Consider the following 115,083-nt stretch of genomic DNA (forward strand, 5'->3'; position numbering starts at 1 on the left):
AGGCGCTTCGCGACCCGTGCGGACGGCGTGCCGGGGCGCGAGGTCTGCGGAGCGGGAGACGGGGGCCACGGGCGGAGAGGCCGGGGTGCGCCGCGGGCGGGGCGGCGGCGGCCGGCGGGGCGGAAGACGCGGCGCCTGCGCAGGGGCCGGCGTCTGGCGGCGGGGTCAGCCGGAGAGGAGCGCGCGGGCGGCGTCGCGGGCGGCGTCGGTGACCGTCTCGCCGGCGAGCATGCGGGCGATCTCGGCCTCGCGCTCGGCCTCGGGGAGGGCGGCGACGTCGGTGCGGGTGCGCCCGTCGGTCACCGATTTCTCGATGCGGAAGTGGCGGTCGGCGCGCGCGGCGACCTGGGGCGAGTGGGTGACCACCAGCACCTGGGCGCCGGCGGCGGCGAGGGCCGCGAGCCGCGCGCCGACGGCGGCGGCCGTCGCGCCGCCCACGCCGCGGTCGATCTCGTCGAAGATCATCGCCCGGCCCTCCGCCGCGCCCGAGAGGCACACCTTCAGCGCCAGCAGCACCCGCGAGAGCTCGCCGCCCGAGGCCACCCGCGCCAGCGGGCCGGCGGGGGCGCCGGGGTTGGCGGCGAGGCGGAACTCGACCCGGTCCACGCCCTCGGGGCCCGGGGCGCCGGGGGCGACCTCGGTCTCGAAGCGGGCGCGCTCCAGCTTCAGGGGGGCGAGCTCGCCGGTCACCGCGGCGTCGAGGCGCCCGGCGGCCTCGGACCGCGCCTCGGTGAGGCGGGCGGCGGCGGTCTCGTAGGCGGCGCGGGCCGTCTTCGCGGCGTGCTCCAGGTCGGCGATCTGCGCCTCGGCCCCGTCGATGGCGGCGAGGCGGGCGGCGAAATCCTCGGCGAGGGCAGGCAGGTCGTCGGGGGCGACGCCATGCTTGCGCGCGAGGCCGCGGATGGCGAAGAGGCGCTCCTCGACCATCTCCAGCCGGCCCGGGTCGAAGGCGAGCGCGTCGAGCGCGGCCTCGACGCCGACCTGCGCCTCGCCGAGCTCGGCCATGGCGCGGTCGAGGGCGGCGAGCGCGCCCTCCAGCCGCCCCTCGGCCGCGTCGGCGGCGCCGTCGAGCCAGCGGATCGCGTCGAGCAGGCGGCCCTCCGCCCCCTCGTCCGCGCCCAGCGCCTGGTTGGCGCGGGCGACGTCCTCGCGGATCTTCGCTGCGGACTTGATCAGGCGGCGCTCGGCGTCGAGCGCCTCGTCCTCGCCGGCCTCGGGGGAGAGCCTGGTCAGCTCCTCGACCGCGTGGCGCAGGAATTCCGCGTCGCGCGCGGCGGCCTCGGCCTCGGCGCGGGCGGCGTCGAGCGCCTGGTCGGCGCGGCGCGCCGCGTCCCAGGCGGCGCGGGCGGCGTCCACCAGGGGAAGCGCGCCGGCGAAGGCGTCGAGGATGGCGCGGTGGCCGCGAGGGTTCAGCAGGCCCCGGTCGTCGTGCTGGCCGTGGATCTCGACCAGCGTCTCGCCCAACGCCCGCAGCACCTCGGCGGGAGCGCGCTGGCCGTTGACGAAGCCGGTCAGCCGGCCGCCCGAGAGGCGCCGGCGCAGGATCACCTCGTCGTCCTCGGCCGAGAGCCCGGCCTCGGCCAGGATCTCGCGGCCGGGATGATCGGCGGGGAAGTCGAAGACCGCGGCGACCGCGCCTTCCTCGGCGCCCGCGCGCAGCATGTCGGCGCGCCCGGCCCCGCCGAGCGCCAGGCCCAGCGCGTCGAGCAGGATCGACTTGCCCGCCCCCGTCTCGCCGGTCAGGGCGTTGAGGCCCTGCGCCGGCTCGAGGTCGAGGCGCTCGATCAGGACGATGTCGCGGATCTCCAGCGACCGAAGCATGGGCTTGCGATCAGATCGTGTCGCCGGTGGTCACCCGCCGGAACAGCTTGGAGATCCAGCTCTCGCGATCCTCGAAGGGCGCGATGTCGGCGCCCTGCATCAGGTCGTAGGCGCCCTCGTACCACTCGGAGCCGGGGAAGTTGTAGCCCAGGATCGCGGCGGCGGTCTGCGCCTCGGAGTTGATGCCCAGCGACAGGTACGCCTCCACCAGCCGGTACAGCGCCTCGGGCGCGTGCGAGGTGGTCTGGTAGAGCGAGAGCACCGTCTTGAAGCGGTTGATCGAGGCGATGTAGTTGCCCTGGCCCAGGTAGTAGCGGCCGATCGTCATCTCCTTGCCCGCCATCTGGTCGCGGGCGAGGTCGATCTTCAGGCGCGCCTCGCGGGCGTACTGGGAGCCGGGATAGCGGCGCACCACCTCCTCGAACTCCTGGATCGCGCGGAGCGTCGAGCTCTGGTCGCGCTGCACGTCCACGATCTGGTCGTAGTAGGACATGCCGATCAGGTACTGCGCGTAGGCGGCGTCGGCGTCCGAGGGGAAGAAGGCGATGTAGCGCTGCGCGGCGGTGACCGCGTTGTCGTACTCGGCGCCCTGGTAGTAGCTGTAGGCGGCCATGATCATGGCGCGCTTGGACCACTCGGAATAGGGGTGGACGCGCTCCAGCTCCTCGAAGGTGTGGGCGGCGTCGACCGGCTCCCCGTCGTTCAGCTGCGCCTCGCCCTCGGCGAAGATCGAGGCGGCGGTGCGCTGCGAATAAGGATCGTAGAACGGGTCGTCGGACTCGGAGGAACAGCCGGCGAGCGCCAGCAGGGCCATGAGGGCGAGCGCGGGGCGGATCATCGCGGGTCCTTTGGTCCGGCGTCGGGGGTCGTCTGCGCGGCGCCCGAGGGTTCGGACGCGCGGGTACGGGTTTACGGCCTTGGGGAGGGGAGCCGCAAGGGCGCCGAAGGGCCGCGGGGCGGGATCGGGCGCCGGGAAGCGCGGGGCGGGGCGAGACGACGCGGCGGCGCCCGGCCCCGGGCGGCCGGCGGGAGGCGCGCTCAGGCGGCCCCCGCGGCGTCCTGCGCCACGATCCGCTCGGCCACGCGGGCGGCGAGGAGAGGCGCGAAGATCACGCCGGGATGGGCGAAGGCGAGCGTCAGGCCCTGCGCCGCCGTCGACAGGGGCGCGAGCGGCCGGGTCGCGGGCATCGGCCGCGCGGCCTCGACCGCGCGCGCCGGGGCGCCGGGGGCGGGGGCGAAGGCCGGGTGCAGGAGGCGGCGCATCGCCTCGGCCCGCCGCGCGGCGAGGGCGTCGAGCGTGTCGGGCGCCTGCGGCGGATCCTCGGCCATCACGATCTCGGCGCCGCGCCCTCCGGCGCGGGCCTCGAGCTCCGGACCGCAGAGGATTCGCGACAGCGGGCGCGGGGCGGGGACGCGGACCAGCACCGAGGGGGAAAGGGAGAGCGCGGCGGCCGCGTCGGGGTCGAGCGGGCCGAGCAGCGCGGCGGAGGCGGCGCCGGCGGCGAGGACCACGTGGTCGGCCGCGAGACGCTCGGGCGCCGGGCCGCCGACGTCGACGCCCGCGACCCGGTCGCCGTCAAGGGCGAGGCGCAGGACGGGGCGGGAGAAGATCGTCTCCGCCCCCTGCCCCCGCGCGGCGGCGAGGAGGGCGGCGGCGGCCTCGGCCGGCTCGATCGCGCCCTCGTCGGGGGAGAACAGGGCGAGCGGCGGCGGGGCGGCGAGCTCGGGGGCGAGGGCCGCGGCCTCGGGCCCCTCGACCAGGCGCGCGGTGGGGGCGTGGGGGCGCACGAGGGCGAAGAGCGCCTCGGTCTCCCGCGAGCTGTCGGCCCAGGTCAGGGCGCCGCGGCGGTCGGCGAAGCCGGGGGCGCGGCGGGCGAGGGCCAGGGCCTCGGCGCGGAGCGCGAGGTCGTCCTCGGCGGAGGCGACGGAGAGGTTCAGCCAGCCGAAGGAGTGGGCGGAGCAGCCGAGCCCCGGGGCGGCGGCGGCCTCGACCACCGCGACGCGGGCGCCGGCGGCGGCGAGCGCCCAGGCGCAGGCGGCGCCCACGACGCCGGCGCCGACCACGATCACGCGGGGTCCCATCTGCGGCTCCGAAATCACTGGAGGGGAAACGAAAACGGCCGCGCGAGCAATTCGCGCGGCCGGGGAAGGGATCGGGGCGCGCCGGCCCTCAGGCCGCGGCGCGCAGGCCGAGGCCCAGGCCGTGGCGGGTCGGCTCGGGCGCCACCTCGACGCGCCAGGCGTCGGGGTTGCCGAACAGCGCGCGCAGCACGCGGTTGTTCATCTCGTGGCCGGCGCGGCGGCCCACGTAGCGGCCGATGATCGGCGCGCCGGCGAGCGCGAGGTCGCCCACGGCGTCCAGCATCTTGTGGCGCACGAACTCGTCCGGGCGACGCAGGCCGCCGGGGTTCAGCACCTGGGCGCCGTCGACCACGATAGCGTTGTCGAGCGAGCCGCCGAGCGCGAGGCCGGCCTTCTGCATCGCGTCCACCTCGGCCTGGCGGCAGAAGGTGCGGCAGTCGGCCAGATGCTCCATGAAGGCGCCGTTGACCAGCGTCAGCTTCAGCGACTGGGAGCCGATGGCGGCGTCCTCGAATTCGATGCCGAAGTCGATCTCGAAATTGTCGGCCGGCTCGAGCCGCGCGAGGCGCCCGCCGTCCTCGACCTCGATGGGCTTGAGGATGCGGATTGCGCGGGCCTCGCCGCGCAGGCCGACGAGGCCGGCGCCGCGGATGCCCTCGGCGAAGGCGACGGAGGAGCCGTCCATGATCGGAACCTCGGGCCCGTCGATCTCGACCAGCGCGTTGGTCACGCCGCAGCCGGCGAGGGCGGCCATGATATGCTCGATCGTCGAGACCGAGACGCCGTCGCGGTTGCGGATCACGGTGCACAGGCGGGTGTCGGCCACCAGATCCCAGCGGGCGTGGATCATGGCGTCGCGGCCGGAGCCGTCGGCCTCGACGTCCACGCGCTTGAACCAGATGCCGTAGTTGACCGAGGCGGGCAGGATGCGCAGCCGGGCGGGACGGCCCGAATGAAGGCCGCAACCGCGGAACTCGATCGCCGATCTGACGGTGGCCTGCACTGTCTCGCCCTCTCTACTGCCTGTCTGCCCTGCTAGTCCTGCGGACTTCGCCTATTGGTTACTTTTTTGTTGCCCTCGACCTAAGGCCACGGGGGCGTCCACACAAATCAAGCTTTGCAACGGATTGCGACAGGCCCTCACGCAGTGCGGCAAGCCGTTGCCGCAGCTGCGCTTTCGGCCGCAGGCGAGGATCACGCGGGAGAGAGCGTCGCAGGCCCCTGCGCCGGGCGCGGCGACAGCCTAGCCGTTCCCGCCCAGCTCGTCCCAGGCGGCGAGCATGTCGGCCAGCGCCTCGCGGTCGGCGCGGGCGAAGGGGACGTCGCGGCTCTCCTGCAGGCCGGAGAAGCGCAGGATGGCGTCGTCCGCCGCCGCCAGCGCGCGCAGGATCGCGAGCTGGGCGGGGTCGGGACGCTCGTCGCGCCACTCGAAGGTGGCGGCGCCGTCCTCGCGCTCGAACCAGCCGGCGGAGAGGCTCTCGGTCCGCCCGGCGAAGACCGCCTGCACGGTGTCGACGAACAGCCACTCGCGCGCCGCGTAGACCGTGCGCATCCGCAACTGCGGCCGCGCCTGCCCCTCCGGCCCGATGGCGAGCATCACGGTGGAGCGGGAGCCGACGTAGCGTGGCCGGTCGGGATGTTCGAGCCAGACCTCCCCCGTCGCGGGATCCTCCACCCGCTCCAGCCGGTCCGCGACGTCGCCGGCGGGCGCGGCGCGCTCGGCGGCGGCGGCGAAGCTGTCGGCCTTCTCGGCGTAGGAGGGATCGGTGGGATCGAGGGCGGCGAGCAGCAGGTAGCCGTCGCGCGCCGAGGCCGGGTCGGAGGCGGAGACGCCGCGCACCTTGGCGCGGGCCGCGCGCTCGGCCTGGGAGAGGATGGCGGCGAGGTCCCAGCCGCCGGCGCGCAGGCGCGCGAGCCGGTCCTGCGCGTCGTCCCAGTCGGCGGAGGCGATGGCGCTCAGCAGCCCGCCGGCCTCGGCCGAGGGGGGCTCGCGCCCGGCCGCGGCGACGGGAAGCGCGCCCGGGATCGCGCCGGGGGCGGCGTCGGGCTGGGCGGCCTCCTCCTCGGCCCGGGCCTCGGCCAGCGCCGCGGCCTCGGCGGCGATGCGCAGGGCGCGGGCGGATTCGGCGGGGGGCTGGAGGACGGCGGCGGGCGCGTCCGCGGGCGCCTCGGTCGTGTCGGCGCCCTCGTGGCGGGCGGACGCGAGGTGCTGGGCGGGGTCGAACGTGGCGCGGGTGTCGTTGATGATCCCGGCCCCGAACATCGCCGCCACCGCGCACAGGAAGCCCAGGCCCAGCGTCTGCAGCGCGCCGATGCGCGAGCGGAACGGGTGGTAGGGCTTCATCAGCGCCACGAGGGCGGCCAGGCAGCTGATCGCGGAAATCGCGAAGAGGCCGACGAGCAATTCGAACATCGACATCCCCGTCCAATCGCGGGCCCCGCGCGAAGGCTGAGCGGCGCCTCGGGTCAATTCCGTTCTGAACAAATCGTTAATCTAAACCGCAGCCGATGTGAACGGCCGGCCGAAACGAAATCCGCCCGGCCCCGGGTTTTCCGGGGGCCGGGCGGCGATGTCGCAAGGGCGGCCGGAGGGCGCGAGGGCCCCGGCCGCGGGCCTCAGTTGGCCTGGCGGCGCAGGAAGGCCGGGATCTCGCGCTGGCGGTCGGCCTCGGCGTGATCGTCGGCGCGCAGGCTGGGCTCGCCGCGGGCGGCGGGACGCGCGGCCGAGTCGCCCGAGCCGGTCATGCGGTGGATCAGGCTGTTGATCCCGAAGCGCGGCTCCTGGCGGGCGGCGGGGGCCGCCGCGGGGGTCGGCGCGGGACGGGGCGCGGGCGCCTCGGGGCGCCGCGCCGCAGGATCGGCCGGGTGGGACACAGCCGCCTGCAGGCGGGCCAGCGTCTCGGCCGAGGGCTCGCCGGCCACGCGGGGCTGGGCGGCGGCGGCGGCCGCAGCCGAGGCGGGCGTCTCGGCGGCCGGGGCGATGAAGGCGCCGTCCTGCTCGAAGCGGTTGCCGGGCTGCGCCTCGGGCGCAGGGGCGGGCGCCTCGGCCAGCGGACGCTCGTCGAAGTCGTGGACGCGCGCGACGGCGGGCTGCGGCGCGGGCGCCGGCTGCGGCGCCGGGGCGGGCGCGGCCTGGGCGGCGACCGGCTCGGCGACGGGGGTCTGCACGGCGGCCGGCGCCGGGGTCGGCTCGGGCGCGATCTCGAGGGCCTTGGCGTCGGCGGCGCGCACCGGGCGCGGGGTCTCGCGCACGCAGTCCTCGGCCTCGATGCCGGTGGCCACGACCGAGACGCGCATCACGCCGTCGATGTCCGGGTCGAGCGTCGAGCCGACGATGATGTTGGCGTCCGGATCCACTTCCTGGCGGATGCGGTTGGCGGCCTCGTCGAGCTCGAACAGGGTCAGGTCGTAGCCGCCGGTGATGTTGATCAGCACGCCCTTGGCGCCCTTCAGGCTGATCTCGTCCAGCAGCGGGTTGGCGATGGCCTTCTCGGCGGCCTGCACGGCGCGATCCTCGCCCGAGGCCTCGCCGGTGCCCATCATCGCCTTGCCCATCTCGTCCATCACCGAGCGGACGTCGGCGAAGTCGAGGTTGATCAGGCCCGGGCGGACCATCAGGTCGGTGACGCCCTTGACGCCCTGGTAGAGCACGTCGTCGGCCATCATGAAGGCCTCGGCGAAGGTCGTGCGCTCGTTGGCCAGGCGGAACAGGTTCTGGTTGGGGATGATGATCAGCGTGTCGACGACGCGCTGCAGCTCCTCGATGCCGGCCTCGGCGAAGCGCATCCGGCGGCCGCCCTCGAAGTGGAACGGCTTGGTCACCACGCCGACGGTCAGCACGCCCATCTCGCGCGCGGCGCGGGCGATCACGGGGGCCGCGCCGGTGCCGGTGCCGCCGCCCATGCCGGCGGTGATGAAGCACATGTGCGCGCCGTGCAGGCTCTCGACGATCTCCTCGATCGACTCCTCGGCGGCCGAGCAGCCGACCTGCGGCTTGGCGCCGGCGCCCAGGCCCTGGGTCACGGTGGTGCCCAGCTGGATGCGGCGCGTGGCCTTGGACTGCTGAAGGGCCTGCGCGTCGGTGTTGGCGGCGACGAAGTCGACCCCGTCCAGCGCCTGCTCGATCATGTTGTTGACGGCGTTGCCGCCCGCCCCGCCCACGCCGAAGACGGTGATGCGCGGAGACAGCTCGGTCTGCTCCGGAATCATGAGAGTGAGGGACATGTCGCCCGCCTGTATGTTCTGGACCCTTCCCGTCGGCCGCCTGCCTCGGGCTTCGCGCTGCACGAGGGGGAGTCCCCCCGGGGGCACGCGGAAATGGGATGGGTCGGTTGCCGCTCGATCTATGGCGCGCCGGTCTTTTTGTTTCGCCGTCCGCGCCTTCTTGTATTGAGGCGAGATTAACCGATGCAAGCCGCCCGGTCACGCAAAAATGCGTTAATTACATGGGTTTCCGGGCCATGATTGCCCCGGTATGGCCACGATTCGCCAAAATGCAGCATGCTCAGATGGATGGCGTTCGATGTTGACCTCACGGATCAATTGAAACGCCATGGACGCTGCGTCAGATCGCGGGGGCGATCCCCACCCGGCGGGATGCGATTGCACGTTCGGCGAAGGCCCGTTCACCTGACGCCGCGCACCGGCCCACGCCCCCTTCAGGCGGCGCCGGGGCCGGGCGAGGCCCACGCGCGGCCCCGGCGTCTAGGCCTGGGCCGAGACGATCCAGGCGGCGCAGGAGATGCGGATCGGCCCCTCGGCGGCTCGCGCCTCGAACACCGCGCGCAGGCGGCGGGCGGCATCCTCGCGCACCGGCTCGGGCGCGTCGCGCAGGCGCCCGGCGGCGGGGCCGGCCTCCATCGCGCGGGTCACCGCGGCGGCGACGGGATCGGGCTCGTCCCGGGCGACCAGCGGCAGGGAGAGGTCGAAGGGCGAGAAGGCCACCTCCCGCCAGCCCGCCCCCTCGAGCCAGGGGCGCACGATCTGGGGATCGGCCCAGCCGAAGGGCCCCGGCGCGCCGGGCGGCGCGGGCGGGGCGAGGGGCTCGCCGGCCTCGGCGAAGGCCTCGCGCGCGGCGGTCATGGCGAGGGAGGCCCACTCGTTCTCCTCCAGCCCGCGCCAGGCGATGGCGGTCAGCCAGCCGCCGGGGGCGAGAACCTTGCGCAGGCCGCGCCAGGCGGGCTCGGGCTCGTCGAAGAACATGCAGCCGAAGCGGGAGAACAGGCGGTCGTAGGGGCCGGGGGGCGGGTTGCGCCCGGCATCGGCCTCGACCGCGTCGGCCTGCTCGGGCGAGAGGCCGGCAGCGGCGATGCGCTCGCGGGTCATCGCCACGAGGTCGGGGGAGACGTCGAGGCCCGTCACCCGCGCGCCCGCCTGGGCCATCGCCACGGTGGTCGCGCCCGCGCCGCAGCCGAGGTCGAGCACCTGCAGGGCGGCGACGGGCCCCTGGGCGACGAGCGCCGCCTCGCCGAAGGGGGCGAGGAACGCGTCCTGCGCCTGGGCGCCCTTGGCCCAGCGTCTGCCCTGCGCCCCGCGCCATTCGTCCGCCGCGTACATTCCCGCCCCTCCCGTTCGTCGTCGTCCTGCTCCGTCGCCTGTTCAATGTGGGGCGGTCGGGCGCCGCCGCAACCGCGGGGGCGGAACGGGGCCGGGGGCGGAGGCGCGGGCGGCGGGCCGGGCCCGGGCCGCCCGCCGGGCGCCGTCGCTCCGCGGGCGCGCCGCGTCGACCGCCCGTCCGGCATCGCCGCCGCGCCCGCGGCGCGGGGCCGGCCGGGCGCCGGGCCGCGCCGCCGCGGGTGGCGGGCGGCCTGCGCCCGGAGGCCCTGCCGCGCGCCCTCCGCGCCCCGGGCGGCGGTCGCCCCGGGCGCGACCACGGGGACGCGCCGCGGGCGCGGCGCCGGCCCCGGGCGGGCGCGTGGCGCGGCGCCTGCGCGGCCCCGGCCGCGCCCGCCCCTGCGGCGCCCCCGCGGCGGCGCGTCGATGGACGGGGCCCGGGGCGGGTGGTATCGCCGGGACATGAGCCTCGCGACCCTCGCCCCCGACGCCGATCCCGACGCCCTCCGCCGCGCCTTCGCGCGGGTGGAGACCTGGGTGTTCGATCTCGACAACACGCTCTACCCCCCGCACGAGCGCCTTTTCGACCAGATCGAGGACAAGATCACCCGCTTCGTGATCCGCGAGCTGGGCGTCGACGACGCCGAGGCCGCCCGCCTGCGCCGCGCCTACTGGCACGACCACGGCACCACGCTGGCGGGGCTGATGATCCACCACGGCATCGACCCCGATCCGTTCCTGGAATACGTGCACGACATCGACTTCGCGCCGCTGAGCCGCAACCCGCGCCTGCGCGCAGCGATCGCGGCCCTGCCCGGCCGCTCGATCGTCTACACCAACGGCACCGCGAAATACGCCCGCCAGGTGACCGAGGCGCTGGGCATCCAGGACCTGTTCGAGGCCTTCTACGGGGTCGAGAGCGCCTTCTACACGCCCAAGCCCGCCCCCGCCGCCTACCAGCGCATCTTCGGCGCCGACGGGCTGGACCCGAACCGCGCGGCGATGTTCGAGGACGACCCGCGCAACCTGCTCGCGCCCTGCACGCTGGGGCTGGAGACGGTGTGGGTCGACCCGAAGGCCGCCGAGGTCGAGGCGCCGCCCCACGTGCTGCACCAGACCGACGACCTGGCGGGGTTCCTCGAAAAGCTGGTCTGAGCGGGACGGCCACGCTCCCTCGGTCCGCCGGGGCCGCGGCCGCGCCTGCGACGCTCCTGGCCGCCGTGCCGCGTGGCGCGGGGGGCGGACGCGCGCTATCTGGTGGGGCATGGAACGCATCGAGGTCGACATCCTGGTCGTGGGCGGCGGGGCGGCGGGCCTCTCGGCCGCCTGCCTGTTCGCCGCCGAGGGGCTCTCCACGCTGTGCGTGGACGCGGCGCCTCCGCCCGCGGGGCCCGACGCGCCGGGCGCCGACATCCGCACCGCCGCGCTGCTGACCCCCTCGGTCGAGGCGCTGGAGCGCTGCGGGGCCTGGCCGCTGATGGCCGGCCGCGCGGCGCCCCTGAAGGTGATGCGCCTGGTCGACGCCGGCGGGCGCGCCGAGGTCCCGCGCGAGACGGCCGACTTCGTGGCCGCCGAGATGCAGGAGGCGCCCTTCGGCTGGAACCTGCCCAACCTCACGATCCGCGCCGCCCTGACCGAGCGGCTCCGCGCCCTGCCCGGCGCCGCGCTGCGCGCCCCCGCGGCGCTGGCGCGGCTGGTCGCGCGCGACGGCGAGGCGCTGGCCGCGCTGTCGGACGGAACCCAGGTTCGCGCGCGGCTGGTGGTGGCCGCCGACGGGCGCGACAGCCCCACCCGGCGCATGGCCGGGCTCGAGGCGCCGCGCTGGAGCTATTCCCAGAAGGCGCTGGTGCTGGCCGTGACGCATCCCGAGCCGCATCGCGATGTCTCGACCGAGATCCACCGCGCCGGCGGGCCGTTCACCCTGGTGCCCCTGCCCGACGACGCGCAGGGGCGGCCGCGCTCCTCGATCGTGTGGATGGAGGAGGGGCCGCGCGCCGTGGCGCTGCAGCGGATGGCGCGCGAGGACCCGGAGGCCTTCGCCCAGGCGCTGAACGCGCGCTCCTGCGGGGTGCTGGGCTGGCTGCGGGTGGTCTCGGAGGTGGCGCTGTGGCCGATCGTGGCGCAGCTCGCGCCGCGGCTGGACGGGGCGCGGGTGGCGCTGATGGGCGAGGCGGCCCACGTGGTGCCGCCGATCGGGGCGCAGGGCCTGAACATGTCGATCGCCGACGCCGCGGCGCTGGCCCGGCTGGCGGGCGAGGCGGCGCGGGCGGGCGGCGATCCCGGCGCGCAGTCGGTGCTGGCCGCCTATCACCGCAGCCGCTGGCCCGAGATGGCGGCGCGGGTGGCGGGCATCGACGCGCTGAACCGCGCGGCGATGCTGGGCGCGCCCCCGCTGCGCGACCTGCGCCGGCTGGGCCTGAAGGCGATCCACGACGTGGCGCCCCTGCGCCGGGGCGCGATGCGCCTGGGCATGGGCATGCGCCCCGCAGCGCCCGAAGCCTCCGCCGACTGACGCCTCCGCCCGGCCGCGAGGCGGGAGCGCCGCGCCCCGGCCCCGCCCGACGCCGGCCGCCCGCTCGCGGCGCGGTCCCGGCGGGGCGCCGCGGGGCGACGGGAACAGGCGGCGAGGGGCGCGCGGACCGCTCGCCGGGGCGCCGACGGCGACGTGGGATGTCTTCGATCATCGGGAAACGGAGGGGCCGGGCGCCTTCGGCGGGGCTGCGCCGCGGGCGGGACGGCGTCGGCGGACGGGCGGGGGACGCGGCGCCTCCCGCTCCCGTCGGGCGCGCGGGATCAGATCCGGGTGGAGACGGTCTGGCGGGCGGCCTCGGCGCCGGCCTCGTCGCCCTGGCGCTCGAGCCGGCCGACCTCGGAGATCGCGGCGAGCGCGGCCTGCAGGCGGGCCTGGGCGAGGGCGGCGACATGGCGGTCGGCGGGCGAGGGCGGCTGGGCGGCCAGCGCGCTCTCGATCACGATGCGCATCTTGGCGGCGGTGGCCTCGGGGTTGCCCTCGATGGGCGAGACGTCGATGGGCGCGAAGCCGCCGATGGCGTAGCGCCGCCCGTCGGGGCCGGTCTGGTAGAGATACACCGCCGGGCCCGCCCAGGGGCGGCCGGCGGTGACATGGGCCATCTCATGCTCGCGCACCTCGCGGTCGCGCTGCTCGAGCTCGGCGACGACGGCGAGATCCTCCTCGCTGAGGCCCGACCGCAGCGGATCGGCGCGACGCGGCGCGGAGACCTCGGCTGCGGGGGAGGACGCGGGGCGCGGCCCGGCGGAGGGGTCGGACGCGGCGGAGGGGGTCGCCTCCGGCCCCGCCGCGGCGAAGCCCGCGGACGCGCCTGCGGCCCGCTCGACGGCCGCGGGGCCGGCGGAACGGCGCGGCGGGGCGGCGGGCGGGAGGGCGGAGGCCGCCTCGCGGGACGTGGCGGAGCCCTCGGCCTCGCCCTCCTCGACGCGCGCGGCGAAGACGGAGGACGGGGTCGCGCGGCTGCGGGCGAGCGCGGAGAGCGCGCCGGCCACGGCCTCGGGCGCGGCGGTGTCGGGCGCGGCGCGGCGCGGGGGGCCGGCCGCCTCGGGCGCGGCGCCGGGGGCGCGCAGCGCGGCCGCCGGATCGACGCGACGGGCGGCGGGCGCGGCCGCATGTGTCGAAAGGGTCCCCAGCATGATCTTCGGTCCAGCGAACTCCGGGTCGCATCGGGCGGGGCGTCGGATCGCGGGCGGGTGGGCGGAGGGGCGGCGCAAGCCGCCGCGTCCGCCGCGCCGCCGCAGCGGGCGCGCGTCGCCAGGTTTCGGGCGACCCGGACATCCAATCCTGAGTTCGCCGCACGATCGCCGCGGGTCGAACCGCAGCCCTCCGGCACGAGCTTCAGACGTTTGCCGCGCGACCTTCGCCGCGCCCGTCGACCGTTCGTCGACCCCTGGGCGCCGTTCGGCGCCTCCGCCCCGGGGGCCGGCGTTCCCGCCCCCGGCGCCGTCGGCCCTTCGCGGCCGACCCCGGCCCTTCGACCGGAGCGACGGTTTTCGCAAGGAAACGTTGAGAAAGCGTTAAACGCGCCCCCGCAACTTCGCCGGCGCGCCTCCGCGTCAAGTCCCCGGGCCCGTTTCGGCCCGGCAGGCCCCCCGCGACCGTTGCTCGTCGGTTGACGACCGCCCGCGACTTGGCCCGCGGACAGTCGCGACGCCCCGCTAAACCGCGCGGAAACCGCGCCTTCCGGAGCCTGAACAAGAAGAAGGGAGGCGCGGGGCGCGCCTCCCTCAAGTGGGTCGGATCAGGCTTCTCTCGCTCTCTGCTCGTAGGTTTTTTCGCCTGCGGCCTGTTCCGGGCGGGAGCGGCGAGACGCCGCCGCTCCCTCGTCGTTCTCAGCTGCAGCCCGAGGTGCCGCCGCAGGTGTTGCACTTCAGGCAGGTGCCGTTGCGCACCAGCGTGAAGTTCCCGCACTCCCCGCAGGGGTCGCCCTCGTAGCCCTGCATGCGGGCCTTGGCGCGGTCGTCCATCGCGCCGGAGGCGCGTCCGTCGAGCTCGGAGGCCACCGGCTTGACCAGCGTGTCGGCGATGGCCGAGCCGATCGGCTGCGCCTCGACCTCGGCGGTCGCGACGGCGGCGGTGGAGACCGCGGCGACCGAGGTCTCGGAGATGTCCTGGCCGCCGCGCAGCAGCACCAGGTTCTGCGGCATCCGCTGGCGGGTGTAGCCGGGCGAGGTCATCTCGCGCAGCATCGCCACCGCCTGCTCGGCCACGCTCTCGGGCGCCTCGGTGAAGTTGCGCTTCCCCTCCTCGTCGCCGCGGCCCATCTCGTCGAAGCGCACGCCCTCGGGCTGCACGTGGGCGAGATCGGTGCGGTCCAGGTAGGACACCGCCAGCTCCCGGAAGATGTAGTCGAGGATCGAGGTCGCGTTCTTGATCGAGTCGTTGCCCTGCACCAGGCCCGCCGGCTCGAAGCGGGTGAAGGTGAAGGCCTCGACGAACTCCTCCAGCGGCACGCCGTACTGGAGGCCGACCGAGATCGCGATGGCGAAGTTGTTCATCATCGCGCGGAAGGCGGCGCCTTCCTTGTGCATGTCGATGAAGATCTCGCCCAGGCGCCCATCCTGGTACTCGCCGGTGCGCAGGTAGACCTTGTGCCCGCCGACGATGGCCTTCTGGGTGTAGCCCTTGCGACGCTCGGGCAGCTTCTGGCGGTCGGCGGCGGCGCGGCGGATCTCCTTGACGATGATCTTCTCGACGATCTTCTCGGCGACGATCTCGGCGCGGGCGGCCATCGGGGCCTCGATCAGCTCCTCCTCGTCCTCCTCGTCCTCGATCAGCGAGGCCGAGAGGGGCTGCGAGAGCTTGGAGCCGTCGCGGTAGAGGGCGTTGGCCTTCACGCCGAGCGACCAGCTCAGCTCATAGGCCTCCAGGCAGTCCTCGATCGTGGCCTCGTTGGGCATGTTCACGGTCTTGGAGATCGCGCCCGAGATGAAGGACTGGGCGGCGGCCATCATGCGGATGTGGCTCTCGACCGAGAGGAACCGCTTGCCGATCTTGCCGCAGGGGTTGGCGCAGTCGAAGACGGGCAGATGCTCGGGGTCGAGGCCCGGCGCGCCCTCGACCGTCATCGTGCCGCAGACGTGCAGGTTGGCGGCGTCGATGTCGGCCTTCGAGAAGCCCAGGTGCTTGAGGAGCGAGAAGGCGGGGTCGTTGAGCTTCTCCTCCGGGATGCCCAGCGTGTCGCGGCAGAACTCCAGGCCCAGGGTGAACTGGTTGAAGACGAAGGAGATGTCGAAGGCGCTCTCGGTCGCGGCCTCGATCTTCTCCAGCTGCTCGGGGCCGAAGCCCTTGGCCGACAGCGCCGCCAGGTTCACGCCGGGGGCGTTCGACAGCGTGCCGTGGCCGACCGCGTAGCGCACGATCCGGTCGATGGCGACCTCGTCGTAGCCCAGCGTCTCCAGCGCGGCGGGAACCGACTGGTTGATGATCTTGAAGTAGCCGCCGCCGGCCAGCTTCTTGAACTTCACCAGGGCGAAGTCAGGCTCGATGCCCGTCGTGTCGCAGTCCATCACCAGGCCGATGGTGCCGGTCGGAGCGATCACCGAGGCCTGCGCGTTGCGGTAGCCGTGGGCCTCGCCCAGCGCCAGGGCCTCGTCCCAGGCGGCCTGGGCCCGCTCGACCAGCAGCGCGTCGGGGCAGTTCTCGATGTCGAGGGCGACCGGGTTCACGGCCAGGCCCTCGTAGCCCGCGGTCTCGCCATAGGCGGCGCGACGGTGATTGCGGATCACGCGGAGCATGTCCGAGGCGTTGCGCTCGTAGCAGGGGAACGGCCCGACCTCGGCGGCCATCTCGGCCGAGGTGGCGTAGCTGACGCCGGTCATGATCGCGGTCAGGGCGCCGGCGAGGGCGCGGCCCTCCTCGGAGTCGTAGCCCAGGCCCATGTTCATCAGCAGGCCGCCGATGTTGGCGTAGCCGAGCCCCAGCGTGCGGTAGTCGTAGGAGCGCTGCGCGATCTCCTTCGACGGGAACTGCGCCATCAGCACCGAGATCTCGAGCGTCACGGTCCACAGGCGGGTGGCGTGCTCATAGCCCTCGACGTCGAACTCGCCGGCGTTGAGGAACGCGAGCAGGTTCATCGAGGCTAGGTTGCAGGCCGTGTCGTCCAGGAACATGTACTCGGAGCACGGGTTCGAGGCGCGGATCGGGCCGTCCGTCGGGCAGGTGTGCCAGGCGTTGATGGTGTCGTGGAACTGGATGCCCGGGTCGGCGCAGGCCCAGGCGGCGTGGCCGATCTGGTCCCACAGCTCGCGGGCCGAGACGGTCTTGGCGACCTTGCCGTCGGTGCGCCGGATCAGCTCCCAGGGCTTGTCCTCGCGGACCGCGGCCAGGAAGGCGTCGGTGACGCGCACGGAGTTGTTGGAGTTCTGGCCCGAGACGGTCAGGTAGGCCTCGCCGTCCCAGTCGGTGTCGTAGGTCGAGAACTCGATCGAGGAATAGCCCTGGGCCGCGTACTGCAGCACGCGCTTGACGTAGGTCTCGGGGATCATGTCGCGGCGGGCGGCCTTCAGGGCCGCCTTCAGGCCGGGGTTCGCCTTGGGATCGGTCGCGCCCTCCTCCGAGCCGTCGAAGGCGCGGATGGCGGCGAAGATCTCGTTGAGGCGACGCTCATGCGCCTTGGAGCCGGCGACGAGGGAGGCGACCTTCTGCTCCTCGCGGACCTTCCAGTTGATGAAGGCCTCCACGTCGGGGTGATCCATGTCGCAGATCACCATCTTGGCGGCGCGCCGCGTGGTGCCGCCCGACTTGATGGCGCCCGCGGCGCGGTCGCCGATCTTGAGGAAGGACATCAGGCCCGACGAGCGGCCGCCGCCGCCCAGCGGCTCGTTCTCGGCGCGCACGGAGGAGAAGTTGGTGCCGGTGCCCGACCCGTATTTGAACAGCCGCGCCTCGCGGGTCCACAGGTCCATGATCCCGCCCTCGTTCACCAGGTCGTCGGAGACGGACTGGATGAAGCAGGCGTGGGGCTGCGGGTGCTCGTAGGCGGAGGCGGACTTCACCAGCTCGCCGGTCTGGTAGTCGACGTAGAAGTGGCCCTGCGACGGACCGTCGATGCCGTAGGCCCAGTGCAGGCCGGTGTTGAACCACTGCGGGCTGTTCGGCGCGGCCATCTGGGCGCACAGCATGTGGCGCATCTCGTCGTAATAGGCCTGCGCGTCGGCCTCGGACGAGAAGTAGCCGCCCTTCCAGCCCCAGTAGGCCCAGGCGCCTGCCAGCCGGTCGAAGACCTGCTGGGCGCGGGTCTCGCCGCCGTACCGCTTGTCCTTTGACATCTTCTTCAGCGCGGCCTCGTCGGGGACCGAGCGCCACAGGAATTCGGGCACGCCCTCTTCGGCGACCTTCTTCAGGCGCGCGGGCACGCCGGCCTTGCGGAAGTACTTCTGGGCGAGGACGTCGGCGGCGACCTGCGACCAGCCGGCGGGGACGTCGATGTCCCGCAGGCTGAAGACGATCGAGCCGTTGGGATTGCGGATCTCGGACGTGGCCTTGCGGAACTCGAAGGCCTCGTAGGGGGAGGCGCCGGCTTCGGTGAAACGGCGGGCGATCTGCATGGTGGTGTCCCTCTTCGGCCTGTTTTGCCAGGCGCTTAAGACGCGTTGGTCGGAACCGCGCGAACCCCTCCGCGCGGCAGGGGCGCCGGAGGCGCCCAGGATCTTGATGTCCGGTATGGCGGCCGAAGCCCCCGTGGTGGCGGTGACCACCAGATGTAGGCGGCTCTGTCCTGCTGAGCCCTAGATTATGGAATCCGGCCGACTCGACAACCCCGTTTTTCTGCAATCTCGCTAGATTTAGTCGTTGACCTCGGCGGGGCCGCTAGGGGTGGGGCTCGCGCGCATCCGGAACGAACACGGAACATTAATCAACGAGTCGCCCTCCCGCGTCCAGAGGAGGCCTGCGCGACGTCGCGGGCCGCGACGGCGCCGGCCCGGTTCCGCGAAGACGGTCGGCGAGTCGGACGGGGGATCGGGGCCGGCGACGCCCGGCGAGCGCGCGCCTCGCTGGAACGGAGGCCCTCAGGCGCGCACGTCCGTCCCGCGCCGCGGGCCGAACCATGCCCGCAGCGGGACGCCCGATGCGGCGCTCCCGCCCAGGGAGGTCTTCCCTCGTCCGGAGGCAGGAGACGGCGCCCCCAAGCACGAACGCCCGCGGCGCGCCGCGGGCGGTTCGCAAGCAACGGGCGCGACGCCCGACGCGGCGCCTTCAGCCGATGTCGCGCGTCAGCACCCGCTCCACCTCCGTCCGGCGCACGGGCGAGAAGCCCATGCGCTGGTAGAGGGGCAGCGCCGAGGGGTGGTCGAGGGCGCAGGTGTTCACGGTCATCTTCTCGACGCCCGGGCGCGACCAGCCGGCGTGGATCGCCTCGGCCAGCAGCCATTTCGCCAGGCCCTGGCCGCGGGTCGCGCCGGCGAGGCCGAAGTAGGCCAGCTCGCACACCCCCGCCTGGCGCCAGTCCAGCAGGAAGAAGCCGGCGGGCCAGCCCTCCCACATCAGGGTGTTGAGGGCCATGTCCTCGCGCGCGAGCTCGCGCTCCAGCGTCGCGGGATCGTCCGCGAGCCGGTCGGTCCACTCGTAGTCCTCGCCGACCAGCCGGTAGAGGTAGAGGAAATAGGACGCCGGCGGCGCCTTGGCGCGCACCAGCGCCACGGGGGCGTTCATCGGCAGGGGGAAATGCAGGCCCTCGGGGCGGCGGGTCATCTCCAGCCAGGTGATCGCGACCGAGATCCGCTCGCCCGCCTTGCCCGAGAGCCCGCCCGCGTTGGCGCCCCCCGCCGGGGTCATCGCGCGGGGCCCGTCTCGATGGCGAGGTCGGGATAGGCGCCCCACTCGGCCCAAGAGCCGTCGTAGACCGCGTGCTGCTTGTGCCCGATCCGCTCCAGCGCCAGGTCGAGCACGCAGGCGGTGACGCCCGAGCCGCAGGACGAGATCACCGGGCGGGAGAGATCGACCCCCGCCCCCTCGAACACCGCGCGCAAGGCCTCGGCGTCCTTCATGGTGCCGTCGGCGTTCAGCAGCGTGTCGTAGGGCACGTTGCGCGCGCCGGGGATGTGGCCCGCGCGCAGGCCGGGACGCGGCTCGGGCTGCTCGCCCGCGAAGCGGGGGGCGGAGCGGGCGTCGACCACCTGCTCCTTGCCCAGCTTCAGGGCCGCGGCCACCTGGGTCACGTCCTTGACCAGCATCGCGTTGCGCCGGGCGACGAAGTGGCGATCGCGCGGCAGGGGGGGCATGTCCTCGGTCGGGCGGCCCTCGGCCAGCCACTTGGGCAGGCCGCCGTCCAGCACCGCCACGTCATGGTGCCCGAACAGGCGGAACAGCCACCACACCCGCGCGGCCGAGAACAGGCCGGCGGCATCGTAGACCACCACACGGTGCGCGTCGCCGATGCCCATGGCGCGCACGCGGGAGACGAACTTCTCCTGCGGAGGGGCCATGTGGGGCAGCTCGGAGCGGCTGTCGGAAATCTCGTCGATGTCGAAGAACTGCGCGCCGGGGATGTGGGCCTGCGCATACTCGGCCTTCGCGTCGCGCCCGGCGGCGGGAAGCCACCAGGAGGCGTCGAGAACGCGTACGTCGGGCGCATCGAGATGCTCGGCCAGCCACTCCGTGCTCACCAGCAGCCGATCGTCGCTCGCGGCCATGCGTGTCTCCTTCCACCCTTGGTTCCGGTCGGTTCACCCGGCGGCCGGCCTGTCGTGACGACGGCCGGCCCGAAAGGCGTCTCTAGCCGCTCCGCCGCGCAGGGATCAAGACGGATGCGGCGCGAGCGGGCGCTCGCGGGGCGGTTGTTCCGCCGTGCGGAAGGGGGGCGGGGGCCCTCAGCCCCGCGCGCGGGCGCCGCGCAGGAGGAGCGTGAGGGCCAGCAGCAGCTCCGCCGCGAGCGGCACGAGGTAGATCGCCTGGACCTGGGCCTGCACCTCGGGCGCGAGCAGGCGCAGGGTGGAGCCGAGCAGGTAGACCGCCCCCGCCGCCGCCGGCGCCGCCGCCAGCCAGGTCGGGAACAGGGGCGAGCGGCGCAGCAGGACCGCGGTCGCGAGGCAGGAGAGGCCGAAGAAGACCAGGCCCACGTCGTAGCCCAGCGCGTGCAGCTCCAGCAGGGGCAGGACCAGCGCCCCCGCCTCGCCCCCCTGCCCCGCGGCCAAGAGCGCGGCGGGCTGCAGCAGCAGGCTCGCCGCCAGCACCGCCGCCTGCAGCAGCCGGAAGGCCAGCGCCGCCAGCGCCAGCGCCGCGCCCGCGGGCCGGAGCAGGAGATAGAGCAGCACCCCCACGCCCACGTCGCAGCCCACCATCGCCACGTCGAGCATGGCCGCCCAGCGCAGCGCCCCCGGCCAGGCGGCGACGGCCGCGAGCGTGGCGGCCGCGTCGCCGGGAACCACCACCGCGCCGCGGAGCGCGACCTCGGCCGAGATCCCGGCGGCGATGATCGCGAGGTATAGCGCCCCCGCCCAGCGGGCCCGCGCCCCCTCGGACGCGGTCGCCATCGCAGCCGTCGCCGTCGCGCTCTCGCCCATCGCCCGGTCTCCCCTCGCCCGCGCAGCCGCCCTGCCCCGCGGCCAGATGACCCCGCCCGACGGCGGGGCGCAAGGGCGCGGGCGGAGGGGACCGGAAGCGGTCGGGAGGGGGGCGAGGGCCTTGCCGCCAGGAGCCTCGAAAGAGAGGGGGCGTTCCGGCGGCCCCGGCGCCCGGCCGCGTCGCCTGAGCGTCGCGGTCGGGCGCCGGGGCCGGCCGTCGCGGATACGCCCGCACGCCGACGCCACGCCTGGAGCGCAGGGCCCGCGGGACGCCGGTCCGTGCCCGGGACCCGGCGGCGAGGGGACGCTCCAACTCGATCGGGCCGCAACGCGAACGCGCCCGTGTCTGCTACGCGAACCGGCCGACGCCGGTCATGGACCGGGGCGGCTTCGGCGCCCGCGGCGCGGCCCGAGGAAGGCAGGGCGCGCGGCCGCGGGCGGCCTGGGAGATGATCGGGCGAAACCACGCGAACGCGCCCGGAACTTACGCAACTCCGGGGCCGGACGACGCGCCCTCGCCCCGGTACATCCACAGATACGGGGCGGCCGGGCGGAGGGTTTCGCCAAACCCTGAAAAAAGATGAATCTTTCGTTCACGCCCCGATCACGTGAACGGCGAACCCTTCAAGCTACTGATTTTAATAAATTTTAAGTGATGCGCGTCCGCCAACTTTTTTCCTCGGAAGGGACGGATCCAAGGCCCGCAGCCCGGCGCGAGCGCACCTCCCGCCCACATTCCGCAAGACGCTCCGACGCCGGCCGCGCGACGCAGGCCTCTGCGCAGGCGCGGAGCGGGCGGCGAGCGCCAGTCCCCAAGACGATGCAGCCTGGGGCGCCCTGCGGGCGGGCCTGCCCGCGTCACGCCCGGCGCACGGCGCGCTCCGGACATGCCGACGCCGCGGCACGGGGGCCGCGGCGTTGGGTCGTCGCGCGCGTCAGGCCTCGGGTCAGGCGACCTCGCCGCCGCTGCCCGCCGCGGCCCTGGCGGCCGGGCGGCCGGCGTCGCCGCCGCCGCCGGCGGCTGGCTCGGTCGGCGGACGCTCCACCGCGCGGCGCACCTTGTGGCCGGGGCGGTGGGTCGAGATCCGCTCGGGCCGCGCGAAACTGTCGGCGCGGGCGCGCCGCCAGCGCGACATCAGCGCCTCGACCTCGCAGGTGCCGTCGATCAGGCTGCCCTCGGGGATCGGGTTGAAGATCAGGTCGCCCTCGATGGTCTCGCCCATCTTCTGGCGGAAGTTGAAGTGATAGGGGCTGACCTCGCCCGGATGCTCCAGCCCCGCCGCCCCGATCATGTGGGCCACGGCCTTGAGCGTGTTGCGGTGGAAGTTCGCCACGCGCACCGACTTGTCGCCCACGTCCACGGCCCGCTGGCGCAGCTTGTCCTGGGTGGCGACGCCGGCGGGGCACTCGTTGGTGTGGCAGGCCTGGGCCTGGATGCAGCCGACCGCGAACATGAAGCCGCGGGCCGAGTTGCACCAGTCCGCCCCCATCGCCATCGTGCGGCAGATGTCGAAGGCCGAGACCACCTTGCCCGAGGCGCCGATGCGGATCCGGTCGCGGATTCCCGCCCCGATCAGGGTGTTGTGGACGATCGCGAGCCCGTCCTGCAGCGGCATCCCCATGTGGTTGGAGAACTCGAGCGGCGCCGCGCCCGTGCCGCCTTCCGAGCCGTCGACCACGATGAAGTCGGGATAGATCCCCGTCTCCATCATCGCCTTGACGATGCACATGAACTCGCGCCGGTGGCCGATGCAGAGCTTGAAGCCCACCGGCTTGCCGTTCGAGAGCTCGCGCAGCTGGCCGATGAAGTCGACCATCTCGAGCGGCGTCGAAAAGGCGGAGTGGGAGGGCGGCGAGATGCAGTCCTCGTCCATCGGGACGTGGCGCGCCTCGGCGATCTCGGGGGTGATCTTGGCGGCGGGCAGCATGCCGCCGTGGCCGGGCTTCGCGCCCTGGCTGAGCTTGAGCTCGATCATCTTCACCTGGGGGTCCGCCGCCTGCTCCTGGAACAGTTTCGGCGAGAAGTTCCCGTTCTTGTCGCGGCAGCCGAAATACCCGGTGCCCACCTGGAAGATCAGGTCGCCGCCGCCGGCGCGGTGATAGCGCGAGATCCCGCCCTCGCCGGTGTCGTGGGCGAAACCGCCCATCCGCGCGCCGGTGTTCAGCGCGGTGATCGCGTTGCCCGAGAGCGCGCCGAAGGACATGGCGGAGATGTTGTAGATCGAGGCGTCGTAGGGCTGGCGGCAGTCGGGCCCGCCGACCTCGACGCGGAAGTCCCAGTCCTCGACATGCTTGGTGGCGACCGAATGGGTCATCCAGGCGTAGCCGGCGTCGTAGACGTGTTCGTGGGTGCCGAAGGGCTTCTTGTCCTCGACGTTCTTGGCGCGCTGGTAGACCAGCGAGCGCGCCTCGCGCGAGAACGGCTCCTCGTCCTCGTCGCTCTCGATCAGGTACTGGCGGATCTCGGGGCGGATGCCCTCGAACAGCCAGCGCATGTGGCCGATGACGGGGTAGTTGCGCAGGATCGCGTGGCGCGTCTGGATCAGGTCGCGGATGCCGATCACGAACAGCGCCAGCATCCCGACCGAGGCGATCCAGAGGATCACCTGCCAGGCGAGGATCTGGGCGTAGAGGGCCAGGACCGCGAAGACGACGGCGAGGACGGCGGTCAGGGCGAAGACGCTGTAGCGTTCCATTCGGGCCTCCGGGAAGGGGAGAGACCTGCCTGACCTAGCACGACTGCCTGACGATTTCCCAACCTGAAACGCCGCGCCCCACCGGGGCATTCCACGCCCCGGCGCCCGTTCCTTCCGTCGCCCGACCCAGGCGCCCCGGCGCGACGCCCGGGGTCCTCGCAAAGCGCCTGTTCTTCGGAGCCGTCTCTCGCTGATGCCGTGAAGAGCGACTCGGCGGGAGGGGTCAGGGATCGCGAAGCGACCCCGCCCTTGGGCGGGGCTTGTCCTTGACCCCTCCCGACGAGTCGCTCAGGCATCTTCAGCGAGAGACGGATCCGAAGGACAGGCGCGGCCCCCTGTTCTTTGGTGAGTCAGGAGCCCGCCGGAGGCTCCCGCCCTTCGCAAGAGAAAGCGCTTCCGAACCCAGAGGCCCAAGCCCGCCCGCAGGGCGCCCCCGTCCCCGGAGGCGCCCGACCGTTGCGGTCAGCGCGACATCACCGCGTCCGGCGCGCGGTCCTTCACCGCCGCCAGCAGGTCCGGCTTCAGCACCTTGCCCACCGCGTTGCGCGGCAGCGCGTCGAGCACGTGCAGCGCCGAGACGCGCTGGGTCTTGCCGAGGTTGGCGTTGGCCCCGTCGAGGATCGCCTGGGCGTCGGCCGAGGCACCGGGCCGCAGCACCACGCCCGCCACCGGCGTCTCGCCCCAGGCCTCGGAGGGGGCGCCGACGACGCCCACTTCCTGTACGTCGGGATGGGCGTGCAGCGCCTCCTCGAGGTCGGTGGCGTAGATGTTGAAGCCGCCGGAGATGATCATGTCCTTCTTGCGGCCCACGATGTAGAGGAACCCGTCCTCGTCGATGCGCCCCAGGTCGCCCGAGCGGAACACCACCCGCCCGTCCTCGAGCCGCAGCAGCGCCTTCTCGGTCAGGTCGTCGCGCCCGTGGTAGCCCGCCATCATCGCGGGGGATCGGCCCACGACCTCGCCGACCTCGCCCTGCGGCACGGGGCGGTCGTCGTCGTCGAGCAGCACCAGGTCCGAGCCCAGCGCCGGCTGGCCGACCGAGCCCGACTTGTCGGGGAAGGCCTTGAGGTCGAGCATCGCCGAGACCCCGCCCTCGGTCAGGCCGTAGAGCTCGATGAAGCGCCCGGGCCAGCGGGCGATGATCTCGTTCTTGGTGGCGGCCGCCAGCGGGGAGGAGGTGCAGATCGTCAGCTCCAGCGAGGAGATGTCGGTCTTCGCCAGCTCCTCGGCCTTGAACAGGCGCTGGATCAGCACCGGCACCAGCATGCAGCAGGTGATCTTCTGGCTTTCGACCAGGCCCAGCCAGGTGGGGGTGTCCCACTTGGGCAGGAAGGTCACCGTGCCGCCCTCGGCCAGCGTGGCGATCATCGCGACGAGGGTGGTGTTGGAATAGAGCGGCGTGGTCAGCAGCGTGCGGCTGTCGGGCGAGACGCCGTTGGCGGTGAAGCGCGGCATCTGGCGGGAGCGGAACAGGTGCGTGTGCACGATCCCCTTGGGGATGCCGGTCGTGCCCGACGAGTAGATGATGTTGAACAGGTCCTCGGGCTCGATCTCGGGCAGCTCGCCCCCCGAGCCGTCCTCGCCGGGGGCCGGCAGGTCCATGTCCAGCAGCTTCGTCCAGCCCTCGGCCTCGAAGTCGAGGGCGAGCTTGGCCACGTTGGCGAGGCCGGGCTTCGAGGCGAGGATCGCCTCGACCCGATCCTTCTGGGAGGCGGAGGCGACCACGCAGGGGGCGCCCGCGTCGGCGATCATGGTGGCCAGCGTCGCGTCGGCCGCGGTCACCGGCATCGGCGCCACGCAGCCGCCCGCCGCGAGCCCCGCGAGGTAGGCCACGCAGTAGTCGAGCGGCGTGTCGGCGACGATCGAGACGACCGCGCGCCGGGTCAGCCCCTTGCGGATCATCAGGGCGGCGGCGCGCTCGGCCAGGGCGCAGGTCTGGGCCCAGGTCAGCATCCGCTCGCCTTCGCGCAGCGCGGGATGGTCCGGGCGCTCGGCCGCGTGGCGGCGCATCCGGCCCGGCAGGGTGCGGAACTCGTGCTCGGGCAGCGGGAGCGGCTGGATGGTCAGGGGGGCGGTGTCGGGCATGCTGTCGGCGTCTCTTCCCTTCGGGCGACGCGGCCCCGCGCAGGGAGGGGGCGGAGGGCGCGTCCTGTCGTTGCGTCGCGCCTCTCGCCCGCGCGGCCGGGGCCGTCCGGCGGGACCGGAGGCGGGGCGGCGCGGGGGCGGAGACGCGAAGGCATCCTGAGGGTTCCCCGCGCCCCCTGCAAGCCGGTCGGCAGGGAAGCGACGCCGCAGGCGGGCGCGGACGCACGCCCTTGGCGCGCCTGCGACGGCGCGCGACGGGAGCGTCCGACGCAGCCGACAGGCGCGTCCCCGCCGCCCGCGCTCCGCGCGCCCGGCCGACGGCGGCGTCGCAGGAAGCAGCGGGCCGGCGCGCGGCCGGCCCCGCCCCCGGTTCAGGCGGCCTTGTCCTGCGCCTTCAGCAGCCGCTTCACGCCCGAGGCGGCGGCGACGGTTCCGTCCTTGGCGAAAGCCTCGTGGCGGGCCTCGATCCGATCGAGGTCGTAGAGATAGTTCACCATCGCCCCGCAGCCGTTGGCGAGCCCCCCCTCCGAGAGGTCCGCCGGCCAGTGCACGTCGGCCAGCGTCGCGCCGTTGCCCAGGTGGAAGCGGGCCACCGGATCCTCGGGCCGGGCGTCGGCGCGCTTGCTCTCCAGCAGGTACTGGGCGGTGCGGCGCTGGAAGCGGGCGGCCAGCGCCTTGCGCTCGGCCTCGTCCTCGCGCCAGCGGCCGGCGGCCAGGCGCTCGCGCAGCTCGGCGGCGAGCGGGTCCTCCTTGGCGGTGCGCGCGAGCCAGGCGGCGAAGCCGGGCACGGGGGAGAGGGTGACGAAGGTCTTGAGGTTCGGCAGCTCGCGCGAGAGCTCCTGCACCACCTGCTTGATCAGGAACGAGCCGAAGGTGACGCCCCTGAGCCCGCCCTGGCAGTTGGAGATCGAGTAGAACACCGCCGTGTCCGCGTCCCGCGGGTCCACCGCGCCGCCGCCCTCCAGCACCGGGGCGATGGCGCCCGGCACGCCGTCGGTCAGCGCCACCTCGACGAAGACCAGCGGCTCGTCGCCGGTGGCGGGGTGGAAGAAGGCGAAGCAGCGCCGGTCGGGCGGGTCCAGCCGGCGGCGCAGGTCGTCCCAGTCGCGGATCTCGTGCACCGCCTCGTAGGCCACGATCTTCTCCAGGATCGCGGCGGGGGTGTTCCAGTCGATCTCGCGCAGCACCAGGAAGCCGCGGTTGAACCAGGAGGCGAAGAGATGCGCGAAGTCGACGTCGAGCGGCTTCAGCGACGGATCGGCCCTGGCCGCGGCCAGCAGGTCCTCGCGCATGCGCACCAGGGCGATGGTGCCGCCGGGGCACAGGTTCAGCGCGCGCAGCAGGGCCTGGCGGCGGGGCTCGACCGCCTCGAACAGGCGCGCGAAGGCGGCCTCGGCGGTTTCGGCGGCGGGCTCCTGCTCCGGCCGGCGGGCGGCGAGGTCCCAGGCGGCGTAGGCGGCGCGCACCGCCTCGGCGTCGGCGCCGTAGTCGTCGAGCAGGCGGTGGAAGAAGGCCGCGCGCTGCTCGGGGTCGAGGCGCTGGTAGGCCTCCAGCGCCTCCGCCGCCGCGGCGATGCGGGTGGCGTCGCCGCCGGGCTTCATCAGGCGGGCGCAGGCCTCGGCCAGCGCGCGGTCGGGCGCCCCGGCGCCGCCGCTCGACCAGGGGCGGTCGTTGAGGCGCAGGGCCGACAGCAGATCCTGGACGAAATCGATGTTGATGCTGGGCATCGGCGGACCTCCTGCACGATGGATGGCGGCGCCTCAGGCTAGCCGAGTCGCGCCTCGGGGTCGAAGATTGCGTGGCATGACCGTACGGCGGGCCGCGCCCGGGCCGGCGACGCCCGGGGGCGAATCCGGCGAGGATCGGGGCGGGCCATTAAGCGAATCCTAAACCTCCGCGGCGCAGATGGTCGGCATGAAGACGCCGTTCATGGTTGACGCGCCACGACGGCTCAGGCCTCTTCTTTCCCGAGAGGAAACGCCGTGATTTCGAGTCGCACCATGATGCTCCGCAGCACGACCGCAGCCGTCGTGCTGTCCGCCGCCGTCGCCGCGTCCGGCCTCGGCCCCGCGCAGGCGGAGGAGGTTCCGTCGATCTCCACCGGGTGGGAGCCGGCGTGGTCCGGCGGGTGCTGCGACGCGGTCGCCGCGCCGCCCCGCCGCTGGGGCCCGCGCCTGCCCTCGCCGGTGCGCGACCTGCGCCGGCGCGAGCCGGTGTGGCTGTTCCCCGAGCCGACGCCCTACGGCAAGCCGATCTACTTCGCCCCCGCGGCCGAACTTTCGGTGACGGCGCCGGGCGTCTCGGTCTCGGGCGCCTATTTCGGCGACCTGCCCTTCGGCCTGCCCGACCGCCTGCCCAAGGCGCAGCTCACCCTGTCGGGCGATCTGCCGGACTACGACCTGCCGGGCGACCTGTCCTTCGACTCGATCCGCACGAGCCTGCGCGCCCTGGCGCTGCCCGAGGGCGAGGCGCGGCTGGACGTGGCCGGGCACTGGGCGACGGCGAGCTACGACGCCGACGCGAACCTGCTGAGCCTGACCGCGCCGCTCCTCGACCTCGACCGCAGCTGGACGGCCGAGACCGGGCGCGACGCCGAGCGGATCTTCCGCCGCCTGTGGCGCAAGCACCGCTCGACGATCGAGACGGCCTATCTGAAGTGGTCGGCGGCCCACCGCTCGGACGATCCCGTCGCCGGCAACCCGTGGTCGACGATGTACATGATGGCGACGGGGGGCGTGGATTCGTTCTTCTTCACCTCCAGCCTCGCCGACGGCGCCGGCGGGCGGCCGGTGATGATGATGCGCGGCCTGAGCGCGACGGGCGAGACGGGGGGCGAGCTCGCCTATGCCGAGGGCGCGGGCGGCCTGCCCCGCTCGGGCCCCGTGCGCGGCGGCCCCAGCGGCTTCTCGGGGACCACGGCGGGCGCGGTCCCGCTGGGCGCCGACGGGCGCGTGCACCTGGTGTTCTCGGCCCCGATGGCCTGGGCGGCCACCGGCGGCGCGCACCGGCTGAACGGCGCGGCCAACGTGGGCCTGCTGGCCGAGGTGCTGCCCGACTGGACGCTGGGCCTGATGGCCCAGGGCGGCATCGGCGCGCAGACCGCGGCGGGCGCGGCCTGGCTCGCCGGCAGCTCGGTCGCCTCGCGCTACACGCTCGAGGCGTCGGACGGGCTGTCGCTGAGCTTCCTCAACAGCGTGTCGAGCCTGACCACCCTGCCCTTCGAATACGCGGGGCGGACGGTGGACTACGACCTCTCCAACCTGGCGATGCGCAACGCCGTGGCGGCCGAGCGGCCGCTGGCCGCGCCCGACGGCATCCGCGCCGTGGACATGCTGGGGATGGAGCTGTCGCAGACCCGCTTCACCGGCGACGCCCTCTATGTCGAGCAGAGCTGGGAGGCCGCGGTCACCTGGCGGCGCATCGACCCGCAGCTGGGCGAGGTCGCCGCGGCCCGCCTCTCGGCGCTCGCCACCGACGCCGGCGACACCGGCGCCCGCCTGTCGCTCGACCTCGCGTTCTGAGCCGCCGGCGCAGGGCCCCGCCGTTCCGCCCGGAGACGCGACCGCGATGCGGGAACCGACCGTGGATCGTCGGCGGCGGCTTGCAGGACAAGACCGGTAGCCTGGCCCGCGCGCAGGCGTCCGGGCCGGGCCGCAACGCCAAACACGGCGAGGCGACGCCTGAACGCCGCCGTCCGGACGGCGGTCCGGGCATCACGTGGGACGGAAGCTGCACGGCGCTTGACGCTGCCTCGAGCGCCCGCCCCTCTCCCTGACGTCGCCTGAGAATGGCGTCGGCCCTTCGGACGGCGCCAGGCGACAGGAGTTCTGCAACCGGAATGTCTGCGAGCGTCCCTTTCTGAAGCGCCGGCGGTCGAGCGCGCAGCGGCCGACGTCGCCGCGCCCGCCCTGCGGGACAACCGGCGCGAGGCGGCGAGTCTCGCGGAGCGGACTAGCGCCGACGGGTGTCGCGGGCCGGGCGCCCATGGGCGTCCGGACTCGCACCGCGGGCGACATGCGGGCGGCGACGCGACGCGGGCGCGGGGAGGGCGGCCGCTCGGCTTGCTCGCCGCGGCGACGAGGCTCGCGATCCACGGCGCGGGGGCGGCGACCCTCGCGGGCCGATCGCGCGGCGGCAGGTCATGGCGCGCGGCGATGGACGGCCCGGCCGGGCTTCGCCCAACTGGCGCAAATCATCATGCGAATTACTGGCGTCTTCGGACGCCAAGCCATCGAAACCACAGACGCGCCCAAGCGAACGCGCCGCAGCCCCGGGGCCGCGACTTCGGGCGATTAAATATTCCCAACGCCTGATCTCAGGACTATAGACACCAGATCGACCGGCGCCCGGACGCCGGTCGGCGCGTTTCCGCCCGCCGCCCCCCGACCTTTCCGGGGAACGGAGGCCGCCGGGGCCGCGCTCGTCCGACACAGGTTCCCGAACGCACGCCATGGCCGCACCCCCGACCCCGTCCGCCCGGCCCGCAGGCCGCCGTCGCGCGCCCGCGCGCGGTCTCAGCCGGCCGCAGGCCATCGCCGAGACGCTGAAGGACTGGATCGTCGAGCAGGACCTGGCCCCCGGCGACCGGCTGCCCCAGGAGGCGCAGCTGATCGCGCTGCTGGGCGCCTCGAAGGGCACGGTGCGCGAGGCGCTGAGGGTGCTGGAGACGCAGGGCCTGATCCGCACCCGCACCGGCCCCGGCGGCGGCGCCTTCATCACGCCCGTGCGCCCCGACCATGCCGAGCTGCTGCTGGCGAACCTGTTCTTCTTCGAACACCCCTCCCTGCCCGACCTGCTGGAGATGCGCCGCGCCCTGATGCCGGCGCTGGCCGAGAACCTGGCCGGCGCGGCCTCGCCCGAGACGCTGGCCGCGTTGGACAAGGCCGCCGCGCCGGTGGCCGAGGCCGCGGACCCCGCCGCCCGGCAGGCCGCCGGCCTCGCCTTCGACGAGGCGCTGGCCGCCGCGGCCGCCAACCCGGTGCTGCGCTTCACCTGCCGCTTCCTCGCCCGGATGCTCGCCGAACTGGTGGAGCGCCCGAGGGCCGCAGGCCCCGAAGGCCACGCCAACGGGATGGCCGAGGGCGGCTGGGCGGGCGAGTTGATCGCCGCGCTCGAGGCCCGCGACGCCGCCGCGGCGGCCGCGATCATGACTGCGCGGCTGGATCGCGAGGGGCTGGAGCTGACCGCCTCGGGCGCGCAGGTCGCACGGCGCTTCCTGCCGTCGGCGCGTCCCTGACCCGGACGCGCGCCCGTCTCAGGACGGGTCGGCGGCGCGCATCCGCGCGCGGATGTTGCGGGGCGTGATGGCGCGCCCGGTGCGGGCGTCGGTCAGCTGCGGCTCGACCGGCTCGCCGGTGTCGCGGAACTCGTAGACCAGCGGCGGCCCGTCCTCGAGCGGCAGGTGGCGGTCGGCCCAGCCCACCAGGCTCATCAGCACCGGCTGCAGGTCCAGCCCCCGCTCGGTCAGGCGGTATTCGTGACGCGCCGGACGCTCCTGATACAGCTTCCGTTCGAGCACGCCCGCGGTCTCCAGCTTGCGCAGACGGTCGGCGAGGACGTGGCGCGTGACGCCGAGGCTTTCCTGAAACCGCTCGAACCGACGGGTCCCGCGGAAGCAGTCCCGCAGGATCAGAAGCGTCCAGCGGTCCCCGATCACGGACAGGGCCCGGGCCACCGGACAGGACTCGTCGCTCAGCTCGTTCCAGCGCATGGCGGAGATATAGCACGGCTTGACAGGTTCCGAAAGGGAACGCACTCTGAGGGTGCGTTCCAAATAAGAACCCACCTGCCGACGGTCGACTGCGACCGACCCCGAACGGAGAGCCCCCCGATGACCGACCAGACCCCCGCCGCGACCACGCGCACCCGCAGCTACGAGTACGAGGTGGCGAGCTTCGATCCCGCGGCGGCCATGCGCCTGAGCGGGCTGGACTATATGCGCGCCCTGACCGCGGGAGAGATCGGCTCCCGCCCCTCGATCGGCGCGACCATCGGCATGGGGATCCCCTACGATGTCGAGCCCGGCTCGGTCCGCTTCGACGCCGAGCCCTCGGACTTCCTGCTCAACCCGCTGGGCACGGTGCATGGCGGCTTCGCGGCGACGGTGCTCGATTCGGCGCTGGGCGTGGCGGCGCACACGGTGATTCCGGCGGCCCACGGCTATTCCACCGCCGAGCTGAAGGTGAACTACACCCGCGCCATCCTGCCGACGACCGGCACGCTGACCTGCACGGGCACGGTGGTGCACGCGGGTCGGCGGATGGTCACCACCGAGGCGCGGCTGGTCGGCAAGGCCGACGGCAAGCTCTACGCCCACGGCTCGGCCACGCTGTTCGTCTTCCCCCTCAAGGACGCCTGAGATGGCCGCGCTCGAGCCCCCCGTCGCTGCGCCCCCCGTGGTCGCGCCCAGCCGGGCGGATGCGCGCGCCGCGCTGCGCGCGGCCCGCACGCGGCGCCTGCTGACCGGGCCCATCGGCCCGACGCTGGCGCGGATGGCGGCGCCCAACGTGCTGGCGATGGCGGTGACCGCCGCCGTCTCGATCGCCGAGGCGGGCTTCGCGGGGCGGCTGGGGGTCTCGGCGCTGGCGGGCCTGGCGATGGTGTTCCCCTTCGTGATGCTGACGCAGATGCTGTCGGGGGGCGCCTTCGGGGGCGCGATCTCGGCCGCGGTGGCGCGCGCGCTGGGGGCGGGAGACCTGCGCCGAGCCGAGCGGCTGGCCCTGCACGCCTGCGTCATCGCGGTGACGGCGGCGGCGATCTCGGCGCTGCTGATGGCGGCCTTCGGGCGGCCGCTGTTCACGCTGCTGGCGGGCGTTCGGGGCGCGGCCGAGGGCGGCGCGGTCGAGGCGGCGCTGGCCTACGCGGCGGTCTTCTTCCCCGGCTGCTTCGCGCACTGGCTGTGCAACGCGATGCTCTCGGCGGTGCGGGGGACGGGCGACATGGCCACGCCCTCTATGATCCTGCTGCTCTCGGCGCTGGGGTCGATCCCCGCGGCGGGGGCGCTGTCGCTGGGCTGGGGGCCGTTCCCCGAGCTGGGGATGGCGGGCCTCGCGGCCGGACAGGTGGTGGCCTATTCCATCGGCACGCTGGCGGGGCTGGCGGTGTGGATCTCGGGCCGCTCGGGGCTCAGCCTGCGGGGCGCGATCGCGCCGCTGCAGGGGGCGCTGTTCATGGACATCCTGCGCGTGGGGCTGGTGGCCTCGCTGTCCGCGATCCAGACGGTGACGACGATCGTCGCGATGGTCGGCCTTGTCGGCCGCTTCGGAGAGCCGGCGCTGGCGGGCTACGGGCTGGGCACGCGGCTGGAGTTCCTGATGGTGCCGGTGGTGTTCGGCATCGGGGCGGCGATGACCGCGATGGTCGGCGCCTGCGTGGGCGCGGGCGATCTCGCGCGCGCCCTGCGGGTGGCCTGGACCGGCGCCGTCGCCGCGGCGGTGATCGTGGGCGGCGTGGGCCTGCTGTGCGCCGCGGCGCCGGAGCTGTGGCTGGGCCTGTTCCTGCCGCCCGAGGCCGAGGCCGCGCGCGCCGCGGGCCGCGCCTATTTCGCGCTGGTCGGCCCGTTCTACGGCTTCTTCGCGCTGGGCCTCGCGCTCTATTTCGCCAGCCAGGGCGCGGGGCGGGTGCTGTGGCCGGTGCTGGGCGGCTTCGCGCGGCTGTTCGTGGCCATCGGCGGCGGCTTCCTCGCGGTCGAGACGCTGGACCTCGGGCTCGACGGCGTGTTCGGCGCGGTGGCGCTGGGGATGCTGATCTACGGGCTGATGACCGCGGCCGCGATCCGGATGGGGGCCTGGGGCCGACCCTGACGGCCCCCCTGCCCCCGCCTCTGGGCGTCGCCTCCGGGCGGCGCCCTTTTTCGTTGCAGCGGCGCCGCGGTCAATCGGCGACGGCCGCGCGGCCGGCCTCGCGCAGGCGCGCGGCGTCCTCGGCCGACATCGCGCCCCCGCCCGCCGCGGCGGCCCGGCGGGAGGCGGAGCGCAGGCGAGCGGCCTCGGCCGGGGCGATCACCGGCTCGCCCAGCGTCTCGGCCCGGGCGGCGGCGACGGCGGCCTCGAGCTGCAGCGACTGCGCGATCTCGGCGCCGTTCGCGGGATCCGGCGCGCCCGGCCCGACCTCGCCCGGGGGCGGCATGTCGGGCACGTCGGCGAGCCGCGGCCAGGGCTGGTCGGCGAGGTCCGGCGTCTCCGGAAGGTCCAGCACGGCGAAGGCCCCGCGCGGGCCGGTCAGCGGATCGTCGAGACCGCAGCCGGCCAGGCCCATCCCGCAGAGCAACATTATTGCTGCGCTGCACAATGACGCAGAGGGTCTCACGGGTTTGTTCGCCTGCTCGATTGGGTGCATGATGGGCCGGACCATAACGATCGCCGCCTGGCCACGCCAGAGCGACGCGAAGCTCCGGCCGCCTGAAAGAGCCGGGGCTCGACCCGGAGGACGACCAGATGGAAGAACGCGACCTCGCATCCCAGGCCGCGGACGTCGCCGCGGACTACACCGCCTTCGCCACGAACATGGCCAAGGTGATGGAGACCTCCCAGGGCATCTGGATGCGCCTGATGCAGGCCCAGGCCAAGGACGACCGGCCGATCCATGCCGATCCGCTGAACGCCCTGCCCGCGCTGGCGGAGATGCAGCAGGCCTTCATGAACCACCCCCAGCAGGTGGCCGAGCGCAGCCTGCAGCTGTGGATGGCCCAGGCCGAGCTGATGCGCCGCGCCACCGCCCAGTGGCTGGGGACCGAGCCGGCCGCGCCGGTGAAGACGCCCGCGCGGGGCGACAAGCGGTTCAAGCACGACCGTTGGACCGACGACCGGATCTTCGACTACATCAAGCAGTCCTACCTGCTGACCGCGGAATACCTCGAGCATGTCGCCGACGACGTGGGCGAGGAGATGGACCTGCGCGACCGCAAGAAGATCGCCTTCCTGACCAAGCAGTTCGTCGACGCGATGTCGCCCACGAACTTCGCCGCCATGAACCCCGAGGTGCTGGAGGCGACCTTCGAGCAGAAGGGCGAGAACCTGGTGCGCGGCCTGAAGATGATGGCCGAGGACCTGGAACGGGGCAAAGGCAGCCTCATCATCCGCCAGACCGACATGGACGCCTTCCAGGTCGGCCGCGACATGGCGGTGACCGAGGGCCAGGTGGTCTTCCAGAACGAGGTGATGCAGCTCATCCAGTACGCGCCGACGACCGAGCAGGTCCACGCGACGCCGCTGCTGTTCATCCCGCCCTGGATCAACAAGTACTACATCCTCGACCTCAACACCCAGAAGTCGCTGGTCAAGTGGATGACCGAGCAGGGGTTCACCGTCTTCCTGATCTCCTGGGTGAACCCCGACGAGCGGCAGAAGGACGAGACCTGGGACAGCTACCTCGAGAAGGGCGCGCTGACCGCGATCGACAAGGTGCTGGAGGAGACGGGCCAGAAGACGCTGAACGTCACCGCCTACTGCATCGGCGGCACGCTGACCGCGACGATGCTGGCCTACATGAAGAAGACCGGCGACAAGCGGGTGAAGTCCTGCACCTTCTTCACCGCCCTGACCGACTTCGAGGACGCGGGCGACCTGCAGGTGTTCGTGGACGAGAACACGCTGCGCGTGGTCGACGACCAGATGACCAAGGGCTACCTGCCGGCCGAGGCGATGGCCAACACGTTCAACATGCTGCGCGCCTCGGACCTGATCTGGAACTACGTCGTCTCGAACTACTATCTCGGGAAGGACCCGTTCCCGTTCGACCTGCTCTACTGGAACGCGGATTCCACCGCGATGCCGGCGAAGGTCCACCACTACTACCTCGAGAAGTTCTACCACGGGAACGCGCTGTCGAAGGGCGACCTGCGGGTGCTGAACATGCCGGTGGCGCTGTCGGACATCACCGTGCCCGTCTACCACGTCGCCTCGAAGGAGGATCACATCGCCCCCGCCGCGGCGGTCTACCGCGGCGCGCGGCTGATGACGGGGGTGAAGGAGATGCGCTTCGTGGTGGCGGGATCGGGCCACATCGCCGGCGTGGTGAACCCGCCGGAGATGAAGAAGTACCAGCACTGGGTGGACGGCGACATGAACGCCGAGCAGGTCGAGGACTACCTCGCCACCGCCGAGGAGCGCCCCGGCTCCTGGTGGCCGGACTGGGCGGCGTGGCTCGCCAAGCGCTCCGGCCGCATGGTCGAGGCGCGCCAGCCCGGCGCGGTGCTGGGCACGATAGAGCCGGCCCCGGGGAGTTACGTGAAGCGGCGCTTCGACGAGGAGTGAGGCGTCGAACCGGCGCCGGCAATAATGCGAGGCTCGCTGCAGTTGCAGCGAGCCTCGTCTCTTGATCAAGGATGGGATCGGAAATCACTTGGCTGCGGGTTGCGAGGCCGAACCGCGTCAGGCGCGACGCGCCCCCCTGAAACACGCGCCGCAAGCGAACAGGGCGCTGCCGAGAAGCATAACGGCCGGTGGCAGAGGCACCGACGAAACATAGTCATCCGATACTCTGACGGTCGAAATGTAGCCGCTATCCGCGCCCCAGTAGTCGTTGTCGTTAGCCAAAGGCCCGGGCCCATCACGGATGATGCTAACCCAACTGAGAGGCGACGCTCCCGTTGTGTAAAGCAAGCTGCCGTCCGCAAACCCGACGGACACCCCCCAGCGGGTGGTCAGATTGTTAGAAAAAGTGATGACATTGTTGAATCTTCCGCTCGCATAGAATTGGTAGTCATCATTTATAGGGTCCGTGTCCTCTCTCGGATGCATGCTCCAGCCACCGAAGACGTCGGCCGTCAATGAGGTTGTGCCGTCCCCAACATCCAGAAGAACTCGCTCCACGAACTCACCATCGTTTATCATCAAAAAGCTCGCCCAGACGTCGCTGGGCGATGTCAAGATCGACACATGCATCGTCTCAAGATCGCTGTTGTATTTGGTGCCCCCACTCAACGGTCCTTCGGGAAACGCCCAGAAGATCTCGACATAGGGCCGCGACTCAGCTGGTTCGCCGATGTTGTTAGTGACAGGCCCCGTCATGGTCACGGTCGTCAGGAATGCGAGCGCCTTGGCCTCCGGCGCAGCCATTGGCGACAGAGCTAGGAATGACGCGGCAGCGCAAGCGATCACTCTGAAAGTCATCCGGTTCTCCTCTGGTCTTGCGCTCCTCCGAGTCTCACAGCTTCGGACACCTAACAGACGGGAGGAGGCACTCCGGTCGACATCGATGAAGCTGTAGAGAGCGATTGATTCGCATACCTCACATTCGGTACGCTCAAGATGATTTTCTGATGCGCATTGCTGGAGGCTTCGATCTATGGTGCCGCCAAGTCCCGAAGAACTTGCGCTGCTTGCCTTGGGCGTTGCGCTTGGAGATCACTCGCCGGAGGAATTTCTGGTCAAGTTGACTTGCTCTCCAGAGATATCCAAGGCCAGCTCCTTTGCGGTCGGGATCGATGGAGAAACGCCAACCGATCAGCTCCAAACCGGGATCCCCGAGGAAGCATGGAAGGCCTATACTGAAGAATTCTACCAGCTTGATCCGTGGACCGGCCCAGTCCTCCGCGCGGCGCAGCGGCGGTCGTTCAACGTAGCCAGTCGGCTTGTCGACCCGGAGCAGACAGAGAGATCGGCCTTCAGGAATAGGTTTCTGAAACCTTTTGACCTTTATGGCGACGCAGCCTCGGTCGTCTTGCATCGCCTGGACGGTCGGCCCGTCGCGCTGGCGATGTACTCGTCTCTCAGCCAAGGCTCCTTCGACGCCGGGTTCGAGCGCAGCGTCGCGCCTCTGTTGCCGGCGATCCAGAGTTTCATGCGGCTGCGGGATCTCGCGGTAGCACAGACTCTCGACGGCGCGCTGCGGAGCGAGCCCGGCGTCTCCACTGCGGTTCTCGCGTCGGACTTGAGCCTCCTTGCGACGAGCGACGATTTCGCCAACCGGAGTTCGGCGCAGGCGAGCATGGATCGGCGCGGACGGCTCACCCTGAAGAACCGGGAGGCGCAACGAACGCTCGCGGCGCTTGCTGCATCTACGCGCGACGGCGCTGTCGCAAGCGCCGAGCCCGTCCGTCTCGCGGATTCGGAAGCTGGACGTATGACCGCCCGGATCGCCGTCTTCGAGGACACGCGCTGGTTCTTCCGTCGCATGTCCGTCGTCCTGACGATCGAGCCGCCCCTACAAGAGCGACGAAGCCTGCTGAGGCGGCGCTTGGGCGAACTAGGACTGACGCCCAGCGAGATAGACGTGGCGCTGATGGCCACGGACGGCCATTCGCCGGCCAATGTCGCAGAGCGGCGAGGGCGATCCATTCTTACGGTTCGCACCCAGCTTCGGAATGTGATGGCGAAGCTGGACTGCAGGTCGATCGCTCAACTGGCGGCGAAGATCGCCTCGATCTGATCAAGGCAGAGAGCCGTCCGTCGCCCCTCACTCCGCCGCCACCGCCTCCGCCTCCTGCGCCGCGATGAAGCGCTCGGCCTCCAGGGCCGCCATGCAGCCCATGCCCGCCGAGGTGACGGCCTGGCGGTAGACGTGGTCCGTCACGTCGCCGGCGGCGAAGACGCCGGGGATGGAGGTGGCGGTCGTGCCGGGCTCGACCTTCACGTAGCCGCCGTGGTGCAGCTCGAGCTGGCCCGCGACCAGCTCGGAGGAGGGCGAGTGGCCGATGGCGATGAAGACGCCGGCGCACTCCAGCGTCCGCTCGGCCCCGGTCGCGACGTGGCGCAGGCGCACGCCGGTCACGCCCAGGGGGTCGCGCTCGCCGATCACCTCGTCGAGGAGGTGGTCCCAGATGATCTCGACCTTGGGGTTCTTGAACAGGCGGTCCTGCAGGATCTTCTCGGAGCGCAGCGAGTCCCGGCGGTGGACCAGCGTCACCTTGGAAGCGAAGTTGGTCAGGAACAGCGCCTCCTCGACCGCGGTGTTGCCGCCGCCGATCACCACGACCTCCTTGCCGCGGTAGAAGAAGCCGTCGCAGGTGGCGCAGGCCGAGACGCCGAAGCCCTTGAACGTCTCCTCGGACTCGAGGCCCAGCCAGCGGGCCTGGGCGCCGGTGGCGAGGATCACGGCGTCGGCCAGGATCGTCTCGCCGCCGTCGAGCTCGGCGCGGAACGGGCGCTGGGAGAGGTCCAGCCGGCCCACCAGGTCCGATATGATCTCGGTCCCCATGGCGCGGGCGTGGGCCTCCATCCGCTCCATCAGCGCGGGGCCCATGACCTCGGTGTCGCCGGGCCAGTTCTCGACCTCGGTGGTGATGGTCAGCTGGCCGCCGGGCTGGATGCCCTGGACGAGCACCGGCTCGAGCATCGCGCGCGAGGCGTAGACCGCCGCGGTGTAGCCCGCGGGGCCGGAGCCGATGATCAGAACCTTCACGCGCCGAACGTCGCCCATGGCCGCCTCCGCCGTTCCCGTCGTTGAGAGAGGGTCCCCATATAGACAAGGCGGCGGGCCGCCGAAACCCCCGCCCCCCGTCGCGTTCCCGAGAGGCGGCCGCGAGGCCCCCGCCCCGCCTCCCGCGCCCCGCTCAGCCCAGCCGTTCGGCCAGGACGGCGGCGGCGGCCTCGGCCTGGGCGAGGGGGCGGACGGGCCAGGTCAGAAGGCGGCCGTCCCACTCGCGCGAGGCGCCGGCGAGGGCGAGCTGCTCGTGGAATCGGGCGAGCTTGGCGGAGACGTCGGCGAGGCCCAGCACGTGCACCGGCACCCCGGCGGAGGCGGCCTCGGAGGCCATGTTGACCGAATCCGCCGTCACCAGCGCCGCCGAGGCCAGCCCCAGGATGCCGGGATAGGGATTGGCGCCCGCCCCGTCCCAGATGAAGGCCCGCGGCGCCGCGCGGCGCAGGGCGAGGTTCAGCCCCTCGGGCGAGCGGCGCGAGAGCGTGGCCATGATCCCCCAGCCCGCGGCCGTCGCCTGCTCCAGCGCCTCGACCAGGTGCAGGGTCATCGTGGGCGACCAGCGGGCCGAGCGGCTGGGACCGCCCACAAGCACCGCCAGACGCGGCTGGGGAAGGCGGGCGAGGGCGGCGGACCACAGGCTCGCCTCCGCCGCCGCGAGCGCGGGCGTCACGCGGGAGAGGGAGCCCAGCGTCTCGACCACGTTGGGGGCCTTCAGGCGGTCGTGGCTGGGGACGACCACGGCGTCGAAGTCCGAGAGCCGCATGCCGGGGTTGAGGATCTGCACCGCCCGCGTGGCCCCGCCCGAGAGCCGGCGCATCGCGGCGGCCACGGGGGCGGAGCGGCGCCCGGCGGAGATCACCAGCTCGGGCCAGGGGCGGGAAAGGGCGGCGCCCGCGTCCTCGAGCGCGGAGAACGGCCAGCCGCCCACGCGCGGCGGGATCGCGGCCCAGGCCATCGCCGGCAGGCGCGCGGGGCCGCGGCGGGGCGTGGCGCGGCGGATCTCCGCCGGCGCCCAGCCGTGGGCCTCCATCGCGCGGGCGAGCGCCAGCGCCGGCCCCTCGTTGCCGGGCCGCCCGTCCGTCACCACCCACACGTCGCGGAGGTTGCTGCCCCGCGTCACCCCGTCCGATCCTGCATGAACCGTGACCGCTCCTTTCCGAATCTTGCGCTTTTGCGCAACATCATTGCATTGTCCCGGCCAGCCGGAGCAATCCGACCCCTCCGCCGGTTCGCCGGCTCTCGAATTCCGCGTCCGGCCGCGTCCTGCGCCGGGCGCCCCGTCGCCCAGGAAGCTGAATGCCCCCCGCCAAGCTGGACCCCATCGACCGCAAGATCCTCGCCGAGCTGCAGTCCGACGGCCGCATGACCAACGTCGAGCTGTCGCGCCGGGTCGGGATCTCGGCTCCGCCCTGCCTGCGCCGGGTGCGGGCGCTGGAGGAGACGGGATTCATAGAGGGGTATCATGCGCGGGTCGATTCCAGGGCTCTGGGGTTCGAGGTCGCGGTCTTCGCGATGATATCCCTGCGCAACCAAGCGGAACGGGACCTGAACGAATTCGAGGAAAGGGTTCGTTCATGGCCGCTTGTGCGCGAATGTCACATGCTGAACGGCGAAATCGACTTCATCCTGAAATGCGTGGCGCCGGACCTGTCGACCTTCCAGCGGTTCCTGACCGGGGACCTGGTGTCGGCGCCCAACGTCGCCTCGGTGAAGACCTCGCTGGTGATCCGCGAGACCAAATGGCAGCCGGGCGTGCCCTTCGACGTGATGGAGGCGCGGGCCGAGGACTGAGCCTCGCCCCGGCGCCGGCGCGCCCCGGGCCGCCGCGGCGGCCTTTCCCGACCGACCCTTGTTTCCGCCGCGCCCGCGCGGCCTGCCCCGGTGTTCGTGGATGACCGATTTCAACCTCGACCGTTTCGCCGTGATCGCGGACGTGCATGGAAACGCCGACGCGCTGGCCGCGGTGCTGGCGGACGTGGACGGGCTGGGGATCGGCTCGATCTTCAACCTGGGCGACCATGTCAGCGGCCCGCTGGCCCCGGCCGAGGCGCTGGCCCTGACCATGGGGCGGGCGGGCATGATCTCGGTGCGCGGCAACCATGACCGCTGGGTCGTGGCGGGGGGCGCGAACATGTATCCCTCCGACCGCATCGCGCGGGAGGACCTGTCGCAGGCGCAGCTGGAGTGGCTGGCGGCCCTCCCGGCGACGCGGCGGGTGGGGGACGTGTTCCTGTGCCACGGCACGCCCCGCGACGACCTGGAATACTGGCTCGAGACGGTGACGCCCGAGGGGCACGTGGTGTTCCGCGGCCTGCCCGAGATCGCCCGCGCCGCCGTGGGCGTGGACGCGGGCCTGGCGCTGTGCGCCCACACCCACCTGCCACGCCGGGTGGACCTGCCCGACGGGCGGGTGATCCTGAACCCCGGCAGCGTCGGCTGCCCGGCCTACGAGGATGTCGAGCCCTATCCCCACGTGGTGCAGACCGGCACGCCGCTGGCGACCTACGCGGTGGTCGAGCGGCGCGGGACGGCCTGGGCCACGAGCGTCCGGCAGGTTCCCTACGATCCCGCCCGCATGGCCGAAGCCGCCCGCGCCGCGGGGCGAGAGGGCTGGGCGCGCGCCGTCTCGACCGGCTGGCTGCGCGGCGCGCCGGGGGCGCCGGCGGCGCGCTGAGGCGGCCGCGCCCAGTCTCCCAGCAGCCAGTCTTCCCGCGCTCAGTCCTCCAGCACGATCACCGAGGCGAGGCGGCCGTAGTCGCCTTCCTTGCGATGCACCGCGCGGCGGTTGGAGTAGAAGCGCGCCTCGTCGCGATAGGTGCAGTGGCCGGTCCAGGCGGCCTCGGCCACGCCCGCCTCGCGCAGGCGGCGCAGGGCGTAGCCCGGCAGGTCGAACATCGGCCGCCCGTTGGGGCCGCCCGCGAAGAAGCGCTGCGCCTCGGGGTCGTCCATGGTGAAGTCGTCGAAGAACTCGGGGCCCACCTCGTAGGCGGCCTGGGAGATGCAGGGGCCGATCGCGGCGCGGATGCGGCCGCGCTCCGCGCCCAGCCGCTCCATCGCCTCGAGCGTCGCCTCGAGCGCGCCGCCCAGCGCCCCCCGCCAGCCGGCATGGGCCGCGCCGATCACGCGGGCGTCAGGGTCGTGGAAGAGGACCGGGGCGCAGTCGGCCGAGAGGACCGCGAGGGCGAGGCCCGGCTCGGCCGTGACCATCGCGTCGGCGCGGCGGTCGGCGTCCTCGGCCCAGGGGCCTGTCACGTGCAGGGCGCGGTCGGAATGAACCTGGTGGAGGAACAGCAGCCGATCCGGCGCGACGCCCATGGCGGCGGCGATGCGGGCCTTGTTCTCGGCCACCGCCGCCGCGTCGTCCTTCGAGCCTGCGCCCGCGTTCAGCCCCCCCGTCTGCGATCCGTAGATCCCGCCCGAGGCGCCGCCCTTGCGGGTGAAGAAGCCGTGGCGCACGGGGCCGAGGTCGGGGGAGGTCAGCGTCTCGAGGCCGGGGGCGGTGGGGGTCATGCGTCTCTTCCTTGCGCGTCCTGGCGCCTACGCGCCGCGATTCCGGGCCGCGGGTCAACCGCGCCCGGCGTCAGACCCCTGCGGGGCGCGGCTGGTTCGGGCCGGTGAGGGCGAGAACCTTGAACAGGGTGCCCATTTCTTCGGGATGGGTGAGGCGACGATGCGCCGAGACGATGGCCTCGACGGGGTCTTCCGCCGCCGCGCGCCCCGGCCCGGGGTCGGCGAGGGCGGGCGGGTGGGGAGCCGGCCCCGGGTCGGGGCGCGCGGCGGCGGCGCGGGCGAGCGCCTGGGCACGCTGGGTGATCCCCAGGCGCTCGAGGAAGGCGCCCTGCCCTGCCGTCGGCCAGGCGGTCGCGCCCGCCTCGCCCGCCCGGCGCGCCAGCGTGGCGAAGTCGACATGGGCCGTCAGGTCCGCCCGGCCGGGCGCCGCCAGCGGATCGGCGTAGGCATGCGTGCGCATCGCCTGGAAGGTGTCGGCGCCGCCGGGCGTGCGGGCGGCGTAGCCGTAGTCGACGATCAGCGCCGCCCCGCCCCGCGCCGCCAGCCGGGCGCCGATCCAGGCGGCGACGGCCTCGCCCGCGGGGCAGAGCTCGACGACCGCGCCGTCGGGCTCGTCCGCCCCCCACGGGACCACGGCGCCCAGACCGAAGCGCAGGCGCCCGGCCTCGTCCATGCTCACCGCCCGCTCCCGCCAGCGACCGCCGGCACGGATCAGCTGGCGGATCGGCAGCGCGTCGAAGAACTCGTTGGCGAGCAGCAGGAGAGGGGCGTCGGGCAGATCCTCGACCCGCTCCACCCAAGCCGCGCCGCGCCCCTCCAGCGCCGTCGCCTGGCGGGCGCGCAGGGTGGGGGAGATCTCGACCAGCCAGGGCGAGACGGCTTCGGCGAAGCCCGGCGCGCGGGAGGCGGCGCGCAGGGCGTCGGCCATCAGCGTGCCGCGTCCGGGGCCGAGCTCGGCCAGAACCACGCCCTTCGGCGCGCCCATGTCGAGCCAGGCCTGGGCGATCCACAGGCCCAGCAGCTCCCCGAACATCTGGGAGATCTCGGGGGCGGTGGTGAAGTCGCCGGCCGCGCCCAGCGGCTCGCGCGTGGTGTAGTAACCATGCTCGGGATGGGCGAGGCAGAGCGCCATGTATTCCGAGAGCGGGATCGCCCCCGACGACGCGATGCGCCGGCGCAGGAGGGGGAGGAGGGGCGTCTCCTCCCGCGCGTCGCCCTGCCCGCTCACGCGGCCTCCCGCGCCCAGCGTCCGCGGCGCGCGGCGAGCAGCACCGCGAGGCCGATCAGGATCATCGGGATCGAGAGGATCTGGCCCATGGTCAGGCCGCTCGTGGTCCCCCACTGCCAGGCGAGGCCCAGCGGGTTCGCCTCGGTCTGCAGGAAGGCGTCGGGCTGGCGCACCAGCTCGACGGCGGACCGCGCGAGACCGTAGCCGATCAGGAACACGCCGATCATCGTACCCGGCGTCTTCAGCCAGCCGCGGCGGGTGGCGAGGATCCACATCACGACGAAGAGCAGCGCCCCCTCCAGCGCCGCCTCGTAGAGCTGGGAGGGGTGGCGCGGCTCCGGCCCGCCGTTGGGAAAGACCACCGCCCAGGGCACGTCGGCGACGCGGCCCCAGAGCTCGGAGTTGATGAAGTTCGCGACCCGGCCCAGCAGCAGGCCGATGGGGGCGGCGCAGGCCACCGCGTCGCCGACCTCCATCACCGGGCGGCCGCGCACGCGGCTCCAGGCGACGATGCCGGCGATGACGCCCGCGAAGCCGCCGTGGAAGGACATGCCGCCGTTCCAGATCGCGGGGATCTGGGCGGGGTTCGCGAGGTAGTAGCCCGGCTGGTAGAGCAGCACGAAGCCCAGCCGTCCGCCCAGGATCACGCCCACCACCATCCAGGTCAGCAGTTCCTCGGCCTCGGCCGGGGACATGGGGGGATCGTTCCGCCACAGGGCGGGGCGCTTCATCATCCAGGCGACGTAGCGCCAGCCCAGCACCAGGCCCACGATGTAGGCCAGCGCGTACCAGCGCAGCGAGAAGGTGAAGTCGCCCAGCGACAGCGAGAAGATCGCCGGGTCGATGTTCGGGAAGGGGATCGCGAGCATGGGGCCTCCGGCGGGCCGGGGCGCCCGCGGGGCCTTTCTGGCAAAGGGGGCGGCCGAGCGCCAGTGCGCCGGGGCCGCGGCTCGCGCGGGCGCGAGGTCGGGCCCGCCAGAAGACGGGCAGGCCGCCCCCCGGCCAAGGCTCCCGCCCGCCCGCCCCGCCTCGCCCGGGGGGCGGGGCGCGGGCCGGCGACGGTCGATCCCGGGAACAGGTCGCGCCGGAGCGCGGCCGGACCCCGGGCGCGCCGGGGTGGGCGGGCGGGAGGCGCGCCCGGGGTCCGGACGCGCGGTCCGCGCCGCGTCGCCCGTGGCGGCGCAGGCTAGCCCACCAGCTCCTCGGCCCGCTCCAGGTCCACCGAGACCAGCTGGCTCACCCCCTGCTCGGCCATGGTCACGCCGAACAGGCGGTCCATGCGGGCCATGGTGACCGCGTGGTGGGTGATGCACAGGAAGCGCGTGGCGGTTCGCTGGCGCATCTCGTCGAGCAGGTCGCAGAAGCGGGTCACGTTGGCGTCGTCGAGCGGCGCGTCCACCTCGTCGAGCACGCAGATCGGCGAGGGGTTGGCCAGGAACACCGCGAAGATCAGCGACAGCGCCGTCAGCGTCTGCTCCCCGCCCGAGAGCAGCGAGAGCGTGGAGAGCTTCTTGCCCGGCGGCATGCACATGATCTCGAGGCCCGCGTCGAGCGGATCGTCGCTCTCCACCAGCACCAGGTTCGCGGTGCCGCCGCCGAAGAGGCGGGTGAACAGCTGGGTGAAGTTGGCGTTCACCTCCTCGAAGGCCGCCAGCAGGCGCTTGCGCCCCTCGGAGTTCAGGCTGGCGACGCCCTGGCGCAGCTTGGCGATCGCCTCTTCGAGGTCGACCTTCTCGGCGTCGAGCGCGTCCTTCTCGCCCGAGAGCTCCTTGGCGTCCTCCTCGGCGCGCAGGTTGACCGCGCCCAGCGCGTCGCGCTTGCGGCGCAGGTTGACGATGTCGATCTCGACGTCGCCCGCCGGCGGCACGGAGTCCGCGTCGATCTCCAGCTTCGCGGCGAGCGCGTCGGGGGCGCCGTCGGTCTCCTCCTCGATGCGCTCGGCGGCCTCGGCGACGCGGGTCTCGGCGGCTTCGGCCAGCGCCTCGACGCGGGCGCGGCCCTCGCGCGCCTCCGAGGCGGCGCGCTCGGCCTCGCGCTGGGCGGCGTCGGCGGCGCGCAGGGCGGCCTCGGCGGCGGCGAGCGCGTCGCCCGCGGCCTTGCAGCGGATCTCGCCCTTGGCGATGGATTCCATCAGCTCGAAGCGGCGGCGCTCGAGTTCCCCGGGGATCTCGCGGGCGCGGCCGAGCTCCTCGACCGTGTCCTCGATGCGGATCTCCAGCTCCTGGATGCGCTGGCCGGCGGTCTCCTTGCGGCGCTGCCAGCCGGCGCGCTCCTTGCCGATGTCGGCGAGGCGCTTCTCGCGGGCCTCGCCCTCCCGCCTGCGCTCCTGCTCGGCGGTGCGGGCGGCGAGCATGGCGGCGCGGGCGTCGGCGACGACGGTCTTGGCGGCCTCGGCGGCGGCGCGGGCCTCGTCGAGGTCCTCCAGCTCCGCCTGCATCTCCTCCGCCTCGACCAGCGCCTCCTGGGCGGCCTCGGCCTCGGCGCGGCGGTTCTCGAGACTGTCGGCCAGCGCGGCGTGGCGGGAGCGGCGCAGGTCCAGCTCGCCCTCGGCGCGGGTCAGGGTCTTCTCGGCCTCGGCCAGCGCGGCGTCGGCTTGGCGGCGGGCGGCGCGGGCGGCGCCGTCGGCCTGGGTGGCGGCGGCGAGACGGGCGCGGGCCTCCTCATGCGCCTCGCGGGCGGCGGCGGCGGTTTCCTCGGCGACCTCGAGCTGTTCGCGAAGGGCGGCGAGGCGGTTGCGCTGCTGGAGGCGCAGGGCGGCGGCCGAGGGCGCGTCGGCGGCCGAGGCGCGGTAGCCGTCCCAGCGCCACAGGTCGCCCGCGGGGGAGACGAGGCGCTGGCCGGGGCGAAGCTCGGCCTGCAGGCGGTGGCCGTCGGCTGCGTCGGCCACCAGGCCGATGCGCGCGATGCGGCGGGCGAGCGCGGCGGGGGCCGTCACATGGGCCGCGATGGGCGCGGCGCCGGCGGGCAGCGCGTCGGGGGCGTCGGCGTAGTCCGGCAGCGGGCGCCAGCCGGCGCCGGTCTCGTCCACCTCGGGCGCGCGCAGGTCGTCGCCCAGCGCCGCGCCCAGCGCGGCCTCGTAGCCCGGCGCGACCTCGATGCGGTCGAGCATCTGGCCCTCGGCGCCCTTGTCGCGGGCGAGCAGCCGGTCGAGCGCGTCGGCCTCGGCCTTCACCGCGCCCGCCTCGGCCTGGGCGGAGGAGGCGGCGGCGCGGGTCTCGGATTCGGTCTGCTGGGCCTCGGCGCGCTCGGTCTCGGCGGCGGCGAGCGCCTCCTCGGCGGCCTCTGCGGCCTCGCGCGCGGCCTCGGCGCCGGTTTCGGCGGCCTCCAGCGCCTCCTCGGCGCGGGCGGCGGCCTCGGCCTCGGCGGCGAGGCCCTGCTCGGCGCGCATCAGCTCGGCCTCGGCCTTGGCGCGCTGGCCGCGGGCCTCCTCCATGCGGCGGGCGGCGGACTGGTGGCGGGCCGCGAGGCGGGCGGCGTCGCCGGTCAGGCGGTCGAGCTCGGCCTCCTCGGTCTCCACCGCCACGGTGGCGGCGCGGGAGGTCTCGGCGGCCTCGGCCAGCCGGTCGGCCTGGCCGTCCTGCTGCTCCTTGAGCTGGGCCTCCTCCCAGTCGAGCTTCTCGACGCTCTCGTCCGCGTCCCGGCCCAGCGAGCTCTCGCGCTCCAGGTCGCGGTTGAGCTGGAGGGCGCGGGCCTCCAGCCGGGCGATGTCGGAGGCGGCCTGGCGGATGCGCTCGTCGACCTGGTCGCGCTCGACCAGCGCGCGCTGGAGGATGGCGGCGGCGACCGCGTCCTCCTCGCGCAGCGGCGGCAGGGCCTCGTCGGCGGCGATGCGGGCGGAGGCGCGGGCGGCGGCTTCGGTCTGGGCGCGGGCGGCGAGGCCGGTCGCCTCGGCCAGGCGCCGGCGCGCCTCCTCCGCCTCGGCGCCCGCCTCGCGCCAGCGCAGCCACAGGAGCATCCCCTCCGCCCGGCGCAGCTCGGCCGCGATCTCGCGGTAGCGCGCGGCCTGGCGCGCCTGGCGCTGGAGCTGGCCGAGCTGCTCGCCCAGCTTCTCCAGCACGTCGGAGACGCGGGTGAGGTTGTCCTCGGCCGCGCGCAGCTTCAGCTCGGCCTCGTGGCGGCGCTGGTAGAGGCCGCCGATGCCGGCGGCTTCTTCGAGGATCGCGCGGCGGGCCTTGGGCTTGGCGTTGATCAGCTCCGAGATCCGGCCCTGCCGCACCAGCGCGGGCGAATGCGCGCCGGTGGAGGCGTCCGCGAACAGCATTTTGACGTCACGCGCCCGCAGCTCTTTTCCATTGAGCCGATAGGCGGAGCCGGCGTCACGGGTGATGCGGCGGGAGATCTCGAGGTCGTCGGAGTGGTTGAACTCCGCCGGCGCGGTGCGCTCGGCGTTGTCGATGCGGATCGCGACCTCGGCGTAGCTGCGCGCCGGGCGGGTGGAGGCGCCGGCGAAGATCACGTCCTCCATGTCGCCGCCGCGCATGGCCTTGGCCGAGGTCTCGCCCATCACCCAGCGCAGGGCTTCCAGCAGGTTGGACTTGCCGCAGCCGTTGGGCCCCACCACGCCGGTCAGGCCGGGGGCGATGACCAGCTCGGTCGGGTCCACGAAGCTCTTGAAGCCCTGAAGGCGCAGCCGGGTGAAGTGCATGGGGCCGCTTCCCTGCCCGAGGTTCCAAGGGGGCCGAGTCGCGTCCGGCCGATCCTTGGAAGCGTGCGGCGCTGCGCCCTCAAGGTCAAGGGGAAGACTACCGCATATGGGAATGTGGCGAGGTCGGGGCGCTACATATGGGGGACGATCGCGGCCGGAACCCGGGCCTTGAACGCGAACGGCGGACGCCCGGGGAGGGCGTCCGCCGTGGGACCCTGTCGCGCGGAGGCGATCAGAGGGCGGCGTCGATGGCCGCCTTCATGTTCTCGTACGAGGGGTTCTCGACCTTCTTGTCGTCCACGATCAGCGTGGGCGTGCCGGTGAAGCGCGGATCCTCGCGGTAGTCGCGATACATCTCGACCAGCGCCCGCTCGGCCGTGGAGTCGGCGAGGCAGGCGTTCACCTGCTCCTCGGTCAGGCCGCCCTGGCGGCCCATCTTGGCGAGCTCGGCGGGGATGTCGTCGGCGCGCGCCCAGCGGGACTGGCGGGTCAGGAACAGGTCGACGAAGCCGAAGTAGCGGTCGGGGCCACCGCAGCGCGCCACGATCGCGGCCATCAGGCCGAAGCGGTCGAAATAGGCCTCGCGCAGCTCGTAGGAGATCTTGCCCGTGTCGATGTAGTCCTTCTTGAGCTGCGGGAACACGTCGGACTGCCAGGCCGCGCAATGCGGGCAAGTCAGTGAGGCGTATTCGATCACGTGCACGGGCGCGTTCGGATCCCCTTCGACCTGCACCCCCAGCAGCACGCCGCTCTCGGTCATCTCGACCTCGTCGGCCGCCTGGGCGGGCGCGAGGGAACTGACGGCGAGCGCCGCCGTGGCGGCGATGGCGAGTAGAATGCGTTTCATCGGCGGCCTTTCCTGTCGACCTGCAAACCGCCCCCGCCCCGTGGCAGGCGCGGGGGGACTGCGCTGGTCTTAGCGCGACGGGGGCGCGGGCTCAAATCCCCGCGGGGCGGCGGGGGGTCACGTTCTCGCAAGCGGGCTCGCAAGCGGGGAGCGAGGGCGGAGGCGCTCAGCCCTCCTCCTGCGCGGCGCGGACCCGGCGGCCGAGCCGGGCGAGGGCTGCGCGCAGCCCCTCGTCCTCGACCTCGGCGACGTCGGCCGGGGCGGGGGCGTCGTCGGCCGCCGCGCGGCGCTCGAATCCCGAGGGGCCTTCCGCGAAGCCGGGCGCCGCGTCGCGTGCGGCGGCCGAGAGGCGGCCCGCCTGCACGATGCGCACGCGGGAGATGGCGCGGTAGCCGTAGTGGGCGTTCACCCGCTCGATGATGCGGGGGCCCTGCATCTCGACCTCGGCGGCGCGGGCGCCCTCGACCTCCAGCACCAGGGTCGCGCCGAAGGCGGCGGAGGAATAGCCGATCTTCAGCGGGCGGCAGTGGGCCGAGAGCGTCTCGCCCGCGATGGCCACCCAGTCGAACAGGATCCGCGTCTCGGCGAATCCGCGGCGGGCCGAGGCCTCGCGCACCGGCGCCGCGGTCAGCGAGCCGACCTGCAGGAAGCCCACGCCGCGGCGCTTGGCCTCGGCCTGGCCCCTGGGGGATTTCGCGGAGGCGGGTTTGCCGGCGGGTTTCGAGGCCGCCGCGGAGGTCGCCCGAGGCTTGCCGGCGCCGGCTTTCGCGGGGGCGGACGCGGGGGCATCGGGGCTTGCCGCGGCCTCGCGCGGGGCCGCGGGGCGCACGCCGCCCATGGGGCCCGAACGCGCGCCGGGACGCCGCACGCGCTGGCCGCGGGCGCCTGTCCGCTTGCCTCCGCCGCCGTCCTTGCCGAAGGTCTCGCCCATGTCCGCGCTCCGTGCCCGATCCGCTCCAGCCTGCCCGTTTCGCCGCGCCCTGGCTAGGGCGCCCCGCGCCCTGCCGCAGGGGGCGCGGCGATGACCCGCGCCCGTCGGCCCGCCGCCCCGGCGCGTCCCGCCGGGCCGAAGCGGCCCGCCCGCCCCGGCCGTCGCGAGGCCGCGGCCGAGGCGCCCGCGCAGGACGCCCGCGCGACCGAGGCCGCGCCTTCCAAGGCCGCGGTCGGGAGTTCGACCGCGCCCGTCCCAGAAGCGCCCCCCGAGAAACCCCGGCGCGGACGGCCGAAGAAGGCCGCCGCGACGCCCGAGGTCGGGCCGCAGACGCCGCAGGACGCGGCGATATCGGCCGAGCTGCTCGCCTGGTACGACCGGCACGCCCGCGCCCTGCCCTGGCGCGTCTCGCCCGCCGACCGCGCGGCGGGCGTGGCGCCCGATCCCTACCGGGTGTGGCTGTCGGAGATCATGCTCCAGCAGACCACCGTCCCCCACGCCGCCCCCTACTTCCTGCGCTTCACCGAAGTCTGGCCGACGGTCGGGGACCTGGCCGCGGCGCCGGACGAGGAGGTGATGGCCGCCTGGGCGGGCCTGGGCTACTACGCCCGCGCCCGCAACCTGCTGCGCTGCGCCCGCGCGGTGGCGACCGACCACGGCGGCCGCTTCCCCGACACGGAGGCCGCGCTCCTCGACCTGCCGGGACTGGGCCCCTACACCGCCGCCGCGCTGGCCGCCATCGCCTTCGACCGGCCGGCGGCGGTGATGGACGGGAACGTGGAGCGGGTGGTCTCGCGTCTCTTCGCCGTCGAGACGCCGCTGCCCGCCTCGAAGCCCGAGTTGCGGGCGCTGACGGCGCGGCTGACGCCCTCGGCGCGGCCCGGCGACCATGCCCAGGCGATGATGGACCTCGGCGCCACGATCTGCACGCCCCGCTCCCCCGCCTGCGGCATCTGCCCGCTGCGCGAGCCCTGCGCCGCCCGCGCCGCCGGCATCGCCGAGACCCTGCCCCGCAAGGCGCCCAAGGCCGCGAAGCCCACGCGGCGCGGGGCGGTCTTCGTGGCGGTGACCCCCTCGGGCCGGCTGCTGCTGGAGACGCGGCCCGAGAAGGGCCTGCTGGGGGGGATGCCCGGCCTGCCCGGCACCGACTGGGACCAACGCGGCGCGGGGGAGGAGGCGCCCACGGCCGAGGCGCTGGCGCAGGCCGCGCCGCTGGCCGCGGAGTGGCGGCGGATCGGGGCGCAGGCGCGCCACGTCTTCACCCATTTCCAACTGGTGCTCGACATCATGGTCGCCACGGCGGCGGAGGAGTCGCGGCCTGCGCGCGGGTCCTTCGTCCCTCGGGCCCGCGCGCATGCCGATCGCCTGCCGACGGTGATGAAGAAGGCGCTGCTGCTGGGCCTGTCTGCGCTGGAGGCGGACGAGGGCTAGAGCCCTCGGCCTCCGGAACGAAGCGCGAACTTCGAACTTGCGCGACTCGGCGCGGGGGCGGAGGCTTACGCCGCATCCCCGTGCTGCCAGGAGCCTTCCCATGTCCGCCCATTCCGGCCGCTGCACCTGCGGCCAGGTCCGCTTCCGCCTGACTGCGGCGCCGATGATCGTCCATTGCTGCCATTGCAGCTGGTGCCGGCGGGAGACCGGCTCGGCCTTCGTGCTGAACGCGGTGCTGGAGGCCTCGGCGGTGGAGGTGCTGGCGGGCGAGGTGGAGACGGTCGTCACCCCCTCGGCCAGCGGCAAGGGACAGCGGATCGACCGCTGCCCCGTCTGCCGCGTGGCGGTGTGGAGCGTCTATTCCGGGGCCGGCCCGAAGATCCGCTTCGTGCGGGTCGGGACGCTGGACGCGCCCGAGCGGCTGCCGCCGGACGTGCACATCTTCACCTCGACCGCCCTGCCCTGGCTGACGCCGCCGCCGGACGCGACGACGTTCGCCGAATACTACGACCCGGCCGAGGTCTGGAGCGCGGAGGCCCGCGCCCGCTGGCGCGCGGCGCGGGACGGCTGAGGCGCGCTCAGGTCCGCTGCAACCCGTGGACGGAGGAGCCGTAGCGGTTCGACCGCGTCGAGGTGGGGCGCAGCATCAGCCACAGCAGGTAGAGGTTGCCGAGCACGGGCACGAAGCCCGTCAGCAGCCACCAGGCGCTCTTGCCCACGTCGTGCAGGCGGCGGCCGGCGACGGCCAGGGTCGGCGGCGTCAGCAGCAGGCCCGAGATCAGGGTCAGCGGGTGCCCGGATTCGAGCGAGAACATCGGGAAACCGAGCAGCGTGGCGCTGACGGTGTTGTCGACGACGAAGGCGCCTGCGGCGACGAGCAGGAGGAAGAGGCACCACCACCAGAATTCCTGCAGGCCGGCGCGGCCCCGGAACTCGGCGAAATTGAGAAACACGTTGGAGACGGCATCGGAGAACTTCATGTCGCACCACCGATCTGGGGGGACGCAGGATGGCCGGCCCAGACGCTGGAACAGGGCCGGCTTTCGAGCTCGACAAGATCCTGCCACATTTCGTTGCGGCGCGGCAATGGAAACTTAACATCTTGATTTAAAATGAAGGATGCAAGGCGAGGACCATCGCAAGCCTCGCCGCCAGGTTGTCGCCGCAGCCGCGACGGCGGCGCGCCGCGGCGTTGAGACGAGGCGCCCGCCGGGCTTCGGAAATCGTTTCTATGCATGGGTTTTTCACCGATGCGGCGCCGGGGCCCGGCGTGCGGCGGCAGGTCGCGCCGCAACCCGGCGGCGGAACGGCGAACGGGCCGCCCAGGGGCGGCCCGTCCGATGGAAAAGGCGCGATGCGGTCCGCCCGGGCGGGCGGCGAAGGGGGCCTCAGGCCTCGGCTTCGGCCAGGATCTGCTGGCGCAGCAGGTCGATCGGCACCAGCACGCCGTCCTTCTCGAAGTGCCAGAAGGTCCAGCCGTTGCAGCTGGGCGCGCCCTGCACCGCGGCGCCGACCTGGTGGATCGAGCCGGTGGTCCCGTCCGCCGACAGCGTGGCGTCCGCGCGCAGCTTGGCCTTGCGGCGCCCGTCGGCGGAGCTGAGGATCTGGCCCGGCTTCAGCATCCCCCGCTCGACCACCTGGCCGAAGGGGATCCGCGGCGCCGCGCGGCGGGAGCGCGCGACCTGCAGCGCCTCCATGTCGTAGGGCTTCACCTCGGCGATGCGCTGCTGGGCGGCCTTGCGATAGGCCTCCTCCCGCTCGATCCCGATCCAGGCGCGGCCGAGGCGGCGCGCGGCGGCGCCGGTGGTGCCCGAGCCGAAGAACGGATCCAGGATCACGTCGCCGGGCTGGGTGGCGCCCAGGATGATGCGGTGGAGCAGCGCCTCGGGCTTCTGGGTCGGGTGGACCTTGCGGCCGGCGTCGTCCTTCAGCCGCTCGCCGCCCGAGCAGATCGGCAGCACCCAGTCCGAGCGCATCTGCACGCCGTCGTTCAGGCTCTTCAGCGCGTCGTAGTTGAAGGTGTACTTGCCGCCCTCGTCGCGGGCGCACCAGATCAGCGTCTCATGCGCATTGGTGAAGCGGCGACCGCGGAAGTTCGGCATCGGGTTCGACTTGCGCCAGATGATGTCGTTCAGCACCCAGAAGCCTTCGTCCTGGAGCGCAGCGCCGACCCGGAAGATGTTGTGATAGCTGCCGATCACCCACATCGTCCCGCCCGGCTTCAGCACCCGGCGCGCGGCCTTCAGCCAGGCGCGGGAGAAGCGGTCGTAGGCCGCGAAGCCGTCGAACCGGTCCCAGGCGTCGTCCACCGCGTCGACCTTCGAGTTGTCGGGCCGGTGCAGGTCGCCGCGCAGCTGCAGGTTGTAGGGCGGATCGGCGAAGATCATGTCCACCGAGGCCTCGGGCATGGCGTTCATGCGCTCGACGCAGTCGCCCGAGAGGATCTGGTTCAGGGGCAGCGCCTGAGCTCCCACGACGCGGGCGCGAGGCGCCTTGCGGGGCCGCGCGGCGGCGGCCGGACGGGCGGTCTTGACGCTGCGCGCTGCGACGGTCTGGCTGGTTTCGGCCGGCATGTCGCGACCCCCTCTGTTCGTACCCTTGGTGCGAATCACATATGAGGGAAACGCGAATCGGGGTCAATATCCTTTTGAATCAGGGCGTTGCGCGCGACTCTTCAAGCAAGATGTTGTGTATGGGTTTGAAGGAACGCCGATGATGTGGGGTGACCCCCAAGCGTTTGAGGGCGCCGAGGTGCTCGGCCGTCCCATATCCGCGGTTCCGCTCCCACCCGTATCCGGGGTGATCGCGCGCCAGCCGGTCCATCTCCGCGTCCCGCGCGACCTTGGCCAGGATCGAGGCGGCGGCGACGCTGAGGCTGCGCGCGTCGCCCTTCACCAGCCATTCGCCGGGCTGGGCGAGGCCCCGCGGCAGGCGGCGGCCGTCGACGATCACCCAGTCGGGCGCCACGCCCAGCGCCGCGATGGCGCGGACCATGGCGAGGTCCGCCGCCGGTCCCAGCCCGAGGCCGTCGATCTCCGCGACCGAGGCGATCCCGACGCCGCAGCGGGCGGAGGCCAGCAGCGCCTCGTAGAGCGCCTCGCGACGCTTCGCCGTCAGCGCCTTGGAATCCGCCAGCCCCGCCGGGATCGCCGCGGGGTCGAGGATCGCGGCGCCGGCGTAGACCGGCCCCGCCCAGGGCCCGCGCCCGGCCTCGTCCACGCCGCAGACGAGGGCCGAGGGGCCCAGCCGCTCCCGCGCGGCGGACTCGAAGGCGTCGTCGGCGACGATCTTGGGGGAGGGGATCTTGGACATGGGCTCTCCGCGCGCTCAGGGGCGCGGAGAATGCCCCGGCGCGCGCTCCGGGTCACCCCCAGGCCCGGCGAAGCCGGGCCGCCGCGCGCCCCGCTGCGAGGTCGGCGAGGGCGGGCGGGTGGGGAGCCGGGCTCGGAGCGGGGCGCGCGGCGGCCCCTCGCGCGATCAGAGGTCGAGCGCCAGCTGGTCGCCCTTGCGCTGGGGCTTGCGGAACAGGTCGGTGCGCAACGGCGGCAGCCGGCGGTCGAGGCCGTGGCGGCGCGCGGCGCCCTGGAAGCGGCGGCGCAGCAGGTCGGCCCAGACCCCCTGCCCCGACAGCCGCCGCCCGAAGGCCGCGTCGTAGTCGCGCCCGCCGTGGATCTCGCGCACCCGGCCCATCACCCGCTCGGCCGCGTCGGGGCGATGCTCCTGCAGCCATTCGACGAACAGGTCCCGCACCTCCCGCGGCAGGCGCAGCACGATGTAGCCGGCCGAGACGGCGCCGGCGCGGGCGCAGGCCTCAAGGATCCGCTCCAGCTCGTGGTCGGTCAGGGCGGGGATCACGGGGGCCACCATCACCCCCGTCGGCACGCCCGCCCGCGCCAGCGCCGCGATGGCGCGCAGGCGGGCCTGGGGGCTCGCCGCCCGCGGCTCCAGCGCCCGGCCGAGGCGATGGTCGAGCGTGGTCACCGACAGGTAAACCCGCGCCAGCCCCTGCCGCCCCATCTCGCCCAGGATGTCGAGGTCCCGCGTCACCCCCGCCCCCTTGGTCACGATCGAGACCGGGTGACGGTGCGCGCGCAGCACCTCGAGGATCCGCCGGGTCACGCGCTTGTCGCGCTCCAGCGGCTGGTAGGGGTCGGTGTTGGTGCCCATGGCGATGGGCCGGCACTCGTAGCCCGGCGCCCGCAGCTCCTGCGCCAGGCGCTCGGCTGCGTCGGGCTTCACCAGGATCCGGGTCTCGAAGTCGAGGCCGGGGGACAGGCCGAGATAGGCGTGGGTGGGCCGCGCGAAGCAGTAGGTGCAGCCATGCTCGCAGCCCCGGTAGGGGTTCACCGAGCGGTCGAAGGGCAGGTCGGGCGAGGTGTTGCGCGCGATCACGCTGCGGGAGTGGTCGATCAGGACCTCGGTGCGCAGGGGCGCCTCGTCCTCCTCCTCCCGCGCCCAGCCGTCGTCGGCGGCGACGCGGGTCTCGCGCTCGTAGCGGCCGGAGCGGTTGGAACCGACGCCGCGGCCGCGACGGCGGGCGGCGTCCACGGCGGCGCGCTCGGCGAAGCCGTAGGCGCCGGGGTCGGACGTCTCGAACGTGTCGAAAAGATCGGGCATGGGACTCGCGCCTCCTGCGGGACAGAATGGCGCGAGAACCGGAACATTACAAGAACATTAACGCGGCCGCAGGCGGCCCCGCGACGTCAGGCCTTCGACGCGCAGGCGGTGCAGAGGGGCGCGTGGGGCACCAGCTCCAGCCGTTTCTCGTCGATCTCCTCGCCGCATTCGATGCACTCGCCGTAGGTGCCGAGGTCGACGCGGTCGAGGGCCGCGCGGATCAGGCGGATCTCGGCGAGGCCGTTGGCGCCCAGCCCCTCGAGCACCTCGTCGTTGCCGCGCTCAGTCGCGCGGTCCTCGAAGTCGGCGTTGGGGGTCGCGTCGAGATCGGTCTCGATCTTGTGGAGCCGCGCCTCCAGCTCCGCGAGGCGCGTCTCGAGCACGCTCTTGAAATGCGGGACATGGATCATCGCGGGTCTCCCTTCCAGACGGGGCCTGGCCCCTCCTTCAGATGGGGGCCGCCTCGCGATCCTTGTAGGGCGCGGCGGGTCGCGAAACCTTGATCGGGATCAACCGTCAACCGTTTCCAGGGCCGGCTCGGGCGGGTGGCCCGGGGCGCGCAGCCAGCCGTCGAGGAAGGTCACCTCCTCGCAGCCGCAGAAGCGCGCGACGCGGGCGAGTTCGGCCTCCAGCCGCGCGAGCCGGCCCTTGCCGAAGGCGACGCCGGCCTCGGGCCACAGCGCCGAGACCTCGAGCCGGCCGTCGCGCCGCTTCATGTCGATGCGCCCGACCAGGCGGTCCCCCTCCAGCAGCGGAAAGACGTAGTAGCCCCAGCGGCGGCGGGGGGCGGGGACGTAGATCTCGATGCGGTAGAAGAAGCCGAACAGCCGCTCCGCCCGGTTGCGGTCGCGCAGCGCGGGATCGAAGGGCGACAGGACCCGCAGGCGGCCGGGTGCGGGGGGCGCGGCGGCGGCGGCCTCGTCCAGGCCCGGCCAGGCGTAGGCGCGGCGCTGGGCGCCGGACGCGGTCTCGATCTCCACCTCCTCGATCGCGCCTTCGGCGAGGCGGGCGGCGCACCAGTCGCGGGCCTCGGCCTTGGTCACCGTCTCCCAGAAGGCCGCGATCTCGCCCGAGGTGGCGAAGCCCAGCCGGTCGAGCGCGCCGCGGCAGGCCCAGTCGATGGTCTCCTCGCGCGAGGGGTGGCGGTCGAAATGCTCGGGCGGGATCACCCGCTCGGCCAGGTCGAAGCGCTTCTGGAAGCCGGAGCGCGAGCACACCGCCAGCTCCCCCGAGCGCCACAGGAACTCCACCGCGGTCTTGGAGGGGGTCCAGGACCACATCTCGCCGGTGCGGCTCTCGTCGTCGCCGGCCATCTCGCGGGCCTGGGCGGCGCCGTTGGCGCGGATGTGCTCCAGCACGTCGTCGAAGCGGTGGGCGAAGTCGCCCTGCCAGTTGCGGTAGGCGCGCGCCAGCCGCTCCCGGTCGCGGGCGAAGCGGGGGCGCCAGTGGGGGAAGAACTCGGTCGGGATCAGGCTCGCGTCGTGGGTCCAGTGCTCGAACAGCGTGCGGTCGCGCTCCAGCAGGGGGGCGAGGTGCTTCGGGCGGTAGGAGCGGCGGCGCGCCGACAGGATCATGTGGTGCGCCCGCTCGACGGTGGCGATCGAGTCCACCTGCACGAAGCCCAGCCGGCGGATCAGCTCCACAAGCCCGGCCTTGCCCGGCGTCTCGGGACCGGGGTCGGAGAGGGCGTGGCGGTGGAGGAACAGCCGGCGGGCGTCGGCGTTGGACAGGCGGAGTCGGGCGGGCTCGGACATGGCCGCATCCAGCCGCCCGAACCCGCCCCGGTCAACCCGGAACCTGCGCCGCCCTCACAGGATGAAGTCGCCCTTCGACAGGTCGGAGATCTCCAGCCCCTCGAGCAGCAGCGTGCCGCCGCGATGATCCTCGAGGTCGATCCGCACGCCCTGGTCGGTGTCCGCCATCAGCTGCTTCTTCAGGGGCTTCCAGTTCAGGTCGAAGGCCGAGAGGTCGACGTGGTCCTCGCCGTGGGTCATGTCGCGGATCACGTCGTCGCCGTTGCGCAGGGCCACCACGAACACGTCCTCGCCCGCGTCGCCCTTCAGGTCGTCGTCGCCGCGGCGGCCGTGGATCTCGTCCGCGCCGTCGCCGCCGAAGATCAGGTCGTCGGCGGCGCCGCCCTTGAGCTCGTCGTCGCCGCCCTCGCCCTGGATCCGGCCGTCGACCTCGCTGCGCCGGCCGCCGTTGTAGACGTCGGCGCCATCGCCCAACCGCACGTCGCCGTCGATGTCGCCGCGGTTGCGCAGCAGGTCGTCCTGGTCCGAGAGCTGGACGGCCGCCTCGTCCCCCACGATCAGGCCGCGGTTGACCAGCACCGAGCCGGCGTCGGGGGAGCTGACGAGAACGCCGTAGCCGCCGTCGCCGCCGATGATCTCGCCGGAGTTGAACAGCCGCTCGAAGGAGGCGTTGATGCCCTGCAGGGCGTTCACGTCCGCCGCGATCAGGCCGGTGTTGATGACGTTCACCCCCAGCGCGGTGGTGATGTAGAGCGCCTCCTGCTGGATGCCCTGCAGGAGGCCGGTGTTGAGCACCGTGCCGTCGTCCCATTCCTGCAGGAAGGCGCCCCAGGTGCCGGTCACCTCGCCCGCGTTCTGGAAGGCCGAGTCCGTGCCGATCATGTAGACCGCGGAGTTCCCGGGAACGTTGAGCGAGCGCAGCACGCCCGTCTCGCCCACTACCAGGCGGTTCTGGCCGATGCCCGAGGCGTCGTCGCCCAGGATGATCGCGTTGCCGGCGCCCGAGACGATGGCGCCGTCCACCATCACCTCGTGCCCGTTGGCGTCGATCGCGGCGCCGACGACGGCGGCCTGGGTCCCGACGGCGACGGTGACGTCGCGGGGGACATAGAGCCGGTCGTTGTCGGCGAGTTCGATCTGCGTGGTCGTGTCGGTCGCCAGAATGAAGGCCATGGTTCGTCTCCGCCCCGTCGTCCGCGCGCGGACGACTTGGTCCGCGGCCGAGACGACGTCGGCGCGGGCCTTTCCCCGATATCCACGTCTCGGCGCGCGGCGGGGCGCCCTTCGGGGCGTTCCGGTTGTCGTGCGCATCGTCGCGCCGGCGCGGGCGTTTCCTCAGAAACCGATGCTCGCGCCGAGGGTACGCGGCGTCAAGCGAACCGGACGCGGCGGTCAGGCGGGGTTCATGGCGGGGGCGACGCCCCCTGCGCTCAACCCCTGGCGCGGCGCAGCAGCAGGCCCGCGACGGCGAGCCCCCCGCCCAGCAGCGGCAGCGCCGCGGGGACCGGGACGGCCGAGGTCGAGGACTGCTGGAACGTGTAGGAGGATGCCACGGTCTGGTCGCCCGCGAACTGGCTCAGCACCTCCCCGGTCGAGAAGGTGACCTCCATGAAGGAGCTGTCGGCCTCGCCGTTGTTCCAGAAGATCGAGTTGAAGTTCACCGTCAGGTTCCCGCTGTCGGGATCGACGTCGGTCTGCATCCGGAAGGTCTCGGTCGGGTCGAAGCCCACGTAGCCCAGTTCGAACTCGTCGGTGCGGACGCCGCTGTTGTTGATGTCGCCCGTGATGATCGAGGCGCTGAAGCCGCCGGGCGGCGTGTAGCTGAAGTTGGCGACGTAGTCGAAGTTGTAGGAGACGTCGCCGATCGTGAAGCGAAACCGGGTGATCTGGGCCGCGTCCGAGTCGTTGGTCAGCTGGAAGTCCGGCACGTTGGTGTTGCCGCTGATGACCAGCGTGTAGCCGACGTCCAGCGCCAGCGCGGGCTGAGCGACGACCGCGACGGACGCGGCGAGCGCGAGCGATGCGAGCTTCATTTCAAGGGTCCCCAATACACCACGCCGACGCGGCTCCCCTCCGCGGCGGCCCATGACGCGCCCGGCGCGCCGGGCGGTTTCAATACACGGAACCGAGATTAACAGATTCGAACTTCCGTAGCGACAATCGACTGCAAGCCGGCCGGACCATCCCACCTGACGGACAAATGAAAGGGCCGGCGGAAGGATCCGCCGGCCCCTGTCGTCGCCCGTGCGGCGAGGATCAGCTGTCGAGGAAGCTGCGCAGACGGCGCGAGCGGCTCGGGTGCTTGAGCTTGCGCAGCGCCTTCGCCTCGATCTGGCGAATGCGCTCGCGGGTGACCGAGAACTGCTGGCCGACCTCTTCCAGCGTGTGGTCGGTGTTCATGCCGATGCCGAAGCGCATGCGCAGCACGCGCTCCTCGCGCGGGGTCAGGCTCGCCAGGACCCGGGTGGTGGTGTCCTTGAGGTTCGCCTGGATCGCCGAGTCCAGCGGCAGGACCGCGTTCTTGTCCTCGATGAAATCGCCCAGCTGGCTGTCCTCCTCGTCGCCGATCGGCGTTTCGAGGGAGATCGGCTCCTTGGCGATCTTCATCACCTTGCGCACCTTCTCCAGCGGCATCTGGAGCTTGGCGGCCAGTTCCTCCGGGGTCGGCTCGCGGCCGATCTCGTGCAGCATCTGGCGCCCGGTGCGGACCAGCTTGTTGATCGTCTCGATCATGTGGACCGGGATGCGGATGGTCCGCGCCTGGTCGGCGATCGAGCGGGTGATCGCCTGCCGGATCCACCACGTCGCGTAGGTCGAGAACTTGTAGCCGCGCCGGTACTCGAACTTGTCCACGGCCTTCATCAGGCCGATGTTGCCCTCCTGGATCAGGTCCAGGAACTGCAGGCCGCGGTTCGTGTACTTCTTGGCGATGGAGATCACGAGGCGCAGGTTGGCCTCGACCATCTCCTTCTTGGCCTGCCGCGCTTCCTTCTCGCCCTTCTGGACGGTCTGGACGATGCGGCGGAACTCGGGGATGTCGACGCCGACATGGTGGCCGATCTGGCCGATCTCGGCGCGGACCTCCTCGACGCGGGCGCCGTATTTCTCGGCGAAGATCGCCCAGCCCTTGCCCTTCAGCTTCGCCACCCGCTCGAGCCACATCGGGTCGAGCTCCGAGTCGCGGTATTCCTCGATGAACTCGCGCCGGTCGACGCGGGCCTGGTCGGCCATCTTCACCAGCTGGCCTTCCAGCGTCATCAGGCGGCGGTTGATGCCGTAGAGCTGGTCGACCAGCGCCTCGATGCGGTTGTTGTGGAAGTGCAGCTCGTTGACGAGGATCACGATTTCGGCGCGCAGGCGCTGGTAGTCCAGCTCCTCGTGCGCGGAGAAGGACTTGGTCTCGGACAGCGCGGCGCCGATGCGCGAGGTCTGCATCTCGCGCAGGCGCACGTAGTCCTCGGCGATGCGGTCGAGCTTGGCCAGAACATCGGGCTTGAGCGCGGCCTCCATCGCGGCGAGCGACAGGTTGGCCTGCTCCTCCTCCTCGTCGGCGTCGTCGGCCTCGGCGCGGCGCGGCTCCTCGCCCTCGGCGGTCTCGTCGTCCTCGGACTTGCCGGGCTCGGTCGCGGCGCGGGCGGCGGCGGCCTCGGGGCCGACGTGGACCTCGGCGGCGGCCTCCTCGCCCTCGGCCTCGGCGACGACTTCCTCGGCCTCCTCGTCCATCGAGGCGCCGAAGGTCGTCTCCAGGTCGATGACGTCGCGGAGCATGATGCGCTCCTCGACCAGCTCATCGCGCCAGATGGTGATGGCCTGGAAGGTCAGCGGGCTTTCGCACAGACCCGAGATCATCGTGCCGCGGCCGGCCTCGATGCGCTTGGCGATGGCGATCTCGCCCTCGCGCGAAAGCAGCTCGACCGAGCCCATCTCTCGCAGGTACATGCGCACCGGGTCGTCGGTGCGGTCGAGGCTCTCGGACTGGGTCTGGGCGGGGACGACCTCCTTGGATTCCTCCTTGGCCTCCTCGGCCTCGGTCTCCTCCTCCTCGACGACGTTGACGCCCATCTCCGACAGGAGGGACATCACGTCCTCGATCTGCTCCGAGCTCACCTGCTCGGGCGGAAGCACCCGGTTCAACTCCTCGTAGGTGATGAAGCCTTTCGCCTTCGCGGCGGCGATCATCTTCTTCACCGCGGCCTGGCTCATGTCGAGCATCGGGCCCGAGGCTTCGGCCTGCTCCTCTTCCTTGGAGTCGTCGATGTCCTTCGCAGCCATTCAAATCCTCCAGGGCGACGCCCTCCGCACGCGGGCGACTCGCCGTCTGACGCTCCCGCGCCGTCCTGCTCCGTACCGATATAGGCGATTCGGCTGTCGAATCACCATGCCCGGCGCTAACTCCGACGCCTGGGCTTTTTACGCCACGGTTCCGACTCGATGAACGAGCCCAACCACCGCGACAGCTGATCGTCCCCTTCCGAGGTCCCGGCCTCGCCGCCGACTCCGCGGCGCGCGGCCTCTTCCCGCTCGCGGGAGATGTAGGCGAGGCGATGGGCGATTTCATCGGCCGTGTCGAGGGAAATCTCCTCGATGGCGGCCTTTCCTTCCTCCCTGGCGGAGAGGTGTCCCGCGTGGCGGTCCAACGCCTCGGCCAGGGCGGCGGCGGCCACGTCGGCCCCCGCCTCCGGGCCCAGCGCGCGGGTCAGCGCGAGGGGGCCGGCCGAGAGCGCGCCGCGCGGGTCGCCGTTCACCCGTTCGGCGAGCGCCCGCGACAGCGCATCGCGGGGGGCGTCGCTGTCGAGCGCCGCGGGAAGGCAGTCGAGCAGCGCGTCGCGAAGGCGCGCGAGGGCCGGATCGGCGAAGGGCATCTCGCGCAGCGAGTCCTCGTGGCGCTCGGCGGCCTCGGGGTGGTTGAGCACGCCCCACAGGATCATGCTCTCGCGGATGCGGATCTCGGCCTCGGCGGAGGCGGCGAGCGCGCTGGCGCGCACCTCGGGCGAGGGGCCCTCGGCGAAGCCGGAGTCGAAGGCGCCGCGGCGGCCGCCCCCGCGGGGGAACTTCCGCCCGCCGCCCTTGCGCCCGCCCTTGCCGAAGCCGCCGCCGGCGCCGCCGGTGTAGGAGCCCCGGTCGCGAGAGCCGTCGCCATAGGCGCCGTCGCCGTAGGGCGCGTCGTAGCCGCCTTGGTAGCCGCCCGGATCGAAGGCGGGCGCGAAATCCGGCCCGGCCGGCCCCGCGGCCCGCCCGCCCGCCGGGCGGAACAGCGCGTCGCGCCGCTCGCGCATCGCCTCGACGTAGTGGCGGCGCAGGTTCTGGTCGGGGATCTTGCGCAGCATCTGCCCGAGGTCGCGGTCGAGCGCCGCGCGCCGCTCGGGACTGTCGAGCTCGCGGTCCTCGGTCGCCGCGCGCCACAGCATCTCGACCAGCGGCAGCGCCTCGTCGAGCACCGCCTGCATCGCGCCCGGCCCCTCGGCGCGGATCAGGTCGTCGGGATCCTTGCCCGCGGGCAGCAGCGCGAAGCGAAGGGAGCGGCCGGGCCCGATCAGCGGCAGGGCGAGGTCCGCGAGCCGGCGCGCCGCGCGCAGGCCGGCCGCGTCGCCGTCGAGCGCCACCACCGGCTCGTCCGCCATCTTCCACAGCATCTGCAGCTGCTCGGCGGTGACGGCGGTGCCCAGCGGCGCGACCGCGCCCTCGAAGCCGCCGCCCACCAGCGCGATCACGTCCATGTAGCCCTCGGCCGCGATCAGCGTCGCGCCCTTGCCCGCCGCCTCCCGCGCGGGGCCGTGGTTGAACAGCGAGCGGCCCTTGTCGAAGAGTTCCGTCTCCGGCCCGTTGAGGTACTTGGCCCGCGCCTCCGGGCTCAGCGCCCGGCCGCCGAAGCTGATGCAGCGCCCGCGCGCGTCGCGTATCGGGAACATGATCCGGCCGCGGAAGCGGTCGAACGGGCGGGTGCCGCGGCGGTCGCCCTCCTCGGGGCGGATCAGCATGCCGGCGCGCACCAGCATCTCGGCCTCGACCCCCTTGGCGGCCATGGCGTCGAGCAGCCCGCCGCGCTCGTCGGGGGCGAAGCCGATCTCGAAGCGCGCCTGCGCGGCCTCGTCGAGGCCGCGACGCGCGAGGTAGGCGCGCGCCTCCGCCGCCTTGGCGGTGCGGAGCTGCATGCGGAAGTGCTTCACGCATTGCTCCATCACCTCGGCGAGACCCTTCTTCGCCTCGGCGCGCTTGGCTTCGGCCGGGTCGCGGGCGGGCATCTGCATGCCGGCCATCTGGGCCAGCGCCTCGACCGCCTCCATGAAGCCCAGGTTCTCGGCCTCGCGCAGGAAGGTGATGTGGTCGCCCTTCGCCTGGCAGCCGAAGCAGTAATAGAACCCCTCGCGGTCCTTCACGTGGAAGGAGGCGGTCTTTTCCTGGTGGAAGGGGCACGGCGCCCAGTAGTCGCCCTTGGCGGGGTTGGTCTTGGCCCGTTCCCACGCGACCTTGCGCCCGACCAGCGAGGCCAGGCTGACGCGATCGCGCAGCTCGTCGATGAATCCGGGCGGAAGAGACATGGGCGCATTCTCCGGCGCCCGCCCCGAGTCGACAAGCGCCCCCGGCGTCGCCGCCCCGCCGCGGCGGCGGGGAGGGAGGCGGGCGGCCGGGCGGGCGAGACGCCCCCGCAGGGGCGGCGAGTCCCGTGCGGCCGCCCGCTCAGGTCCAGTCCGGCGCGTCGCCCCCCGGCAGCGCCTGGCGGGCGCGCATCGGCTGGTCGAACGGCAGGCCCTGCTCCTGGCAGAAGTCGATCAGCAGCGTCTCGTCCTGCAGCAGGTAGTCGAGCACGAAGCCCAGGAAATCCGGCTCCGCCGCCCGCGCGCGCAGGTCGTCGGGCGAGAGGCCGGCGGCCGCCATGAAGACGGTCAGCTCGTCCTCGCGCCCCGCCAGGAAGCCCAGCGCCCGCAGCGCCACCTGCTCGGCCGCCGCGGGGGTCATCGCGGCCCCCGGCAGGCGGCGGCGGCGCGGGGCCGGGGAACGGCGCCCGGCGCGGGGCGCAGGGCCCCGGCGGACGGGATCGGACAGGCGATCTTCATGACGTCGGGGCCTCGGCAAGATTCCGTTAACGTTTCTCAACCAGACTTCTCGCGCGCGGCCGCCGGCCGCGCAAGACGCGACGCCTCGGCGCCCTGCGCTCCTGGTCCCGGAAGCCGACGATGCCCGGACGTATCCTCATCGCCTCCGGCCCCCACGTGGCCGCCCACCGCCTGGCGGACCGGCTGTCGGCCGCCTTCCTCGCCGTGCGCCTCGTTCCCGACGGGCGCGCCGCGCTGGACGAGGCGCTGAACTGCGAGCCCAACGTGGTGATCGCCGACGCGCGCGCGGGGGGCATGGCGGGCCTCGCGCTCTGCCGGGCGCTGAAGGCGCACCCCTGCCTGCGCCACGCCCCCCTGCTGATCGCGGCCGAGGCGGCGAGCCCCGGCGACCGGCTCGCGGTGCTCGAGGCGGGGGCGGACGATTTCCTCTCCCTGCCCATGGACGACGCGGCGCTGCTGGCGCGGCTGCGCAACCTGATGCGGGTGAAGGCGATGGTCGACGAGCTGCGCGCGCGCGAGCGCACCGCCCGCGCCCTGGGCCTGGTCGCGCCCGAGGCCGAGCGCGCCGCGGCGGCGGAGGGGGCGCGCGCCCCCGGCGACCTGCTGCTGGTGCGCGCCGACGGCGGCGCGCGACGCCGCGCGGCGCAGCTCTCGACCGGGCTCGGCCTCGCGGTGCGCCGCGCCGGCGACGGGCGGGAGGCGCTGGAGGCGGTCGACCTCGCCCCGCCGGAGCTGGTGCTGATCGAGCCGGACCTGCGCCGGGGCGGCGCGGTCGAGGATGCGCTGCGCCTGGTCGCGGCCATCCGCGGCCGTCCCGCGATGCGCGACGCGGGGCTGATCGTCGTCCTGCCCGCCGGGTCGTCCGCCGCGGACACGGCGCTGGACCTGGGCGCGAGCGATTGCGTCGCGGCCCCCGCCGACCTCGCCGAGCTCGGCGCCCGCCTGCGCACCCAGCTGCGGCGCAAGCGCTGCTCCGACCGGCTGCGCGATGCGGTGCGCCAGGGGCTGGAGCTGGCGGTGACCGATCCGCTGACGGGCCTGTTCAACCGCCGATACGCCGAGACGCACCTGGCCGCGATGGCCGCCCAGTGCGCCGCCGCCGGCCGGCCGCTGTCGCTGATGCTGCTCGACCTCGACCGGTTCAAGCAGATCAACGACCGCCACGGCCACCCCGCCGGCGACGCGGTGCTGCGCGGCTTCGCCGCCCGCCTGCGCGCCGCGGTGCGCGGGGTCGACCTGGTGGCGCGGATCGGGGGGGAGGAGTTCTGCGTGGCCCTGCCCGACGCCGACGAGGCCGAGGCCCGCGGCGTGGCCGAGCGGGTGCGCGCCGCCGTCGCCGACGCCCCCTTCCCGACGCCGGAGGGCGAGGCGATCCCGGTCACCGTCTCGATCGGCGTGGCGGTCGCCGCGCCCGGCCCGGGCCGAACGCTCCCGTCCGCGCGCCCCCCGACCGGCGCGGCGACGGGGGTCGGGGCCGCGTCCCTGCCGCCGCGGCCCCGCCCCATCGCGCTCGCGCCCGCCGGCATGGCCGAGCCGACCGCCGCCTTCGCCCGCCCCTCCCGCGCCGCCGCCGTCGGGATCGTCCCCGGCGCGAGCGCCGAGGACCGCTCCTCCCGCCTGATGGCGCTGGCCGACGCCGCGCTCTACCGCAGCAAGAGCCAGGGACGGGACCGGGTCTCCTTCGCCGGCTCCTGACGGGGGCGGCGCACGAAAAACCCCCGCCGGCGGGCGCAGGCGGGGGCTGAAGGAAGGTGCGGTTCGGGCGAGGGGGCCGCGCTCAGTCGGCGTCGCGGCCCGGCTCGTGATCCTCGCCCCAGCGATGGCGGAAGCCCTTGCGGCGACGCTCGCGCAGCGCCTCGGCGATCTCGGCGCGGGTGGCGGGCGAGAGGTCGGAGGCGACCTCGAGCAGCAGCGCATCCGCCAGGTCGCGGCTGCGCCGCTCGGCCGCGCGGGCCTCGTTTAGGGCCGCGGCCAGCGCCGCGGGATCGAAGGGCGCGGCCTCCATCGCCACGGCGATGCGCGCGCGGGCGGCGTCGCGGGAGCGGGCGAGGTCGATCATCTCGTCGCGCCTCTCGCCGATAAGGTCGCGCGCGTCGTCGCGCGCCTCGGGCGGCAGGGCGCGGAACATCCGCCACAGCGTCACCCGGTCGAAGCCCGAGGGCATCTCGCCTGGCGGCGGGCCGCCGTGGCGCAGGAAGGCGCCGCCCGCCGCCCCGATCAGCAGCAGGTTCACGCAGACCGAGGCCGCCAGCGCCCAGATCACCCAGCGCCGGGTCCGCCCGGTCCGCGGGCCGGAGGGCGGCGGACCGGCGGCGTCGCGATCGGCGTCCACCGCCGTCATCGCACCGTCTCCGCGTCGGGGAAGGCGTCTTCGCTCAGCAGGTCCACGTCCAGCAGGGACACGTCGTAGGCCTCCTCGTAGGCGCCCATGGCGAGCGCGGCGAAGCCCTGCGAGACGGGATCGTCGTTCGCATAGCCCAGCGCCACCCCCAGCGCGGCCGAGGCCGCGAAGGCCGCCGGCGCGCCGAAGCGGGCGAGCGGGCGCCAGCCGCGCGCGGCCCGGGCCGCCGGGCGGGGCGCCGGGCGGCCGCGCCGCGGCTCGACCGCAGGCGCCGGCAGGGCCGAGAGCACGCCCGGCAGCGTCGCGTCCGCATCCGCGGCCAGGCGCGCCAAGAGATCCCCGGACAGGGGCGCCGCCTCGGACGCCCAGGCGCCGAGCGCCGCGTCGAGCTCCGCGGCCTCGGCCAGCGCCTCGGCGGCCGCGCGGGGCTCGGCGGCGGCGAAGGCGCGGGCGGAGGCACGCTCGGCCTCGGGCCAGGTCTCGAGGTCGGGACCGTGGACGAGGGCGAGGTCGCGGAAGGCCGCGGCAGGGGTCGCGTCGGGCCCGCGGCCCGGGTCGGAGAGATCCCGTCCCGAGGGCGCCCCGGCTCCGACGTCCTGCCCGGCGCGCCCGAATCCGGGCGCGGCCTCGCGGCCCGCCGGGTCGCCGTTGCTGCCGTCCACATCCCTGCGCGTCGTCATCGCGCCGTCCTCCTTGGCCGGGGCGGATCCCCGGCGTCGTTCATCGGTTGCACGCGCCCCGGCGCCGGTTCCGTCGCTTCGGACCCGGGCCGGCCCACATTTTTTCGCCACAGTCCGCCCGCCGCAGTCCGCCCAGGCGCTGCGACGCAGGCGGGATCGTTCATCGCCCGCGCCGCCCGCTCAGCCATCGAGGCTCCCCGCCGGGTCCAGCCCGACCTCGAGCCCCAGCGCCTCGCGCCGGTCCTTCAGGGCGGCGGCGAGGCCCCGGCGGGCGCGCGCCAGCAGGCTTTCCACCGCCTCGACGCTCAGGTCCAGCCTCTGCGCGATCTCGGGGTTCGACAGTTCGGCGAAGTGGCGAAGGGTCAACGCCGCGCGCTGACGCTCGGGCAGATCGGCGATGGCGGCGCGCAGGGCGGCGGCGCGGTCGGCCTCGGCCAGGCGCGCCTCGGCGCCGGGCGCGCCGTCGGGGCGCTCGGGCGGATCGTCCTGGCTCCAGCGGCGACGGCGGCGGAGGCGGTCGATGGCGAGGTTCTGCACCACCCGGTGCAGCCAGGTGCCCACCTGCGCCTCGCCCGGACGCCATTTCGGCGCCTGCTTCCACAGGCGCAGCATCGCCTCCTGGGCGACGTCCTCGGCCTCGGCCCGGTCGGAGAGCATGGCGATCGCGAGGCCGAGCGCCTTCGGCCCGTGGCGCGCGATCAGCGCACGGGATGCGGCCGGCTCCCCGGCGGCGGCCCGGGCCATCAGCGCGTCGTCGTCGTCCATCCTCGTCCCAGGCCCGGCGGCGTCCCAGGGCATCGCGCCTCCCCTCTCGAGCCGCGGCGGAGGGCGCCCGGCGGCCGAGCGCCGCCGGGCGGATCGTCATCGGGGCCGCCCGCAAGCGGGGCGGCGCCGGCGTCTCTCAGGAGCAGCCTCAGTCGTTCCCGTCAAGGCGGCGGGCGCCGCCCTTGCGCGCGAAGGCCTGCGCCTCATCCCGGCTGATGGCGCCGTCGTCGTTCACGTCGGCCTGGGCGACCAGCCGGTCGAGGCGCGCGATGGCGTCGGAGGAGGCGAACTCGGCCCGCGTCACCACGCCGTCGCCGTTCTCGTCGGCGGCGTCGAAGCGCTTCATCGCCCGCGTCCCGCCCTTGCGGCGGGCGGCCTCGGCGAGCTCGGTCGCGGTCAGCGCGCCGTCGCGGTCTGCGTCGAGCTCGGCGAAGTCCGGCGCCTTGTCGCGGCGCAGGCGGCCCATCTTCTCGACCGCCGCGTCGAACTCGGTGCGCTGCAGGCGGCCGTCGCCGTTGGCGTCGGCGCGCGCGATCACCTTGGCGGCGCGCTTCTCGGCGCGGGCGTCGCGCTTCTCGTCGCGGGCCTCGATCAGGGCGGCCATCTCGGCGCGCGCGACCTTGCCGTCGTCGTTCGCGTCCATCCGCTCGAACCGCTCCAGCGCCACGTTCTGGATCTCGGCGGTGGTCAGCTTGCCGTCGCCGTCGGCGTCCATGCGCTTGAACATGCGCTCGCCGCGGTCGCCGGGTTCGGCCAGGACGGCCGCCGGCGCCAGGGCGGCGCCGAGGCCGGCCGCCAGGGCCGCCGCGAGGGCGGCGCGGGCGCGGGCTCGGTTCGGTCTCGTCATCGCTTCATCCTTCCAAGGTCTTCGCCCGGCCGGGCCGCGCCGCGCGGCGCGCCGTCCGGGCCCTATCTCCCCCCGGGGTTCAGGCGTTCAACGCCGCCCCGGCGCGGTTCCGTCGCCGGGCCGAGGATAATTTCGCGAAGCGGGCCGAAATCGGGCGTGCGGGCGGCGATCCGGAGGGGGCGGAGGAGCTCCTCGAACCCCCTCCGCGCCACGCGGCGGAGGGGGGCCTCCGCGCCGCCGCGGCCATGCTGCAGCGCACCCATTTTCCCGCTCCGGCAATGCCCTTAAGGGGTTGGCGCAACGGGAGGCGACACGCTGACGCAAGACGACTGGCGCACTGGCGCCGCGGCCTTGCGCGCGTACCCTGCCCCGCATGAAACACGAACAGCATATCGCGCTCGACGCTTCCGGCGCCGCCATGGCGGACGGGGGGATTCTTCGCCGCGACGAGGTGGGCGGCGCATCGGAAGCGGAGCGCGACGTGCGTCGCGCCCTGCGCCGCGGCTGGCGGCGCACCTGTCCCGCCTGCGGGGGCGGTCCGCTGTTCGACGGCTATCTGAAGGTGCGCGACCATTGCCCCGCCTGTTCGGAGCGGCTGGACCTGCACCGCGCCGACGACCTGCCCACCTGGATGACCATCCTGGTGGTGGGCCACCTGATCGCGCCGGCGATGCTGACGGTGTGGGACGTGTGGAACCCGCCGATGTGGGTGCACTGGGTGCTGTGGCCGCCGGCGGCGCTGCTGCTGTCGCTGGTGCTGCTGCCGCGCTTCAAGGGCATGGTGGTGGGCCTGCAATGGGCAAAGCGCATGGCGGGCTTCGCGCCCCGGCGCTGACCGACCGGGCGGCGCAGGCCGCCCCTGCGACGGCGCGGACGATCCTGCGCCCGTCATTCGACCGGCCGGCTGGACAGGACTTCTTCCGACGGGCAGATTGCCGGGAGAAGGAGCCACGAATGTCCCCCATGCCTGAGACGCCGGAGGCGGCCGCCGCCTCCCCCGCTTCGCAGACCGGCCCGGCCGGCGCGAAATCCCCCGCCCCCGCCCCCCGCGACGCCGCCACCGCGGTGATCGCCCGACGCGACGGCGACCATCCCCGCATCCTGATGGGCCAGCGCGGCAAGGGGGCGAGCTTCATGCCCTCGAAGTTCGTGTTCCCGGGCGGCGCGCTCGACCCCGAGGATCACGACGCGCCCGAGGCCGCCCCCCTGCGCGCCGCCTGCGTGGCGCGGCTGGAGAAGATGTCGCCCCCGAACATGGCCGGCCCCCTGTCGCGCGCCGCGGTGCGCGAGACCTTCGAGGAGACGGGCCTGATCCTGGGCCGCCCCGACCCGCGGGCCGCCGAGCTCGCCGACCGGATGACGGACCCCTCCTGGCGGGACTTCCTCGCCTCGGGGCACATGCCGGCCTGCGACCGGCTGACCTTCATCTTCCGCGCCATCACGCCCCCCTACCGGCCGAAGCGATTCGACGCGCGCTTCTTCCTGGTGGATGCGGACCAGCTGGCCTCGGACCCCGACGACCTCAGCCGCGCCTCGGGCGAGCTGAGCCACCTGACCTGGCTGACCATCCGCGAGGCCCGCGACCTGGACCTGCCGCTGATCACCGAGGTGGTGCTGGCGGAGGTGGAGGAGATCCTCGCCCAGACCCCACCGGGCCAGCTTCCCGCCGACCGTCCCGCGCCCTTCTTCCATCACGAGAAGGAACGCAGCTTCTACGACGCGCTCTGACGCTCGTCCGCGCGCCGCGAGGGTTGACTCGCGGCGTGCGTCAGGTATCTAGCGCGCTCCGAATTCAATCCACCGCTCCGGGCCTCCGGGGCGCAACCGAGCCGACACGGCGCCGGGAGAGTCCGAGATGGCCAAGCCGACCACCGTTAAGATCCGCCTGAACTCGACCGCGGGCACCGGGCACTTCTACGTGACGAAGAAGAACAGCCGCACGATGACCGACAAGATGGCGGTGCGGAAGTACGACCCCGTCGCGCGCAAGCACGTCGAGTACAAGGAAGGCAAGATCAAGTGATCCGCGGGCCCCGGACGGGGCCGCGGCGCTGATCGCGCTTTCAACGAAAGTTCCGAAAGGGGCGGGCCGAATTCGGCCCGCCCCTTTCGCTTGCGCGGGGCCTTGGGCGCGACTCGCCCCCTCGGCGCGCCCGATCGAGGCGTGCGCGCCCGGCAGCCGAGGCTTCGCCGTCAGGCTCTGCCCCGCGACGAACCGACGAGAGCCGGCGGCCGCCGGGTCTCCGCCGCGCACGGCCCGGGAGCGCGCCCGCGGGCTTCGAGCGCGCCGCTAGGGCCCGTCCCGCGCCCGTCCATCTGCCACCGCCCTGTCCTGGTCCGCCCTGCCCCAATCCTGAGCCGCGCCTCGGTTCTCCCGCCCTGTCGCGTCCCGCGTAGCGCGCCCCCCCCCCGCCTTTCCCTTGCGCGCGCGTCCGGCCTGCGCTTGGCTCGGCCTCCCTGTCCGTCCTGCCGGAGGCCGCCATGATCCCCTACTCCCACGCCCTGATCGTAGGGGCCGGTCCGGGCCTGTCCGCCTCGCTGGCGCGCAAGCTCTCGGCGCAGGGCCTGCGGGTCACGCTCGCCGCGCGCAACCTCGAGAAGCTGGCGGAGCTCGCGGCGGAGACCGGCGCGCGGACCCATGCGCTCGACGCCTCGGACCGCGAGGCGGTGGCGGCGCTCTTCGCGGAGCTGGATGCGGAGGAGGCGCCGGACGTGGTGGTCTACAATCCCTCCGCCCGGGTGCGCGGCCCGATCGAGGAGCTGGACGGCGCGGCGGTGGAGGCGGCGGTGGCGATCACCGCGCTGGGCGCCTTCCACGTCGCCCAGCAGGCGGCGCGGCGGATGGTCCCGGCGGGGCATGGCGCGATCCTGCTGACCGGCGCCTCGGCGGGGGTGAAGGGGTTTCCGAACTCCTCGGTCTTCGCGATGGGCAAGTTCGCGCTCAGGGGCCTCGCGCAGAGCCTGGCGCGGGAGCTGCACCCCAAGGGCGTGCATGTCGGGCACGTTGTGATCGACGGGGGCATCCGCTCCGCCGTGCGCGAGCCGGCGAGCCCCGACGCGCTGCTCGAGCCCGACGCGGTGGCGCAGACCTACCTCGACCTGCTGGCGCAGCCGCGCTCCGCCTGGTCATGGGAGATCGAGATCCGGCCCTGGGTCGAAAAGTTCTGAGACGGGTCGCCGGCGGCGACGAGGAGGCGCCGCGTCGGGCGTCGCGCGCGACGCCGCCCGCCCGCCCGCGGCGCGCCCCGGCGTCGGCGCATGGGGCGGCCGTCGCCAGGCGGCGCCCGGTTTGCGATGCGCCGCGGGCGGGCGGGGTCCCACGGGCGGGACGGCCGACGCGGCGCCTCCGTCCCCTGCGCCTCGCACGCAAACGAAAAGGGCCGGGGATGACCCCGGCCCTTCGACGTTCGGATGGCGCCCGCGGTTACTCGCGGTTGCCCATGAACTGCAGCAGGAACATGAACATGTTCAGGAAGTCGAGGTACAGGCGCAGCGCCCCGCCGATGGCGGACTTGCCCATGTAGGCCTCGCCCTGCGGGCCCATGGCGCTCAGCTCCAGGTACTCGTTCTTGATCTGCTGGGTGTCATAGGCGGTCAGGCCCGCGAACACCAGCACGCCCACCACCGAGATCGCGAACTGCAGCGCCGAGGAGGCGATGAAGATGTTGATCAGCGAGGCGACCACCAGCCCGATAACGCCCATCAGCAGGAACGTGCCCATGCCGGACAGGTCCTTCTTGGTCGTGTAGCCGTAGAGGCTGAGACCGCCGAAGGCGATGGCCGTGGCGAAGAAGGTCTGGGCGATCGAGATGCCGGTGTAGACCGCGAAGATCGAGGCGATCGACAGGCCCATCAGGGCCGCGAAGGCCCAGAAGAACAGCTGCGCTCCAGCGTCGGACATCTTGCGCATCGCGGCGCCGAAGAGGAACACCATGCCGAGCGGGGCGAGCATGATCACCCAGCGGATCGGGCCCGAGTACATCGAGACCAGAACGCTCTCCGGAATGATGTTGGTCGGCTGACCCTGCATCACCGCCTTCAGGTCCATGCCGAAGACGTATGCGACCACGCCCGAGATGACCATGGCGACCGCCATCAGGCCATAGACGCGGTTCATATACCCGCGCAGACCTTCGTCGATCGCGGCCGAGCGTGCGCCGGCTCGGCGAACGGCGTCGTACTGCTGCATGTGCGTTTCCCTGTTCAACTCTGCGTTCATGCGGAAAGGCGGCCTCCATGGAGGTCGCCCGGTTCCGTGAGGATATCGTGATTCACGCCTGCGCGTTCAAGCTTTTCTCGACGTGAAACGATCACGTCCGCGCGGGGTCGCGCTCCCGCGCCGGCGACCGGTCGCGGGGGGCGGCGCGGGGGCCTCGGCCGGGGGGCCGTTCAACGCGGCTTTCGCCCGGTCGGAGAGGGGTTTTCCGCCCGCCAACCGCCCGGACTCTCACTCCCGCGCGCGCAGCACCTGGGCGGGACGCGCGGCGAGCGGACGCACGGCGAAGGCGAGGCCCGCGAGCAGGCTCGCCGCCGCGCCGCCGGCCACGATCACCAGGGCCGAAACCGGCTCGAACCGGTAGGGCGCGTCCATCACGAAGACCATCACCGCCCAGCCCGCGGCGACGCCGGCGGCGAGCGCCACGATCCCCGCCGCCGCCCCCAGCAGGGCCGAGCGCAGGGCGAAGCTGCGCAGGATCAGCCCGCGCGCGGCGCCCACGGTCTTGAGCACGGCGGCCTCGTACACGCGCCGCCGCTCGCCCGCGGCCGCCGCCCCGATCAGAACCACGATGCCGGTGACCAGCGTGACCGAGGCGCCCCAGCGGGTGGCCGAGGCGAGCTCGCGCAGCGCCTCCGACACCCGGTCGATGGCGTCGCGCACCCGGATCGCGGTGATGTTGGGATAGGCGCCCGCCAGCTCGCGCAGCAGGCCGCCCTCGGCGGCGGGCTCGGCGTAGACGGTGGCGATGTGGGTGTGCGGGGCGCCGGCCAGCACGCCGGGGCTCATCACCATCAGGAAGTTGATGCCCATGTCGCGGAAGTTCACCACCCGGAAGTTGGCGATCCGCGCGGTGATCTCGCGCCCCAGCACCGAGACGGTGACGGTGTCGCCCAGCTTCAGGCCGAGGCCCTTGCCATGCTCCTCCGAGAAGGAGACCAGGGTCTCGCCGTCGTAGTCCTCGGGCCACCACTCGCCCTCGGTGATCTCGGTCCCCGGCGGGGGCGCGGCGGCGTAGGTCACGCCGCGGTCGCCGCGCAGCACCCACTGGTATTCCTCGGGCACCGTCGCGTCGCGGGCGGGGACGTCGTCGAGGCGGGTGATCACGCCGCGCAGCATCGGCGCGGTCTCGATCTGCTCGACGCCGGGATAGGCCTCGGCCCGCTCGAGGAAGCCCGGCAGCTGGTCGTTCTGCACGTCGACGAAGAAATAGGCCGGCGCTTTTGCGGGCAGGTCCGCGTCGATCACGTGGCGCAGGTTCCAGTCGATCTGCCCCACCGCCGCCAGCACCGCGAGCCCGAGCCCCAGCGAGAGCACGACGCCCGAGGTCTCGCCGGTCGATCCGCCCACCGCGCCCAGCGCGAGCCGGGCCGCGGGCCGTCCGCGCAGCGCCCTGCCCCGCGACAGCCGCTGCGCCAGCGCCCGCACGCCGAGGGCCGCGAGCCACAGGACCAGCAGCGCCCCCGCGACGCCGCCGGCGAAGCCGAGCGCGATCTGCCAGATGCCCGAGAAGGCCACCGCCGCCGCCACCAGCAGCGCCGTCAGCGCCGCGATCACCCCGAGGTAGACGGGCCGGGGGAAAGAGCGCGCGCCCTCCCCCGCCTCGCGATAGAGGGCGGCCGCGCGCACGTCGCGGGCCCGCGCCAGCGGCCACAGCGCGAAGATCAGCGCGGCGAGCAGGCCGTAGGTCCCCGCCTCCCACAGGGGCCGCGCGTAGACGTCGAAGAGGGCGGGGACCGGCAGGCGGTCCTCCAGCAGCGGCCCCGCCAGCGCCGGGATCGCGGCCCCGACGGCGAGGCCGATGCCCACGCCCAGCGCCGCCAGCGCGCCCACCTGGGCGAGGTAGATCGCGAAGATCGTGCGCCCCTCGGCCCCCAGGGTCTTGAGGGTCGCGATGGTGTCGGTCTTGCGCTCCATGTAGCTGCGAACGGCGGCCGAGACGCCCACGCCCCCCATCGCCAGCGCCGCCAGCCCCACCAGCACCAGGAAGGCGCCGATGCGCTCGACGAAGTTCTGCACGCCGGGCGCGCCGTTGCGACGGTCGCGCCAGCGCAGGCCGGCCTCGGGGAAGGCCGCGGTCATCGCCGAGGACATCGCCTCGAGGTCCACGTCGGGGGCGAGGCGCAGGCGATAGTCGGTGTCGTAGAGCGTGCCGGGCGCGATCAGGCCCGAGGGCTCCAGCGCCGCGAGATGCATCAGCGTGCGCGGGCCGAAGGCCATGCCGGCGGCGGCCTCGTCGGGCTCGCGCTCCAGCACCGCGCGCAGTTCGTATTCGGCGGCGCCGAGGCGGACGCGGTCGCCGGGGGCGAGGCCCAGCCGGTCCACCAGCGCCTGCGCCATCACCACGCCCCAGGTTCCGTCGCGCGCCTCCAGCGCCTCGTCGAGGGTCAGGCCGCCGGACAGGCGCGCCTCGCCGTAGAGGGGGTAGAGGTCGTCGACGCCCTTCACCTGGGTCAGCGCCCGGTCGAGCTGGCCGTCCGGGCCGGGGGCGGCGACCATCGAGCGGAACTCGACCGTCTCGGAGACGGCCTCGGCGCGCTCCTGCATCCAGGCGCGTTCCTCGGGCGTGGCGAAGCGGTAGGTGAACTCGATCTCCGCGTCGCCGCCGAGGATCGCCTGGCCCTCGCGCGAAAGGCCCTCGGAGATCGCGGAGCGGACCGAGCCGACGGCGGCGATGGCCGCGACGCCGAGCGCGAGGCAGGCGAGGAACACGCCGAAGCCCTTCAGCCCGCCGCGCAGCTCCCGCCGGGCGATGGCGAAGGCGGGGCGCAGGGAGGATCGGCGGGGGGAGGCGGCGGCGCGCCCGCTCATTCGGCGGCCTCGGGGGTGGGGGCGGGGGCGCGCGCCGCGGCCTCGCCCGCGCTCTCGCCCTCGATCAGCCCGTCGGCGACGCGGATCACGCGGTCGCAGCGGGCGGCCAGTTCAGGCGCGTGGGTGACCATGACCAGCGTCGAGCCGTGGCGATCGCGCAGGCCGAAGAGCAGCTCCATGATCGCGTCGCCGGTGGCGCCGTCGAGATTGCCGGTGGGCTCGTCGGCCAGCAGGATCTGCGGGCGGGGCGCGGCGGCGCGGGCCAGCGCCACGCGCTGCTGCTCGCCGCCCGAAAGCTGGGCGGGGTAGTGATCGAGCCGCTTGCCCAGGCCCACGCCCGCCAGCTCCTCCTCCGCCCGCTCGAAGGCGTCGCGGTGGCCGGCGAGCTCCAGCGGGGTGGCGACGTTCTCCAGCGCGGTCATCGTGGGGATGAGGTGGAAGGACTGGAAGACCACCCCCATATGGTCCCGACGGAAGCGCGCCAGCGCGTCCTCGTCCATCCGGGTCAGGTCCTGCCCCAGGGCCGCGACCCGCCCGCCCGTGGCCCGTTCCAGCCCGCCCATCAGCATGAGGAGCGACGACTTGCCCGAGCCCGAAGGCCCGACGATGCCCACCGTCTGCCCCCGCGCGACCGAAAGGTCGACGCCCTTGAGGATCTCCACCCGTCCAGCGCGGGAGGCGAGCGTGAGCTCCGCCCGGGAAAGCTCGATGACGGGCGGATCCCCGGCGGCCTCGGTCATGCGGTTGGCTCCCCTGCTGCGGCGCGTCATGAATTCGGGTCCCTGCGCATATGGGGCGCGGGGGCGGAGGCTCAAGGCGGCGGCGGCCTCCGTTTTCCTCACGCTCGCGACGGCCGGTTCCGTCGCGGCGGCCGAGACGACGCTGCTGGCGCTGGGCGACAGCCTGACCCACGGCTACGGGCTGGCGCAGGAGGAGGGGTTCGTCCCCCAGCTCGAGGCCTGGCTGCGGGCGCGCGGTCATGACGTGGACGTGATCAACGCCGGCGTCTCGGGGGACACGACGCGCGGGGGCCTGTCGCGGCTCGACTGGTCGCTGACGCCGGAGGTGGACGCGGTGATCGTCGAGCTGGGGGGCAACGACCTTCTGCGCGGCATCGACCCGGCGTCGAGCAAGGCGAACCTCGACGCGATCCTGGCGGCGCTGGACGAGAAGGGCCTGCCGGCGCTGCTGGCGGGCCTGCCCGCGCCGCGCAACTACGGCGAGGACTGGCGGCAGGCCTTCGACGGCATGTACCCCGAGCTGGCCGAGACCCACGGCGCCCTGCTCTACCCCAACTTCCTGGCCGGGATCGGCGGGCTCGACGACCGCGAGGCGGCCCGCGGCCTGATGCAGGCCGACGGCATCCACCCCAACGCCGAGGGCGTGAAGAAGGTGGTCGAGGACATCGGCCCGATGGTCGAGGAGCTGATCGCGCGGGCGAAGACGCAGGACTGAGCCGCCGGGCCCGGCCCCCGCCCCGACCCCGGTCTCGGAGGCGCCGCGTCGGCCGTCCCGCGGGCGGCGATGGCCCGCCCGCGGCGCGCACCGGCCTCGGCGCCGGGGGCGACCGCCGCCCGGGGCGGCCGTGGCGACGGGAGACCCCGCCGGGACGCGCCGCGGGCGGAGGGCCCGCCGCGGGCGCCCCGGTCGACGCGGCGCCCGGTTGCGGCCGGGCGGCGCCTCAGCCCTCCAGCGCGCCGAAGGCCGCCACGCGCAGCATCACCGTGCGGATGCGGTTCAGCAGGCACAGGCGGTTGCGGCGGATGATGGCGTTGTCGGAGTTCACCACCACGTCCTCGAAGAACGCGTCGATGGGCGCGCGCAGGCCCGCCAGCGCGGTCATGGCGGCGGAGAAGTCCTCGGCCCCGAGCGCCTTGCCGATGGCGGGGTCGGCGCCGTCGAGCGCGGCGAAGAGCGCCTTCTCGGCGTCCGCCTCGGCGAACTGGACGTCGGGGTCGAGGGAATACTCGATCCCGTCCTTCTTCTCCTCGGCCTCGAGGATGTTCACAGCGCGGCGGTAGCCGGCCAGCAGGTTGGCGCCGTCCTCGGAGTCCACGAAGGCCTGCAGCGCCTTCACCCGCGCCACCAGCATCACCAGGTCGTCCTGTCCGCCGAGGCGGAAGCAGGCCTCGATCACGTCGTGGCGCACGCCCTCGGCGCGCAGGTGCACCTTCAGGCGGTCGGCGAGGAAGCCCAGCAGGTCGGGGACCAGCAGCTCCATCGGCCCGGCGTGGTCGGCCGCATCCACGTGGTTGGCCTTGGCGCCCTCGGCGATCGGCCGGGTCAGGGCGAGACGCAACCCGTTCTCCAGCACGATGCGGATGACGCCCAACGCGGCGCGGCGCAGGGCGAACGGGTCCTTGGAGCCGGTGGGCTTCTCGTCGATGGCCCAGAAGCCGGTCAGCATGTCGATCTTGTCGGCCAGCGCCACGGCGACCGAGACCGGCTCGGTCGGCACGGCGTCGGACGGGCCCAGCGGCGCGTAGTGGGCGCCGCAGGCGGCGGCGACGGGCTCGGGCAGGCCGGCGGCGCGGGCGTAGTAGGTTCCCATCACGCCCTGCAGCTCGGGGAACTCGTAGACCATCTCCGAGGCGAGGTCGGCCTTGGCGACCGTCGCCGCCTGCTCGGCGAGCGCGGGATCGGCGCCGACGGCGGGAGCGATCTCGCGCGCCAGCCGGGCGATGCGCGCGATGCGCTCGGCCTGCGAGCCGAGCTTGTTGTGGAAGGTGACGTTGGCGAGCGGCGCCGCCATCGCCTCCAAGCCCCCGGCTTTGACCTTGCGCAGGTCGTTCTCCCAGAAGAACAGCGCGTCCGAGAGGCGCGCGGCCAGCACCCGGCCGTTGCCGGCCAGGATCGTGGCGCCGTCGTCGGCGGTCTCGCGGTTCGCCACCGTCACGAATTTCTCGATGCGCCCCGTGGCCGGATTGCGGACCGAGAAGAACTTCTGGTGCTCCTTCATCGAGGTCTGCAGGACCTCCGGCGGCAGATCGAGGAATGTCTCGCCGATGGGGCCCATCAGGACCACGGGCCACTCGACCAGGCCCGCGACCTCGGCCAGCAGGCCCTTGTCCTCGACGATCTCGAGGCCCTGCGCGAAGGCCATCTGGGCGGCGTCGTGCTGGATCTTCTCGGCCCGCTCGGCGGGGTCGAGCACCACCTTCGCCGCCGCCAGCTTCGCCTGGTAGTCCTCGAACGAGGTCACGGCGAAGGACCCGGGCGCCATGAAGCGGTGGCCCTGGGTGCGATCGCCGGTCTTCACGCCCTCGATCTCGACGGGGACGACCGAGGCGCCGCTCTCGTCATGGATGATGGCGAGGATCGAGTGCAGCGGGCGCACCCAGCGCAGGGCGCCGGCGCCCCAGCGCATGGACTTGGGCCAGGGGAAGTTGCGGATCGCGGACTCGAGGGCCTCGGCGATGACCTCCGCGGCCTCGCGGCCCGGCTTCTCGATCACCGCGAAGAGGACGTCGCCCTTCTTGTCGGCGCGCACCTCTAGCTGGTCGCGGGTCAGGCCGGTGGAGCGCAGGAACCCCTCCAGCGCCTTCTCGGGGGCGTCGGCGCGCGGCCCCTTGCGCTCCTCCTTGGTGGCTTTCGTCGCCTTGGGGAAGTCGTGCACCGCCAGCGTCAGGCGGCGGGGCGTCGCGAAGGCGGCGGCGGCGGCGTAGGTCAGGCCCGCCTCGACCATCGCGTCGGTGACCAGGCGGCGAAGGTCCTCGGCGGCCTTGGCCTGCATCCGCGCGGGGATCTCCTCGGAGAAGAGTTCGATCAGGAGGTCGGGCATCGGGGCGGGATCCTAGAGGCTCAGGAAAAGGCGGATCGCGGCGGCGTTGGCCAGGTCCACGAAGAAGGCGGAGACCAGCGGCAGGATCACGAAGGCGGTGGGCGAGGGCCCGTAGCGCTTGGCGACCGCGGTCATGTTGGCGATGGCGGTGGGGGTGGCCCCCAGGGAGAAGCCGGCGAACCCGGCGGAGAGCACGGCGGCGCGATAGGCCGACCCCATGGCCGGGAACACCGCCCACAGGATGAAGGCCACCGCGGCCGCGACCTGCACCAGGAGGGCGGCGAGCATCATCCAGCCCATTTCCGCCAGCGTCCAGAGCTGCAGGCTCATCAGCGACATCGCGAGGAACACCGACAGCGAGAAATCCGAGATCACGTTCAGCGCCGGCGTGCGGCTGACCTGCGCATCGCTCGGCGCCAGCGCCGACCACAGGTTGCCCACCACGATGCCCATCAGCAGGCAGGGCACGAACAGCGGCAGCTTGAAGCCGGCCGCCTCGATCGCCTCGGCCGCGACGTAGCCCAGCGCGACCGAGACGTTCAGCGCCAGCAGCGCCCGCATCAGGCCGCGCAGGGTGATCCGCTCGAACACCTCCTCGTCATAGGAGACGCCGACGGCGAGATCCTCGGCCGGGCGGGAGGGCATCAGGTTGCGCCCCTCGATCAGGAAGCGCGCCACCGGGCCGCCGACGAGCGCCGCGGCGACGAGGCCGAGCGTCGCCATCGCCACCCCCAGCTCCGCCGCGCCGGCGGCGCCGGTGGCCTCGGCCACCTCGGGCGCCCAGGCGATGGCGGTGCCGTGCCCGCCGATCAGCGCGGCCGAGCCCATCAGCACGCCCATCCCCGCCGGCGCCCCGAAGGCGAGCGCCACGGCGACGCCCAGCACGTCCTGGAGGGCGATGTAGGCCACCGTCAGCGCCAGCAGGATAGCGAGCGGCCGCCCCCCCTCGACCAGGTCGGCGAGGCGCGCGTTCAGGCCGATGCCGGCGAAGAACAGCACCATCAGGGAATCCCGCGTCTCCATCTCGAAGGCGATCTCGGTCCCCAGCCCCTCCCGCGCCGCGAGCAGGACGAGGGAGGCGAGCAGCCCCCCGGTCACCGCCTCGGGGATGTTCCAGTCGCGCAGCAGGCGGACCCGGCGCGTCAGGTCCGCGCCGACCAGCCAGGTCACCAGCCCCATGGTCAGGGCCAGGTGATCGGGCGCCCGGTGCACATGCAGGACGAGGTCGGGCGCCATGCTCAGCCCTCGGGCGGGGCGTCGCAGCCCTCGGGCAGCGGGTCGCCGTCGAACTTGGACTGGCCGCAGCGGTTCAGCTGGCGCCACATCCAGCCGCGGCGGGTCTGCGGATCGTAGGCGACGAAGCGGTCGAAGCCCCAGGGAGCGTTGCGCGCGGCGAGCACCGGCACGAAGCGGCCGTCGGCGAGCCCCTCCGCGATCTCGGGCGCGTCGAAGCAGTCGAACCAGTCGGGCGCGACCAGCGGGGTGGCGGCCTCGGCGTCGCCGCCGGGCGCGCCGGCGGGCAGCTCGCCGGTCACGCGGAAGCAGGCGCGCAGCTTCAGGGGCGAGGTGCCCGCGTCGATGCCCCGCCAGTCCTCGACCGGGACCGCGACGCCCGCGATCTCGACCTCGGTCACGCCCTCGACCGCGTCGTAGTAGGCGCGGGTCTGGAACCACCACAGGGCGGCGCCGAAGACGGCGGCGAAGATCAGCAGGCCGATGGCCAGAACGCGACCGGACATTCCTATCTCCCTCTCAGCCGGCGCGGCGGGAGGCGGTCGGCGCCCCGCGCGCCGGCGCGCGGCCGGTCAGGCCGCGGCGTTCGCCCCGTCGCCCGCGCCCGCGGCCTCGGTGGTCACGAAGGCGTCGGCGCAGGCCTTGGCCAGCGCCCGGACCCGGCCGATGTAGGCCTGCCGTTCGGTCGGCGAGATCACGCCCCGCGCGTCGAGCAGGTTGAAGATGTGGCTCGCCTTGATGCACTGGTCGTAGGCGGGGTGGGCCATGGTGATCTCGCGCCCCGTCTTCGGATCGGTCGCCGGATGCGCGAGGATCGCCGCGCACTCGGCCTCGGCCTCCTCGAAGTGGCGCAGCAGCACCGCGGTGTCGGCCACGTCGAAGTTGAAGCGGGAATATTCCCGCTCGGTCTGGCGGAAGATGTCGCCGTAGCTCAGCGGGATCGGCGCCTGCGGGTCGTTGAAGGGCATGTCCATCACGTGGTCGATGCCCAGCACGTACATCGCCAGCCGCTCGAGCCCGTAGGTCAGCTCGCCCGAGACGGGGCGGCAGTCATGCCCACCGACCTGCTGGAAATAGGTGAACTGGCTCACCTCCATCCCGTCGCACCAGACCTCCCACCCCAGGCCCCAGGCGCCCAGCGTCGGGCTCTCCCAGTCGTCCTCGACGAAGCGGATGTCGTGCAGCGCCATGTCGATGCCGATCGCCTCGAGGCTGCCGAGGTAGAGGTCCTGCAGGTCCGGGGGGCTGGGTTTGATCAGCACCTGGAACTGGTAATAATGCTGCAGCCGGTTGGGGTTGTCGCCATAGCGCCCGTCCGTCGGGCGGCGCGAGGGCTGCACGTAGGCCGCCGCCCACGCCTTGCCGCCCAGGGAGCGCAGCGTCGTCGCCGGGTGGAAGGTGCCCGCGCCGACCTCCATGTCGTAGGGCTGCAGCACGGCGCAGCCGCGCGAGGCCCAGTAGGTCTGCAGCCGCAGGATGATCTCCTGGAAGGAGCGGGGCTTGCCGGGCGCCTCGGACATCGGTCTTCCCATCCGTCTCCGCCGCGGGCCGGTCCCGCCGCGCGGGGCGACCGATAGCGGGGGGCGGAGGCGAGGTCAACGCGGTCGGCGCCCGCGCCCGTCGGCGCCTCCGCGCACTGAAGGCGACCCGACCCGGGGGCCGGACCGCCCCGTGCGGAGCGGCCCGGCGCGGCGCGGCGGCGTCAGGCCTCGCCGACGACCTCGATCAGGCGCGCCTCGAGCTTGTCGAGCGGCTCTTTCGTGAGGTCCTTGGCGACCTCGCTCTGCACCTTGCTCGCCACCTCCTTGTGGACGGCCTTGCGAAGGCGGCCCAGGGTCTGCGGCTCGGCCACCAGGTGGATGCGCGTGAAGTCGCCGCGATGGGCGCGGGCGTAGAGCCGCTCTGCCAGGTCGTCGGCGAAGCGCGCCTTCTCCAGCTCGTGCCAGTCCGTCTCCTGCAGGGCCGAGCGCTGGCCGACGCCCGTGTCGGGCATCCGCCCCGGCCGGTCCGCGCCCTGCGCGGAGTCGGCGGGGTTCTCCTGCTCGGTCTTGCGCCGGACCACGAGATGGGGATGCACCTCGTCGCCCACGTTCTCGAGGAACAGGGCCTTGCCGGCGTCGGTCACCAGCACCCAGTCGCCTTCCTTGATCTGCGCCATGGTCAGTCCTTTCGATCGTCTTCGGGCGTGTCCGAGCCGCGCACCCGCGTCGCCCCGGCGGGTCGCTCGAAAGCGCGCTTGAGGTGGTCGCGCGCGCCGATCTCCCGGGCCAGGTCCCCGCCCGCGGCGCCGCCCTGGGTGGGATCGCCGTCCTCGCCCAGGATGCGGTCGGTGTCGCGTCCGCCGTGCTTGGATCGATGCCGTTCGGCCATGAGCTCCCTCCTTGCCGTGGTGGTGACAGGGGACATGGGAGCCCGTCTTGGCGACTTCGTGTCGATCCGGCGCCGACCCCGCGCCCCCCCCGGCTTGCCCGCCGCGCCGCGAGACGCTATCGGGACGGGAGCGGCAGGCCGGTCTAGCTCAGCTGGTAGAGCACCTGATTTGTAATCAGGGGGTCGGGGGTTCGAGCCCCTCGACCGGCACCATTGATTTCAATAGTTTATACGGCCCCAACGCTCAATGCGCCCGAGCCGTCCAACACCTGTCCAACACCAGAGGGCATTCCATGGCCGGCAGCCTATCTCGGCCAAGCCATGCCCAGCCACAACGACCCTGCGAAAATCGGATCGCGTCGGCTTCGTGCGGCGAAGTCCGGCAGCGCCAGATTCAGCAACGGCGCTTCATCGGCGCTTTCGTCGTCAAAGCCCTCGGGCATGCCCGCCAGCGCACCGGCCAGATGCATCGCGACGTCCGCATATTCCGTCAGAATCCAGTCGTTCCGGATCGCAAGCCCGGTGAGGGCGTTTCCCAAAGCCAGCCGATCTTGCTCAGCGGCCGCCCCACTCAGCCAATCCAATAGAAGCGCCTTCTTCCGCTCGCGATCCATCCGCATCGCCAACAGGAGGCAGATCCCCGGTTCATTTGCCATATGCGCCGCCCTGAAGTTCTCCCGCATCCGCTGGACGAACCCGCTCGCCTCGGGATCAACCTTTCGGATCGCGAGTCCAAGCGGCGCATACAGATGCGTCCGGATATCGCTCGTGCCGTGCGACAGGTTCGCGAGCGTGGTTTGCAGCGGCCAAGTCTCGCTGGTCAGGTTGCAGAGCGCGACGTCGAGATACGGAAGCCGGAACCATTCATGCGTGGAGAAGGAGCGTGAGGCGTGCAGCCGCCGCAGCGTGTCCGCCAGCAGCCGCGTCGTCTTCGCGCTGATCGCCTCCGTGGCGTAGGTCGCGAGAAAGGCGAGCGCGCCGGCGCGAAAGTCCTGCACCTCGGGAACCGGCTGGCGGTCGAGTCCGGTCACGAACCGCTTCAACTCGCTGCGGAAGAGGCGGTCCAGCCGGTTCGCCCCTCCCTGCCCGCGGTTCATTTGCCCGCGCGCGCCTGATTGAGGGCGAAGAGACGGGCGAGGATCTCATCATCGTCCAGCTTGCCGTCCCGCCAGTCGTCGCCCCAGCCGTAGGCTTCCGCCACCGCCTCATCCAAGGCGGCATGGGCGTGGGCAAGCCAGGCCGGGCGGGCGTTGTAGAGGTTCGTCAGAGTGCGCTTCTTCAATTCCTTCGCCGCGGTTTCATCCTTGGGAAGGATGCGGTCGGGATAGCCGGGAACCACCTCCGGCTCGCGTCGCACCAGGTCGGGCGGATTGAGCCAGTTCTCGCGCAGCGTGTTCAGCTGCGCGGCGGCGTCGGCGATCTTCTGGGCGCGCGGGTCGTCGGCATAGGCGGCAGCGGGGATGTTCGGGGTCAGTCCCTCGGGGAAGGGGAACGTCTCGAACGTGGTGGAGGGGGTGTAGCGGGGGTCATTGCCTGCGCCAAGGAAAGCGCCCGCCCGTACCGCCCAGATCTCATGTAAAAAGGAATGTAGAATGCCAAACGTCGTATCATCGTCACGAGCAATGACCACACAGGTGCTGTCGCACAATACACCTGAGCAGCACCACCCAAATAAGTGGTGTTTCGAGGTCAAGCTGCGTGCGATATGGCGATCAAGTCCTCGCACTTTGCCGCGCATCTTTGGCATATTCTCACCAAATAGCCACCATTTCTCGCGACGACCATTTCGCGCGTTTGTCAATCGCTCTGGGTAGATCAGGTCGCGACAATGCTTGTACGGCTCTTCAAAAAACATCGCCTCAGCTTCACTTAGGCCAAAGAAATCTATGATCCATCGGGCTCGATCGCGAGCTGTAAAATCTCGACCCGACATGAGAGGGCGCAATACGTCCTTATTATGGGTTAAATTCGGATTATGCGGCGACAGAAGCCAATTGGAAGCAACATCCCTGGACACATCAAACCGACCGTTCTTTTGGATGCCAATAAATGCAACACTATCGTTTTCTCTCATTTTTTCAAGACTAGTTAAATGTAATTTTGTTGATTTTTCCTTTAGATTCGATTCAATTCCAAAAACCTCCCTGCCATTTAAGACCGGTGTGCCCCCATGATATCCAAAGCAAACTATGGATACTCGGACGCTGGCACCCTCGACGGTCCAACTCTGATCGCTGATTGCTTGATAAATCGATACAGTTGGAGGGAGCCGCTTCAAAACCGCATTGCTTGCACCATCTCGGATCGAGTTTGTCGCAACGAATCCGACGCGCTCCGTCTTATTGTGTTCTAGGAAACTGGAGGCCTTGGCAAACCAGTAGGCAACAAGGTCAGCCAGCCCAGGAACATCTTTCGACCAAGCAAGCCGCAGCCTCTCAACATACTCCGCCCCCATCTCAGAGCGCATCTTCTTCGCACCGAGAAACGGCGGGTTCCCCACCACCACGTCCACCGAGGGCCATTCCGCCCGCTCCCCCTGCGGCGTCAGTACCGCGTCCCGGCACTCGATATTCTCCAACGGCTTCAGGATCGGATTCTTCGTCGCCTCGAACCCGTTTCGCCGCATCCATTGGATTTCGCCGATCCAGACCGATACCCGCGCCAGTTCGGCCGCGTAGGGGTTCAGCTCGATCCCCTTCACCGCCTCCGGCCCCACGCCCGGAAACTCTCGGCCGAAGCCCAGCGCCTCGCCCTCCAGGATCACCAGGTTCTCCAGGTCCTTCAGCGACAGCAGCGACAGATACAGGAAGTTGCCCGAGCCGCAGGCCGGGTCCAGCACCCGGAAGCCCCGCAGCCGCTCCAGGAAGGCGACGAACAGCCGGCGCGCCTCGTTGTGCGCGCGGGTCGCGGTCGAGAGGGACTTGGCGGCCCGCTCGCGGGCGAGCGCCGTCTCGATCTTCGCCTTCACGGCCTCCCACTCCCGCGTCAGCGGCTCGACGATGACCGGCCGGACGATCTGCATGATCTTCTCGCGGTCGGTGTAGTGAGCGCCAAGCTGGGACCGCTTGTCGGGATCGAGCCCGCGCTCGAACAGGGTGCCGAGGATCGAGGGGTCGATATCGGACCAATCCAGCTTCGCAGCCGCCAGCACCTCGCGCAGGTCTTCGCGGTCGAGTGGGAACGTCGTGTCGTCGTCGAATAACCCGCCGTTGAACCATTCGACCCGCTCGAAACCGACCATCCCCCCGCTCCGCATGGCGGCGAAAAGGGTGCGGGCGTGAACCTCGAAATCCGCAGGCGCGGACTGGCAGGCTTCCAGCATCCGCCGGAAGATATGCGAGGGCAGAAGGCCCACGTCCTCGGCGAACATGCAGAAGACGAGACGGTTGACGAAATGGGCGACCGCCTCGGCCTCGAACCCTCGGGCGCGCAGGCGAAGGGCGAGGGCCGCGAATTTCGACGCGGCCTCTTCCGTCAGCGCGGTTCGGGTCTTCTTCGGCTTCAGCGCGTCAGGGTTCAGAAAGCAGTCGCGCAGCAGGTCGCGCCATTTCGCGTCCGCCAGGTCGGCGAGCGTGAATTCGTGCGTCTCCTGAACCGTGTTGGTCCAGTTGGTGTGAACGCGGAACCGCGCCATGTCCGACACGATCAACAGCGGCGGGTTCTCCAGCGCGACCGAGTAGTTGAGCAGCTGCCGATACGCCTTGTCGAGGTCGCCGCCGACGCCCTTGTATTCCCACCCGAAGCAACCCCGACGCCAGACATCGGCCCAACCGTTTCCGCCGGAGGTCTTCGAGGCTCCGCGCTCGAACGTGAACCACTCGTGCTGCGGATCGGCGGTTGCAGGGTCGTCGATTTCGAGAAGCCGGCAGAGGTCGAGAAACTGGGGTTGGGAATCGACCCGTTCGCGTTTCGGCGATGCGGTCCATTTGGCGACGAATTCAGCGGGGGTCACAGGATCGGCTCTGCCAGAAATCGGGACTAGATCAAGAGCATCCGCCCGCCGGCCGGTCAACGTCGGTTCACGTCCCCCGCCGCGCTCGCGCCGCCCGCTTCCGGCACGCCTCGCAGCAATACCGCGCGTCCGCTCTTCGATAGAGCGGGATCGGTTCCCTGCATTCCCAGCATTGCCAGCCGCCGAGTCGCAGCTTCCGGACCACGGCCCTCAGCCGGGCGATCCGGTGGCGTCGGTTGCCATGGGGCCAGACCTCGGCCAGGACGTTGAAGCGGCCATCCTCCCAATAGTCGATGAATAGGCCGTCGGGGTCGGGCGTGGGCATTTCGCGATCCTAACAAATCTCAACTTTTCTCAGGTGCCAAAGCCGGGTCAGTAGATTGATTTTCCTCGGATCGGGCATTTCTCGTTTCTAAGACCCTCTCGGCCCGCCATCGCGCCCAGCGCCGCATTTGCGCCTCGGCGATGCGCGCTCGCCCTTCCGGCGTCCGCGGGCCGGTGGAAAGCCCGCCGTGAAGCCGGCATCGGTCGTTGCGAAGTCCGACCGGATGCATCTTGCAGGGCTTGCCGCTTCGGGTCCTTGCGCCGCAGCGACGGTTGCGAATGAAAGGGGCCAGGTAGCGCAGCAGGCTTGGCGGAAGATCAGTCATGGTCGTCCAACTCTCCATCACGCGCGCGCATTGGCGTCTGGAAACTCGCGCTGGGCGCGGCGACGTGCAGATGCCCGAGCGGACCGAGGCTGGCCCTGCCGGATCGGGCCAACCGGTCTGCGGCCCTCCAGGCCCGCGTCGCGCCCCAGCCCAACGCCGCTGCGGCGGCTCCATATGTTGAGGGGCCGGCCAAGCGCAGATGCGCCGCGAGCCTGTCGGAGTCGGCGGGGCCGACGTTCAGTTTCGAGGGCGGCCGGATGCCTGGCTCTGCTGAGGCCGTGGCGATCAACGCGGCCGGGTCAGCTTCGTGCCGTCTTGCGTCCGTGCACCTTCCCCCGTTTCCCCCACTTCCCCCCGAACCGGCCGACTCCTTGGGTTTTGGGGGAAGTGGGGGAACAGGGGGAGCGGCGACAGGTTCGGAGGCTGCGCCGAGAATGTCGCGCCAGCCTCTCATTCCCAGCCCTCCGCCAGTTCGGGGCGCACGATCACGTCGGGGCTCCGCGCGCGACCGGAACCGATGCGGGGCGGGTTCACGATCAGCAGGTATCCCCGCTCCGACAGGACTTCGAGCGCGGCCGTGACGTCGGCCATCTTTGCGAAGTCGGCGCGCCCCTTCAGTCCTTGCCAGGCGTCGCGGGCGGGGAACCGCAGGCGGCGGTTGCGCTTGATCCAGCGCCACAGGGCTTCCGCCGCCGCAAGGACCGGATCGGCCTGCATCAGGCGATGGGCCGCCAGAGTGTGTTCCGCGGCCGTGGCGATGATGGCGAGCGCGCGCTCCATCGCTTCGGGCGGGATCTCGACCGCCCAGGGCTCGCCCCCGGCATGGTCGGCCGCGTGCAGGACGCCGGCCAGCCGCGCGGCCGCGCCGGGGGCCTTGCCCGCCCAATCCGTGAGGCTCTCGAACCGGCCGCCGGGCCGCATCTCCGTTTCGATGTGGAGCGCGAAGGCATGGAACGCCGCATGGGCGGCCGGCGACAGGAAGAGGATGCGCAGGCAGGGTCGTCCACGCTCGTCCTGCGCCGCAGGCATGTCCAGCAGGGCGCGCAAGCCACGGGCGTAGGCGGCTTCGACCGCAGGCGGCACGGGCGCGCCTTCAAGCGTTCGATATCCCAGGGGCGAGCGCGGAAGGAAGTAGAGGAACCGCGCCAGCAGCCCGCGCCCGCGGAACCCCGGTCTCGCCGCCAGGCCCCTCAAGAGTTCGGGCTGGGGCGACATGGCGACCGTGAGAAGGGGTTCGCTCAGATGCACCGAGGGGCGGCCGATGCGGTCCACTCGCTCCGGATCGCCGGAATGCGCCTTCAACATCAGGTCGAGATTGGGAACCCCGTTGGAGTAGCGCCCGCCGACGATTTCGAAGAACCCGCCTTCGGCGGATATCCAGGCGATCCGCTCGCCCTGCGCCGCCAGCAGGACCCCGAGGTTCTCCGGCGTGGCGTCCGAGGTCCATATCTGCGGCGGCAGCGGCACGGCCGGCGCGTCGGCTTCGATCTGCGCCGCGAGGCGAGCCATGTCGCGGGCGGATGCATCGGTCTTTTCCTTCGCCGCCTTCGCCTTCAGCTCCTTGGCGCGGGCCCTGGCGACGTCCGCCTCCGAGGTCTTGGCCGCGATCTCGAATTGCATCGCCTCGGACTGGTCGCGTTCCCACGCGCGGAGGGGAGCGGCGGCGGCCTTTTCCACCGACGACTTGCGATTGCCGGGGGCCAGCGCCGGCAGAAGCCAGAGGTTGCAGGGTTCGAGATATCCGGGCTTCACCTGCACCTTCATGCGCCGGGCGACGGCGGCCGAGGCCGCGCCGAGGGTCATGCAGGCGGCAAGCTCGAAGGGCGTTTCGGTCGCTTTCGAAAGCGCGCTTGCGAAGTCGCCCAGCCAGCCGCCGAGCATTTCGGGCGAAAGGCAGGGAAGGACGCCGCCTTCCAGCGGGATCAGTTCCGGCCAGCCTTCGCCCTCCCTGTCCTGCGGAAAGCCGCCGCCGGGCGAGCCCTTCGGCCCTCGCGGTTCAGCCCCGCCGCCGTCCAGTCCGCTCCTGATCGTGCGGGCCGTTTCATCCTTGCCGAGGCCGATGGACAGGGCGGCGGCCACGAGTTCGGCCTCCACCCGGTCGCGGTCTAGACGCCCGCCTCCCACGATCTGCCCGAGACTGAACGCGGCGCGGTTGAGAGCGTCGTTCCGCCCGCCCGGCGCGGTCCCTCGCAAGGCGCGGAGTTCCGCGTCGAGGGCGGCCTCCGCCCATGCGCTCGCGTCCGCCGGGGCGTCGAAGCCTGCGGTGCGCTCGCCGGTCGGCTCCTGCGCGCCCTTGGTCCGAAGCGCCGCCAGCAAAGCGGCGGGCGGGTCTTCGAGGTCGTCGGCGGCCTTCGCCGCGATCAGGGCCTCCGGCCGCCACGCGACGACGTATCCGCCCTCGCTGCGGATATCGACTCCCGCCAGCCCATTCCGCGTTTTGGTGGAGTTGCCGGGCAGGCCCTCGCGCCACCGGAACACGAAGTGCCGTCCCCCCGAGAGCGTCGGGGCGGAATGGCGATGATGCGCAGCATCGATGCCCAGCGCCGCGAGCGTCGCTTCTCCGGTCGCCTCCCCGGTTTCGTCGTCGATGTCCGCATCAGCAATGAAGAACCCAGAGGCTGCGCCCGTAGGCACGGCGGGCAACGCCTCCGGATAGCGCCGCCACCAGGCGGCGACCGTTCCGGCGTCGGCCGTCGCGTCCTTGAAGCCGTTGGACGTCAGCGGGCTCTTTCGCGGCTCGCCGGGATAGCGTTGGTCCGCATCCGGCTTCGGCCGACCGTCGCAGGGGAAGACCGGCAGACCCGCCGCGGCGAGGGCGAGCGCCGCCTCCGCCGGGGTCGTCTTGAAGGGATCATGTAGGGTCATCCGGCAATCCCCCGGATGGCTTCCGGCAGCAGGGCGAGGCTTGCCATGGCGGCGGGGTCGCAGGGGCCGGACAGGGCCCGGCAGGCCGCGATCAGCGCTTCGCGGGTCGGGTGATACCTGAATCCCGTCCAGCGCGGCGCACCGGCCTTCCAGCGGTCCCGCCGCTGGATGATCCATTGCAGGCGATCCTTGCAGGCGATCACCCGGAAGCCCTCGTTCAGGCGAGCCAGGAGGGCGCTGTAGTCGTCGGCCGTTTCACGGTGGCTCGCGTGCGCATTGCTCACCAATTCATTGGTGACGTCGGCCGACGCTTGCGATATCGTCTCGGGCAGTCCCGCGGCACGCGAAGACGAACCCGAGGCCCGGCCGCGCCCGCACGCGCGACGGGTCTCGAACTTCTCGGCCATGGCTCATTCCACCTTAGAGGCGTCGAGCCAGGCTTCGAACTCGGCCCGGTCATAGCGGACCATCCGGCGGGATATCTTCCGCATGGGCGGGCCGTCGCCACGATGGGCGGCGAGTTCGAGCCACCGGCGGGTGATGCCGTATTCGGCTTGGATCTCGTCGCGGCTCAGAAGTCGTCTACCGTATTCGGCAGGATGCATTGGGATTTCTCCAGCAGAGGCTGCGCGGGATTGCGCGTCGTCGCTGAAGGAAGCATCAGGCTTCAGGCGTCGTTATTTCAGTCCCGCCAGTTCGGCATCCAAGGGGGGGTAAATGCGATTTCCGTTCCGGCTGCGTTAGCGCGCAGCCTTTCTTCGAGAACCGGCCCAACGGCCTTCCAGGCCTCCCAAAGCGTCTTTTCCGACGCTTCTATGGGTTCATCCCGCAGTTCCTCTTCCGCCCAAGCGATGGCGTCTGCGATTGACAACGGAGTCCCTCGCGCTGAACTTAGCGTCAGGTGGTCCAAAATCATTTGGGCCAAGTATAGACGATTGTAGACCTCTATCAGCGCTCGCCTTGGAGATCGCTTGGCTGGCAAGCCTTGGGAAAAGGCCTCGTTGAGAGACTTCGATTCGCCATCACGATAACTTCTCCAGCTTTCCGAGATCGTTTTGCAGATGTATTTTGGGATGATGCAAAATTCTTCGGGGTCATCATATGGAACATTCAGATGATGTTCGAGTGCCTCACTAAAGCCGATGCTCGCGTCGCGAATATAGTAGTGGCTGAGCACTTCCATAGCAGCTGTTTGCAGATTGAGTTTTTTGGTTTCAACCATCTTGCATAGAAGTATCTCGTAGAATGCGGCAGCGATCCGCCGACGCCGCTGTTGGTCACGGATCCGTCTCAAAAGGTATGCGGCTCGCCCGCGCGATAGGTGCATTCTTCTTGGGCGGCGTCCCATAGCTATTCCTGTCGATTCGATCTCCCATCCCCCGCAAGAATACTCACGCCCGAGTGCATCACGGACGCGATCTGCCCGCTGATCTTGGCGGCCGCGGCCTGCATCGGATCGTCGGAAAGGTGTGCATACCGTTGCGTCGTCTGCGCCTGCGTATGTCCGAGAAGCGCCCCGATGATCGGTAGGGAGGCCCCGCCGGCCGCGCCTACGCTGGCGTAGGAATGGCGCAGATCATGGATGCGAGCATCGTCCAGCCCTGCCGCCTCTCGCACCGCCAGCCACGGGTCTTTCAGGTTTACCAGGTGCGCGCCAGGCTTCGCGCCGCGGATGACATGCGGATTGCCTTCTGTCCGCTGGAGGCCTGCCAGCACTTCGAGCGCGGCGGGGCCGAGAACAATGGATTTGTCGCCGGTCTTGGAGTCCGGCAGGTTCGCGCGCCGCCCTTCGAAGTCGATCCATTCCCAGCGCAGTTTCAGGATTTCTGATTTCCGAGCACCGGTCAGGATCAGCAGCCGGATCGCGGCGACCGCTTCCGCCGACACTGGCGCGCGGGCCGGCTTCTCTCGCACGCCTTCCTTCGCGGGTAGCTCCAAGAAGCCGTCACGCTCGGCCAGACGCAGCGCATTGCCCAGCCGGGCCAGTTCCACGTTCGATAGGAACCGCTTGCGCTGCGTCTCGGCATACTTGCGCACATGCCGGCAAGGATTGGAGCCGTCCGGGCGCATGTCCCAGATTTCGGCAAGGTTAAGCATCTTCGACAGGAGCGCGAGCGCCCGGTTCGCCTCGTATGGCGTCTCGGCAAGCCGCTTGTGGAAGGCGGCGATTTCCGGCCGGGCGAGTTCCGCGACCTTCAAGCGGCCGAAGGCGGGCCGCAGACGCTTCTCGATCATGCGCACGTCGTTTTCGACGCTGGACACCTTCTTGTGCCGCCGGGCGTGGTCTTCGAGGTAACGGTCGAAGAGGTCATTCATGCGGGGGGCTTCGCGCCTCGCCTTGCGCTCGCCGGCTGGATCGCCGCCCTTGCGCACGTCGGCGAGCCAGCCTTCGGCGATCCGTCGGGCAGCCTCCGCCTTCATGGCAGGGAAGTCGCCGATCTTCGGCTCGCGCTGCGATGCGCCGCGCCCTCCGCCCAGGCGATAGGCAAGATACCAGCCCTTCCTGCCGGATGGCAGGACATGCAGCCGGAAGCCTGGCAGGTCCGTATCCGTGATGTGATAGCGCCGCGCCTCTGGCTTCGCGGCCTCGGCCGTCCGCTGCGTCAGCTTCACCTTGATGCCCGCCATCGCGCCGCCTCTTGTCCAACACCTGTCCAACACGCAGCGCGAAACCATGCGCCGCCTTAAAGAACAAGATAGGAGATCAAGCCACTGCTTTGAATGGGCTATATGCGATTTTCGGAGGTGGCGAGAAACTGATCGAAACTATCGACCAAGAGATTTGTAATCAGGGGGTCGGGGGTTCGAGCCCCTCGACCGGCGCCATAGCCGAGCTCGTCGAAATGCGATGCCGTTTCCATGGGGTTCGGGCGTTCGAGGCGGCAGGCATGGCGCGCGGGCGCCGGAAGGTGCCCGTGGGCAGGGCTCCGCCCCCGAGCGGCGCCTCTTCCCCTAACCTAGCGTCGGATCGGCCAGGGAGGAGCCGCGCAGGCTGGCGCCGTCGCCCTCGCGGCGGTGGATCCAGCGCATCAGGGAGCTTTGCAGGGGCAGGTCGGCGCAGATGCGGTCGTTCTGGGCCTCGATCTCGGTCAGCACCTTGGCGACCGGCGCGAAGTCGATGAACTCGGACCGCGCGCAGATCCGGCGCGGCAGGCGTCCGCAGCCCGCGAGGATGAAATAGTAGTTCGCCGCCGAGAACACCTCGGACGAGCGCAGCGGGATCAGGCCGTTCTCGTCGTAGCTCTCCAGCGCTTCGGCGAGGCTCAGAGGCACGGGGACCGAGACGGCGTCGCGCCAGAAGGGCTCGGGGCGGTCGGCGAGGACGTAGTGCAGCAGGATGAAGTCGCGCACCTCGTCGTAGGCCTGCCGCATCAGCCGGTTGAACCCCAGCCGCAGCGAGGGCGAGAAGCCCCGGTCCGGCCAGTGATCCCGCAGCAGGCCCAGCGCCCGGTGCACGAAGTAGAGGCCGGTGGACTCCAGCGGCTCGATGAAGCCCGACGACAGGCCGACCGAGACGCAGTTGCCCCGCCAGAAGTCGGTGCGGTGGCCCACCCGCATGCGCAGGTGGCGCGGGTCGGCGGTGCGCGCGCGGCGGAAGCCGGCGCGGTCGATCAGGGTCTGCGCCGCCTCGTCGGCCGAGACATGGGCCGAGGAATAGACGTAGCCCGAGCCCTTGCGATGGCTGAGCGGGATCTCCCAGGTCCAGCCGGCGCCCAGCGCGGTGGAGCGGGTGAAGGGCGGCATCTCCTCGTCGGGCTGCTGGGGCAGGACCACGGCCGAGTCGCACAGGAGCTGGTGGGAGAGATCCACCCACGGGTCCTTCAGCGCCTTCTCGATCAGCACCCCCGCGAAGCCCGTGCAGTCGATGTAGAGGTCCGAGGTCAGCGTGCGGCCCGAGGCGCAGCGCAGGCCGGCGATCATCCCCTCCTCGACGTCCACGTGCTCGATGTCGTCGTGCAGGTGGCGCACGCCGTCGGCGAGGGCGATCTGCTTGAGGAACTCGGCCATCGCGCCCGCGTCGAGGTGGTAGGCGTAGCCCCCCGTCTTGATGATCGGCGAGAGGTCGCGGACCGAGCGCGGCGCCCGCAGCGCCTTGCCTGCCTGCGCCTGCATCGAGAAATGCTCGTAGGGGCGCGGATCGGCGGTCAGGCGGCGGGAGCGGTGCCACTGGTGGAACAGGTCCATGCCGTCGATCTTGCCGCCGCACAGGCCGAAGGCGTGCCAATAGGAATGCCCCTCGCCCCGCCAGCCCACGAAGTCGATGCCCAGCTTGTAGGAGGCTGCGCAGGCCCGCATGAACTTGATCTCGTCGATGCGCATCTGGCGCAGGAAGCGCACCATCGAGGGGATCGTCGCCTCGCCCACGCCGATGGTCCCGACGTTGGCGCTTTCGACCAGCGTCACCTCGCAGTCGACGTCGCGCAGGAACCGGCCGAGGTAGGAGGCCGCGAGCCAGCCCGAGCTGCCGCCGCCGACGATGGTCACGGACCGGATGCGGTTGGGGTCGAGCATCGGCGTCTCCGGGTCTCAGGCGGGCTTGACGGCGTCGAGCAGCAGGAACGGCAGGTCGATCTCCACCGTCGTCAGGCGGAGGTCGAAGCCGAGCCGCTCCAGCGTGCGGACGTAGCGGTCGGGGCCGCGATACCACGGCGCGAAGAGGACGTGGGGCGCGGTGTCGGGCGTGACGGGGCCGCGGTCGAGGCCCCGGCCGTTGCGCTCGAACACCAGCAGCCGCCCGCCGGGGGCGAGCGCCCGGGCGGCGGAGGTCAGCAGCGCCTCGGCCTCGGCGTCGGGCCAGTCGTGGAGGACGGACTTGAACATGACCAGGTCGAAGCCTTCGGGGATCGGGTCGCGGCGGAAGTCGGCGGGGCGGAAGCGGACGGGGGCGTCGGGGGCGGTGCGCGCAAGATGCGCCTCGCCCGCGCGGCAGACGCCGGGAAGGTCGAGGACCTCGGCCGAGAGGCCGGGCGTGGCGGCGCACAGCGCGCGGGCGAACTCGCCGGAATTGCCGCCGACGTCGAGCAGGCGGGCGTGGCCGCCGAGGTCCGCGTGGGCCAGGAAGGCGGGCGCCTCGGCGGTGGTCAGGGCGGTGGTCAGGCGCACCCAGCGGGCGACGGCGGCGGGGTCGGCGCCGGTCTCGGCGGGGCGGTAGTCGAACAGGCGGAAGGTCTCGGCGCGGGCCATGAAGGCGGGGCGGTCGCCCAGCAGGGCCGGCAGGCCGGCCAGCAGGTCGCGCTCGGCGGCGAGACCGAGGAACAGCTTCGCTTCCAGCAGATCGCGGTGGGCGAGCGCGGCCAGCAGGGCCGGCGTCGGGGTCAGCCGGCCGGCCGCGTCGCGCGCCAGCGCCCCCTGCCCCACCAGCAGGTCCGCCAGCAGCGCCATCGACTCGGGCGGCAGCGACAGCATCCGGCGCAGCTCGTCCGGCGACGTCGCGAGGTCGGGCGGCAGCAGCTCGAACACCCCCAGCTCCAGCGCCGTCAGCAGCGCCCGCGCCGAGGGGCCGTGCCGCAGGAACGGCGCCACGGCGTCCAGCGGCGCCCGCCAGGGGGGCGGCGCCGATGCGGGCTGGATCGTGGAGGGCGCGTCGAGGCGGGTCATCTCTCTGGCGCTGGATCCCATGCGTGCAGGGCGCTCAGGCGCGAGGGGGCGCGGCCGGAACCGCGCCCCTGGGTCGGTCGCGCCTCCCGGCGCACGGGCGGGAGGCGCGCGCGATCAGGTCGCCGGCTCGGTCTCGGGCGCGGCGGCCTCGCCCTCGGCCGCGGCCTCGCCCTGGGGAGTGGCGCCGATGCGGCCGACCAGCGCCTGGAAGTGGCGCAGCGACTGCAGGTGGATGTAGATCAGCTCCATCATGTCGCTGCTCACCAGGCCCTTCAGCGTCTCGGCGTCCAGCGCCTTGAGCTTCTGGCGGGAGACGGCGAGGAAGCCGGTCAGCTCCATCGTCTCGCCGGCCGGCGTGCGGAAGCGGGCGCGCATCGGCTCGAGCAGGTCGAGCTCCTTGAGCTTGGCGCACAGCGCCTCCGAGCGGCGGAACTGGGCCTGGTACTCGCGCGAGAAGGCCAGCATCCCCTCGAGATAGGAGGTGCGGTTCCCGTCGGCGTCGAACAGGCGCTCGCCCCGGCCGTCGGTGTTGACGCCCTTGAACTCCTCGTCGATGCACAGCGTCAGCGTCTCGCCCTTGGCGTCCGAGGCGAAGACGAACGGGTACTGGCGGATGAAGGCGGGGATGTACTTGGCGTCCCAGCCGCCGTCCTTGGTGACGAACAGGTTCTGGTCGCCGCGCGCGCCGAGGATCACGCAGGGCATCACCCGGTCGTCGCCGCCGGCGAAGACCACCGGATACTCGCCGGCCGCCACCGCGAACTCGGTCGCCATCAGCGGCACCGAGTTGACCTTCGCGGCGTACTCGTAGCTGTCGCCGGTCTTCACCGACATGCCGCCGTGACGGGCTTTGGAAATCGGAACGGCGCGCTCGTAGATCAGCAGCTGGGTGGACATGTCACGCGGTCTCCCTGTGGGTCATGAAAAGGGGTCGGGCCGTCGCGCGGCGGCGGCCGCGGCCCGGACAGGCGCGCCCGGACGGGGAAGCGGGCGGAGCCGCTCCGCCTCCCAGCCGAACTTGCGGATGTAGGCGGTCGACAGGCCCAGGCAGTCCGTCGCCCCGCAGCGATCGCGGTGGACGCACTGGTGGAAGCCGTTGCGCATGAACTCCGGCCAGAAGGCCGGGTCGATGAACAGCTCCGGCTGGTCGTTGACCACCAGGTCCCCGTCCTCCCCCAGGAGGCAGGGCGGGAAGTTCTTGATCTCGACGTCGCGCCCCAGCGCGCGCGCGTCGGCGACGGCGCGGCGGAGATAGGGCAGGATCTCGCCCACCGGGGCGATCAGGTCCTTGGGGTCGTCCTCGCGCATCGGCAGGAACACCCAGAACTCCATCCGCGCGAGGCGCTTGAGGTGCGCGAGCCGCGCCACCACCTCGGGCAGCTGCGCGTAGGAGCGGGTGGTGACGACCGTGTTGGTCGAGACCTGCACGCCGGGCCGCGCGTCGAGCAGCGCCAGCCCCTCCAGCGTGCGCTCGAACGAGCCGCGGGCCAGCGTGATCGCGTCGTGGGTCTGCGCGTCGGCGGCGGTGACCGAGACGAAATACTCGTTCACCCCCGCCTCGATCAGGCCGTCCAGGAACTCCGGCTTCGCCAGCCCCATGCCGTGGGTCTGGATGCGCACCCGCTCGAACCCCGCGGCGCGGGCGCGGCGCGCGAGCTTGGGCAGGTCCGCGCGGAGCGTGATCTCGGAGCCGGTGAGGATCAGCCCTTTCCAGCGCCCGGTGGCGCGCTGCCGCTCCAGCAGCGCGTCGAACCGCGCCGCGGGTTCGGGGCGCAGGCGGTCCATGGTCCCCTCGATCATGCAATGGACGCACCGCAGGTTGCAGCGGAACTCCATCGAGAAGGAAACGTAGTCGTCATGGTCGTGCGCCGGCACTCCGCCCTCCCCTTGGCCTGCCGTTGCGGAAAACCCTAGCGGTCACAGGTGTCCATAGAAAGCGCTTTTCAGAACAATCGGTTGACCGTTCATCAAGGTGAAGTCCCAGCCCGTGTCGAACAGCAGATGCGACCACGGTTCGGGATCCTCGGTCACCAGTCGGGCGACGTCCTCGCGAAAGCCGGTGCGGCGCAGGAACCAGCCCAGCGCGCGCACGTCGACGCGGGAGAAATAGAGCCCGTCGGAGGCCCGCTTGTTCGCCACCACCACCGTCTTGCAGCCCATCATCTCGGGCCAGGCGAGCGCCGCGGGCCAGACCTCCCCCTCGCCGATGTGGGGCGAGGACATCAGCTTGCCCAGCGCCGCCTCCCGCTCGGTCGCCGCGTCGAAGAAGAAGTAGAAGTTCTTCAGCTCCAGCCCCGCCGCGTTCAGCCGATGGCAGACGCCCGAGGAGACGCTGCTGCCCGGGTTGCCGGTGTAGACGTCGATCTCGGTCAGCTCGGCGCCCGCGCGCAGGGCCTGCGCGTCGAAGCCGGCGGAGAACATGAAGTAGGGGCGCGCGTCGGGCAGGCTCAGCGCGCAGGGCATGTGCGGGGCGAGCGCCTCGACGAAGCGGGGGATCGAGCGGGCGCGCGCGGTGCGGGCGTAGTCGTAGACGTAGATCTCCCACGACAGCGCCCCGCCCGCCTGCTTCACGCCCCACACCGTGTTGTGCAGGCCGAAGGCCTGGCGCAGCGCGTCGCACAGCGCCCGCCCCTCGGCCCCCACCCCTTCGAGGTCGAAGGTGCGGAACAGCAGCTCGGCGCTGCGCAGACGCCCGGCGGGGGCGCGCAGCGGCGAATAGGGCCACAGGCAGAAGTCGTGGTAGCGGTCGTCGGGGCGCGTGCGCTCGGGCGGGAAGACGAGATCGGCGGGCGCGGTCATGGCGGCCCCTCCGGCGCAGGCGAGCGTTTGGCCCCGAAATAGACCGTGACGAAGGGCGCGCCGTCGCGCCCGGTCCCGGCGGAGACGTGGCCCAGCCGCTCGGCCCCGTGCGCCGCCAGCCAGCCGCGCGCGGCCGGCCCGCCCGCGGCCTCCAGCGCGGGGCCGAGGGCGGGGGCGACGTCGGCGAGGGTCATGCCGGCCGTGTAGAAGTTCAGATCGAAGGAGCGGCGGGGCGAGCCGTCCTCGGTCACCTCCAGCAGGATGGTCTCCCGCGCCGGCTGGCGCGGGGCGGTCAGGCGCAGCACGGCGCGGGCGGGCTCGCCGCCCGGGAAGGCCGCCAGCGCGGCGTCGAGCGCCTCATGCGTCTCGGCCTGCACCCGGCGGTAGAGGGCGCGGGACCAGCGCCCCTCGGCCCATTTCCACGCAAGGAAGGCGAGCTCAGGCGCCCGGCCCCGACGCGGCGGGCCGAAGTCCCGCTCGAGATAGGCCTTGCGGATCACCCGCGCGCCGTCGTCCTCGAGCCCGAAGTGGATCATCCGCGCGCCGGAGAAGCCCAAGTCGAACTCCGCCAGCGCCACGATCGGCATGCCGAGATCCTGGGCGAGACGCAGCGCCCCCTCCCTCACGCCCGGCGCGGCGCCCGGCTCGACCCCCACCAGCAGGCGGCGGTCGAGGATCCGCCCGCCGGCGAACTTGGCCGAACGCTCGGCGAAGGGCGCGGGCGCGAGGCGGCGGATCGCGGCCAGCAGCGCCTCGGGCGTGGGGGGGAGCGCGGCGGGCGCCGCCACGGGATCAGCCGTCGCCGCCGACATCGAAGCTCACCACGCAGCGGTGCCCGGCGGGCAGCCTGCCGCCCGGGTTGGGCAGGTCGAGGCGGATGCCGAAGGTGCCCGAGGCCGCGTCGAACACCTGGTCGACCACCGCCACCCTCGCCTCGTAGTCGCCGCCCACCGGCGCGTCGGGGGTCACGGTGGCGACGTCGCCGGCCTGGATGCGGCCGTAGAACTCCACCGGCAGGAAGGTCTCGACATGCAGGGGGTCGAGGTCGGCGATGACCGCGACGTGATCCTCCTGGCTCATGAACTCGCCGGCGGAGCGGGCGCGGTCCACCACCACCCCGTCGATGGGGCTGCGGATGGCGAGCTGGGCGAGCTGCGCCTTGGCGCGGTTCAGCTCCAGCCCCGCGATGCGCCGGCGCATCTGGGCCTGGGCGAGCTCGCGCAGGGTGACCTCGGTCTCGGCCTCGGCCTGCTCGAGCTGCTCGGCGGTGCCGACGCCGCGGCGGCGCAGCTCCTGCGCGCGCTCCAGCTGGCTCTGCGCGAATCGCAGGCGGGCGGCCTGGGCGTCGATCTCGGCCTCGTTCGCCGCGGTCTCGGCGTAGAGGGCGATGGTCGCCGCCTCGATCTCGGAGTGCAGCTTGGCCACGATCTGCCCCGCCTCCACCCGGTCCCCGCGCGAGACCAGCACCGCCTCCAGCAGCCCCGTCACCGGCGCGCCCAGGCGCACGGTGGCCGAGGGGTCCATGACGCAGTTGAATTCCTCCCGGTCCTGGGCGGCGGCGGGGGTCGCGAGAAGCGTCAGCGCAAGCGCGGTTCGGATCATTCCACCTCTCCGGAGAAGGCCAGCAGGTCGGCCATGTGGCGTTCGGCCTTCATCAGCGCCCGCCGGGTGCGGGCATGGCGCGCCTCGGCCGCGGCCTGGGCGGCGTCGAACAGGCGCTTCGCGCCGCCGGGGAGGCGGGCGAGCGCCCGCATCCGCGCCGGCGCGTCGCGCACCAGGTCGTCCTCGAGGGAGAGGAACGCCTCCGCCTCCCCCGGCTCCCCCTGGCGGCCGCAGCGGCCGACGAGCTGGCGGTCGATGCGCCCGGATTCGTGCCGCTCGGTCGAGAGGACGAAAAGTCCCCCCGCCTCCGCCACCCCGGGCCCGAGTTTGATGTCGGTGCCGCGCCCGGCCATGTTGGTGGCGACCGTGATCGCCCCGGGTTCGCCCGCGCGGGCGACGACCTCGGCCTCGGCGGCGTCCTGGTCGGCGTTGAGCACGGCGTGGGGGATCCCCGCCGCCTCCAGCCGGGCCGAGACGATCTGCGAGCTCTCGACCGACTTGGTGCCGATCAGGACCGGGCGGCCGGCGGCGTGCAGCTCCGCCACCCGCGCGACCACCGCCGTCCATTTCGCGTCGGCCGTCGGATAGTGGCGATCGGGGCGGCGGATGCGCCGGGGCGGCTTGGCGGTGGGGATGGTGGCGGTCGGCAGGCCGTAGACCGCGATCAGCTCCCCCCCCACCCCGCGGGCCGTGCCGGTCATGCCGCCCAGGCGCTGGTAGCGGGCGAAGAAGCGCTGGTAGGTCATCCGCGCCATCGTCTCCCGCGCGCCCGACAGCGCCACGTCCTCCTTCATCTCGACCAGCTGGTGCAGCCCCTCGGCCAGCGAGCGGTCGGGCATCAGGCGGCCGGTGTATTCGTCGATCAGGCAGACCTTGCCGTCGCGCACCAGGTAGTGCTCGTCCCGCTTGATGAGGTGGATCGCGGCCAGCGCCTTGGAGACCAGCTCCTCCCGGATCACCGAGACCTGCCAGGAGCCGTCGAGCTCCTCGGCCATCTCGGCGATGCGCGCCACCCCCTCGGGCTTCAACTCGGCGTTGCGGTCGTTGGGAAGGAGCGCGTAGTCCCGCCCCTCCTGCAGCGCGCGGGCGAGCCGCAGGGCGGTGGCGTAGGTGCGCCGGGTCTGTTCGTCGGCGGGCAGCGAGCGGGAGATGATCAGGGGGATGCGCGCCTCGTCGATCAGGACGCTGTCGGCCTCGTCCACGATGGCGAAGGGCAGGCCGCGGTGGCGCACGCCCGCGACGCGCGCCTCGGTCCCGCCCAGCCGCTCGGCCCGAAGGTGCAGGTCGTGGCCGCGGCGGCGCAGCGCCATGCGGTCGCGCAGGTAGTCGAAGGCGACCTCCTTGTTGGAGCAGTAGACGATGTCGCCGGCATAGGCCGCGCGCCGCGCCTCGGGCGGGACGCCGTGGACCACGACGCCCACGCTCAGCCCGAAGAAGCGGTAGAGGGGGCCCATCTCCTCGGCGTCGCGGGCGGCGAGGTAGTCGTTGGCGGTGATCAGGTGCACCGGCATCCCCGCCAGCGCCGAGGCGATGGCGGCGAGCGTCGCGGTCAGCGTCTTGCCCTCGCCGGTCTGCATCTCGGCGATCATGCCCGACAGGATCGCGCCGGCGCCCATCAGCTGCACCGGCTTGTGGCGCATCCCCAGCGTGCGGGCGGAGGCCTCGGCGATCACGCCGAAGGTGCGGGCGACCAGCGGGCGCGGCAGCGGCCAGCCGGCGGCGCGCAGGGCGGCGGCGAGCTCCAGCGCGTGGGCGCGAAGCTCGGCGTCGGTCAGTTCGGGCGAGGGGGCGAAGCGCGCGACGTCGCGCGCGAGCCGTGCGAAGCGCCGGCCGCGGGCGACCGAGAAGGGCGCGCGGGCCGCGGCCAGCCAGCGGGCGAAGGCCGCGTCCAGGTCGCCCTCCCGCGGGACCTCCCGCTGGGGGTAGATGCGCGCGCGCGGCAGGCGGGGCGCGGCGCCGGGGAGGACGGCCGCGTCAGACATCGAAGCTCGCCAGGAACAGCTGGCGCGTGGCGCGCCACAGGCGGAAGGCGACCGGCTCCGAGCCATGGTCGAAGCGCACGAACACCCGCTCCCCCACCCGGTCCGAGGGCGCGGGCTCGACCGTCGCGAGCTCCAGCTGGAAGGCCGAGCGTAGCAGGCGCTGGCCCTCGGGGTCGGACGGGTCCACCGCCAGCGTGCCGCCGCCGCGGGCGGCGAGCGCGAGGCTGGGCAGCTCGTGGCTCGCCGCCGGCGCCTGGCGCAGGACGCGGGCGTCGCGCGCGGCCTCGGGGTCGGAGGCGAAGCGGACCGAGACGGGGCCGGGGCGGGTGCGCAGCAGATCGACCGAGGACTGCGGGACGATCACCCGCAGCACCAGCTCCTCGGGGCGCACGACGTAGCCGACCTCGGCGCCCTTGGGCAGGAAGCGGCCCGGCATCTCGGCCGAATGGGGGGAGACGAAGGCCCCCGCCTGCGGCGCGCGCAGCACCAGCGCGTCGCGCCGCGCGGCGGCCAGCGCCAGCGCCCCCTCCACATGCTCGATCTGCTGGGCGAGCGCGTCGGCCTGCACCCGGTCGAGCACGCGAGCGGCCCCGAGGCGCAGCTCCAGCTCCCGCCGCTGGGCCTCCAGCACCTCGATGCGGGCGTCGAGGCTCGGGTCCTCCAGCCGCAGCAGGGGGGCGCCGGCGGCGACGGGGCCCGGCCCCTCGGGCGCGATCTCGGCCACGAACCCGTCGGCGGCGGTGCGCAGGACCGCGCCCTCGGGCGCCCAGACCACGCCCTGCGCCATGGTCGCGAGCGGCAGCGGCAGCGCCAGCAGGCCGGCGAGGATCGCCCCCACGAACGCCCCGGTCACCGCCAGCGCCCGGCCCCGCCGCCCCGAGAGATCGCGCGAGGAGACCAGCCAGCGCGCGCCCTTGAACAGGGGGAACACGAACATCGAGCCGACCGACCACGCCGCCAGGATGATCCCCAGCGAGAAGAACTTCTGCGCCACGAACAGCGCGATCGTGAGCGTGATGCCGATCCGGTAGACGAAGGCCGAGACGGAGTAGACCACGAAGATCCACGGCTCCCCCGGCGCGGTCGCCGGGCTCTCGGAGCTCTTGTCCCCCAGGAGGCGGGAGCGGATCAGGTGGAAGACCTGCTTGTTCGAGCGCATCCCGAGGTTGGGGATCCCGATCAGGTCCGAGAACACGTAGTAGCCGTCGAAGCGCAGCAGCGGGTTGCCGTTGAACAGCAGCGTCGAGACGCCCCCGATCAGCATCACGTTGAAGGCGAAGGCGCGCGCGATGCCGGGCTCGGCCTGGAGCCAGAAGATCATCGCCGCGGCGGCCAGCGCCAGCTCGACCATGATCCCCGCCGCCCCCACCAGCGCGCGCTTCCATTTCGAGGGGAACGCCGCCGAGGAGGTGGCGTCGACGTAGGGCACCGGCATGAAGACGAGCATCATCACGCCCATCTCGTGCACCTCGCCCCCGAAGGCCTTGGCGGCGTAGCCGTGGCCCAGCTCGTGCACCGCCTTCACCAGCGGATAGGCGAGGAACAGGATCAGCAGGTTGTCCGCCGCCAGCACCCGGTCGGCCACGTCCGCGCCCAGCGCGCGGAAGTTCATCACCGCCAGCGTCGCGCCTGTCGCGACCAGCGCCGCCCACAGCAGCAGGCCCACGGGCGAGAAGATCCAGCGCACCAGCGGCAGCGTCGCCTCGAGGAAGCGGTCGGGGTCCAGCAGCGGGAAGCGCATCGCCAGCGGGTTGCGGATGCGCGAGAGCAGGTCGCGGCTCTTCTGCTTGCTCGCCCGCCGCTCCAGCTCGGCCATGTCCGGGGCGATCTCGCCCTGCAGGAGGTCCGAGGAATGCATCTGCGACAGCAGGCGGATCACCTCGTCCTGCGTGGGCGGATCGTCGGGGAAGGTGCGGCAGGCGTGGTCCCACAGCGCCTGCATCGAGCGCCGCCCGTCCATCAGGCACACGATCAGGTTGGCCGCGGGCGACAGGCGGAAGAAGCGCCCCGACTGGTGGTCCTGCACCACGTACCAGGTCTGGCCGCGGAACACCTGGCGGTGGATCTCGGCCTGGCTGCGCAGCCGCGGGCGGAGGTCGGCGACCCGGTACCAGGAGGGGCTGAGGAAGCTTTTCGCCATCACCGGCCCCTCAGGGCGCCCAGCGCCACAGCGCCAGGCGCGCCCAGTCCAGCAGGGGCCGGGTCCAGATCCAGATCATCCGCCGCTCCCCGACCGAGAGCTTGGCCGCCCCCTCCATCCCCGGCCGCAGCCGGTCGGAGGAGGCGTCGAGCCGCGCCTCGACGCGGAAGGCGTTGCGGCCTTCGTGCGGGGCGGCGACGGGGGTCACCTTCTCGACCGTGATCGGGAAGGCCTCTCCGGGCAGCGAGGCGACGACGAGCTCCCCCTGCTGGCCGGGCGCGACCTGGTCGATCACCCGCTCGTCCACCTGCAGCACCACGCGCCAGGCGTCGTCGGGGGCGATCTCGAACAGCAGGTCGCCGCGCCCGACCGCCGAGCCGATCGACTGGCTGAGGTCGCCCGAGACCACCAGCCCGTCGAAGGGCGCGAGCAGCGCGGCGCGGGCGATCTGCTCGTCGACCAGGCGGATCTGGGCGTCGGCCTGCTCGGCCTGGGTCTCGACGATGCGGGCGGCGGCGCGGTCGCGCTCGGCGAGCGCCTTCTCGTATTCCAGGGTCAGGCGGGCGCGCTCGGTCGACCAGCGCAGGCGCTCGAGCACCAGCTCGCGGTCGTCGAAGGCCACCAGCAGGTCGCCCTCGCGCACCTCGTCGCCGGCGCGGGCGGGCGCCTCGCGGATGTAGCCGTCGAACTGGGCGACGATCGCGCGCTGCTGGGCGGGGGCGAGGGCGGCGTCGGCGGTCACCCGCCATTCGTCCGTCCACAGCCAGAACAGCGCGACCAGGGCCGCGGCGCAGATCAGCGCCAGCTTCCGCTTGGCGTAACGCGGCCCGACGATGCGGCGCAGGTGGGCGCCCGCGACCTCGCCCGCCTTGCCCAGCAGCCAGCGGTCGTTGCGCCGCCGCTCCTCCAGCACCGGGCCCAGCAGGCCGACGGCGGCGTCGAGCAGGTCGACCGTCGCCTGGTCGAAGGGCGCGCCGCGGGGGCGTTCGAAGGTGATCGCGCCCACGAAATGGTCGCGCGCCATCAGCGGCAGCGTCAGGATGTGCTCGGCCGCCGTGGCGCGGGCGAGCTGCTCATGCGCGCGGGTCGCGAGCAGCGGCCCCTCGGCCGGCGCCGGCCACATCACCGCGCTGCGCTGGTCCAGGCTCTCGTCCATCGCGGACGACAGCAGGCGCACCAGGTTCATCCGCTGCCCGAAGCTCGCGGCATGGCTGATCGCCTGCACCTGGCTGCGCCGCCCCGTCCGCTCGCCCACCGCCACGCGGTCGGCGCCGGCGAGCGCCGCAAGCTCGGTCGCGACCGAGCGGCAGGCGTCGTCATGGTTCTCGGCCGCCAGCGCGGAGGCCACGAGGTCCAGCCCGGCGCGCGCCTGGGCGAGACCCGCGGCGGTGCGTTCGGCCGCCACGCGGCGCACCCGGTCGCGCAGCCAGCCCACGCCCCATTGCAGCTGGCGCATCGCCGCGCGGGCGTCGGCCGAGGCGTCGAGCTCCAGCGCCGCGACGCCGGCCACCTGCTCGCCCAGCAGGATCGGCCAGGCGATGGCGCGCCCCTGCTCGCCCTGGGCCACGCCGGCGCGGCGGGCGACCGCGGCCTCGGCCGCGCGGGTCAGGCGGCGGGAGGGCTCGCGCCCCTCGGGGAAGACGGCGACCGGGGTCAGCGCCCCGTCGGGCGCGGACAGCACCACCACGCCCAGCCGCACGCCGGGCGACTGGCGCGCATGCAGCAGCAGCCAGGCCTGCGCCGCGGCCTCGAGGTCCGGGGAGGACAGGCGCCGCCACAGCGCCTGTTCGAGAAAGGCCACCGAGGAGCCGGAGGCCCCGGGGTCGGACGCGTCGTCGGAGGGATCGGAGTCGGGCAATTCGGCGCGCACGGACCCGCCGGCGCCCATGGGCGCCTCGGCCTCCCCGTGCAGGGCGCCCTGCCCCGCGCCGGACGGATCGCCGCCCGACCTGGCGCCCGCGCCGTCGCCGTGCGCTCCGCCGGGGGCGAGATCCGGCGCGCGGTCGCCGTCCCCCTCGGCGCCGGTCACTCGACCTCCAGCTTCCCGTAGCGGGCCTCGTACTCCCGCAGCACGCCGTTCAGCGCCTGCGACAGGCGCTTGGCCGCCAGCGGGCTGAGCATGATCCGGTGCGACAGGTCCACCGTCAGCGACCGCTCGGCCGAGGGGTTCCAGGTCTTGTTGGTGCCGAAGAACAGGTCCACCTGCTCGCGCGTCGACTGCACGTTCACCACGTTGGCGAAGGAGGTCTGCATCCGGCTGTCGTCCCAGCGCACCGTGCGCCGGCCGCCGCGGGCCTCGCTCTCCGCCCCGGACTTGTCGTCGGCGTCGTCGCCGTCCTTCATACGCTCTCCCCTGTCAGGCCCGAGGGCGGGAGGGGCCGTCAGCCGGCCGCCCCCTTGCCCTTGCCGTTCTTGCCGCGGCTCCAGTCGATCACGGCCGGCGCCGGGGCGTAACCCCCTTCGTCGCCGTCGCCGATCACGAACCAGGCGTCGTCGCCGTCCTCGCCCTCGAAGTCGCCGCCGTCCTCGTCGTAGACGCGGACGTCGTCGTCGCCCTCCCGGCCGCGGACCAGCGGCTCGACCCGGGTGATCTCCACCTGGATGTCGCTCGCGGTCAACGAGGAGATCACGTCGGCGAAGCCGCCGCCGAACAGCGTGTCGTCGCCCCAGCCGTCGGGCGCGACCCGCTGGCCGACGCCGATGTCCTCGTCCATCAGCGCGTCCTCGTCGTCCTCGTGCCCAAGACCCATCACGTGGCCGATCTCGTGCATCAGGACCGAGAGCAGGTCGACCCCCGCCACCTCGCCGTCGAACTCGTCGTCGGTGGAGGGATCGGGATCGACGTACCAGCCGGCGCCCGCCGCATCGAGGTCGAGCGTGATGCGCGCGCCCTCGGTCAGCGCGACCGCCGTTCCGTCGAGCGAGCCGATCTCGACCGAGAGCGAGGCCAGGACCTGGAGCTGCGCGTCGGAGAGCTGCGTGGACCAGCGCTCGACCGCCTCCTCCAGCACCGGGGCGACCTCCTCCAGGGTCAGCGACATCTGGCCGGTCTCGCCGGTCACGGCCTGGTCGAGCATGACGTTGGCGCCATTGCCCTTCCCGTTGCCGCCGTTGCCGTTGCCGCCGGTCGAGCCGCCGCCCGTGCCCCCGCGCGAGGCGAGGTCCGGATCGGCCGAGACCAGCACGTCGCGCGCGCCGCCCGGGATGTTGCCCGGCTGCGGATCGCCCGGACCGCCATGCTGGTCCTGCCAGTCGTCGTCCTGCTGGATGACCATGCCGATCTCGCCGAAGGGCTCGCCGTTGCGGCCCGCGCTCGTGCCGGCGTCCGCCGCCCGGGTGTGGTCCGCGCCGTCCGAGGCCGAGAGCTCGATCAGCCAGTCCTGCAGCTGCGGGTTCACCGAGCGGCTGACCGTCGGCAGACCGAAGGGCGCGTAGGGCACCACGTAGCTGTTGAACTCGCCCGACCAGTCGATCAGCCGGTCGCCGCCGGTGTTGGCGATCAGCACGTCGCGCCCGGCGCCGCCGAAGGCATGGTCCTCGTAGCCCGCGTCGGTGTCGGGGGCGTCGTTCGCCCCGCCGTTGGTGCCCAGCTCGTCGTCGGCGTTCAGCAGGTCGTTGCCGTAGCCGCCGTACATCCGGTCGCGACCCGTGCCGCCCACGATCCAGTCGTCGCCGAGGTCGCCGAAGATCCGGTCGTCGCCGTCGGTGAAGGTGATCAGGTCGCCGGCGTCGCCCAGGGTCCGCGGATCCTGCGGCGCGTTCACGTCGGCGCTGTCGAAGTTCAGCAGGAACTCGGTCCCGCCGACCATCACCTTCGACCAGGGATCGTCCTCGTCGTAGAGGTTGAACTCCTCCGGATCGGCCGCGCCGAAGCCCAGCACCCCGCCGGGGTTCCAGGGCGTCAGGAAGCCCGAGGTGATGATCTCCGACCCGTCGTCGGCCGCCGCGACCGGCAGCGCCTCGGCGCCCGAGATCGCGTCGTCCCCGGCCCCGCCGTGGATGAAGTCGTCGCCCAGGCCGCCGAAGATGATGTCGTCGGCGTCCGTCGGCGCGGACGAGGCCTGGTCGGAGAGGTCGGCCCGGCCGATGTCGGTGTCGAAGGGCGTCAGGTTCACCTGCTTGAGCAGGTCGCCCTCGGCGTAGATCACCGCCTGGTGGACCGAGTTCGGGGTGGAGATGAACGCCTCCGTGTTGGCCGCGTCGACGCCCGAGAGCGTCTCGGTCAAGCCGTTGCGCGAGGTGAAAATCCGCCCGTCGTCGCCCAGGATGCCGTCCCGGCCGGTCCCGCCCGAGATCCAGTCGTGGCCGTAGCCGCCGATGATGTCGTCGTCCTGCGCGTCGCCGAACAGGGCGTCGTTCCCGACCATGCCGTAGATGAAGTCGTCGCCGGCCTCGCCGTGGATCTCGTCGGCCCCGCCGATGTCGTCGGCGTAGCCCGCGAACTGCGAGCCGCCCGCGGTGTAGTCCACCAGGATCGAGGCCCGCGGCACGATCTTCAGCGCGCCGTAGGTGTCGTAGGTGAACTGCAGGAGCTCGCCGTCCGCGCCGACCAGCCGGACGATGTCGCCGTTGTCGCCCAGGATCATGTCGCTGTCGCGGGCGTGCAGGTCGCCGTCGTCCGTGTCGTCCAGCAGGGTCAGGTCGCCGTTGACGTCGTTGCGCGCGGACCCGTCGCCGGAGGCGCCGAAGATCAGGTCCTCGCCATCGGGACGACGCTCGGCCGTATCCAGGCTGAACATCGTGGACGAGCCGCCCACGATGTCGTCCTGGCCGAGGTTGCCGAAGATCACGTCGTCGCCGCCGTTGCCCTCGATGTAGTCGTCGCCGTCGGTCTCCTGGCCGAGGGAGGCCGAGATGACCAGCAGCCCCTGCACCGTGCCGCCCACGCGGCCGGCGCCGACCGAGGCCAGGGCGCCCTCGATCCCGCCGTCGCCCTGGATGACGTCGTCGCCCAGCTGGCCGAAGATCATGTCGTCGTCCGCGCCGCCGGCGATGTAGTCGTCGCCGAAGAGGTTGGCGGCGGTCGCGTGGTCGTGATCCTCGATCTCGATCTCCCAGTCCGCCCAGACGGCGGCGCCGACCGGGTTCAGCTCGGGATCCGGGCCCACCAGCACCTCGCCGGCCTCGCCGGGGGCGATGTCGTCCATCGTGTAGATCGTCGCCCCGGTCAGCTGGCGGAAGCGCGGGGAGGTCACGTCGCCGAAGAAGGCGCCGCGCCGGTCGAGGTCGGTGTTGTCGCCGAAGATCAGATCCTCGTCCGCGCCGCCGTCGAGGCGGTCGTCGTCCGTGCCGCCGACGATCACGTCCTGGCCTTCGCGGCCGAAGATCACGTCCGCGCCGCCCACGGCGTTGTCGGTGACGTCGATGAAGACCGCGACGCCGCCGTCGAAGGTGAGCTCGGCCATGTCGCCGACCGCGATGTCGTTCGCGGTCCCGAGGTCGAACGTGTCGCCCGCGCCGCCGCCGACCACGATGTCGTCGCCGCCGCCGGTGGTGACCGAGTCCGCGCCGCCCCGGTTCGGGGTCAGCGCGTCGAGGAAGCTGATCACGCCGCCGTCGAAGAGGATCCGCGCCCGGTCGCCCGAGACGATGTCCGCGCCGTCGTCGCCGCCCGCGTCGGTCCCGGCGTCGATCAGGTCGCCGCCGAGGCCGCCGATCACGATGTCCGCGCCGTCGCCGGTGAAGATCGAGTCGTCGCCCGCCGCATCCATCGCGCCCGCGTCGTCGGAGGCGATGACCGAGGTCAGCTCCACCAGCGCGCCGTCGTCGCTCCAGATCGCCGTGCCGGCGTCGCCCATCACGATGTCGGACCAGTCGGCCGCGCCCGCGTCGACCTCGTCGCCGCCCGCGCCCGCGATCACCACGTCCGCGCCGCCGCCGGTCCAGATCCGGTCGGCCCCGCCCTCGGCCCCGTCGAGGGTCGAGAGCTCGGCCACCACGCCGTTGGCGTGGAACAGGATCTGGCCGCGGTCGCCGATCACGAGGTCGGTCGCCGCGTCGCCCAGAGCGTCGGTCCCGGCGTCGATCCGGTCGCCGCCCATGCCGCCGATGACGATGTCGGCGCCCTGGCCCGCGAAGATCGAGTCCGCGTCCCCGTAGAGGATGCCCTCGGCGTCCTGCGGGGTCGCGCTGGTGATCTCGAGCGGCGTGCCGTCCTCCTGGAAGGTGGCCTGGCCGTCGTCGCCCAGGATCACGTCGGCGAAGTCGCCGGCGCCCGCGTCGACCGAGTCCGACCCGGCCCCCGCGATCACCCTGTCGTCCCCGCCGCCGGTGGTGACCACGTCGCCCGCGCCGTGCTGCGGGTCGAGGCCGCGCAGCAGCGCCACCCCGCCCGAGGCGTGGAAGGTGATCAGCGCCCGGTCGCCGAAGACGATGTCGTCGCTCAGATCCCCGGCCGCATCCGTGCCGGCGTCGATCAGGTCGCCCAGCGCGCCGCCGACCACGATGTCGGCGCCCTGCCCGGTGAAGATCGAGTCCGCGCCCGCCGCGGCGATGGCCGCCGCGTCGTCCGTCGGCAGGACCGAGGTGATCTGGATCGGCGTGCCGTCGGCCTGGAAGGTCATCACGCCGTTGTCGCCCAGGACCACGTCGTCGTAGTCGCCCGCGCCCGCGTCGATCGCGTCGCCGTCGCGGCCCGCGATCACCAGGTCGTCGCCGCCGCCGGTCTCGATCGCGTCGACCCCGCCCGCCGCCGGCGCGATGCCGGAGAAGGAGGTGACGACCCCCGCGGTGGTGAAGACGATCTCGGCCGCGTCGCCCGCGACCACGTCGCGCGAGACGTCGCCCTCGGCGTCCGAGCCGGCCGAGATCACGTCGCCCATGGCGCCGCCGATCACGATGTCGGCCCCGGTCGAGGTGGTCACGACGTCGACGCCGCCGATGAAGGGCTCGGTCGAGTAGATCAGGTCGGGGTTGGCCAGGTCGCCGTCGAGCGAGACGAAGTCCACCACGCCCAGGTCGGCGATGACGATGTCCTCGCCGTCGCCGGTGGTCACGACGTCGTCGCCGGCGCCCGCCAGGATCACGTTGCGCTCGCCCGGCACGCCGCCCGGCGCGTCGGTGATCGTGTCGTTCCCCGCCAGCGTCGGATCGGTGGTGCGGACCACCGTGACCTCGCCCGTGGTCAGCAGGCGCAGGGTCTCCGCGACCTGCTCGATCACGCCGTGATCGCCCAGGATGACGTCGTCGCCCAGCCCGCCGAAGATCACGTCGTCGCCGACCGCGTTGCCCGTCGTCGCGGTCAGGCGGCGCAGGGTCGTGTCGTCGTCGAAGGTGACGGTCTCGGGGTCCACGTCCTCGGCCAGGCGGCTGCCCGGGTCGATGTTGAACCGGCCGTCGCCGTAGACGTGGTCGTCGCCCGCGCCGGCGTAGATCGAGTCGTCGCCCTCGCCGCCCGCGATGTGGTCGCCGGCCTGGCTGCCGTGGATCTCGTCGTCGCCTTCGCCGCCGTCGATGGCCACGCCCAGCACCCCGACCGCCGAGGCGTCGATGTAGTCGTCGCCCGGGTTGTCGAAGGCCACGCCATTGCCGTTCGGCTCGTCGGAGCTCGCGGAATAGCGCACGCCGTCCTCGGAGGTGTCGCCGAAGATGACCAGCGGGCTGTCGGCCCCGCCGCCGCCGGTGACGGTGATGGCGTCGTCGCCGCCGCCGCCGTGGATGATGGTGATGCCGCCGTGGGTCGAGCCCTCGGTCGGGGTCAGGGTCGACTCGATGGTGATCTGGTCGTTCCCCGAGCCGTTCAGCACCTCCAGGATCTCGACGTCGGAGTAGGTGATCCCCTTGTCGAAGGTGATCGTGCGGATCGAGCCGTCGGGCTGCGTCTCCTCGAAGGTCAGGTCGTCGGACATGCCCTCGAAGAAGACGTTCGAGCCGGTGACGGTCAGCACCTCGTTCGAGGTGGAGACGTCGTTGTAGACGTTCACCCGGTCGATGCCCGTGGTCTCGTCGAAGTCGGTCTCGACCTCGGTGAAGGGCGCGTCGCTCTCGCCCGGCAGCAGGATCGCGGCCTTCAGGCTGCGGTCGGCCCCGCTCTCGCCGCCGATGATCTCGATCGGACCCTGCAGGCGGTTGGCGAGATGCGGCTGCGGCGCGAACACCTTGCGCGGCTGCGCGTCGGGGTCGGGCGTGAAGGCGGGGTTGGCCTTCAGGATGACTTCCTGGGGGATGTACCAGTTGTCGGCCGTGAAGGTCAGCTTGGCCACGCCGTCGCCGTCGACATAGGTCGCGCCGCCGTCGGTCGAGGCCAGCAGCTGGCCGTCGGGTCCGACGTTCACGGTCACGGTCTTGCCGGCCTCGACCGCCTTGGTCAGGCGGATGTGGTAGGTGTCGGTGTCGGTCGGATCGGTCCCGTCGACCAGCGTGTCGCCGTCGGTCTCGGTCACGATCGCCCCGGCGCTGTCGTCGTCGTAGACGATGACCGTCGCCTCGGCCACGTCGGCGAGCTCGTAGCCGGCCGCGTTGGTCGCGATCACCTTGTGCAGGATCAGCTCGCCGGTCGGGCTCTCGCGGTCCGCGTCGTCCACCGCGCGCACGGTCAGCGCGACGTCGCCCTGGTCGGCGTAGGTGAAGGTGATCGTGCCCGCCACCGCGTCGTAGCGGCCGTCGGCGGTCGAGATCTCGACCTGCGGGTCGTCGCCGAGGTCCAGCTCGACCACCACCACCTCGCCGACCTCCAGATCGCGCGAGAGGCCGACGGAGTAGCCGTCCTCGAGGCCCTGCGTGTAGCCGGCGAGGTCGGGGGTCAGGTCGCCCTCGGCCACCAGCATCCCCTCGCCGCCGCGCACGATGATCGCGGGACGCTCGTCGTCGTAGACGGTGACGATCACGTCGGCGACGTCGGCCGTGTCGGCGTTCAGGTCCTGGCTGACCACCGCGTGGCTGATCGAGATGTCGCGCGTGCCCTCCGAGCGGTCGTCGTCCACCGCCTTGACCAGGATGGTCTTCTCCTCGGAGACGTCGGTCCACTCCAGCGTCAGGTAGCGCGCCCAGGTGGCGCCGCCGTCGGCCGAGATCAGGATCGAGTCGCCTTCCGCGGCGGGGGCGGGGTTGTAGTCGTCGGCCTCGCCCTCCTCCTCGCGGATGGTGGTGCGCGCGGCCGAGACGTTGACGAAGACCGGCGCCGCGGCCGAGGCGGTCAGCGCCTCGGACAGCGAGATCTTGTAGGAGGCCGTGGTCGCCACGTCCGCCTCGTCGAGCACCAGGTCGCCGCCGGTGTCGATCTGCACCTGGCCCGTGGTCTCGTCGCCGATGTTGAGGTCGAGACCCGGGATGAACAGCGTGTCGAAGCTCGTGTCGCGGGTCAGGACGGTGGTGTCGATCCCGTGCAGGACCGAGGCCGAGCGGCCCTCGAGCTCGCGGGTGACCACGCCCTCCTCGTCGACGTCGCCCGTCATCTCGAAGGTGTCGTGGCCGAGGCCGCCGATGATCCGGTAGCCGACGCCCGCGCGGGTGGACAGCACGTAGAACGTGTCGTCGCCCTCGAGGCCGTCGACCTCGATGCTCTCCTCCCGGCCCGAGACGGTGACGTTCAGGCCCGCGCCGAAGACGCCGTCCTCGGTGATCACGAAGGCGTCCGCGGCCTCGGTGCCCAGCACCACGACCTCGTCGAAGCCCGCGCCGCCGTCGATGTTGACCGGGGCGTTGATCGTGTACTGGATCGCGTCGTCGCCGCCGCCGCCGGCCACCTCGGCGCCCTCGGCGATAGAGTTGGCGTCGTCCTGGTCCATCAGCAGGAAGGCGCGGATCACGAAGTCGTCGTCGCCGTCGTTGCCCTCGAGCCGCACCGCGGCCTTGGAGCTGTA

88 protein-coding genes and 1 tRNA gene (1 of these 89 cut by a window edge) are annotated in these 115,083 nt (G+C 72.8%); 19 read left to right on the plus strand and 70 right to left on the minus strand.

What is annotated here, in order from left to right; genetic code table 11:
• Positions 1–165: 165 nt before the first annotated feature.
• The 7 genes from recN to P2H44_RS20235 form a co-directional block, all read right to left on the minus strand.
• A complete protein-coding gene (gene recN, locus P2H44_RS20205) occupies positions 166–1,821 on the minus strand; it encodes a DNA repair protein RecN (protein WP_275766471.1) in 1,656 nt (551 codons plus the stop codon).
• Between the two features lie 10 nt (positions 1,822–1,831).
• Complete coding sequence (locus P2H44_RS20210; RefSeq protein WP_275766473.1) at positions 1,832–2,659, minus strand: outer membrane protein assembly factor BamD; 828 nt, start codon at positions 2,657–2,659, stop codon at positions 1,832–1,834.
• A gap of 200 nt (positions 2,660–2,859) precedes the next feature.
• The gene (locus P2H44_RS20215; protein WP_275766476.1) at positions 2,860–3,903 is read right to left on the minus strand and encodes an FAD-dependent oxidoreductase; all 1,044 of its coding nucleotides are present in this window, start codon (positions 3,901–3,903) and stop codon (positions 2,860–2,862) included.
• An 88-nt stretch (positions 3,904–3,991) separates the two neighbouring features.
• Entirely contained in the window at positions 3,992–4,906 is a 915-nt protein-coding gene (gene lpxC / locus P2H44_RS20220; protein WP_275766479.1) for a UDP-3-O-acyl-N-acetylglucosamine deacetylase, read from the minus strand.
• A 240-nt stretch (positions 4,907–5,146) separates the two neighbouring features.
• Positions 5,147–6,316, minus strand: coding sequence for a hypothetical protein (locus P2H44_RS20225; RefSeq protein ID WP_275766482.1), 1,170 nt, complete (start codon positions 6,314–6,316; stop codon positions 5,147–5,149).
• A gap of 203 nt (positions 6,317–6,519) precedes the next feature.
• Positions 6,520–8,127: a cell division protein FtsZ gene (ftsZ, locus tag P2H44_RS20230; RefSeq protein ID WP_275766485.1), complete on the minus strand. Its 1,608-nt coding sequence runs from the start codon at positions 8,125–8,127 to the stop codon at positions 6,520–6,522.
• A gap of 480 nt (positions 8,128–8,607) precedes the next feature.
• Positions 8,608–9,459, minus strand: coding sequence for a class I SAM-dependent methyltransferase (locus P2H44_RS20235; protein ID WP_275766488.1), 852 nt, complete (start codon positions 9,457–9,459; stop codon positions 8,608–8,610).
• A gap of 459 nt (positions 9,460–9,918) precedes the next feature.
• Between P2H44_RS20235 and P2H44_RS20240 the strand changes: the two genes are divergently transcribed.
• Positions 9,919–10,611 (plus strand): pyrimidine 5'-nucleotidase, encoded by a 693-nt coding sequence (locus tag P2H44_RS20240; protein ID WP_275766490.1) that lies wholly within the window; start codon positions 9,919–9,921, stop codon positions 10,609–10,611.
• A 109-nt stretch (positions 10,612–10,720) separates the two neighbouring features.
• Positions 10,721–11,968: an FAD-dependent monooxygenase gene (locus P2H44_RS20245; RefSeq protein WP_275766493.1), complete on the plus strand. Its 1,248-nt coding sequence runs from the start codon at positions 10,721–10,723 to the stop codon at positions 11,966–11,968.
• 281 nt (positions 11,969–12,249) lie between these two features.
• On the opposite strand, the gene P2H44_RS20250 is transcribed toward P2H44_RS20245, so the two are convergent.
• From P2H44_RS20250 to P2H44_RS20285, 8 genes are all read right to left on the minus strand, one after another.
• Positions 12,250–13,122: a putative metalloprotease CJM1_0395 family protein gene (locus P2H44_RS20250; protein WP_275766496.1), complete on the minus strand. Its 873-nt coding sequence runs from the start codon at positions 13,120–13,122 to the stop codon at positions 12,250–12,252.
• 696 nt (positions 13,123–13,818) lie between these two features.
• On the minus strand, positions 13,819–17,535 hold the full coding sequence (locus P2H44_RS20255; protein ID WP_275766499.1) for a vitamin B12-dependent ribonucleotide reductase: 3,717 nt from the start codon (positions 17,533–17,535) through the stop codon (positions 13,819–13,821).
• A 649-nt stretch (positions 17,536–18,184) separates the two neighbouring features.
• A complete protein-coding gene (locus P2H44_RS20260; RefSeq protein WP_275766501.1) occupies positions 18,185–18,763 on the minus strand; it encodes a GNAT family N-acetyltransferase in 579 nt (192 codons plus the stop codon).
• Positions 18,760–19,620 carry a 3-mercaptopyruvate sulfurtransferase gene (gene sseA, locus P2H44_RS20265; RefSeq protein ID WP_275766502.1) on the minus strand — a complete coding sequence of 287 codons (861 nt, stop codon included), beginning with the start codon at positions 19,618–19,620 and terminating at the stop codon, positions 18,760–18,762. The genes P2H44_RS20260 and sseA overlap by 4 nt, the downstream gene beginning before the upstream one ends.
• Positions 19,621–19,797: 177 nt before the next feature.
• Positions 19,798–20,490 (minus strand): DUF4386 domain-containing protein, encoded by a 693-nt coding sequence (locus P2H44_RS20270; protein ID WP_275766504.1) that lies wholly within the window; start codon positions 20,488–20,490, stop codon positions 19,798–19,800.
• A 947-nt stretch (positions 20,491–21,437) separates the two neighbouring features.
• Positions 21,438–23,186: an FMN-binding glutamate synthase family protein gene (locus tag P2H44_RS20275; RefSeq protein WP_275766506.1), complete on the minus strand. Its 1,749-nt coding sequence runs from the start codon at positions 23,184–23,186 to the stop codon at positions 21,438–21,440.
• Between the two features lie 462 nt (positions 23,187–23,648).
• Positions 23,649–25,271, minus strand: coding sequence for a class I adenylate-forming enzyme family protein (locus P2H44_RS20280; protein ID WP_275766508.1), 1,623 nt, complete (start codon positions 25,269–25,271; stop codon positions 23,649–23,651).
• 371 nt (positions 25,272–25,642) lie between these two features.
• A complete protein-coding gene (locus tag P2H44_RS20285) occupies positions 25,643–26,998 on the minus strand; it encodes a malonyl-CoA decarboxylase domain-containing protein (protein ID WP_275766511.1) in 1,356 nt (451 codons plus the stop codon).
• Between the two features lie 273 nt (positions 26,999–27,271).
• Between P2H44_RS20285 and P2H44_RS20290 the strand changes: the two genes are divergently transcribed.
• Together P2H44_RS20290 and P2H44_RS20295 are read left to right on the plus strand one after the other, a co-directional pair.
• Positions 27,272–28,792, plus strand: a complete 1,521-nt coding sequence (locus P2H44_RS20290; protein WP_275766514.1) for a hypothetical protein — start codon at positions 27,272–27,274, stop codon at positions 28,790–28,792.
• 929 nt (positions 28,793–29,721) lie between these two features.
• Complete coding sequence (locus tag P2H44_RS20295) at positions 29,722–30,507, plus strand: FadR/GntR family transcriptional regulator (protein ID WP_275766515.1); 786 nt, start codon at positions 29,722–29,724, stop codon at positions 30,505–30,507.
• Positions 30,508–30,525: 18 nt separating this feature from the next.
• Here P2H44_RS20295 and P2H44_RS20300 read toward each other — a convergent pair whose 3' ends face one another.
• Positions 30,526–30,945 carry a winged helix-turn-helix transcriptional regulator gene (locus P2H44_RS20300; RefSeq protein ID WP_275766516.1) on the minus strand — a complete coding sequence of 140 codons (420 nt, stop codon included), beginning with the start codon at positions 30,943–30,945 and terminating at the stop codon, positions 30,526–30,528.
• A gap of 156 nt (positions 30,946–31,101) precedes the next feature.
• Here P2H44_RS20300 and P2H44_RS20305 point away from each other — a divergent pair, with 156 nt between their 5' ends.
• Together P2H44_RS20305 and P2H44_RS20310 are read left to right on the plus strand one after the other, a co-directional pair.
• Positions 31,102–31,629, plus strand: coding sequence for a PaaI family thioesterase (locus P2H44_RS20305; RefSeq protein ID WP_275766518.1), 528 nt, complete (start codon positions 31,102–31,104; stop codon positions 31,627–31,629).
• Position 31,630: 1 nt separating this feature from the next.
• Positions 31,631–33,073 (plus strand): MATE family efflux transporter, encoded by a 1,443-nt coding sequence (locus P2H44_RS20310; RefSeq protein WP_275766520.1) that lies wholly within the window; start codon positions 31,631–31,633, stop codon positions 33,071–33,073.
• A gap of 70 nt (positions 33,074–33,143) precedes the next feature.
• Here P2H44_RS20310 and P2H44_RS20315 read toward each other — a convergent pair whose 3' ends face one another.
• Positions 33,144–33,542 (minus strand): hypothetical protein, encoded by a 399-nt coding sequence (locus P2H44_RS20315; protein ID WP_275766522.1) that lies wholly within the window; start codon positions 33,540–33,542, stop codon positions 33,144–33,146.
• Between the two features lie 164 nt (positions 33,543–33,706).
• Between P2H44_RS20315 and P2H44_RS20320 the strand changes: the two genes are divergently transcribed.
• Complete coding sequence (locus P2H44_RS20320) at positions 33,707–35,524, plus strand: PHA/PHB synthase family protein (RefSeq protein ID WP_275766524.1); 1,818 nt, start codon at positions 33,707–33,709, stop codon at positions 35,522–35,524.
• A 117-nt stretch (positions 35,525–35,641) separates the two neighbouring features.
• Here the strand turns inward: P2H44_RS20320 and P2H44_RS20325 are convergent, their stop codons facing one another.
• The gene (locus tag P2H44_RS20325; protein WP_275766526.1) at positions 35,642–36,382 is read right to left on the minus strand and encodes a hypothetical protein; all 741 of its coding nucleotides are present in this window, start codon (positions 36,380–36,382) and stop codon (positions 35,642–35,644) included.
• Between the two features lie 175 nt (positions 36,383–36,557).
• Between P2H44_RS20325 and P2H44_RS20330 the strand changes: the two genes are divergently transcribed.
• A complete protein-coding gene (locus tag P2H44_RS20330) occupies positions 36,558–37,640 on the plus strand; it encodes a helix-turn-helix transcriptional regulator (protein ID WP_275766527.1) in 1,083 nt (360 codons plus the stop codon).
• Positions 37,641–37,667: 27 nt separating this feature from the next.
• Here the strand turns inward: P2H44_RS20330 and trxB are convergent, their stop codons facing one another.
• A complete protein-coding gene (gene trxB / locus P2H44_RS20335) occupies positions 37,668–38,630 on the minus strand; it encodes a thioredoxin-disulfide reductase (protein WP_275766528.1) in 963 nt (320 codons plus the stop codon).
• A 133-nt stretch (positions 38,631–38,763) separates the two neighbouring features.
• Positions 38,764–39,753: a mitochondrial fission ELM1 family protein gene (locus P2H44_RS20340; protein ID WP_275766531.1), complete on the minus strand. Its 990-nt coding sequence runs from the start codon at positions 39,751–39,753 to the stop codon at positions 38,764–38,766.
• Positions 39,754–39,929: 176 nt separating this feature from the next.
• Here P2H44_RS20340 and P2H44_RS20345 point away from each other — a divergent pair, with 176 nt between their 5' ends.
• Both P2H44_RS20345 and P2H44_RS20350 read left to right on the plus strand, forming a co-directional pair.
• Entirely contained in the window at positions 39,930–40,424 is a 495-nt protein-coding gene (locus P2H44_RS20345; RefSeq protein WP_275766533.1) for an Lrp/AsnC family transcriptional regulator, read from the plus strand.
• A gap of 100 nt (positions 40,425–40,524) precedes the next feature.
• Entirely contained in the window at positions 40,525–41,307 is a 783-nt protein-coding gene (locus P2H44_RS20350; RefSeq protein ID WP_275766534.1) for a metallophosphoesterase family protein, read from the plus strand.
• A gap of 41 nt (positions 41,308–41,348) precedes the next feature.
• On the opposite strand, the gene pgeF is transcribed toward P2H44_RS20350, so the two are convergent.
• The 6 genes from pgeF to P2H44_RS20380 form a co-directional block, all read right to left on the minus strand.
• Entirely contained in the window at positions 41,349–42,143 is a 795-nt protein-coding gene (gene pgeF / locus P2H44_RS20355; protein WP_275766536.1) for a peptidoglycan editing factor PgeF, read from the minus strand.
• A 70-nt stretch (positions 42,144–42,213) separates the two neighbouring features.
• Positions 42,214–43,371 carry a class I SAM-dependent methyltransferase gene (locus P2H44_RS20360; RefSeq protein WP_275766538.1) on the minus strand — a complete coding sequence of 386 codons (1,158 nt, stop codon included), beginning with the start codon at positions 43,369–43,371 and terminating at the stop codon, positions 42,214–42,216.
• Positions 43,368–44,240, minus strand: a complete 873-nt coding sequence (gene lgt, locus P2H44_RS20365) for a prolipoprotein diacylglyceryl transferase (RefSeq protein WP_275766540.1) — start codon at positions 44,238–44,240, stop codon at positions 43,368–43,370. Before lgt ends, P2H44_RS20360 begins: the two co-directional genes overlap by 4 nt.
• Before the next feature lie 317 nt (positions 44,241–44,557).
• Positions 44,558–48,016, minus strand: coding sequence for a chromosome segregation SMC family protein (locus P2H44_RS20370; RefSeq protein ID WP_275766541.1), 3,459 nt, complete (start codon positions 48,014–48,016; stop codon positions 44,558–44,560).
• Positions 48,017–48,248: 232 nt separating this feature from the next.
• Positions 48,249–48,863 carry a DsbA family protein gene (locus P2H44_RS20375; RefSeq protein WP_275766543.1) on the minus strand — a complete coding sequence of 205 codons (615 nt, stop codon included), beginning with the start codon at positions 48,861–48,863 and terminating at the stop codon, positions 48,249–48,251.
• 166 nt (positions 48,864–49,029) lie between these two features.
• On the minus strand, positions 49,030–49,794 hold the full coding sequence (locus P2H44_RS20380; RefSeq protein ID WP_275766545.1) for a DUF721 domain-containing protein: 765 nt from the start codon (positions 49,792–49,794) through the stop codon (positions 49,030–49,032).
• Positions 49,795–50,142: 348 nt separating this feature from the next.
• On the opposite strand from P2H44_RS20380, the gene mutY reads away from it, so the two are divergent.
• Together mutY and P2H44_RS20390 are read left to right on the plus strand one after the other, a co-directional pair.
• Positions 50,143–51,225, plus strand: a complete 1,083-nt coding sequence (mutY, locus tag P2H44_RS20385; protein WP_275766899.1) for an A/G-specific adenine glycosylase — start codon at positions 50,143–50,145, stop codon at positions 51,223–51,225.
• A 100-nt stretch (positions 51,226–51,325) separates the two neighbouring features.
• Entirely contained in the window at positions 51,326–51,796 is a 471-nt protein-coding gene (locus tag P2H44_RS20390) for a GFA family protein (RefSeq protein WP_275766546.1), read from the plus strand.
• A 7-nt stretch (positions 51,797–51,803) separates the two neighbouring features.
• Here the strand turns inward: P2H44_RS20390 and P2H44_RS20395 are convergent, their stop codons facing one another.
• From P2H44_RS20395 to P2H44_RS20445, 11 genes are all read right to left on the minus strand, one after another.
• Positions 51,804–52,205, minus strand: coding sequence for a DUF805 domain-containing protein (locus P2H44_RS20395; protein WP_275766548.1), 402 nt, complete (start codon positions 52,203–52,205; stop codon positions 51,804–51,806).
• A gap of 408 nt (positions 52,206–52,613) precedes the next feature.
• The gene (locus P2H44_RS20400) at positions 52,614–53,798 is read right to left on the minus strand and encodes a site-specific DNA-methyltransferase (protein WP_275766550.1); all 1,185 of its coding nucleotides are present in this window, start codon (positions 53,796–53,798) and stop codon (positions 52,614–52,616) included.
• A gap of 79 nt (positions 53,799–53,877) precedes the next feature.
• Positions 53,878–54,537: a ribonuclease HII gene (locus P2H44_RS20405; protein WP_275766553.1), complete on the minus strand. Its 660-nt coding sequence runs from the start codon at positions 54,535–54,537 to the stop codon at positions 53,878–53,880.
• 165 nt (positions 54,538–54,702) lie between these two features.
• On the minus strand, positions 54,703–55,842 hold the full coding sequence (locus P2H44_RS20410) for a PA0069 family radical SAM protein (protein ID WP_275766555.1): 1,140 nt from the start codon (positions 55,840–55,842) through the stop codon (positions 54,703–54,705).
• Between the two features lie 86 nt (positions 55,843–55,928).
• Positions 55,929–56,252, minus strand: a complete 324-nt coding sequence (locus tag P2H44_RS20415; RefSeq protein WP_275766557.1) for a TraR/DksA family transcriptional regulator — start codon at positions 56,250–56,252, stop codon at positions 55,929–55,931.
• Between the two features lie 99 nt (positions 56,253–56,351).
• The gene (locus P2H44_RS20420) at positions 56,352–57,596 is read right to left on the minus strand and encodes a winged helix-turn-helix domain-containing protein (protein ID WP_275766560.1); all 1,245 of its coding nucleotides are present in this window, start codon (positions 57,594–57,596) and stop codon (positions 56,352–56,354) included.
• 54 nt (positions 57,597–57,650) lie between these two features.
• The gene (locus P2H44_RS20425) at positions 57,651–58,769 is read right to left on the minus strand and encodes a calcium-binding protein (protein WP_275766563.1); all 1,119 of its coding nucleotides are present in this window, start codon (positions 58,767–58,769) and stop codon (positions 57,651–57,653) included.
• A gap of 257 nt (positions 58,770–59,026) precedes the next feature.
• Positions 59,027–59,629, minus strand: a complete 603-nt coding sequence (locus tag P2H44_RS20430; protein WP_275766566.1) for a VPLPA-CTERM sorting domain-containing protein — start codon at positions 59,627–59,629, stop codon at positions 59,027–59,029.
• Positions 59,630–59,852: 223 nt separating this feature from the next.
• Positions 59,853–61,868, minus strand: a complete 2,016-nt coding sequence (rpoD, locus tag P2H44_RS20435; protein WP_275766569.1) for an RNA polymerase sigma factor RpoD — start codon at positions 61,866–61,868, stop codon at positions 59,853–59,855.
• Between the two features lie 116 nt (positions 61,869–61,984).
• Positions 61,985–64,135 carry a DNA primase gene (gene dnaG / locus P2H44_RS20440; RefSeq protein WP_275766571.1) on the minus strand — a complete coding sequence of 717 codons (2,151 nt, stop codon included), beginning with the start codon at positions 64,133–64,135 and terminating at the stop codon, positions 61,985–61,987.
• Between the two features lie 139 nt (positions 64,136–64,274).
• The gene (locus tag P2H44_RS20445; RefSeq protein ID WP_275766572.1) at positions 64,275–64,553 is read right to left on the minus strand and encodes a DUF3572 domain-containing protein; all 279 of its coding nucleotides are present in this window, start codon (positions 64,551–64,553) and stop codon (positions 64,275–64,277) included.
• Between the two features lie 218 nt (positions 64,554–64,771).
• Here P2H44_RS20445 and P2H44_RS20450 point away from each other — a divergent pair, with 218 nt between their 5' ends.
• Positions 64,772–66,346, plus strand: coding sequence for a diguanylate cyclase (locus tag P2H44_RS20450; protein WP_275766575.1), 1,575 nt, complete (start codon positions 64,772–64,774; stop codon positions 66,344–66,346).
• An 82-nt stretch (positions 66,347–66,428) separates the two neighbouring features.
• On the opposite strand, the gene P2H44_RS20455 is transcribed toward P2H44_RS20450, so the two are convergent.
• The 4 genes from P2H44_RS20455 to P2H44_RS20470 form a co-directional block, all read right to left on the minus strand.
• On the minus strand, positions 66,429–66,992 hold the full coding sequence (locus P2H44_RS20455) for a periplasmic heavy metal sensor (RefSeq protein ID WP_275766577.1): 564 nt from the start codon (positions 66,990–66,992) through the stop codon (positions 66,429–66,431).
• Entirely contained in the window at positions 66,989–67,672 is a 684-nt protein-coding gene (locus P2H44_RS20460) for a hypothetical protein (RefSeq protein WP_275766580.1), read from the minus strand. The genes P2H44_RS20455 and P2H44_RS20460 overlap by 4 nt, the downstream gene beginning before the upstream one ends.
• Before the next feature lie 180 nt (positions 67,673–67,852).
• Positions 67,853–68,437 (minus strand): RNA polymerase sigma factor, encoded by a 585-nt coding sequence (locus tag P2H44_RS20465; RefSeq protein ID WP_275766581.1) that lies wholly within the window; start codon positions 68,435–68,437, stop codon positions 67,853–67,855.
• 148 nt (positions 68,438–68,585) lie between these two features.
• Positions 68,586–69,284 carry an EF-hand domain-containing protein gene (locus P2H44_RS20470; RefSeq protein WP_275766582.1) on the minus strand — a complete coding sequence of 233 codons (699 nt, stop codon included), beginning with the start codon at positions 69,282–69,284 and terminating at the stop codon, positions 68,586–68,588.
• 373 nt (positions 69,285–69,657) lie between these two features.
• Here P2H44_RS20470 and P2H44_RS20475 point away from each other — a divergent pair, with 373 nt between their 5' ends.
• The 4 genes from P2H44_RS20475 to P2H44_RS20490 all read left to right on the plus strand — a co-directional run bounded on the left by P2H44_RS20475 (position 69,658) and on the right by P2H44_RS20490 (position 72,452).
• Positions 69,658–70,119, plus strand: coding sequence for a DUF983 domain-containing protein (locus tag P2H44_RS20475; protein WP_275766585.1), 462 nt, complete (start codon positions 69,658–69,660; stop codon positions 70,117–70,119).
• Positions 70,120–70,238: 119 nt separating this feature from the next.
• Positions 70,239–71,012, plus strand: coding sequence for an NUDIX hydrolase (locus tag P2H44_RS20480; RefSeq protein ID WP_275766587.1), 774 nt, complete (start codon positions 70,239–70,241; stop codon positions 71,010–71,012).
• A 127-nt stretch (positions 71,013–71,139) separates the two neighbouring features.
• Positions 71,140–71,307 (plus strand): 50S ribosomal protein L33, encoded by a 168-nt coding sequence (gene rpmG, locus P2H44_RS20485; RefSeq protein ID WP_275766589.1) that lies wholly within the window; start codon positions 71,140–71,142, stop codon positions 71,305–71,307.
• A gap of 458 nt (positions 71,308–71,765) precedes the next feature.
• The gene (locus P2H44_RS20490; protein WP_275766592.1) at positions 71,766–72,452 is read left to right on the plus strand and encodes an SDR family NAD(P)-dependent oxidoreductase; all 687 of its coding nucleotides are present in this window, start codon (positions 71,766–71,768) and stop codon (positions 72,450–72,452) included.
• A gap of 256 nt (positions 72,453–72,708) precedes the next feature.
• Here P2H44_RS20490 and P2H44_RS20495 read toward each other — a convergent pair whose 3' ends face one another.
• The 3 genes from P2H44_RS20495 to P2H44_RS20505 all read right to left on the minus strand — a co-directional run bounded on the left by P2H44_RS20495 (position 72,709) and on the right by P2H44_RS20505 (position 77,051).
• A complete protein-coding gene (locus P2H44_RS20495) occupies positions 72,709–73,473 on the minus strand; it encodes a Bax inhibitor-1/YccA family protein (protein WP_275766594.1) in 765 nt (254 codons plus the stop codon).
• Positions 73,474–73,731: 258 nt separating this feature from the next.
• Positions 73,732–76,311, minus strand: a complete 2,580-nt coding sequence (locus P2H44_RS20500) for an ABC transporter permease (protein WP_275766596.1) — start codon at positions 76,309–76,311, stop codon at positions 73,732–73,734.
• Positions 76,308–77,051: an ABC transporter ATP-binding protein gene (locus P2H44_RS20505; RefSeq protein ID WP_275766597.1), complete on the minus strand. Its 744-nt coding sequence runs from the start codon at positions 77,049–77,051 to the stop codon at positions 76,308–76,310. The genes P2H44_RS20500 and P2H44_RS20505 overlap by 4 nt, the downstream gene beginning before the upstream one ends.
• Here P2H44_RS20505 and P2H44_RS20510 point away from each other — a divergent pair.
• Complete coding sequence (locus P2H44_RS20510) at positions 77,050–77,766, plus strand: arylesterase (protein ID WP_275766599.1); 717 nt, start codon at positions 77,050–77,052, stop codon at positions 77,764–77,766. The genes P2H44_RS20505 and P2H44_RS20510 overlap by 2 nt on opposite strands.
• 226 nt (positions 77,767–77,992) lie before the next feature.
• Here P2H44_RS20510 and glyS read toward each other — a convergent pair whose 3' ends face one another.
• The 6 genes from glyS to P2H44_RS20540 form a co-directional block, all read right to left on the minus strand.
• Positions 77,993–80,092: a glycine--tRNA ligase subunit beta gene (gene glyS, locus P2H44_RS20515; RefSeq protein WP_275766601.1), complete on the minus strand. Its 2,100-nt coding sequence runs from the start codon at positions 80,090–80,092 to the stop codon at positions 77,993–77,995.
• 12 nt (positions 80,093–80,104) lie between these two features.
• Entirely contained in the window at positions 80,105–81,328 is a 1,224-nt protein-coding gene (gene gltS, locus P2H44_RS20520; protein WP_275766602.1) for a sodium/glutamate symporter, read from the minus strand.
• Between the two features lie 2 nt (positions 81,329–81,330).
• Positions 81,331–81,831 carry a DUF6446 family protein gene (locus P2H44_RS20525; protein ID WP_275766605.1) on the minus strand — a complete coding sequence of 167 codons (501 nt, stop codon included), beginning with the start codon at positions 81,829–81,831 and terminating at the stop codon, positions 81,331–81,333.
• A 66-nt stretch (positions 81,832–81,897) separates the two neighbouring features.
• The gene (locus tag P2H44_RS20530) at positions 81,898–82,845 is read right to left on the minus strand and encodes a glycine--tRNA ligase subunit alpha (RefSeq protein WP_275766608.1); all 948 of its coding nucleotides are present in this window, start codon (positions 82,843–82,845) and stop codon (positions 81,898–81,900) included.
• A gap of 182 nt (positions 82,846–83,027) precedes the next feature.
• Positions 83,028–83,483 (minus strand): host attachment family protein, encoded by a 456-nt coding sequence (locus tag P2H44_RS20535; protein WP_275766610.1) that lies wholly within the window; start codon positions 83,481–83,483, stop codon positions 83,028–83,030.
• Positions 83,484–83,485: 2 nt separating this feature from the next.
• On the minus strand, positions 83,486–83,695 hold the full coding sequence (locus tag P2H44_RS20540) for a hypothetical protein (protein WP_275766612.1): 210 nt from the start codon (positions 83,693–83,695) through the stop codon (positions 83,486–83,488).
• A 137-nt stretch (positions 83,696–83,832) separates the two neighbouring features.
• On the opposite strand from P2H44_RS20540, the gene P2H44_RS20545 reads away from it, so the two are divergent.
• A tRNA-Thr gene (locus tag P2H44_RS20545) sits at positions 83,833–83,908 on the plus strand.
• A 92-nt stretch (positions 83,909–84,000) separates the two neighbouring features.
• On the opposite strand, the gene P2H44_RS20550 is transcribed toward P2H44_RS20545, so the two are convergent.
• The 20 genes from P2H44_RS20550 to P2H44_RS20645 form a co-directional block, all read right to left on the minus strand.
• Entirely contained in the window at positions 84,001–84,726 is a 726-nt protein-coding gene (locus tag P2H44_RS20550; RefSeq protein ID WP_275766614.1) for a hypothetical protein, read from the minus strand.
• 62 nt (positions 84,727–84,788) lie between these two features.
• Positions 84,789–87,647: a class I SAM-dependent DNA methyltransferase gene (locus P2H44_RS20555; protein ID WP_275766616.1), complete on the minus strand. Its 2,859-nt coding sequence runs from the start codon at positions 87,645–87,647 to the stop codon at positions 84,789–84,791.
• 344 nt (positions 87,648–87,991) lie between these two features.
• On the minus strand, positions 87,992–88,471 hold the full coding sequence (locus P2H44_RS25510; protein ID WP_345799010.1) for an HGGxSTG domain-containing protein: 480 nt from the start codon (positions 88,469–88,471) through the stop codon (positions 87,992–87,994).
• Positions 88,472–88,747: 276 nt separating this feature from the next.
• Entirely contained in the window at positions 88,748–91,162 is a 2,415-nt protein-coding gene (locus P2H44_RS20565; protein ID WP_275766619.1) for a DUF3987 domain-containing protein, read from the minus strand.
• Complete coding sequence (locus P2H44_RS20570; protein ID WP_275766622.1) at positions 91,159–91,569, minus strand: hypothetical protein; 411 nt, start codon at positions 91,567–91,569, stop codon at positions 91,159–91,161. The genes P2H44_RS20565 and P2H44_RS20570 overlap by 4 nt, the downstream gene beginning before the upstream one ends.
• Before the next feature lie 3 nt (positions 91,570–91,572).
• Positions 91,573–91,767 carry a helix-turn-helix transcriptional regulator gene (locus P2H44_RS20575; protein WP_275766624.1) on the minus strand — a complete coding sequence of 65 codons (195 nt, stop codon included), beginning with the start codon at positions 91,765–91,767 and terminating at the stop codon, positions 91,573–91,575.
• A gap of 77 nt (positions 91,768–91,844) precedes the next feature.
• Entirely contained in the window at positions 91,845–92,384 is a 540-nt protein-coding gene (locus P2H44_RS20580; protein WP_275766626.1) for a hypothetical protein, read from the minus strand.
• 128 nt (positions 92,385–92,512) lie between these two features.
• Positions 92,513–93,790 carry a tyrosine-type recombinase/integrase gene (locus P2H44_RS20585; RefSeq protein ID WP_275766627.1) on the minus strand — a complete coding sequence of 426 codons (1,278 nt, stop codon included), beginning with the start codon at positions 93,788–93,790 and terminating at the stop codon, positions 92,513–92,515.
• A gap of 324 nt (positions 93,791–94,114) precedes the next feature.
• Entirely contained in the window at positions 94,115–95,674 is a 1,560-nt protein-coding gene (locus P2H44_RS20590) for a tryptophan halogenase family protein (RefSeq protein ID WP_275766628.1), read from the minus strand.
• Positions 95,675–95,689: 15 nt separating this feature from the next.
• Complete coding sequence (locus P2H44_RS20595; protein ID WP_275766630.1) at positions 95,690–96,760, minus strand: methyltransferase; 1,071 nt, start codon at positions 96,758–96,760, stop codon at positions 95,690–95,692.
• A gap of 114 nt (positions 96,761–96,874) precedes the next feature.
• Positions 96,875–97,657, minus strand: coding sequence for a SapC family protein (locus P2H44_RS20600; protein ID WP_275766632.1), 783 nt, complete (start codon positions 97,655–97,657; stop codon positions 96,875–96,877).
• Positions 97,658–97,678: 21 nt separating this feature from the next.
• Positions 97,679–98,635 (minus strand): radical SAM protein, encoded by a 957-nt coding sequence (locus tag P2H44_RS20605; RefSeq protein WP_275766633.1) that lies wholly within the window; start codon positions 98,633–98,635, stop codon positions 97,679–97,681.
• A 42-nt stretch (positions 98,636–98,677) separates the two neighbouring features.
• Positions 98,678–99,559, minus strand: a complete 882-nt coding sequence (locus P2H44_RS20610) for a hypothetical protein (RefSeq protein ID WP_275766636.1) — start codon at positions 99,557–99,559, stop codon at positions 98,678–98,680.
• Positions 99,556–100,371: a hypothetical protein gene (locus tag P2H44_RS20615; protein ID WP_275766638.1), complete on the minus strand. Its 816-nt coding sequence runs from the start codon at positions 100,369–100,371 to the stop codon at positions 99,556–99,558. The genes P2H44_RS20610 and P2H44_RS20615 overlap by 4 nt, the downstream gene beginning before the upstream one ends.
• Positions 100,352–101,161, minus strand: coding sequence for an efflux RND transporter periplasmic adaptor subunit (locus P2H44_RS20620; RefSeq protein WP_275766639.1), 810 nt, complete (start codon positions 101,159–101,161; stop codon positions 100,352–100,354). The genes P2H44_RS20615 and P2H44_RS20620 overlap by 20 nt, the downstream gene beginning before the upstream one ends.
• Positions 101,158–103,143: a preprotein translocase subunit SecA gene (locus P2H44_RS20625; RefSeq protein ID WP_275766641.1), complete on the minus strand. Its 1,986-nt coding sequence runs from the start codon at positions 103,141–103,143 to the stop codon at positions 101,158–101,160. Before P2H44_RS20625 ends, P2H44_RS20620 begins: the two co-directional genes overlap by 4 nt.
• The gene (locus tag P2H44_RS20630; RefSeq protein ID WP_275766643.1) at positions 103,136–105,283 is read right to left on the minus strand and encodes a PqqD family peptide modification chaperone; all 2,148 of its coding nucleotides are present in this window, start codon (positions 105,281–105,283) and stop codon (positions 103,136–103,138) included. Before P2H44_RS20630 ends, P2H44_RS20625 begins: the two co-directional genes overlap by 8 nt.
• 10 nt (positions 105,284–105,293) lie before the next feature.
• A complete protein-coding gene (locus P2H44_RS20635) occupies positions 105,294–107,312 on the minus strand; it encodes an HlyD family efflux transporter periplasmic adaptor subunit (RefSeq protein ID WP_275766646.1) in 2,019 nt (672 codons plus the stop codon).
• Complete coding sequence (locus P2H44_RS20640) at positions 107,309–107,626, minus strand: DUF3467 domain-containing protein (RefSeq protein ID WP_275766649.1); 318 nt, start codon at positions 107,624–107,626, stop codon at positions 107,309–107,311. The genes P2H44_RS20635 and P2H44_RS20640 overlap by 4 nt, the downstream gene beginning before the upstream one ends.
• Before the next feature lie 38 nt (positions 107,627–107,664).
• Positions 107,665–115,083 carry the 3' portion of a matrixin family metalloprotease gene (locus tag P2H44_RS20645; protein WP_275766651.1) on the minus strand. Its footprint extends 29,145 nt past the window's final position, so only the last 7,419 of its 36,564 coding nucleotides appear in the window; its start codon lies off the right edge, out of view; its stop codon occupies positions 107,665–107,667.

This window comes from Albimonas marina (assembly GCF_029223255.1).
Classification (GTDB): domain Bacteria; phylum Pseudomonadota; class Alphaproteobacteria; order Rhodobacterales; family Rhodobacteraceae; genus Albimonas.

Excerpts from the sequence above, each read along its gene's own strand:
- recN (WP_275766471.1), bottom strand. The coding sequence starts at position 1,821 with ATGCTTCGGTCGCTGGAGATCCGCGACATCGTCCTGATCGAGCGCCTC.
- P2H44_RS20210 (WP_275766473.1), bottom strand. The coding sequence starts at position 2,659 with ATGATCCGCCCCGCGCTCGCCCTCATGGCCCTGCTGGCGCTCGCCGGC.
- P2H44_RS20215 (WP_275766476.1), bottom strand. The coding sequence starts at position 3,903 with ATGGGACCCCGCGTGATCGTGGTCGGCGCCGGCGTCGTGGGCGCCGCC.
- P2H44_RS20225 (WP_275766482.1), bottom strand. The coding sequence starts at position 6,316 with ATGTTCGAATTGCTCGTCGGCCTCTTCGCGATTTCCGCGATCAGCTGC.
- ftsZ (WP_275766485.1), bottom strand. The coding sequence starts at position 8,127 with ATGTCCCTCACTCTCATGATTCCGGAGCAGACCGAGCTGTCTCCGCGC.
- P2H44_RS20235 (WP_275766488.1), bottom strand. The coding sequence starts at position 9,459 with ATGTACGCGGCGGACGAATGGCGCGGGGCGCAGGGCAGACGCTGGGCC.
- P2H44_RS20240 (WP_275766490.1), top strand. The coding sequence starts at position 9,919 with ATGAGCCTCGCGACCCTCGCCCCCGACGCCGATCCCGACGCCCTCCGC.
- P2H44_RS20245 (WP_275766493.1), top strand. The coding sequence starts at position 10,721 with ATGGAACGCATCGAGGTCGACATCCTGGTCGTGGGCGGCGGGGCGGCG.
- P2H44_RS20250 (WP_275766496.1), bottom strand. The coding sequence starts at position 13,122 with ATGCTGGGGACCCTTTCGACACATGCGGCCGCGCCCGCCGCCCGTCGC.
- P2H44_RS20255 (WP_275766499.1), bottom strand. The coding sequence starts at position 17,535 with ATGCAGATCGCCCGCCGTTTCACCGAAGCCGGCGCCTCCCCCTACGAG.
- P2H44_RS20260 (WP_275766501.1), bottom strand. The coding sequence starts at position 18,763 with ATGACCCCGGCGGGGGGCGCCAACGCGGGCGGGCTCTCGGGCAAGGCG.
- sseA (WP_275766502.1), bottom strand. The coding sequence starts at position 19,620 with ATGGCCGCGAGCGACGATCGGCTGCTGGTGAGCACGGAGTGGCTGGCC.
- P2H44_RS20270 (WP_275766504.1), bottom strand. The coding sequence starts at position 20,490 with ATGGGCGAGAGCGCGACGGCGACGGCTGCGATGGCGACCGCGTCCGAG.
- P2H44_RS20275 (WP_275766506.1), bottom strand. The coding sequence starts at position 23,186 with ATGGAACGCTACAGCGTCTTCGCCCTGACCGCCGTCCTCGCCGTCGTC.
- P2H44_RS20280 (WP_275766508.1), bottom strand. The coding sequence starts at position 25,271 with ATGCCCGACACCGCCCCCCTGACCATCCAGCCGCTCCCGCTGCCCGAG.
- P2H44_RS20285 (WP_275766511.1), bottom strand. The coding sequence starts at position 26,998 with ATGCCCAGCATCAACATCGATTTCGTCCAGGATCTGCTGTCGGCCCTG.
- P2H44_RS20290 (WP_275766514.1), top strand. The coding sequence starts at position 27,272 with ATGATGCTCCGCAGCACGACCGCAGCCGTCGTGCTGTCCGCCGCCGTC.
- P2H44_RS20295 (WP_275766515.1), top strand. The coding sequence starts at position 29,722 with ATGGCCGCACCCCCGACCCCGTCCGCCCGGCCCGCAGGCCGCCGTCGC.
- P2H44_RS20305 (WP_275766518.1), top strand. The coding sequence starts at position 31,102 with ATGACCGACCAGACCCCCGCCGCGACCACGCGCACCCGCAGCTACGAG.
- P2H44_RS20310 (WP_275766520.1), top strand. The coding sequence starts at position 31,631 with ATGGCCGCGCTCGAGCCCCCCGTCGCTGCGCCCCCCGTGGTCGCGCCC.
- P2H44_RS20315 (WP_275766522.1), bottom strand. The coding sequence starts at position 33,542 with ATGTTGCTCTGCGGGATGGGCCTGGCCGGCTGCGGTCTCGACGATCCG.
- P2H44_RS20320 (WP_275766524.1), top strand. The coding sequence starts at position 33,707 with ATGGAAGAACGCGACCTCGCATCCCAGGCCGCGGACGTCGCCGCGGAC.
- P2H44_RS20325 (WP_275766526.1), bottom strand. The coding sequence starts at position 36,382 with ATGACTTTCAGAGTGATCGCTTGCGCTGCCGCGTCATTCCTAGCTCTG.
- P2H44_RS20330 (WP_275766527.1), top strand. The coding sequence starts at position 36,558 with ATGGTGCCGCCAAGTCCCGAAGAACTTGCGCTGCTTGCCTTGGGCGTT.
- trxB (WP_275766528.1), bottom strand. The coding sequence starts at position 38,630 with ATGGGCGACGTTCGGCGCGTGAAGGTTCTGATCATCGGCTCCGGCCCC.
- P2H44_RS20345 (WP_275766533.1), top strand. The coding sequence starts at position 39,930 with ATGCCCCCCGCCAAGCTGGACCCCATCGACCGCAAGATCCTCGCCGAG.
- P2H44_RS20350 (WP_275766534.1), top strand. The coding sequence starts at position 40,525 with ATGACCGATTTCAACCTCGACCGTTTCGCCGTGATCGCGGACGTGCAT.
- pgeF (WP_275766536.1), bottom strand. The coding sequence starts at position 42,143 with ATGACCCCCACCGCCCCCGGCCTCGAGACGCTGACCTCCCCCGACCTC.
- lgt (WP_275766540.1), bottom strand. The coding sequence starts at position 44,240 with ATGCTCGCGATCCCCTTCCCGAACATCGACCCGGCGATCTTCTCGCTG.
- P2H44_RS20370 (WP_275766541.1), bottom strand. The coding sequence starts at position 48,016 with ATGCACTTCACCCGGCTGCGCCTTCAGGGCTTCAAGAGCTTCGTGGAC.
- P2H44_RS20375 (WP_275766543.1), bottom strand. The coding sequence starts at position 48,863 with ATGAAACGCATTCTACTCGCCATCGCCGCCACGGCGGCGCTCGCCGTC.
- P2H44_RS20380 (WP_275766545.1), bottom strand. The coding sequence starts at position 49,794 with ATGGGCGAGACCTTCGGCAAGGACGGCGGCGGAGGCAAGCGGACAGGC.
- P2H44_RS20390 (WP_275766546.1), top strand. The coding sequence starts at position 51,326 with ATGTCCGCCCATTCCGGCCGCTGCACCTGCGGCCAGGTCCGCTTCCGC.
- P2H44_RS20395 (WP_275766548.1), bottom strand. The coding sequence starts at position 52,205 with ATGAAGTTCTCCGATGCCGTCTCCAACGTGTTTCTCAATTTCGCCGAG.
- P2H44_RS20400 (WP_275766550.1), bottom strand. The coding sequence starts at position 53,798 with ATGCCGGCCGAAACCAGCCAGACCGTCGCAGCGCGCAGCGTCAAGACC.
- P2H44_RS20405 (WP_275766553.1), bottom strand. The coding sequence starts at position 54,537 with ATGTCCAAGATCCCCTCCCCCAAGATCGTCGCCGACGACGCCTTCGAG.
- P2H44_RS20410 (WP_275766555.1), bottom strand. The coding sequence starts at position 55,842 with ATGCCCGATCTTTTCGACACGTTCGAGACGTCCGACCCCGGCGCCTAC.
- P2H44_RS20415 (WP_275766557.1), bottom strand. The coding sequence starts at position 56,252 with ATGATCCATGTCCCGCATTTCAAGAGCGTGCTCGAGACGCGCCTCGCG.
- P2H44_RS20420 (WP_275766560.1), bottom strand. The coding sequence starts at position 57,596 with ATGTCCGAGCCCGCCCGACTCCGCCTGTCCAACGCCGACGCCCGCCGG.
- P2H44_RS20425 (WP_275766563.1), bottom strand. The coding sequence starts at position 58,769 with ATGGCCTTCATTCTGGCGACCGACACGACCACGCAGATCGAACTCGCC.
- P2H44_RS20430 (WP_275766566.1), bottom strand. The coding sequence starts at position 59,629 with ATGAAGCTCGCATCGCTCGCGCTCGCCGCGTCCGTCGCGGTCGTCGCT.
- rpoD (WP_275766569.1), bottom strand. The coding sequence starts at position 61,868 with ATGGCTGCGAAGGACATCGACGACTCCAAGGAAGAGGAGCAGGCCGAA.
- dnaG (WP_275766571.1), bottom strand. The coding sequence starts at position 64,135 with ATGTCTCTTCCGCCCGGATTCATCGACGAGCTGCGCGATCGCGTCAGC.
- P2H44_RS20445 (WP_275766572.1), bottom strand. The coding sequence starts at position 64,553 with ATGACCCCCGCGGCGGCCGAGCAGGTGGCGCTGCGGGCGCTGGGCTTC.
- P2H44_RS20450 (WP_275766575.1), top strand. The coding sequence starts at position 64,772 with ATGCCCGGACGTATCCTCATCGCCTCCGGCCCCCACGTGGCCGCCCAC.
- P2H44_RS20455 (WP_275766577.1), bottom strand. The coding sequence starts at position 66,992 with ATGACGGCGGTGGACGCCGATCGCGACGCCGCCGGTCCGCCGCCCTCC.
- P2H44_RS20460 (WP_275766580.1), bottom strand. The coding sequence starts at position 67,672 with ATGACGACGCGCAGGGATGTGGACGGCAGCAACGGCGACCCGGCGGGC.
- P2H44_RS20465 (WP_275766581.1), bottom strand. The coding sequence starts at position 68,437 with ATGGACGACGACGACGCGCTGATGGCCCGGGCCGCCGCCGGGGAGCCG.
- P2H44_RS20470 (WP_275766582.1), bottom strand. The coding sequence starts at position 69,284 with ATGACGAGACCGAACCGAGCCCGCGCCCGCGCCGCCCTCGCGGCGGCC.
- P2H44_RS20475 (WP_275766585.1), top strand. The coding sequence starts at position 69,658 with ATGAAACACGAACAGCATATCGCGCTCGACGCTTCCGGCGCCGCCATG.
- P2H44_RS20480 (WP_275766587.1), top strand. The coding sequence starts at position 70,239 with ATGTCCCCCATGCCTGAGACGCCGGAGGCGGCCGCCGCCTCCCCCGCT.
- rpmG (WP_275766589.1), top strand. The coding sequence starts at position 71,140 with ATGGCCAAGCCGACCACCGTTAAGATCCGCCTGAACTCGACCGCGGGC.
- P2H44_RS20490 (WP_275766592.1), top strand. The coding sequence starts at position 71,766 with ATGATCCCCTACTCCCACGCCCTGATCGTAGGGGCCGGTCCGGGCCTG.
- P2H44_RS20495 (WP_275766594.1), bottom strand. The coding sequence starts at position 73,473 with ATGCAGCAGTACGACGCCGTTCGCCGAGCCGGCGCACGCTCGGCCGCG.
- P2H44_RS20500 (WP_275766596.1), bottom strand. The coding sequence starts at position 76,311 with ATGAGCGGGCGCGCCGCCGCCTCCCCCCGCCGATCCTCCCTGCGCCCC.
- P2H44_RS20510 (WP_275766599.1), top strand. The coding sequence starts at position 77,050 with ATGCGGTTGGCTCCCCTGCTGCGGCGCGTCATGAATTCGGGTCCCTGC.
- P2H44_RS20505 (WP_275766597.1), bottom strand. The coding sequence starts at position 77,051 with ATGACCGAGGCCGCCGGGGATCCGCCCGTCATCGAGCTTTCCCGGGCG.
- glyS (WP_275766601.1), bottom strand. The coding sequence starts at position 80,092 with ATGCCCGACCTCCTGATCGAACTCTTCTCCGAGGAGATCCCCGCGCGG.
- gltS (WP_275766602.1), bottom strand. The coding sequence starts at position 81,328 with ATGGCGCCCGACCTCGTCCTGCATGTGCACCGGGCGCCCGATCACCTG.
- P2H44_RS20525 (WP_275766605.1), bottom strand. The coding sequence starts at position 81,831 with ATGTCCGGTCGCGTTCTGGCCATCGGCCTGCTGATCTTCGCCGCCGTC.
- P2H44_RS20530 (WP_275766608.1), bottom strand. The coding sequence starts at position 82,845 with ATGTCCGAGGCGCCCGGCAAGCCCCGCTCCTTCCAGGAGATCATCCTG.
- P2H44_RS20535 (WP_275766610.1), bottom strand. The coding sequence starts at position 83,483 with ATGGCGCAGATCAAGGAAGGCGACTGGGTGCTGGTGACCGACGCCGGC.
- P2H44_RS20540 (WP_275766612.1), bottom strand. The coding sequence starts at position 83,695 with ATGGCCGAACGGCATCGATCCAAGCACGGCGGACGCGACACCGACCGC.
- P2H44_RS25510 (WP_345799010.1), bottom strand. The coding sequence starts at position 88,471 with ATGGAGCCGCCGCAGCGGCGTTGGGCTGGGGCGCGACGCGGGCCTGGA.
- P2H44_RS20565 (WP_275766619.1), bottom strand. The coding sequence starts at position 91,162 with ATGACCCTACATGATCCCTTCAAGACGACCCCGGCGGAGGCGGCGCTC.
- P2H44_RS20570 (WP_275766622.1), bottom strand. The coding sequence starts at position 91,569 with ATGGCCGAGAAGTTCGAGACCCGTCGCGCGTGCGGGCGCGGCCGGGCC.
- P2H44_RS20575 (WP_275766624.1), bottom strand. The coding sequence starts at position 91,767 with ATGCATCCTGCCGAATACGGTAGACGACTTCTGAGCCGCGACGAGATC.
- P2H44_RS20580 (WP_275766626.1), bottom strand. The coding sequence starts at position 92,384 with ATGGTTGAAACCAAAAAACTCAATCTGCAAACAGCTGCTATGGAAGTG.
- P2H44_RS20585 (WP_275766627.1), bottom strand. The coding sequence starts at position 93,790 with ATGGCGGGCATCAAGGTGAAGCTGACGCAGCGGACGGCCGAGGCCGCG.
- P2H44_RS20590 (WP_275766628.1), bottom strand. The coding sequence starts at position 95,674 with ATGCTCGACCCCAACCGCATCCGGTCCGTGACCATCGTCGGCGGCGGC.
- P2H44_RS20595 (WP_275766630.1), bottom strand. The coding sequence starts at position 96,760 with ATGACCCGCCTCGACGCGCCCTCCACGATCCAGCCCGCATCGGCGCCG.
- P2H44_RS20600 (WP_275766632.1), bottom strand. The coding sequence starts at position 97,657 with ATGTCCACCCAGCTGCTGATCTACGAGCGCGCCGTTCCGATTTCCAAA.
- P2H44_RS20610 (WP_275766636.1), bottom strand. The coding sequence starts at position 99,559 with ATGACCGCGCCCGCCGATCTCGTCTTCCCGCCCGAGCGCACGCGCCCC.
- P2H44_RS20615 (WP_275766638.1), bottom strand. The coding sequence starts at position 100,371 with ATGTCGGCGGCGACGGCTGATCCCGTGGCGGCGCCCGCCGCGCTCCCC.
- P2H44_RS20620 (WP_275766639.1), bottom strand. The coding sequence starts at position 101,161 with ATGATCCGAACCGCGCTTGCGCTGACGCTTCTCGCGACCCCCGCCGCC.
- P2H44_RS20625 (WP_275766641.1), bottom strand. The coding sequence starts at position 103,143 with ATGTCTGACGCGGCCGTCCTCCCCGGCGCCGCGCCCCGCCTGCCGCGC.
- P2H44_RS20630 (WP_275766643.1), bottom strand. The coding sequence starts at position 105,283 with ATGGCGAAAAGCTTCCTCAGCCCCTCCTGGTACCGGGTCGCCGACCTC.
- P2H44_RS20640 (WP_275766649.1), bottom strand. The coding sequence starts at position 107,626 with ATGAAGGACGGCGACGACGCCGACGACAAGTCCGGGGCGGAGAGCGAG.